The organism is Endozoicomonas sp. 4G (assembly GCF_023822025.1).
GTDB lineage: Bacteria > Pseudomonadota > Gammaproteobacteria > Pseudomonadales > Endozoicomonadaceae > Endozoicomonas_A.
The window spans coordinates 5,779,947-5,895,289 of sequence record NZ_CP082909.1 but is presented as its reverse complement, the minus strand read 5'-3'; the positions used below and the strand labels follow the sequence as shown (position 1 = coordinate 5,895,289).

The 115,343-nt window shown below is 48.6% G+C and carries 96 protein-coding genes and 1 pseudogene (2 of these 97 cut by a window edge); 36 read left to right on the top strand and 61 right to left on the bottom strand.

Features of this window, described 5'->3' with window-relative positions:
• A protein-coding gene (locus K7B67_RS23425) for a hypothetical protein (protein WP_252178255.1) crosses the window boundary here: on the bottom strand, positions 1–144 show its beginning. The gene continues 474 nt to the left of window position 1, outside the view; 144 of the gene's 618 nt are visible here — the first part of the coding sequence; it begins with the start codon at positions 142–144; the stop codon falls past the left edge of the window.
• 156 nt (positions 145–300) lie between these two features.
• Between K7B67_RS23425 and K7B67_RS23420 the strand changes: the two genes are divergently transcribed.
• Positions 301–1,308 (top strand): GTP-binding protein, encoded by a 1,008-nt coding sequence (locus K7B67_RS23420; RefSeq protein ID WP_252178254.1) that lies wholly within the window; start codon positions 301–303, stop codon positions 1,306–1,308.
• Between the two features lie 88 nt (positions 1,309–1,396).
• Here the strand turns inward: K7B67_RS23420 and K7B67_RS23415 are convergent, their stop codons facing one another.
• The 6 genes from K7B67_RS23415 to K7B67_RS23390 all read right to left on the bottom strand — a co-directional run bounded on the left by K7B67_RS23415 (position 1,397) and on the right by K7B67_RS23390 (position 10,770).
• On the bottom strand, positions 1,397–4,195 hold the full coding sequence (locus K7B67_RS23415; RefSeq protein ID WP_252178253.1) for a DEAD/DEAH box helicase family protein: 2,799 nt from the start codon (positions 4,193–4,195) through the stop codon (positions 1,397–1,399).
• A gap of 14 nt (positions 4,196–4,209) precedes the next feature.
• Complete coding sequence (locus K7B67_RS23410) at positions 4,210–5,358, bottom strand: site-specific DNA-methyltransferase (protein ID WP_256484887.1); 1,149 nt, start codon at positions 5,356–5,358, stop codon at positions 4,210–4,212.
• A gap of 33 nt (positions 5,359–5,391) precedes the next feature.
• Complete coding sequence (locus K7B67_RS23405) at positions 5,392–5,880, bottom strand: site-specific DNA-methyltransferase (protein ID WP_252178251.1); 489 nt, start codon at positions 5,878–5,880, stop codon at positions 5,392–5,394.
• 287 nt (positions 5,881–6,167) lie between these two features.
• Positions 6,168–7,409 carry an RNA-binding domain-containing protein gene (locus K7B67_RS23400; protein ID WP_252178250.1) on the bottom strand — a complete coding sequence of 414 codons (1,242 nt, stop codon included), beginning with the start codon at positions 7,407–7,409 and terminating at the stop codon, positions 6,168–6,170.
• Positions 7,410–10,253 (bottom strand): SNF2-related protein, encoded by a 2,844-nt coding sequence (locus K7B67_RS23395; RefSeq protein WP_252178249.1) that lies wholly within the window; start codon positions 10,251–10,253, stop codon positions 7,410–7,412.
• Positions 10,254–10,365: 112 nt separating this feature from the next.
• On the bottom strand, positions 10,366–10,770 hold the full coding sequence (locus K7B67_RS23390) for a hypothetical protein (RefSeq protein WP_252178248.1): 405 nt from the start codon (positions 10,768–10,770) through the stop codon (positions 10,366–10,368).
• Between the two features lie 103 nt (positions 10,771–10,873).
• Here K7B67_RS23390 and K7B67_RS23385 point away from each other — a divergent pair, with 103 nt between their 5' ends.
• Positions 10,874–11,536: a hypothetical protein gene (locus tag K7B67_RS23385; RefSeq protein WP_252178247.1), complete on the top strand. Its 663-nt coding sequence runs from the start codon at positions 10,874–10,876 to the stop codon at positions 11,534–11,536.
• On the opposite strand, the gene K7B67_RS23380 is transcribed toward K7B67_RS23385, so the two are convergent.
• Complete coding sequence (locus K7B67_RS23380; protein WP_252178246.1) at positions 11,495–12,727, bottom strand: transposase; 1,233 nt, start codon at positions 12,725–12,727, stop codon at positions 11,495–11,497. The two genes, K7B67_RS23385 and K7B67_RS23380, sit on opposite strands and share 42 nt — an antisense overlap.
• A gap of 24 nt (positions 12,728–12,751) precedes the next feature.
• On the opposite strand from K7B67_RS23380, the gene tnpA reads away from it, so the two are divergent.
• On the top strand, positions 12,752–13,165 hold the full coding sequence (gene tnpA, locus K7B67_RS23375; protein ID WP_252178245.1) for an IS200/IS605 family transposase: 414 nt from the start codon (positions 12,752–12,754) through the stop codon (positions 13,163–13,165).
• Here tnpA and dcuC read toward each other — a convergent pair.
• Together dcuC and K7B67_RS23365 are read right to left on the bottom strand one after the other, a co-directional pair.
• A complete protein-coding gene (dcuC, locus tag K7B67_RS23370) occupies positions 13,131–14,027 on the bottom strand; it encodes a C4-dicarboxylate transporter DcuC (protein WP_252178244.1) in 897 nt (298 codons plus the stop codon). The genes tnpA and dcuC overlap by 35 nt on opposite strands.
• A 263-nt stretch (positions 14,028–14,290) precedes the next feature.
• A complete protein-coding gene (locus K7B67_RS23365; protein ID WP_252178243.1) occupies positions 14,291–15,625 on the bottom strand; it encodes a UPF0149 family protein in 1,335 nt (444 codons plus the stop codon).
• Positions 15,626–15,918: 293 nt separating this feature from the next.
• Here K7B67_RS23365 and nrdD point away from each other — a divergent pair, with 293 nt between their 5' ends.
• The 4 genes from nrdD (at position 15,919) to nrdG (ending at position 20,121) form a co-directional block, all read left to right on the top strand.
• Positions 15,919–17,886: an anaerobic ribonucleoside-triphosphate reductase gene (nrdD, locus tag K7B67_RS23360; RefSeq protein ID WP_252178242.1), complete on the top strand. Its 1,968-nt coding sequence runs from the start codon at positions 15,919–15,921 to the stop codon at positions 17,884–17,886.
• 86 nt (positions 17,887–17,972) lie between these two features.
• Positions 17,973–18,188: a hypothetical protein gene (locus K7B67_RS23355; RefSeq protein WP_252178241.1), complete on the top strand. Its 216-nt coding sequence runs from the start codon at positions 17,973–17,975 to the stop codon at positions 18,186–18,188.
• The gene (locus K7B67_RS23350) at positions 18,185–19,636 is read left to right on the top strand and encodes a sodium:solute symporter family protein (RefSeq protein ID WP_252178240.1); all 1,452 of its coding nucleotides are present in this window, start codon (positions 18,185–18,187) and stop codon (positions 19,634–19,636) included. Before K7B67_RS23355 ends, K7B67_RS23350 begins: the two co-directional genes overlap by 4 nt.
• Positions 19,633–20,121 carry an anaerobic ribonucleoside-triphosphate reductase-activating protein gene (gene nrdG, locus K7B67_RS23345; RefSeq protein WP_252178239.1) on the top strand — a complete coding sequence of 163 codons (489 nt, stop codon included), beginning with the start codon at positions 19,633–19,635 and terminating at the stop codon, positions 20,119–20,121. Before K7B67_RS23350 ends, nrdG begins: the two co-directional genes overlap by 4 nt.
• Positions 20,122–20,180: 59 nt before the next feature.
• Here nrdG and K7B67_RS23340 read toward each other — a convergent pair whose 3' ends face one another.
• From K7B67_RS23340 to ilvC, 6 genes are all read right to left on the bottom strand, one after another.
• Positions 20,181–21,008 carry a hypothetical protein gene (locus K7B67_RS23340; RefSeq protein ID WP_252178238.1) on the bottom strand — a complete coding sequence of 276 codons (828 nt, stop codon included), beginning with the start codon at positions 21,006–21,008 and terminating at the stop codon, positions 20,181–20,183.
• A 157-nt stretch (positions 21,009–21,165) separates the two neighbouring features.
• The gene (locus K7B67_RS23335) at positions 21,166–21,849 is read right to left on the bottom strand and encodes a zinc metallopeptidase (protein ID WP_252178237.1); all 684 of its coding nucleotides are present in this window, start codon (positions 21,847–21,849) and stop codon (positions 21,166–21,168) included.
• A gap of 217 nt (positions 21,850–22,066) precedes the next feature.
• Positions 22,067–22,330: a hypothetical protein gene (locus K7B67_RS23330; protein ID WP_252178236.1), complete on the bottom strand. Its 264-nt coding sequence runs from the start codon at positions 22,328–22,330 to the stop codon at positions 22,067–22,069.
• Between the two features lie 18 nt (positions 22,331–22,348).
• A complete protein-coding gene (locus K7B67_RS23325; protein ID WP_252178235.1) occupies positions 22,349–23,167 on the bottom strand; it encodes a carbon-nitrogen hydrolase family protein in 819 nt (272 codons plus the stop codon).
• Positions 23,168–23,242: 75 nt separating this feature from the next.
• The gene (locus tag K7B67_RS23320; RefSeq protein WP_252178234.1) at positions 23,243–24,175 is read right to left on the bottom strand and encodes a DMT family transporter; all 933 of its coding nucleotides are present in this window, start codon (positions 24,173–24,175) and stop codon (positions 23,243–23,245) included.
• Between the two features lie 194 nt (positions 24,176–24,369).
• Positions 24,370–25,386, bottom strand: coding sequence for a ketol-acid reductoisomerase (gene ilvC / locus K7B67_RS23315; protein ID WP_252178233.1), 1,017 nt, complete (start codon positions 25,384–25,386; stop codon positions 24,370–24,372).
• A 177-nt stretch (positions 25,387–25,563) separates the two neighbouring features.
• Here ilvC and ilvY point away from each other — a divergent pair, with 177 nt between their 5' ends.
• Entirely contained in the window at positions 25,564–26,427 is an 864-nt protein-coding gene (gene ilvY, locus K7B67_RS23310; protein WP_252178232.1) for an HTH-type transcriptional activator IlvY, read from the top strand.
• A gap of 30 nt (positions 26,428–26,457) precedes the next feature.
• Here ilvY and K7B67_RS23305 read toward each other — a convergent pair whose 3' ends face one another.
• The 3 genes from K7B67_RS23305 to K7B67_RS23295 all read right to left on the bottom strand — a co-directional run bounded on the left by K7B67_RS23305 (position 26,458) and on the right by K7B67_RS23295 (position 29,969).
• A complete protein-coding gene (locus K7B67_RS23305; RefSeq protein WP_252178231.1) occupies positions 26,458–27,276 on the bottom strand; it encodes a hypothetical protein in 819 nt (272 codons plus the stop codon).
• Between the two features lie 483 nt (positions 27,277–27,759).
• A complete protein-coding gene (gene ilvN, locus K7B67_RS23300; protein WP_252178230.1) occupies positions 27,760–28,251 on the bottom strand; it encodes an acetolactate synthase small subunit in 492 nt (163 codons plus the stop codon).
• The gene (locus tag K7B67_RS23295) at positions 28,251–29,969 is read right to left on the bottom strand and encodes an acetolactate synthase 3 large subunit (RefSeq protein ID WP_252178229.1); all 1,719 of its coding nucleotides are present in this window, start codon (positions 29,967–29,969) and stop codon (positions 28,251–28,253) included. Before K7B67_RS23295 ends, ilvN begins: the two co-directional genes overlap by 1 nt.
• A gap of 223 nt (positions 29,970–30,192) precedes the next feature.
• Between K7B67_RS23295 and K7B67_RS23290 the strand changes: the two genes are divergently transcribed.
• Positions 30,193–30,612, top strand: coding sequence for a DUF4124 domain-containing protein (locus K7B67_RS23290; RefSeq protein WP_252178228.1), 420 nt, complete (start codon positions 30,193–30,195; stop codon positions 30,610–30,612).
• A 225-nt stretch (positions 30,613–30,837) separates the two neighbouring features.
• On the opposite strand, the gene K7B67_RS23285 is transcribed toward K7B67_RS23290, so the two are convergent.
• The 3 genes from K7B67_RS23285 to K7B67_RS23275 form a co-directional block, all read right to left on the bottom strand.
• Positions 30,838–32,919 carry a TonB-dependent receptor gene (locus tag K7B67_RS23285; RefSeq protein WP_252178227.1) on the bottom strand — a complete coding sequence of 694 codons (2,082 nt, stop codon included), beginning with the start codon at positions 32,917–32,919 and terminating at the stop codon, positions 30,838–30,840.
• A 45-nt stretch (positions 32,920–32,964) separates the two neighbouring features.
• Entirely contained in the window at positions 32,965–33,816 is an 852-nt protein-coding gene (locus tag K7B67_RS23280) for an ABC transporter substrate-binding protein (protein ID WP_252178226.1), read from the bottom strand.
• 234 nt (positions 33,817–34,050) lie between these two features.
• The gene (locus K7B67_RS23275; RefSeq protein WP_252178225.1) at positions 34,051–34,362 is read right to left on the bottom strand and encodes a YqcC family protein; all 312 of its coding nucleotides are present in this window, start codon (positions 34,360–34,362) and stop codon (positions 34,051–34,053) included.
• A gap of 261 nt (positions 34,363–34,623) precedes the next feature.
• Between K7B67_RS23275 and K7B67_RS23270 the strand changes: the two genes are divergently transcribed.
• Complete coding sequence (locus K7B67_RS23270) at positions 34,624–36,573, top strand: endonuclease/exonuclease/phosphatase family protein (protein ID WP_252178224.1); 1,950 nt, start codon at positions 34,624–34,626, stop codon at positions 36,571–36,573.
• A gap of 148 nt (positions 36,574–36,721) precedes the next feature.
• Here K7B67_RS23270 and K7B67_RS23265 read toward each other — a convergent pair whose 3' ends face one another.
• The 4 genes from K7B67_RS23265 to mrcB form a co-directional block, all read right to left on the bottom strand.
• Positions 36,722–37,126 (bottom strand): type II toxin-antitoxin system YafO family toxin, encoded by a 405-nt coding sequence (locus tag K7B67_RS23265; protein ID WP_252178223.1) that lies wholly within the window; start codon positions 37,124–37,126, stop codon positions 36,722–36,724.
• 62 nt (positions 37,127–37,188) lie between these two features.
• The gene (locus tag K7B67_RS23260) at positions 37,189–37,503 is read right to left on the bottom strand and encodes a hypothetical protein (RefSeq protein WP_252178222.1); all 315 of its coding nucleotides are present in this window, start codon (positions 37,501–37,503) and stop codon (positions 37,189–37,191) included.
• Positions 37,504–37,637: 134 nt separating this feature from the next.
• Positions 37,638–37,940 (bottom strand): tetratricopeptide repeat protein, encoded by a 303-nt coding sequence (locus tag K7B67_RS23255; protein ID WP_252178221.1) that lies wholly within the window; start codon positions 37,938–37,940, stop codon positions 37,638–37,640.
• A 116-nt stretch (positions 37,941–38,056) separates the two neighbouring features.
• Positions 38,057–40,327, bottom strand: a complete 2,271-nt coding sequence (gene mrcB, locus K7B67_RS23250) for a penicillin-binding protein 1B (protein ID WP_252178220.1) — start codon at positions 40,325–40,327, stop codon at positions 38,057–38,059.
• Positions 40,328–40,592: 265 nt separating this feature from the next.
• Between mrcB and K7B67_RS23245 the strand changes: the two genes are divergently transcribed.
• Complete coding sequence (locus K7B67_RS23245) at positions 40,593–41,246, top strand: AAA family ATPase (protein WP_252180636.1); 654 nt, start codon at positions 40,593–40,595, stop codon at positions 41,244–41,246.
• Positions 41,247–41,391: 145 nt separating this feature from the next.
• Positions 41,392–41,652, top strand: a complete 261-nt coding sequence (locus K7B67_RS23240; protein ID WP_252178219.1) for a TfoX/Sxy family protein — start codon at positions 41,392–41,394, stop codon at positions 41,650–41,652.
• A 5-nt stretch (positions 41,653–41,657) separates the two neighbouring features.
• Here the strand turns inward: K7B67_RS23240 and moeB are convergent, their stop codons facing one another.
• From moeB to K7B67_RS23225, 3 genes are all read right to left on the bottom strand, one after another.
• Positions 41,658–42,416, bottom strand: coding sequence for a molybdopterin-synthase adenylyltransferase MoeB (moeB, locus tag K7B67_RS23235; RefSeq protein ID WP_252178218.1), 759 nt, complete (start codon positions 42,414–42,416; stop codon positions 41,658–41,660).
• Between the two features lie 9 nt (positions 42,417–42,425).
• Positions 42,426–42,818, bottom strand: coding sequence for a glycine cleavage system protein GcvH (gcvH, locus tag K7B67_RS23230; protein ID WP_252178217.1), 393 nt, complete (start codon positions 42,816–42,818; stop codon positions 42,426–42,428).
• A gap of 268 nt (positions 42,819–43,086) precedes the next feature.
• Positions 43,087–43,545 carry a YHS domain-containing (seleno)protein gene (locus K7B67_RS23225; RefSeq protein ID WP_346658243.1) on the bottom strand — a complete coding sequence of 153 codons (459 nt, stop codon included), beginning with the start codon at positions 43,543–43,545 and terminating at the stop codon, positions 43,087–43,089.
• A gap of 303 nt (positions 43,546–43,848) precedes the next feature.
• Between K7B67_RS23225 and K7B67_RS23220 the strand changes: the two genes are divergently transcribed.
• The 4 genes from K7B67_RS23220 to K7B67_RS23200 all read left to right on the top strand — a co-directional run bounded on the left by K7B67_RS23220 (position 43,849) and on the right by K7B67_RS23200 (position 50,453).
• On the top strand, positions 43,849–45,234 hold the full coding sequence (locus tag K7B67_RS23220) for a S8 family peptidase (protein WP_252178216.1): 1,386 nt from the start codon (positions 43,849–43,851) through the stop codon (positions 45,232–45,234).
• A gap of 107 nt (positions 45,235–45,341) precedes the next feature.
• Complete coding sequence (locus tag K7B67_RS23210) at positions 45,342–47,408, top strand: TonB-dependent receptor (protein ID WP_276576713.1); 2,067 nt, start codon at positions 45,342–45,344, stop codon at positions 47,406–47,408.
• Positions 47,409–47,430: 22 nt separating this feature from the next.
• Complete coding sequence (locus K7B67_RS23205) at positions 47,431–47,973, top strand: YfiR family protein (RefSeq protein WP_252178215.1); 543 nt, start codon at positions 47,431–47,433, stop codon at positions 47,971–47,973.
• An 83-nt stretch (positions 47,974–48,056) separates the two neighbouring features.
• Entirely contained in the window at positions 48,057–50,453 is a 2,397-nt protein-coding gene (locus K7B67_RS23200; RefSeq protein WP_252178214.1) for an ATP-binding protein, read from the top strand.
• Positions 50,454–50,732: 279 nt separating this feature from the next.
• Here K7B67_RS23200 and K7B67_RS23195 read toward each other — a convergent pair whose 3' ends face one another.
• The 8 genes from K7B67_RS23195 to bioB all read right to left on the bottom strand — a co-directional run bounded on the left by K7B67_RS23195 (position 50,733) and on the right by bioB (position 59,875).
• Entirely contained in the window at positions 50,733–52,517 is a 1,785-nt protein-coding gene (locus tag K7B67_RS23195) for an acyl-CoA dehydrogenase C-terminal domain-containing protein (protein WP_252178213.1), read from the bottom strand.
• Positions 52,518–52,687: 170 nt separating this feature from the next.
• On the bottom strand, positions 52,688–53,263 hold the full coding sequence (locus tag K7B67_RS23190) for a hypothetical protein (RefSeq protein WP_252178212.1): 576 nt from the start codon (positions 53,261–53,263) through the stop codon (positions 52,688–52,690).
• 163 nt (positions 53,264–53,426) lie between these two features.
• On the bottom strand, positions 53,427–55,217 hold the full coding sequence (locus tag K7B67_RS23185) for an acyl-CoA dehydrogenase C-terminal domain-containing protein (RefSeq protein WP_252178211.1): 1,791 nt from the start codon (positions 55,215–55,217) through the stop codon (positions 53,427–53,429).
• 156 nt (positions 55,218–55,373) lie between these two features.
• Positions 55,374–56,057 (bottom strand): dethiobiotin synthase, encoded by a 684-nt coding sequence (gene bioD, locus K7B67_RS23180; RefSeq protein WP_252178210.1) that lies wholly within the window; start codon positions 56,055–56,057, stop codon positions 55,374–55,376.
• Positions 56,050–56,868, bottom strand: a complete 819-nt coding sequence (bioC, locus tag K7B67_RS23175) for a malonyl-ACP O-methyltransferase BioC (RefSeq protein WP_252178209.1) — start codon at positions 56,866–56,868, stop codon at positions 56,050–56,052. The genes bioD and bioC overlap by 8 nt, the downstream gene beginning before the upstream one ends.
• On the bottom strand, positions 56,853–57,599 hold the full coding sequence (locus tag K7B67_RS23170; RefSeq protein WP_252178208.1) for an alpha/beta fold hydrolase: 747 nt from the start codon (positions 57,597–57,599) through the stop codon (positions 56,853–56,855). Before K7B67_RS23170 ends, bioC begins: the two co-directional genes overlap by 16 nt.
• A 12-nt stretch (positions 57,600–57,611) precedes the next feature.
• Positions 57,612–58,778, bottom strand: coding sequence for an 8-amino-7-oxononanoate synthase (gene bioF / locus K7B67_RS23165; protein ID WP_252178207.1), 1,167 nt, complete (start codon positions 58,776–58,778; stop codon positions 57,612–57,614).
• The gene (gene bioB, locus K7B67_RS23160) at positions 58,778–59,875 is read right to left on the bottom strand and encodes a biotin synthase BioB (protein WP_252178206.1); all 1,098 of its coding nucleotides are present in this window, start codon (positions 59,873–59,875) and stop codon (positions 58,778–58,780) included. The genes bioF and bioB overlap by 1 nt, the downstream gene beginning before the upstream one ends.
• A gap of 203 nt (positions 59,876–60,078) precedes the next feature.
• Here bioB and K7B67_RS23155 point away from each other — a divergent pair, with 203 nt between their 5' ends.
• The 6 genes from K7B67_RS23155 to K7B67_RS23130 all read left to right on the top strand — a co-directional run bounded on the left by K7B67_RS23155 (position 60,079) and on the right by K7B67_RS23130 (position 68,886).
• Positions 60,079–60,729 carry a ComF family protein gene (locus K7B67_RS23155; RefSeq protein WP_252178205.1) on the top strand — a complete coding sequence of 217 codons (651 nt, stop codon included), beginning with the start codon at positions 60,079–60,081 and terminating at the stop codon, positions 60,727–60,729.
• 111 nt (positions 60,730–60,840) lie between these two features.
• Positions 60,841–62,301 (top strand): DUF3375 domain-containing protein, encoded by a 1,461-nt coding sequence (locus K7B67_RS23150; RefSeq protein WP_252178204.1) that lies wholly within the window; start codon positions 60,841–60,843, stop codon positions 62,299–62,301.
• Positions 62,298–63,104 carry a DUF4194 domain-containing protein gene (locus tag K7B67_RS23145; RefSeq protein ID WP_252178203.1) on the top strand — a complete coding sequence of 269 codons (807 nt, stop codon included), beginning with the start codon at positions 62,298–62,300 and terminating at the stop codon, positions 63,102–63,104. The genes K7B67_RS23150 and K7B67_RS23145 overlap by 4 nt, the downstream gene beginning before the upstream one ends.
• The gene (locus tag K7B67_RS23140) at positions 63,097–66,528 is read left to right on the top strand and encodes an ATP-binding protein (protein WP_252178202.1); all 3,432 of its coding nucleotides are present in this window, start codon (positions 63,097–63,099) and stop codon (positions 66,526–66,528) included. The genes K7B67_RS23145 and K7B67_RS23140 overlap by 8 nt, the downstream gene beginning before the upstream one ends.
• 32 nt (positions 66,529–66,560) lie before the next feature.
• A complete protein-coding gene (locus tag K7B67_RS23135; protein WP_252178201.1) occupies positions 66,561–67,727 on the top strand; it encodes a DUF3322 domain-containing protein in 1,167 nt (388 codons plus the stop codon).
• Between the two features lie 163 nt (positions 67,728–67,890).
• Positions 67,891–68,886 carry a serine/threonine protein kinase gene (locus K7B67_RS23130; protein ID WP_252178200.1) on the top strand — a complete coding sequence of 332 codons (996 nt, stop codon included), beginning with the start codon at positions 67,891–67,893 and terminating at the stop codon, positions 68,884–68,886.
• 286 nt (positions 68,887–69,172) lie between these two features.
• Here the strand turns inward: K7B67_RS23130 and K7B67_RS23125 are convergent, their stop codons facing one another.
• A complete protein-coding gene (locus K7B67_RS23125) occupies positions 69,173–70,294 on the bottom strand; it encodes a transposase (protein WP_252178199.1) in 1,122 nt (373 codons plus the stop codon).
• A 280-nt stretch (positions 70,295–70,574) separates the two neighbouring features.
• Between K7B67_RS23125 and K7B67_RS23120 the strand changes: the two genes are divergently transcribed.
• On the top strand, positions 70,575–71,480 hold the full coding sequence (locus K7B67_RS23120) for a hypothetical protein (protein ID WP_252178198.1): 906 nt from the start codon (positions 70,575–70,577) through the stop codon (positions 71,478–71,480).
• Here the strand turns inward: K7B67_RS23120 and K7B67_RS23115 are convergent.
• A complete protein-coding gene (locus tag K7B67_RS23115; RefSeq protein WP_252178197.1) occupies positions 71,477–72,718 on the bottom strand; it encodes an RNA-binding domain-containing protein in 1,242 nt (413 codons plus the stop codon). The genes K7B67_RS23120 and K7B67_RS23115 overlap by 4 nt on opposite strands.
• A 108-nt stretch (positions 72,719–72,826) precedes the next feature.
• Entirely contained in the window at positions 72,827–74,230 is a 1,404-nt protein-coding gene (dnaB, locus tag K7B67_RS23110) for a replicative DNA helicase (RefSeq protein WP_252178196.1), read from the bottom strand.
• A gap of 166 nt (positions 74,231–74,396) precedes the next feature.
• Between dnaB and tatA the strand changes: the two genes are divergently transcribed.
• The 3 genes from tatA (at position 74,397) to K7B67_RS23095 (ending at position 76,919) form a co-directional block, all read left to right on the top strand.
• The gene (tatA, locus tag K7B67_RS23105) at positions 74,397–74,618 is read left to right on the top strand and encodes a twin-arginine translocase TatA/TatE family subunit (protein WP_252178195.1); all 222 of its coding nucleotides are present in this window, start codon (positions 74,397–74,399) and stop codon (positions 74,616–74,618) included.
• A gap of 79 nt (positions 74,619–74,697) precedes the next feature.
• Entirely contained in the window at positions 74,698–75,444 is a 747-nt protein-coding gene (tatC, locus tag K7B67_RS23100; protein ID WP_252178194.1) for a twin-arginine translocase subunit TatC, read from the top strand.
• Between the two features lie 236 nt (positions 75,445–75,680).
• Complete coding sequence (locus tag K7B67_RS23095) at positions 75,681–76,919, top strand: ATP-binding protein (protein WP_252178193.1); 1,239 nt, start codon at positions 75,681–75,683, stop codon at positions 76,917–76,919.
• 269 nt (positions 76,920–77,188) lie between these two features.
• Here K7B67_RS23095 and K7B67_RS23090 read toward each other — a convergent pair whose 3' ends face one another.
• Both K7B67_RS23090 and K7B67_RS23085 read right to left on the bottom strand, forming a co-directional pair.
• Positions 77,189–79,240 (bottom strand): PhoX family phosphatase, encoded by a 2,052-nt coding sequence (locus K7B67_RS23090; protein ID WP_252178192.1) that lies wholly within the window; start codon positions 79,238–79,240, stop codon positions 77,189–77,191.
• A 333-nt stretch (positions 79,241–79,573) separates the two neighbouring features.
• Positions 79,574–80,407, bottom strand: coding sequence for a helix-turn-helix transcriptional regulator (locus K7B67_RS23085; RefSeq protein ID WP_252178191.1), 834 nt, complete (start codon positions 80,405–80,407; stop codon positions 79,574–79,576).
• Between the two features lie 106 nt (positions 80,408–80,513).
• On the opposite strand from K7B67_RS23085, the gene K7B67_RS23080 reads away from it, so the two are divergent.
• From K7B67_RS23080 to K7B67_RS23070, 3 genes and pseudogenes are all read left to right on the top strand, one after another.
• Positions 80,514–81,284, top strand: a complete 771-nt coding sequence (locus K7B67_RS23080) for a tRNA-dependent cyclodipeptide synthase (protein WP_252178190.1) — start codon at positions 80,514–80,516, stop codon at positions 81,282–81,284.
• Between the two features lie 35 nt (positions 81,285–81,319).
• A pseudogene (locus tag K7B67_RS23075) lies at positions 81,320–82,579 on the top strand (cytochrome P450, cyclodipeptide synthase-associated).
• Positions 82,572–83,975, top strand: coding sequence for an MFS transporter (locus tag K7B67_RS23070; RefSeq protein WP_252178189.1), 1,404 nt, complete (start codon positions 82,572–82,574; stop codon positions 83,973–83,975). Before K7B67_RS23075 ends, K7B67_RS23070 begins: the two are co-directional and overlap by 8 nt.
• Before the next feature lie 96 nt (positions 83,976–84,071).
• On the opposite strand, the gene K7B67_RS23065 is transcribed toward K7B67_RS23070, so the two are convergent.
• The 5 genes from K7B67_RS23065 to rpsF form a co-directional block, all read right to left on the bottom strand.
• A complete protein-coding gene (locus K7B67_RS23065) occupies positions 84,072–85,193 on the bottom strand; it encodes a transposase (protein ID WP_252178188.1) in 1,122 nt (373 codons plus the stop codon).
• 217 nt (positions 85,194–85,410) lie between these two features.
• Complete coding sequence (gene rplI / locus K7B67_RS23060) at positions 85,411–85,857, bottom strand: 50S ribosomal protein L9 (protein WP_252178187.1); 447 nt, start codon at positions 85,855–85,857, stop codon at positions 85,411–85,413.
• Positions 85,858–85,888: 31 nt separating this feature from the next.
• The gene (locus K7B67_RS23055) at positions 85,889–86,761 is read right to left on the bottom strand and encodes a hypothetical protein (RefSeq protein WP_252178186.1); all 873 of its coding nucleotides are present in this window, start codon (positions 86,759–86,761) and stop codon (positions 85,889–85,891) included.
• Positions 86,762–86,798: 37 nt separating this feature from the next.
• Positions 86,799–87,023, bottom strand: a complete 225-nt coding sequence (rpsR, locus tag K7B67_RS23050; RefSeq protein WP_034835335.1) for a 30S ribosomal protein S18 — start codon at positions 87,021–87,023, stop codon at positions 86,799–86,801.
• Positions 87,024–87,103: 80 nt separating this feature from the next.
• A complete protein-coding gene (gene rpsF / locus K7B67_RS23045; RefSeq protein WP_252178185.1) occupies positions 87,104–87,526 on the bottom strand; it encodes a 30S ribosomal protein S6 in 423 nt (140 codons plus the stop codon).
• 298 nt (positions 87,527–87,824) lie between these two features.
• On the opposite strand from rpsF, the gene K7B67_RS23040 reads away from it, so the two are divergent.
• On the top strand, positions 87,825–89,558 hold the full coding sequence (locus tag K7B67_RS23040; protein ID WP_252178184.1) for an autotransporter assembly complex family protein: 1,734 nt from the start codon (positions 87,825–87,827) through the stop codon (positions 89,556–89,558).
• Positions 89,555–92,941, top strand: coding sequence for a translocation/assembly module TamB domain-containing protein (locus K7B67_RS23035; protein WP_252178183.1), 3,387 nt, complete (start codon positions 89,555–89,557; stop codon positions 92,939–92,941). Before K7B67_RS23040 ends, K7B67_RS23035 begins: the two co-directional genes overlap by 4 nt.
• A 3-nt stretch (positions 92,942–92,944) precedes the next feature.
• On the opposite strand, the gene K7B67_RS23030 is transcribed toward K7B67_RS23035, so the two are convergent.
• The gene (locus K7B67_RS23030; protein WP_252178182.1) at positions 92,945–93,238 is read right to left on the bottom strand and encodes a HigA family addiction module antitoxin; all 294 of its coding nucleotides are present in this window, start codon (positions 93,236–93,238) and stop codon (positions 92,945–92,947) included.
• A gap of 12 nt (positions 93,239–93,250) precedes the next feature.
• Positions 93,251–94,195: a D-2-hydroxyacid dehydrogenase gene (locus tag K7B67_RS23025; RefSeq protein WP_252178181.1), complete on the bottom strand. Its 945-nt coding sequence runs from the start codon at positions 94,193–94,195 to the stop codon at positions 93,251–93,253.
• A 91-nt stretch (positions 94,196–94,286) separates the two neighbouring features.
• Here K7B67_RS23025 and K7B67_RS23020 point away from each other — a divergent pair, with 91 nt between their 5' ends.
• Positions 94,287–94,529, top strand: coding sequence for a DUF2789 family protein (locus tag K7B67_RS23020; protein WP_252178180.1), 243 nt, complete (start codon positions 94,287–94,289; stop codon positions 94,527–94,529).
• A 13-nt stretch (positions 94,530–94,542) separates the two neighbouring features.
• On the opposite strand, the gene rlmB is transcribed toward K7B67_RS23020, so the two are convergent.
• The 4 genes from rlmB to rnr form a co-directional block, all read right to left on the bottom strand.
• Positions 94,543–95,280, bottom strand: coding sequence for a 23S rRNA (guanosine(2251)-2'-O)-methyltransferase RlmB (rlmB, locus tag K7B67_RS23015; protein ID WP_252178179.1), 738 nt, complete (start codon positions 95,278–95,280; stop codon positions 94,543–94,545).
• A gap of 217 nt (positions 95,281–95,497) precedes the next feature.
• Positions 95,498–95,908 carry a hypothetical protein gene (locus tag K7B67_RS23010; protein WP_252178178.1) on the bottom strand — a complete coding sequence of 137 codons (411 nt, stop codon included), beginning with the start codon at positions 95,906–95,908 and terminating at the stop codon, positions 95,498–95,500.
• A gap of 237 nt (positions 95,909–96,145) precedes the next feature.
• Entirely contained in the window at positions 96,146–96,784 is a 639-nt protein-coding gene (locus K7B67_RS23005) for a hemolysin III family protein (RefSeq protein WP_252178177.1), read from the bottom strand.
• 82 nt (positions 96,785–96,866) lie between these two features.
• Positions 96,867–99,503, bottom strand: coding sequence for a ribonuclease R (gene rnr, locus K7B67_RS23000; protein ID WP_252178176.1), 2,637 nt, complete (start codon positions 99,501–99,503; stop codon positions 96,867–96,869).
• A gap of 235 nt (positions 99,504–99,738) precedes the next feature.
• Here rnr and K7B67_RS22995 point away from each other — a divergent pair, with 235 nt between their 5' ends.
• Positions 99,739–100,122 (top strand): OmpW family outer membrane protein, encoded by a 384-nt coding sequence (locus K7B67_RS22995; RefSeq protein WP_252178175.1) that lies wholly within the window; start codon positions 99,739–99,741, stop codon positions 100,120–100,122.
• Here K7B67_RS22995 and K7B67_RS22990 read toward each other — a convergent pair.
• Entirely contained in the window at positions 100,073–101,182 is a 1,110-nt protein-coding gene (locus K7B67_RS22990; protein ID WP_252178174.1) for an IS630 family transposase, read from the bottom strand. The two genes, K7B67_RS22995 and K7B67_RS22990, sit on opposite strands and share 50 nt — an antisense overlap.
• Before the next feature lie 81 nt (positions 101,183–101,263).
• Between K7B67_RS22990 and K7B67_RS22985 the strand changes: the two genes are divergently transcribed.
• Positions 101,264–101,719 (top strand): OmpW family outer membrane protein, encoded by a 456-nt coding sequence (locus K7B67_RS22985; RefSeq protein WP_252178173.1) that lies wholly within the window; start codon positions 101,264–101,266, stop codon positions 101,717–101,719.
• Positions 101,720–101,761: 42 nt separating this feature from the next.
• Here K7B67_RS22985 and K7B67_RS22980 read toward each other — a convergent pair whose 3' ends face one another.
• Both K7B67_RS22980 and K7B67_RS22975 read right to left on the bottom strand, forming a co-directional pair.
• Positions 101,762–103,054: an adenylosuccinate synthase gene (locus K7B67_RS22980; protein ID WP_252178172.1), complete on the bottom strand. Its 1,293-nt coding sequence runs from the start codon at positions 103,052–103,054 to the stop codon at positions 101,762–101,764.
• 95 nt (positions 103,055–103,149) lie between these two features.
• On the bottom strand, positions 103,150–104,328 hold the full coding sequence (locus K7B67_RS22975) for an ATP phosphoribosyltransferase regulatory subunit (protein WP_252178171.1): 1,179 nt from the start codon (positions 104,326–104,328) through the stop codon (positions 103,150–103,152).
• 266 nt (positions 104,329–104,594) lie between these two features.
• Here K7B67_RS22975 and K7B67_RS22970 point away from each other — a divergent pair, with 266 nt between their 5' ends.
• On the top strand, positions 104,595–107,546 hold the full coding sequence (locus K7B67_RS22970; RefSeq protein ID WP_252178170.1) for a hypothetical protein: 2,952 nt from the start codon (positions 104,595–104,597) through the stop codon (positions 107,544–107,546).
• Between the two features lie 260 nt (positions 107,547–107,806).
• The gene (locus tag K7B67_RS22965) at positions 107,807–110,344 is read left to right on the top strand and encodes a hypothetical protein (protein ID WP_252178169.1); all 2,538 of its coding nucleotides are present in this window, start codon (positions 107,807–107,809) and stop codon (positions 110,342–110,344) included.
• Positions 110,345–110,511: 167 nt separating this feature from the next.
• On the opposite strand, the gene hflC is transcribed toward K7B67_RS22965, so the two are convergent.
• The 5 genes from hflC to miaA all read right to left on the bottom strand — a co-directional run.
• Positions 110,512–111,390 carry a protease modulator HflC gene (gene hflC, locus K7B67_RS22960; RefSeq protein ID WP_252178168.1) on the bottom strand — a complete coding sequence of 293 codons (879 nt, stop codon included), beginning with the start codon at positions 111,388–111,390 and terminating at the stop codon, positions 110,512–110,514.
• Positions 111,387–112,568, bottom strand: coding sequence for an FtsH protease activity modulator HflK (gene hflK / locus K7B67_RS22955; protein WP_252178167.1), 1,182 nt, complete (start codon positions 112,566–112,568; stop codon positions 111,387–111,389). Before hflK ends, hflC begins: the two co-directional genes overlap by 4 nt.
• 170 nt (positions 112,569–112,738) lie before the next feature.
• Positions 112,739–114,028 carry a ribosome rescue GTPase HflX gene (hflX, locus tag K7B67_RS22950; RefSeq protein ID WP_252178166.1) on the bottom strand — a complete coding sequence of 430 codons (1,290 nt, stop codon included), beginning with the start codon at positions 114,026–114,028 and terminating at the stop codon, positions 112,739–112,741.
• An 88-nt stretch (positions 114,029–114,116) separates the two neighbouring features.
• Positions 114,117–114,374 carry an RNA chaperone Hfq gene (gene hfq, locus K7B67_RS22945; protein ID WP_252178165.1) on the bottom strand — a complete coding sequence of 86 codons (258 nt, stop codon included), beginning with the start codon at positions 114,372–114,374 and terminating at the stop codon, positions 114,117–114,119.
• 303 nt (positions 114,375–114,677) lie between these two features.
• A protein-coding gene (miaA, locus tag K7B67_RS22940; protein WP_252178164.1) for a tRNA (adenosine(37)-N6)-dimethylallyltransferase MiaA crosses the window boundary here: on the bottom strand, positions 114,678–115,343 show its 3' portion. Its footprint extends 306 nt past the window's final position; the window shows 666 of its 972 coding nt (coding positions 307–972); its start codon lies off the right edge, out of view — the gene reads right to left on this strand; its stop codon occupies positions 114,678–114,680.

Here is a 115,343-nt window from a genome sequence, read left to right as displayed (position 1 = left end):
TGAATTCCTCAAAAGAGGTTTGCCTTCCACGGCCTCAGCTGTACGATGATTATACCGTCCAACCTTCTTGCTTTTGACACTCTCGGGACTCTGTGAAGGTGATGCACCTACCAGGCCTCTAAGAAACGCTACTGGTCCAGCCATAACTCAATCTCCTCCCTGAACACTAAAAATCCCTTACATCTAACTATCGACGATTTTCCGGTTTCTTCCATCAATAGGCGGAGTTTAAAGAAATTCTTCTCCCATACCCTCCCTAAAAACGTTATATTGTAACAAACCCAATCAGTTTCAGATTTTATGATCAAAGCAATCCCAACTAACCTGATTACCGGATTCCTGGGATCCGGTAAAACCACTGCCATCCTTCACCTGCTGGCCAATAAGCCCAAGGGCGAGACCTGGGGTGTACTGGTGAATGAATTTGGAGAAATCGGCATCGATGGCGCCATGATGTCAGGCAAAGGTGCTGTTGTCCGGGAAGTACCCGGAGGCTGCATGTGCTGTGTTGCCGGGCTGCCGATGCAGATCGGACTGAATATGCTGATTGCCCGCAGTAAACCAGACCGCATTCTGATCGAGCCCACCGGGCTGGGCCATCCGGAGCAGATCCTGCAAACCCTTTCAGGTGAACACTATGGCGAAGTGCTTGATCTGAAAGCCAGTATTTGTCTGGTAGACCCCCGGAATCTGCAAGACCCACGTTACCTGGATAATGAAAACTTTCAGGATCAAATTGCCCTGGCCGATGTCATTGTCGCCAATAAAACCGACTGTTGTGAGGATGCTGACAAAGAGCGTTTTGACGAATTCTGTCGCGCTTTCTGTCGCACTATGGAAAACAAAACATTCAAAACAGCCTGGGTAGCCCATGGTGCACTGGAGCACCAATGGCTGGACCTTCCCAAGGGTCATCAGGTCGCCCTGCACCCTGATGCCCACCATTCACACAGTGCCATGCCGGAAACAGCGCCCCTGCAACTGCCTGATGGCGAGCTGTTTATCCGGCGGGAAAACAAGGGACAGGGTCATTTCAGCTGCGGCTGGCTTTACAGTTCAATGCTGGTGTTTTCTTTCGATGCACTGTTTCATCTGTTCAACAGCATTCCTGCCAAACGTCTGAAAGCCGTGGTCCACACCAACCTTGGACCCAGGGCATTTAATGCCCAGGAGGGTGTTGTCAGCATTATGGAACTGGATGAATGCGATAACAGTCGGGTTGAGGTGATTCACAACGAACCCCTGCCATGGGATGAGATTGAAGAGTTACTGTGCCGGGCAGCGGGATTGGTGCCTGGTTCGGAGTAAGGCTGGTTTCTGTTCTTCCTGAGATCGACCAAGCGCCTATCTCAGGGAGAAGCAGCCATATGCGAAAATGCGTTATTCAAAACACAGTTCAGGGTTTGTATTCAAACTCAGTTTTTAGGGTCGCCACACTTCGATTGAGCTCAATAGCATCGTGAGGTATTAACAGATAAAACCATGGTTTTGTGCCATGTTCCTTCGCATGTTCATTGGCAAAACCACACCAGCGCACAGCCGCATTAGCTTTGAGTTTCACCTCATCCAGTTCAAGCAGCTTTGTCTGCTTAGGCTCTATCATCAGATAAGCATCACTAATCTCCACGACAAAGTCGGGTTCGTAGTTTCTGCCATTGATATATTCAATTCTGAACTGTCCGGTTGCGGGCTTCATCCATCGGATCACATCTTTGTCTGATTCAAGAATCTGGGCCAAACGCAGCTCACCCTCAACCGAGTCAAACTTTTGAAAGGGATAGCAGCAGCGAGAAAAACCAGTGAAAACCATCTGCTTCACTTTCTGCTTATTTGCTACCGGTGCTCGAAAGTCTCTGGGTTGCTCGTCAGCCGCAATGGAAAAGGTGAGGGGTCTCAGAATTTCAAAGCCCTGAGTTACGTTACCTATGTAATCCGTAGGCGTTTTCCAGGTATTCTCTTGCATCTGGGCCCAGATGAAGTCACAAATCGGCTTTTGCCAGAATATCAGAACATTTTCGATTTTCTTTTCGCTATGGGGATCTGCATGATCGCCACACAGATAACCTCTGAGGTGGTCAACCATCTCCTGAGCTAATTGATACAAAAGCTCCGAGTGCTCATCATAATCAATAGCATCCATACTCATTAAGCTGCGGACAATATAGTTTTCCAGATGCTCTTCTCTGGCTGCCTCATCCACCCACTGAATCACTGAAGTTTTATTATCCTCGAGATGCTGAAGGAGAATCTCGCGGCTAACAGGTTGAAAATTGATCTTGTCTAGTCCGGTCAAATGAAAATGACTGAAACCGTAATCCACTTCACGTGTGGGCAAAACCGTGATCTGGGGAATATCGATTGTAAACTCAATAACCTTGGAGGCCACCTCATTTACAATGCCTGTAACCTCTTTTTCATCCAGCTCATTTGAGGTTTCCAATCCTTCCAGAGTGGCCTGAAGGGGAGCATTCTGTTTCACTACTCTTTGTACTTGTTCAAGCACTTTTTCCCTCACTTCAGGAGTATCGAGCTGTCTGGACGAAGAGAGACGGGCAGCTTCCTTCTGGATGGTTTCAAGGGCAATATCTGCTACCCTGACCTGCTCACTGTTTTTTTGCGGCACTGCGTACTGACCAGCAGGCTCTTTTATTTCCCGATCATTCTGAGTAGCCTGTCGGCCAGTAGTGATCATTTCCGCCCAAGAGGGAGTGTGTAACACCTTTGGTTTACGTTCCGGTACGTCTGATTCGTCATCATCACCGATATAAACCGTTCTTCGAATGATCGACTCGTCATCGTTGGCCCGATCGATAACATCCTGGTAGCGATCATGGGCAATAATAGTAAGACGATCTACAGATTCAACACCCGTTCTTTTGTTATAAGGGAGACGTAAGCCCCGGCCAATAGTCTGCTCTGTCAGAATCTCCGAGGCAGAAGCCCTGAGCGGCACAATAGTGTAGAGATTAGTAACATCCCAGCCCTCCTTCAACTTGTTGACATGAATAACAATCTCAGTGTCTTTGTCACGTTCTACAGCCAATAATCGCTGCATGGCGACATCCGACTCTTCGCCGCTCTGGTTGGAATGTATCTCAATCACTTTGTTTTGATAACGACCATCAAACAGGGATTCCACCGTTGCTTTCAGCAGTGCAGCATGTTGAGTATCCTGAGCCACTATCAGCATGAAAGGCTTTATCGGCCTGTTTTCGGTACTACGGGCATAGATTTCCAGCTCTGCCTTGACGTACTCATGGTGATGAACGCCATCCTCCAGTTTGATTTTTTCCAGCTGTTCCAGACTGTAGTCAGAGATTCTAAAATCTCTTCGGGTTGCCACTGCCGGTATTTTTACGTAGCCATCATCCAATGCCCGAGCCAGTGGATAATGATAAACAATATTACTAAAGTCACGAGGTCGCGCCCCGGTGGTTTTTGGTGTAGCTGTCAGCTCTATTCCCAATACGGGCCTAAGGTCATTAATAGCCTTTGCCCCGGCGCTGGCATAATATCGATGAGCTTCATCCATAAAGACGACCAGATCGGGCAAACTCGCCAGATAATCAAAATAGGACTCACCAATACACTCCTGAAGCCGTCTAACTTTAGCTTCTTTGGATTTAGCCGCCCCTTTCTTATTTTCCTTGGCGTTAATCTTGGAGATATTAAAAACATTAATGTGGGGAGCCGTTTCGTAGGCCAGCAGATCGGCCGTTAATGTTTGAGGGACGGCATAGTCCAGGCGAACCCCACGACCATCTTCATAATCTTCGCCCGTAATGACCACAGGTGGCGTCTGAGCCAGCTCGGGTATACCGGCGAACACATACTTGGCGCTGCCCAAGGTAAAATCAGTTTTGAGTTTTTCGTAAATAGTGAGATTGGGAGCCAACACAAAAAAGTGACGACTTTTACCTGTCAAGTAGAGCCATGCGATCATCGCTCCCATAAGCCGGGTTTTACCAACGCCTGTCGCCAAAGCAAAGCAGAGTGATGGAAAGGCTCGCTCGAACTTTTTCACGGAAGGGTACTGGCTTTGCACCACCTGCAACCAGCGATCAAGATCAGGGTCTTTAGCCAGCTTCATCTGATCCAGAACATTGGCCAGTATCTTCAGAGATTCTCGTTGAGGCTCACGCAGTGAGAGCCGGGCAGCTATTTGGTTAACAGTTTTTACGGCATCGGTTTTCATGCTTCAACATCCCTTTACAGCGAATCCTGCTCAATGTCGTGCTCTTCTTCATCTTCCGGCAGTACGTTCAGTGAAAAGCTGTAGTCATCGTGATCCCTCTCACATTTGTTCAAAATGGCTTGGGGAATCTTCCGTATCGTCAGGTTTGGGAACTGCTCCGCATCGGCCATAAATGCTTTGCAGCAGATCAACAGACTGCGATGCTCACCGACTTCATCACTGATCACCCGAAGCTGTTCATGACTCAAACTACCGGTGGTCACATAAACAAAGTCGCTCTCAGTACTGTACCCTTGCATCCAGTAGTGTTGCTGGCTAGGTGCATAGATAAAACCCATATGTTTGCACATGGCTTCAGACAGCATTTCTGCGTTATAAGTCTTGTTGATAACCCAGTTGCCCCTGTTGTCTTTTTTCAACAGTGAAGGTGCCAGCCGGAAGTAGCGGTAGCCACCGCCACCCTGCCAGTTGACCGACTTGGAAATACCACCCTGATCTTCTCCTTCAATCACTTTTCTCATTCGAGGAACAATGTGAGTTTCGCAGTGATCGCCCAGCTCCACCATAATCCAGCGGCGACCCATTTTATGGGCGACTGCACCAGTAGTGCCGGAGCCAGCGAAGGAGTCGACGATCAGATCACCGGGGTTTGAGGCTACTTTCAATACCTGCCGTATTAATGTTTCTGGCTTTGGCGTTACAAAGTCATTTGTTATAGATGTGCTTTCAAGTAACTTTCTGACCTCTTTACGTGCTCCATCTGTGTGACCAGCAAATTCATGCGTCCACAACGTCTGAGGTACAATTCCGGTATTTTTCAAAAGATGCTTATATCTTTTAAACGAAGGTATTTTCGCTGTTCCATTCTTCCCCCAGTAAATAAAACCTTCATTCATATGACGCAAGTGTTCTTCTTTTGAGTACGCCCAAGCCCTTGTTTTACTTGGCCAAACCTCTTCACCCGTTGTGGGATGAATAATCGGATAATAGAGGTTAGGTCGCTCTTCAGCTGATTTATTGCATGTATAATCTGATGTACGAAAAACCCCTTTCTCATCTTCAAACCTATACTGCTTATCCTTTCCCTCAGGCCTTGGTAAAAGATTTCTTTGCCATAGCCCAGACTTCCGATAAACCAATACATGATCGTGCATAGGAGCAATGGTTTTATGATCATTAGCGACAGCATATTTCTTTTACCAAATAATGTTGGCAACGAAGTTCTGTCTACCAAAAATCTCATCACACATCACTTTCAAATAATGCGCTTCATTATCATCAATGGTAATCCACAAAGAACCATCTTCGGAAAGCAGGGTTCGAATCACTTCCAGCCGGTCTCGCATCAGCGACAACCACATTGAGTGCTCCAGACCATCATCATAATGAGTAAAGGCACTGCCCGTATTGTAAGGCGGATCAATGAACACGCACTTCACCTTACCCGCATACCTCTGCTCCAGCGCCTTGAGCGCCAGCAGGTTATCACCCTGGATCAGCAGGTTGTCGTCAAATGTCGTTTGCTTTTCAGCTTCCTGTTCGGCAAACAGATCGGTCACTGGTGCTGATGCAGAACAAGCCTTGTAGGACAGGCTGGTATCTTCCAGCAGAATACGGGGTTCCAGTCGAGGGCGTTTTTCCTTGCCGATCCAGGTCAGCTCCAGTTTTTGCTTTTTGCTCATCATTTGTATCTTGGATTCATTGGGTTCAGCCCTTTCACCGATTAAGCTGAAACTGAGTCAGGTGTAGTTAGGCGCATAACAGAGAGCCGCTTGATCTTGACCTCATCAAGGCTGGGAAAATCAGAGATGATCTCAGCGAAGTTCATACCGGCACTCAGAATTTCGAGGATAGTTTAACGGTGATCCGTGTTCCCTTAATACAGGGCTTACCTCTCATAATTTCGGGATTGCACTCTATCCATTCGTTGCTGTCAATCACCGTGAGTCTCCATTTATCGCTAACTAATGCATCAAGCAGATTTTGGTTTAGCCGCAAATACCGTCAACTGCAACTCTTCACCCACCATCACGTACTCCGGCAAGCGGCCCGAAAGGCTCTCGGATTCATGCAAAATCACAGGCACACCTTCACCACGCTTATCCATCATCATTGCTCGCTCGACAGTCTGATTGCTCACCGGACAGCGGGCTAACAGGGTTGTGATCAGCTGGTTTCGTGCTGCCTGTCGCAGCTCCAGATCACCGACTTCCAAAGTGTTCACCAGAGCACCCGGTGAAGAGATAATCAGCCGGTCGGTAAACATATGCAGTCGTATTTTGCTGCCATAAATCGCATAGTCCCGGTGGGCCACAGCATTGACCAGTGCTTCAAAAATAGCCTTGAGCCTGTACTGGGGGACATCTTTCCTGCCAATGGTTTTTGTGGCCGAGGTTTTCATATTGCGCTCAACAAAATTCAACGCCTGTATGACCTGTTCGTCCAATGAGCCGGTAATATCCTGAGCGTCCAGCTGGTCATCTGCATCCCGGTGCTCACCAGAATAACAGATAGCCTGAATATAGGCGTCAGGTAACCAAAGCTGGGGAGAGCGGGTCGCCATCAAGGCACCGGCAATACTCAGACAAGTATTGTCATCATCATCCTGCACCAGCAGTTTAAGCTTTCTGAACTGGATGCTTTTTGGCTGATCACCTCGAAGAAAGCGACCTGCCAGAATCTGATCCAGGTCGGCTTCTACACTGCCAGGCACAGCCTGTTCATCAAACCAGATCATTCTTGCCTGACTGCGTTGCATCATCAGTCGGGCCAGATAGTCAGGAGCCATCTCTTTTTTGGACTCGTTAGCTCGATGATAGTAGCGACCATTGCTGTTATGAACAAAGAGACTTTTATCCACCTTGATATAAACAACCACTTTCTGGTTGCCTGTTTCATCGGGCAACTCAACCAGCCGGGTATAAGGGTTGATAGGCGGCACAATATTGTCATGACAAGCACGGGTAATCATCCCCTGAACGCTGTCAACCATAGGCTTATCAATACCGGTTACCTTGCGATCTTTGTCATCGACTCCAAGCAGGATAATGCCTCCTCTGGCATTGGCAAAGGCAGCGATCTCATCGGCAAGATCTTTTTGCAAAGGGCCTGTAATCTTTTTCCCCTTTACCATGACTTCTTTGAACTCATAGTTGGAGTCTTCTCCCAGACGAATCTGATAGAGCAGTTCTCGCACCAGCTTTTCACGATCCATTTATCGCTCTCCTCCGGTCAGAGTCCATTTCATTGCAAAAAGCCGTTGTCTGCTTTTCGTCATCTTCAATTTTTCATCAATGTCATCCAGCAGACGATCCTCTTTTAGCTCAATTTTTTTCTTTTCTTCATGGTAATTGAGCAGGGCACTATCTCTTTCTCTCTCCAGTTTCTTAAGTGCCCGCTGGCCATCCCGCTTTTCGGCCAGAGTGGGCAATTGCCTGATGCTCTTACGCATCTCTTTTATTTCAGAGTCCAGTTGACGGGTTTTTATATCCAGTGCCAATCTTCGATCTTCAGCCCAGCGCTCAAGCTTTTCCGTTTCTTCTTCATAATAATGTTCCAAATACCGGTTAGTCCGCTCTTCGTAAAACTGCTCTTCCTGTAGCAGACTGGTTTCCAGTATTTCAGTCTGTGCAAGAGAGACAACACGACCTGTCTCATGACCTGGCTGAAGCAATAACCTATCAATGGTTTGCGGTTTCAGAACCTGACCAGTATCGGTTAAACCCGCCGCCACCAGATATTCGATACGGTGGTTTTTCATGTTAAAACTGAGAAGGTCAATCACGAGTTCGCCCGACATTCCGATAAAGGGTTGCAAATCAGAAAATTGCCCTTCCCCCTGAGGTTGATAGGTGAACTCTACCTCAGGAATTGAACTCTGCTGCTTCATCGACAACTGATGTCGCTCGATCAATTGATGACCCAGCCCATCATGGGGACGGAAGAACTGCGCATCGGTTTCATCGGCTGTTTCCCAGTGAACATCGTAACATTGGCCGCGGTAAGCAAACCGGTGGTCGCTGACCTCATGGTCAAAATCAGCATCAGGTAGGGCCATTCTGGCAAACTTGAGCAAACGCTTCTGGTACTTAGAAAGCTGCTCTGTGGTTTTTTCACGAGTCATATTGAGCTGTTTAACCACGTCTGCATCAAAACGTTCCAGCAATGAGCGGCGGGTATCCTGAAACCTCTGCTCAATCTGCTCGCTTTTTTCTTCATTCAGACGCTGAAAAGCTTTATCGATTTCTTCATCAGACCGGCATTGTTGGTAGATCTCATGAATACGACGCTCTACATCCACCCCGGACTCGATAGATCCCAGAATTTCATCCGATGCCCCAAAGACACCCTCAAACAGCTTGAATTTTCGGTTAAGTAGCTCGAACACTTTCTGGTCAGCACGATTACCCTTGTTGATAAAATTAACAATCACTACATCGTGCTTCTGACCATAACGGTGTACACGACCAATACGCTGCTCCACACGTTGAGGATTCCAAGGCAGGTCATAATTGATCAACAGAGAACAAAACTGCAGGTTTATACCTTCTGCTCCCGCTTCTGTACAGATCATTAAAGTGGCGTCATCCCGAAACTTATCCACCAGAGCAGCCTTCATATCTGCTGTTTTTGAACCTGAAACTTTCGAGGAGCACTTATGCTTTTTCAACCATTCTTCATAAATGACTTTGGAGGCCGGGTCACTGTTACTGCCATTGAGCAGGACAATTTTATCCTGATAACCTTCAGTGGATAAAAGCTCAAGCAACCACTGCTGAGTTCTTACTGACTCAGTGAAGACAACAGCCTTTCGCAGTCCTCCGAGGCGCTCTGCCATATCAAAAGCCCTGTCCAGTACCCCCACCAGAGCGTCCGCTTTGGCATTTGTACTGATACTGGCAGCCAGGGATTTGAAGTCCTTGAGTTTATCGATTTCAGCCTTAAATGCTTCTACCTCGAACTCAGCATCGCTTTCACCTGTTTCATCCACAAGGTCATCATAGGGATCAAAATCTCTCAAAGCCGCTGAAAGCGATGCCTTTTCTTCTAAGCGTGTAATCATATTTTCCAGTGTGCCCTGAATTGCAAAACTGGAAGAAGCCAAAATCTTCCGTATCACCAGCGTTACCAAGTGGCGGGCCCCTCTTTTTATCGCTAGAGTCTCCGGATCTTGCAGGTAAGATGAGAACTGCCTATAGAAATCAAGCTCCTGACCTGAGGGGCGAAAATCTTCGGTCATGGAATATCGCCGGGTAAAATTAATACCTCCTTCTTCCTGAACCTGCCTGCGTAATGTTCGATGACAAACCTTTGCCAGGCGACTGCGCAAAAGGGAGAGTTCTACATCGGATAATTTGGCCTTACAATATCGGGATTTGAAGGCTTCGAGACCGCCAAAAAAGTGTGGATCAACCACCGATACAAGACCATACAGTTCTTCCAGGTTATTCTGCAACGGTGTCGCTGACAGCAATACTTTTGGGCAACCTTGCAATGCACTATTAAGCTTTTTAGCTGTCACAGCTCCTGATTTCTTGTAGATATTACGGAGTTTGTGGGCTTCGTCGAAAACCACCAGATCCCATGGAACCATACCCAGCTCTTGCTCCTTTCGTGCTGCAAATTCATAGGAGCAAATAATGATAGCCGGTGCTTTAAAAGCTGTTTCTGCATCAAACGGATTGCCAACACCTTGCTTGCGGGCCTGATTAAAATTTCTGGCTTCCAGGATGATGGAGGGCAGAGAGAACTTTTCTTCCAGCTCCTGACTCCATTGCTTTCGGAGGGTGGCTGGTACTATAAGCAATAGTTTGCGTCTGTGTTCAGCCCAGTTCTGACTCAGAACAAGACTGGCTTCTATGGTTTTACCGAGCCCTACTTCATCTGCCAGAATCACACCCTGTGACAGGGGCGACTCAAGAGCAAACAGAGCCGCCTGAACCTGATGCGGGTTCATATCAACCTTGGCACTGGCAATGGCCTGAGTCAGTGTTTCTTCTGCTTTGCCTTCGAGGGTGAGCCAGTGTGCCAGGTAGCCTGCCTGATAGTCTGTATACATTTAAAGAATATGCCTTGTTTTAAACAGCAAGCCAGATGATAGAAAATCTGAGCAAGTTCACCCTATTGTATATTCAAGTCAGTCCTTCTTTCATTACTGCATTGACGTGAACTCAGAGAATAGTAGCCCCATACCAACAAAAACGGGACCTCAATAATATCCCGTTGCCAGAACCCATCATGATGGAGGAGGAGATGGCGATCAATACGGCCATGAAAACAGCCATAAAGGCCGCACCAATGCCCAGCCCTTGGGCAGAGCCCAACAGAGAGTCGATAGCACCAATCTGTTTGAGACCCATAGCGAAGACTTCAGCACCGATAATCAGACCGACAACAGGACCGAAGACCGCTCCCATTCCCGCCAGGAATTTATCAAAGCCAAACAGGGCTTCCTTGACGTTTTTCTTACGAATCAGTTCGAATAACATGCCGGTGAAAACGCTGATCAGCATAGCGGCTACCAGGTTCATGCTAATGGAAGTCACCATCATCTCCTGAACGAGCTGTCGTATCATCGGGTTGGGCTGAGCTCGCCTTTCTCTACGAATTTTGCTGGCTTGCAGTGCAAAATTTTAGTCTATGCTCATATTCGTTTTTTTATTAAGGGCGAATTGGGATATGCATCATTATTTTATTCATCAATCAAGATGGCTTCCCTTATTTGTTTTGTTACTTAGCGCAAAAGTGCTGGCACAGCCCTTTACCTGCGAGAAGTGCGGCAAAGAGCTGTTCTGCCGAACCTGTGACTCCGGGAACTCTACTTCTCCACCTTCTGGTACGTCATGCTGTGCTGATGAAGATATGAAAAGCTCTGCAGCTAAAACCACGGAAGCAACGGACTCTGAGACACCTCATCCCCAGGCGTTTAATCCGATACCCTATAATTTCCCGTCGGTAGAAAGGGGTGAAAATGGTGATTCGTTGATTATTCAAGTTAAAGTCAAAGACTGGGCTATTGATGCTATCAAGCGGGCAGAAGCAGAACAAGATGGCGATGCATGTGCCGAGGCATTTGCTGAGCAAATTGCTTCTAATCTTGTAGATATGCGTAATATCGCCAAAGGGATAAATCATGTAAATTTCACGTTGGCGGAGGGGAATCAGGAACGTTTGCCAAAGCTATTTGGGATAATGGTGAAGCAAAAGCAAAAGCAGATCGAGTTCTTGCAAAAAATGTATCTGGCAGCGGGTGGTGCAGAAGAAGAACGGACAGTAGTGTATAAACTACCACCACCAATTCTAAAGATTTGGTGGTGGTTTTACAGAGCAAGCTCTGTGTAGGCCGGTTTCCGACCCCAACTCATTTAACGCCCAGATTAAATTAACCCGTGCGGCGGCAATATCCCGATTTTCATTGCAACCACAGACTTCGCATTGATGCACCCGTTCTTTCAGTGTCTTTTTCTTCACTGACCAGCATACAGGGCAACGCTGCGAGGGTTTAAGTTTCCTTGTCGGTGTCTCTATGAATAGCCCACCAGTTTCCTTCACTTTGTAGGCGATCATAGCCAGCAAGGTCGCTGGCGCAGTGTCTAAAATCTCACGGTTTAAACCTGCTTTCTGTTTTACGTTTTTCCCGGGCTTCTCTGAGGTACCTTTTGCACTGCCGGTCATATTCTTGACCTGCAATTTCTCAGTCGCCACAAGAGCGTATTGCGAGGCTACTTGAGCCGATAATTGATGATGTTCATGGTTGCGCCGGTTAGCTGCTTTCCGGTGATGAGTGGACAGCTTCTTGCAGGCTTTCTTCCATCGGTTTGAGCCTTTTTTCTTTCTGCTAACCGCTTGCTTCAGAGCCTTTAATTTTTCTCTTTCCTGCTGAAACCAACGGGGATTATCAACCTGATAACCGTCGGATTCTGTTGCAACGCTGAGAAGCTTGTTTACTCCCCAGTCAAGGCCGCAAGCCTTACCGCTAGTCGGTTCTCTTAATACACCATTGCATTCCATCGTGAGGCTGATAAGCCACTCTCCCCGACGATGCAAAAGCTCCATGTTTTTAATCTTGCCTGCAACTCTGGCTTTGCCGCGACAACGTATGTGACCAACACCCGTCAGTCTCAATCGTCCGTGCTTCCAATCCTCTCCAGGAGTGAACCGCCAACCATCACCGTGCGAGCTAAAGCCGATGCCCGGATAACGCTTGTGGGATTTGAAGCGGGGGAACCCTGGTTCTTTTTCACCTGAGTTGACACGACGAAAGAAGGCTGAGAAAGCTTTATCCAGTCGTCTTAGAGTGACCTGAAGGCTGCTGTAATTGAGTGTCGCAAACTCCGGTATTTCTTCACGAATCACCTTGATCTGCGGTTGCTGGTCTTTGTTCTTAATGGATATACGGCACTTCCGGTATGCCTCTATTCGCTCCTGAAGTGCTGCATTATAAAACTCACAATGCAACCGCAAAGCGTGATTCAGGGCTTCGGCCTGCTGCTTTGTGGGATATAGCTTGTAAGTTGCTTTGCGTAGTTCCATATCTCTATTATACAATTGGTTACTATGACTAAATCAAGTATTAAAACTCTAAATCACTGCACTTATGCACTTTCATACCATTTGGTTCTTGTTACCAAGTACCGGCGCAAAGTATTGTCTGATGCAATGGTTAAACGCTTTAAAGAAATGGCAAAAGTGCGTTGCGAGGCGTGGGGAGGGGAGTTGATAGAGTGTGAGTCGGACAACTGTGATCATGTTCATTTATTGATAGAGCTGCCGCCAACTGCTGCACTGTCGGATTTTGTTAATGCTTTGAAGACGGGAACAAGCCGGATCTTACGAAAAGAGTTCGGTGAACAGTTGTCGAGGTTTTATACAAAGCCCGTTTTATGGTCGAGGTCTTATTTTGTGAGCAGTACAGGTGGTGCAAATATCGATACCGTCAAGAATTATGTTGCGTCCCAAGGGCAAGGCTAGCGCCTTGCTCGCTATCCCCCTCCACCCTATTGCTTCGCAAAAGGATGGAGAACCCCGCGACTAATGTTGGAAAAACCAGCAGCAGAACAAAAGGAATCATAGGCAGCAGGGCATAAATAACCGGAGCTTGCGGCTTCTCTTCCTCATCACTTTCACCGTCGTCAGTAGCGCCGACATGGTCAGCCGCAATGTAACCGGCTTTAAGATCACAACGGCGCTGCCAGAAGAAGTGCAGGGCAGCCGTCATCAATGCCATGGGAATGGTCACCCAGGCTTGATAACCGAGGAAATATTCGGCGATATCCATGCCCGCCTGACTGGCTGCAAAGTTAGCATTAACCTGGGTCACACCAATCTCAAAAGCAGCGGGCGAGGCACAGACAGCAGCCGCTGAGGCAGGACTCAGGCCAATGTTTCGCAACACCGGATAGAGTGTCACCATCAACAATAAGCCCAGACCGGTGGCTGAAGTCACAAACATCTGAAGAACGACACACACCAGGTAGACCAGCGACAGCACCAGATAAGGAGACTTGAAGCCGCGAATGGGCTTAACCGCCAGTTTCACCAATGCTTCAGAAGCGCCAATATGGGACATGTAAGAAGCAAAACCGCCACAGGCCATAATGGTCAGGCCCAGGCTCGCCATTCGCATACTGAATACACCATTCATAAGTTCGAACAGGTCAAACGGTGCAAAACCGGTGGTTTTATCGGCAGGAAGAATATCTGAAATACCCAGCCAGGCTGCGGCACCGAGCAGTACCATACCCGCGATGGCTAATGTTGCAGAAGCACTGAAGTTTTTGACAATGCCGTAAACAACCAAGGCTACGACAGGTATGACTATGAGAATATCCATGCATCTCACCCCAATAATTATACAATTCGGGGGTAAGAGTATTTTTTGTTAATAGGTGAATAATTGACCTGAATCAATTTGAATAAATATTGTACAAACAATATTTTTCACTATTCGCAAATACCCTTTAGACATTGCGGATATTAATCCAAAGTCTTCTATCTTATAGGCAGGATTACTTTAGTATTCGCCGTATGCATTCCCACGCAGAGCGTGGGAACGAGGGGCAACTGCTCCGGGAGTCTCAAAGGAATTCGACTGGATCAAGCGCCACAGCACTTTTTATATTTCTTACCACTGCCACAGGGACAAGGGTCATTGCGACCAATTTTGGTCACAGAAACCGGATCGGGCGTGTCCATAATAGCATCCCAGCGGGTACTTATTCCCAAGCCAAGGGAAGCCAGTTCTCTTGCCACAGAAGGCACGGCAGAGAGCATCTTCTCAATGTTCGGCCCCCCCGGATTTTTAGCTTTCTCCAACAGCTGTTCAGGGTTAGACCAGACGCTCAGGAGAATAGTGCAGGCCGTCCAGGATTCTTCCAACTCTTTCATGGCCTTATGCTGGAAGACTTCTTCCCAGAAGTTCACCAGCATGACATTGGCTTCACCAAAACCTTTGGACCACTTTTGAAGATTCGGGAACCGTTCATCTTCTGGTGTTTCTGACAGACAGTCTTCAGGAATAATATCCAGTCCCATCTCAATAGTGCGCTCAATGGTGCCGTAAAGATTAAACACTATACGATGAGCGTCTTTTTCCTGCTGTTCATCGGTAAAAGCCGGTGCTTCACCAAAGATTTTTTTAAGCCAGCGGTTAGGTGGAACCTGCTGAGGCGAGCCCCAGATACCAAACAGAAAACCTTCCACTTCCTGATAGGACATCTGGCCGTACTCAGACAGTATCGTTTCCAACATTTCCCTCTGGGTCTGGTCAAAACGCCAGTCAGGAATAAAGGAGCGGGTTTCTCTCAAACCCAGCTCAATCTCCACGTCTTCAATATCACCTTGAACCTCACGATCCACTTTGCCGCGCTCAAACGCCTCGCGAATGGCGTTAGCCGACTCTTTACCGCGCAGATCCGTCAGGGCACTGACCAGGGCCGTATTCAGATAGGTTTCATCATCTTCCCTGTCTTCCAGAAGCTGCTGAAAGCCCGCCACTGTTTTTTCACGATCCACTTCGTGATAAGTGACATTCCAGCGCAAAGCCTCTATGGCGAGATCCCGGGCATCTTCATTTTCCTCGACATTGCTGGCAATGCTCCAAAGGCGATCAGTAGCCACTGCGCCAAGACGGCCGACCGCAGAAGGCAGATACTCGGCTATCACAAAGTGTTCATCCTCCTTGTAGAACAGCTCCAGCAGAGGCTCTACCGCCTCTTTTGCCTGTAGAATACCGAGAACCCTCCAGGCATGAACGGGAGACCAGATGATATCGGCATCGTCATGATCAAATAAGGTCCAGTCCTGAGCCAGCTTCAGTAGCTCCGGGACATGCGACTCATTAAATTCAAAACGGCTGTAATCCGTCCAGTCCTGCCAGTCGCAGTAGCCCAGGCCGAGAAGTTCAGAAATAGGAGAGGTGTAGGGACTCATGGAATTATCCGAAGCTGATCCGTATAGAAAGGCTGGCAATCATAGTAGATCAGTTCAGCTAATCCAAGATGATCAGCTCACCATCAGGCCAGCCTGCAGCCCGCAGAAAAACTAAAGATCTGAAGTACAACTCGTATTTACTTGATAATTAACATCGAAAACTATCGGTCTTCACGGATAATAGGCGTCAAGACAACACTATATATTGTGCTTTCCTGCTGCCAACACCACCACCTGATGAGATCAAAAGGCAGCCCCACCTCACTTATTTCTGTTTTTCGGAGTTATACCGGATGACCGACATCATCAAGCGCGATGGCTCTCGACAGCCATTTGATACACCTCGTATTGCCAGAGCCGTAGCCAGTGCCTTGAATGATGACCAGATCAGCGATGCAGCTTTTGCAGAATCTTTCGAATCCAGCAATGCCCTGAGCCGGGAAATCATGAGCATCATCAATCAGGACAACGAACAACTGCTCAATGAAAACGCCAATAAAGACAGCAAGATCATCCCCACTCAAAGAGATCTGCTGGCCGGTGTTGTCGCCCGGCACTACGCCAAGCAGCACATTCTGCCAAAACACATAACGGCAGCCCATGAGCGGGGGGAGTTGCATTATCACGATCTGGATTACTCACCTTTCTTCCCCATGTTCAACTGCATGCTGATCGACATCGAAGGCATGATGACCAACGGTTTTCGGATGGGGAACGCCGAAATTGAAACGCCTAAATCCATCACCACGGCAACCGCCATCACAGCCCAGATCATTGCCCAGGTTTCCAGTCATATATACGGCGGCACCAGTATTAATGAAATTGACCGTATCCACGGGCCTTATGTCACCAAGACGTTCGAGAAACACCTTGAAGAAGGCCTGCGCTGGATTGATGACAAGGCAAAAGCCGAAGCTTATGCCATGGAGAGGACCGAAAAAGACTGTTTTGACGCCTATCAGGCGCTGGAGTATGAAGTTAATACTCTGCACACCGCCAACGGACAAACGCCCTTTGTCACCTTCGGCTTTGGTCTGGGCACCAGCTGGCAGGAAAGACTGGTTCAGAAGTCCATTCTCAAAAATCGGATAAGGGGCCTTGGCCGCAACGGCAAAACACCGGTCTTCCCAAAACTGGTCTTTGCTATCCGTAAAGGCGTCAACTTCGCTAAAGACGATCCCAATTATGACATCAAGCAGTTAGCCCTGGAGTGTTCCAGCAAGCGTATGTACCCGGATATTGTCAACTATGACCAGCTGGTTGACGTTACGGGCAGTTTTAAAACACCTATGGGCTGTCGTTCATTCCTGAGCACTTATGAAGAAAACGGACAACTCGTTCATGACGGCAGAAATAATCTGGGCGTGGTGTCTCTGAACCTTCCCCGCATTGCTATCGAAAGCGACAATGAAGCGGACTTTTTCAACCGACTGGATCAACGCCTGATGCTGGCTAAAGAAGCCCTGATGACCCGTATCCAGCGACTGGATAACGTCAAAGCCAGGGTGGCCCCGATTCTCTATGTAGAAGGCGCCTGTGGTGTCAGGCTGAACCCGGAAGACAATGTCAGTGAAATATTCAAAAACGGCAGGGCGTCTATCTCCCTGGGTTATATTGGCATCCACGAAACGATTCATGCGCTCTATCATCAGGGTGATATCTACGACTGTGAAGTACTTCGTCAGAAAGGTCTGAATATCGTCCAATACCTTGATAAAGCCGTCAGCCAATGGAAAGCAGAGACCGGCTATGGCTTCAGCCTTTACTCCACACCCAGCGAAAGCCTGTGCGACCGTTTCTGCCGATTGGATCGTAAAGAGTTTGGTGTGATTGCAGGCGTTACCGACAAAGGCTATTACACCAACTCTTTCCACCTGGATGTTGAAAAGAAAGTCACGCCCTACGACAAGATCGACTTCGAAATGGACTATCCGGCTTACGCCAGCGGTGGTTTTATCTGTTACGGTGAGTACCCCAACATGATCCACAATCTGAAAGCCTTGGAAAGCGTCTGGGACTACACCTACGACAAAGTGCCTTACTACGGTACAAACACGCCCAACGACGTCTGTTATAGCTGCAATTATGAAGGCGAGTTTCACGCTACAGCCCGTGGTTTTGAGTGTCCTCAATGCAAAAACAGGAATTCCGCAAGAATGTCTGTGACCCGCAGAGTCTGTGGCTATCTGGGCCAGCCTGACAGCCGGCCCTTCATAAAAGGTAAGCAGGAAGAAGTCATTCGTCGGGTAAAGCATCTATGATGAATCTGATGTAAGGGTCTCTCGGGAGGCCCTTTTATTGCTGTGCTATATTTCTCTGTCTATTGCCGAGTTTTGACAGGCTGTTTATGAAAAATAAACCCCTGCGAACAGCACTTCAGCTCCTGATGTTCTCACTGTTGATCCTTTCAGTGCCCTGGTACCGAACGCCCGGCGCTACTCCAAAAATCTACCTGGGAATGCCCGATTGGGTCGTCCTGGCGCTGTCCTGTTACATACTGGTGATTTTTATTAACCTGCTGCTCTGGGTCAGCAGGGATGACCCGCCGGAGCCTGATCCATGAGCCTTTCATTGTGGCTGATTCTGGCCTACTTTCTGGTATTGGTTCCCCTGAGTATCCGAGCCAAAAAAGCCAGCCTGAATGATGATGCGGAAGACCACTATCTGGCCAGTCGCTCCCTGGGCTTTTTCGTGCTGTTTTTGACGCTCTATGCCACGGCGTTCAGCGGCAATACTCTGGTGGGCTTTACCGGACAGGCCTACCTTAATGGTTTTCACTGGGTGTTAACCGTCGGTTTCTGGGCCGGCATTGTTACCAGCTTTCACTTTCTGGTTCCCAAGTTACGCCCCATCTCGGTACAACACCAGTTTGTCACACCCGGTGACTGGATACGCTTTCGATTTCAAAAAGATCGCACCGTATTGCTTCTGCGAAGAGCTTTGGCGATCTGTCTGTGCCTGACTCTGGCCAACTTTCTTTTCGCCCAATTGAAAGCAGCCGGTGAAATCATGGCAACTATCACAGATGAAGCTATTCCATACAAATCAGGTGTCGTATTGTTCGCTTTGGTCATATTGCTTTATGACTCTATTGGAGGATTAAGAGCTGTTGCCTGGACGGATGTTTTCCAGGGGATGATGATGTTTATAGGCTCCATTTTTCTGATTGTCTGGATGATTGAAAACAGCGGTGGCCTGACAGCGCTGGGGGATGGCGTCAGCCGACTTCGTCCAGAATCGATGATTGTACCGGACAGCAGTGATCAGCTTCGCTGGCTCAGCATTATGCTGCTGGGATCGCTATCCATTGTCGTTTACCCACAGACCCTGCAAAGAGTGTTTGCTTCTATTGACACAAAAACCCTGAATAAATCCCTTGCTGCCCTGGGTGTTATCGGACTGTTCACGAACCTGGTTGTCCTGCTGGTGGGTTGGTGTGCCATCTCACTGTTTGCCCATACTGAGATCCCTAATGTCGACCAGGTCATGCCCATGCTGCTTGAACAGTGGGCCGCCAGCGGTTCGTGGAATGCATTTGCCGCCGCTATTGTTCTGGTGGCTGTTCTGGCAGCCATTATGTCCACTGCCGACTCGGTTCTGCTCTCCCTGATTTCGATGCTGAGACACGATATCCCTGAACATTCTGAGCGACAGGGACTTCGGCGGGATTATATTATTGCTGTCGTCGTTATGGGCGTCATTACTCTCTGCGCCCTGAACAGGGATATCACACTCTGGCGATTGATCGTTATCAAGCTGGAGCTATTGGTACAATGCTTCCCTGCTTTTGTTATTGCCCTGCACCTGCCAAAGATTCGCTCAGGTGCCGTGCTTTGCGGCCTGATTACCGGTGTCGTGATTGTATTCACAGCCATTACTCTGGGCATGAAAGAGCTTTGGGGGATCAATATCGGACTGATTGCCCTGGCCGCTAATCTTCTTGTGTTAACCCTGGTCTTTATGATCCAGTCCAGAACTTCCGGACTGCCTGACTCAGAAACCCGCCTATGAATTACCAGCAGTATTACCCACTTGATGTCGTCAATGGTGAAGGCACCCGGTGTACTTTGTTTGTCTCTGGTTGCGAGCACTTCTGCAAAGGTTGCCATAACCCTGCTACCTGGGACGCCAGCAAAGGCCAGCCTTTCGATCAGGCGATGGAAGACCGGATTCTCAAAGACCTTGGCGACCCCCGGATCCACCGGGATGGTTTGTCATTATCGGGAGGCGACCCACTGTTTCCGGAAAATCTTGCGGCTATTCTGCATCTGGTAAAAAGAGTCAAAGAGGAGCTGCCAGACAAAGACATCTGGTTATGGACCGGCTACACACTGGAAGACCTTACCCCTCAACAGAAACGCATTATTGAATTTGTCGATGTGCTGATTGATGGCAAATACCAAGACAGTAAACGTGATTTATCGTTAGCCTGGCGGGGCAGCTCGAACCAGAGAGTGATTCGGCTGAAACAGGATGACCTGGAAAGATTGCAATAGGTTCTGGCATTGTCACTGCTGGTTTATCGACTCAGGTCAATACAACACCTTCTGGGTGCTCAGCTGGCATCATCATCGGTCTCAAATAGTTTTTGATTAGGATCTAGGTCGAAGTAATCAGGAACAGATTCATATTCTTTCTTTGGCTGTATGTTCTTCACACACTCGCTTTCATCCTTCGGATCGCACGCTTCATTAGAATCCGGCTTAAAAATTTCAGCAGCAAATTCACATTCCTCGTTTGACAATAATTCTCTTAGCATCTGATTTTCTTCCTCCTTGTCGGAAATGTTCCTCTTCATTTCAATGTTCTGACGCTTCAGATAATAATTCTCATTTACAAGGTCATCCGCTCTTTCGTTCAGGCTCTTCAAAAGAGCGTTTTTCTTTGCTCTGCTGTTTCGAGCAGTCAGCATGTTCTTCTCCCTTCTTTTTTCAACTGCTTCTGCACTTTTAACCTTTACCTTCCTTCTACTGGCTGCTGCGGATGAAGAAGGCCCTGGATTCCAGGAAAGATATTCTGTTTTGACTCGTACGTCACAAGCTACCTGAACAGGTTGATCAAGTCGGCCGACAGTTCTGGGGCTACAATCCGTCAAGCTATTGCCTGTTAATGGGAACGTCTGCGGAAAAACCCATAATTTTTCTTCTGCAGGAGGCTCCGGATCCGGGGGGACGTAAGAAGTTGCCACTCTTTCCAGAACAGGTTGTTCTTCCATGGTCGTTAGAGTATCAGTGGATTGCTGCGAAAGTATGGAATAACAATGATCGAGCTCCACAACTCTGCATTTTGCACCCGCCATATTAGTTGTATCCTTACTGCCCTCAGCGTCTTTTGTAGACACAGGGCTCAATGAAGAAGTGTTCGGAGTCGAAGGTATATCCATTGTCGTTGTTCCTGTAAATTCCATGACTGATAAAACCTAGACACTCTCCGTAATGGAATGTTCCGTTTCTGACAGTAAATCTGACAACTCTGTTAGTTGGGTAGCTGTTTCCTGAAGGGGCTTGTTGGCCGGCCAAATCTGGCGCAGCGCCTCTAATTCACCGCCTCAGAATAGCAATCCAGCGGCCAAGATTAAGCAGGCTGCCCAGTGCTGCTGCGACATAAGTCATGGCAGCCGCTTTTAATACCTTTCTGGCAGCGGGCATATCGTTTTCTGAGAGGTAACCCTCTGCCAGAATGGGCAGGGCTTTTTTAAAGCTGGCGTCCAGTTCTACAGGAAGATTGACCAGTTGCACCCAGATAGCCGCAAGCATACCGGAAACACCGATCAAAACCGTCAGCAGGACACTGTGGGGAACCCGGGTCAGGGCAAAAACCAGCGGGGTAATCATCAACGCCATGGCACTGAAGCGCTCTATGTTCATGGCAAGACGTATCCGCCTCTGGCGCAGCATAAACCCGGCATCTTGCTCTTGGTGTTGCAGCGCATGACCGGTTTCATGGGCTGCAACTGCCACTGCTGAAACTGAACGGCCATCGTAGTTTTCCGGGGAAAGTGAAATCAGCCACTCTTCCGGGCTATAAAAATCCTCTCCCTGGTTGCCTCTGACAACCTTTACCCCCTCAAGGCCAAAACGCTCCACAAGGTGTTCAGCCAACTCACCGCCGGTTCCCTGAAGATCCGGACGATCACCGCTGTGCAGCCTGAGTGTTCGCTTCACCCAGACCTGGGGACCAAACACCAATGCAAGAATCAATAACCCCAGGATGACAAAGACCATTCCATGTTCTCCAATCCATTGACCAACCGTTAAAAAATGGCCTGTTCACGAACCACATCGGCGAGTACTTTCAGTACGATCAGGGCCAGGATCAACTTTGGGGCCCAGTGCATATTTTTTACATCTTTTAAGAATTGCAGCATGTTTTTCAGCTCATCAATTACGCGGCTATCAATTACGCGACCAATTATACGACTATCAATTATACGACAATCACTTAACCCGTCATCCAGGGAGTATCAGGCAGTTTATCGAGATTCTGTTCATATCTTTTCAGATTAAACGCCGCGCTGTTTTGAATCACATCGATAATCTCAACAGAGAGCGCGCAGGCAATGTAGTCCATGGCTTCCTGTCGTTCCATGCCGGTCATAGTGAGTCTGAGCAGAGTCTCCTTAACCCTTGTGGGATTATTCTCCGTCAGCTGGTTTTCAACAATTTCCAGCAAATGTGCCTCGGTGACCAGGTCGTCATCACTCATGGTGGTTTTCCAGTCGATTTAATGGGGTAATCCTAGCGTTTTCGTCCATTGATTGGCAGTAGTGGAAATCACCTCAACTTCACTTTCCAACGCCACTCCCAATACGGTTCTGACCGTTTTATGGTTGATGTTCATATCCAGTGACTTAAGCTCTTCACTCGCCCCCAGGGACATCAGGCTATTGCCAGCCGGGTCGATGACCTGACTTTTGCCGCAATAGAACCCTTGGATGCCCTGGATATTTTCTTCACCAATCCGGTTACAGGTGGCCACATAAAGACCATTCTCTATCGCTCTGGCTCGGGCAATGTGAAGACTTTGTTCACCACCAAAGTTGGCAGGGTGCAGCAAAACATCCACTTTCTGACGGACGTACTCCCGAACAATCTCGGGAAACCAGAGATCAAAACAAATCACCACACCAAAGCGAACGCCCTGATGTTCAAACACCAGAAGATCCTGACCTCTTTTAAAATATCGCTTATCAATGTTGGTGCTGGAAATCTTACGATACACACCCATGACTTCTGAAGCAGATACCACCGCCACCGAGTTATAGAGGTTCGCCCCTTGTTTCTCAGCAAAACCCGCCACCAGGATGGTATTGAATTCAGCCGCCATCAACTGCAATGCCTGAAGCGTCGAACTGTTATCCACAGGCTCACCCAGCTGAAAAATCTCTTCCGCTTCGGCAAAGAGGTAACCTGTGGAAAACAGCTCAGGAAGCAGAACCAGATCACCGACAGACGACGTCTGTTGCAGAAGTTGTCGAAGGTTCTGGAGATTGTCCTGTTTATTTTTATAACTGACTCGCAGCTGGGCAACACTGATCTTCACACGGTACTCCGCTCTTTCAAGGTGGAAGGTTTAAGATAACAGCCGGAGTTCAGGCTAAAAAGCCCTACCCGTTATTTAACCTGGTCTGTCTGTTGAAGAATATTTCCTATTGGTGATCCATAGTCCTGCAAAGATCAATCCTGCCCCCATCAGGTGATACTGATAAAGCGTCTCTCCAAGCATGGGGATAGCGAGCACGGCGGAAAATACAGGGATCAGGAAGTTAAACATGGCCGCCGTGTTTGCCCCCAGCACAGACACGCCAAAATTCCATGACATATAAGCAATCAGTGAAGCAAAAAGAACGGCGTAACTGATTAGATAAAGTGCTTTCAGACTAACGGTAAAGCCACCTTTTATGGATAGCTCCCAGAGGTAAAAAGGCAAGAGGATGATCACTCCAATCCCTATCAGCGTGGTCAATAGTTGAGCTCCGGATACCGGCAGTTCAAAACGTTTAAGCAAAACCGTATAACAACCCCAGCAGCAGGTAGCGACAAACATAATCATGTCTCCCCTGCCAAAATTCAGACTGGCCAGTGATGACCATTCTCCTTTACTGAAAATCGTCAGTAGCCCGGGAATGGCCATTCCCATACCAAACAACTGCCTTTTTTTAGGGAATATGTTCAACAGAGGAACCGCCAGAATCATGGTAATAACTGGCAGAGCTATTTGTATCAGGGCCAGACTCACCGCCTGTGTGGACTGCGCAGCAATATAGAGCAGTGTGTTAAAACAGGTGATACTGAAGAATCCCAGAACCAGCAATTGATAACGACTCTGAAAGATCACCTTTCTCTGTTTAATCAGCTGCTTGCCGGTAAACGAAAAAAGAATCACAAAAGCCAGGGCCCAGCGCCAGAATGACAGCGCAACAGGAGGAATGTCTCCCACACTCATGCGACCTGCAACAAGGTTCGCGCCCCAACAGAAAGTCGCTAACACCAATCCAGTTATTGCCAGAATATGAGGCTGAGCCCGCAAACGGGTGATTTTTTTTCTCAAGATACTGCTCCAGAAAATCGGCCTACTGTCTTTTAAATCACGAACATTGCAACTATTGTAAAATGCATTCTGGAAGCTTCCATACCCGCAAGGTAGACCACTTTAGGAGCAGCGTCATCTGTCGAAAAGTTTTTCAGCTGTTTAAACAAAAAAAGGTGCACAAGGCACCTTTATTTGGTCGTTTGTTTTAACAATCAGTTCTTTTCTTTATCAACCAGCTGATTGGCGGTGATCCAGGGCATCATTTCACGCAGCTTGGCACCCGTTTTTTCGATTGGATGAGCTGCGTTGTTACGACGATAGGCTGTCATGGACGGATAGTTCATTGCGCCTTCTGTGATGAACTTCTTGGCGTACTCTCCGTTCTGGATGTCCTTCAGAGCTTCACGCATGGCTTTACGAGACTCATCATTGATGACCTTCGGGCCGGTTACATACTCACCATACTCAGCGTTGTTGGAGATGGAGTAGTTCATGTTGGCGATTCCGCCTTCGTACATCAGATCGACAATCAGCTTCAGTTCATGCAGACACTCGAAGTAAGCCATTTCAGGGGCATAACCGGCTTCGGTCAGGGTTTCGAAACCCGCTTTAACCAGTTCCACGGCACCACCACAAAGTACGGCCTGTTCACCAAACAGATCGGTTTCGGTTTCATCTTTAAACGTCGTTTCGATAATACCGGTACGACCACCACCGACACCCGCAGCATAAGACAGGGCCAGCTCTTTCGCCTTCCCGGAGGCATCCTGATAAATTGCCACCAGATCAGGAATGCCGCCACCTTTAACAAACTCAGAACGTACCGTGTGACCCGGAGCTTTAGGGGCAATCATAATGACATCCAGGTCAGCACGGGGAACAATCTGGTTGTAATGAATAGAGAAACCGTGAGCGAATGCCAGGGTTGCACCCTGCTTCAGGTTAGGCTCGATCTCACTCTTGTACAGCTGAGACTGGAATTCATCTGGAGTCAGAATCATAACGACGTCAGCCTGGGCGACCGCAGAAGGTACGTCCAGTACTCTGAGACCAGCAGATTCTGCTTTAACAACAGAAGCGGAATGCTGACGCAGACCAATGGTGACATCTACCCCGGAGTCCTTCAGATTATTGGCATGAGCATGTCCCTGGGAACCGTAGCCAATGATGGAAACTTTCTTGTCACGGATGATGGCAAGATCACAGTCTTTGTCGTAATACACTTTCATGACGAACTCCTGAGTAAAGCGCCCCGGATTATTGATTTTTGTCCGGGCTGAAAACGTTGATTCGGAGAGTAAAGCAGGCAGCTTGTTTCGTAAAATGATATATTTGCAATATAATATTTCATAATACGAAACACCCATAAGCAAAAATCAAGAGCGCAAAAATCAAGGGCGACCATTATGGATTTGAAACCACTGAGGCATTTCCTGAGTCTGGCTGAAACACTCCACTTCGGTCGCGCCAGCGCAACCTGTCATATCAGCCCATCGACCCTGAGCCGTAGCATTCAGCACCTGGAAGAGAGGCTGGGAGTCTGCCTGTTCGAAAGAGACAATCGCAGTGTCAGCCTCACAACGGAGGGTATTAAGTTTGAGAAATATGCCCGGGAAACTCTGATTCAGTGGTCAGCTATTTGCAGCGAGTTGATGGCCGAATCCAGAGAGCTGAAAGGTGAGATCAGTGTTTATTGCTCGGTAACTGCCAGTTACAGCTTTCTTTATGACATTCTCAAGCGCTTCCGCCAGCGCTATCCCAGTATTGAAATCAAACTTCATACCGGCGACCCTGACTCAGCCATCCATCGGATCTCCTCTGGAAAAGAGGATATCGCCATTTCTGCCCGCCCGGATCATTTGTCCTCAGAGATTCAGTTTCGCAGTATCGGACTTTCACCTCTGGTCTTCATAGGCCCTGCTTCGGGAGACATTGACCCCCCTGAGACCCTTGCAGAGTGGCGCAGAACACCCATGATCCTGCCAGAAAAAGGCATTGGCCGACAGCGGGTTGACCGCTGGTTTTCAACCAAGGGCATCAAGCCGAAAATATACGCCCAGGTAGCGGGTAATGAAGCCATTGTCAGTATGGTCAGCCTTGGGTTTGGGATTGGCGTAGTGCCCCGGATTGTGATGGATAACAGTCCACTGTCTGATAAAGTCAAGATTCTGAACATCACCCCCTGGCTGGCAGCTTATGATGTAGGCTTGTGTGTACTGGACAAAAAACTGAAAAGCCCGTTGATTCGGGCTTTCTGGGATCTGCTGTAGACGTTGACATCCTTTACTTGAGCGTATGAATTAGTTCTCCAGATCAAAAGCTTTGGCCAGATCCAGCTCAAATTGATAGTTTCTTGTTTCCTTCAACACCACTTTATTTCTGGATAACCAGGGTGCCCCCAAGTGCCAGACTACAGCGGTCTCCCCACGATTAAATATAAGAAATTGCCGTCCTGTATCAGAGTGACTCAACAGGTAAGGTGTCACCTGCTCGGCACATCCGGAAAAGTTTTTGAAACGACATCCACCGGCAACCGGATCACAGGGGGTGTGTTCTGACCAGAAAAGCTTACGATGCTCTGGCAGGAAGATGCCATTCAGCCACGGCCTCCAACGGATTCTCTTCAGCTGATAACCGGGTCGATCCGTTACCACAATTAATTCCCGATCAGGGCCGTTATAAAGTGAATCGAACCTGCGAAAGTCATAATTAGCATTAAACAAATAAGCCACTTTGCTATGCAAATAACCATCGTTCACGTCACTGGGTGTCGATTTGCTCGCCCCCTCCTTTTGTGCTCGCCAATCAGGTACCAGAACCACCGGAATTGACTTATTGTAGTGACTGGCAAAGTAAGAATGCCAGACAATAAAATGGTCCAGCCAGTCCTGACAGAGCACCCGGTTGTCAAGGTAATCATCTATGGACTTATGGAATGCTTTAATACTTCTGCTTCCGGTATGAATGGCTTCGCAGTTGCTTGCGATCAGGGACGAATAATGCCGAAAATCAGCAGGCAAGCTTTTTATTCTGGTCTGAGTGAGGTTCTTCCAGCGCTGGTAATCCTTTCCAAGATTACTGAACAGACTCGTCAGTCTCTGCTCCGTCACTGCTGTCATTCCACTCCTCCAGTATTCTACTTCAGACAACTTAACGAACTCTGGACTGTTTGAATCATCGATCAGTTTACTGGTAACAATCCAACGGTTAATTTGATAATTCGCCACACCTGAAAATAATGGATGATAAGGAAACCTGGTAAATATCTGTCTTTTACTGGCATGAAAGATAAATTCGTCTTCCAATAACGAATAGTACGATATCCCCACTGTCACGCCTGCCAGAACAGCCAGACCTGCAATTGTATCTTTATAAACTTTTATCCCGGCCTGTAAATGAGTAGGTACAGAAAGTACAAAAAAAACGGTAAGCACTTTTAAAATGCTCTGCCGTAAAATCGGGTGTCTTGCCATCGATATGTCCAATGCGTGATTTATAACGCAAGACAGTATAGATAGCTTTAGAGTCGCTGCTTTTAAAAGAATATACCCCTCCGGTCAGAGCCGGAGAGATATCAACAAGAAAGGAGTAAATCAGAAGCGTTACAAACCCAAAACTTTCTCGCCACGGGCAATACCGGTAACACCACTACGAGCCACTTCCAGCACCTGGGCCTGACCAATAGCGGCAATAAAACCATCCAGTTTGTCGTGGGTGCCGGTCAGCTGAATAGTGTAAACCGAGCTGGTGACATCCACTATCTGCCCCCTGAAGATATCCGCTGTGCGCTTCACTTCAGCTCTCAGCGGACCGCTTGCACGAACCTTGATCAGCATCAGCTCACGTTCAACATGATGACCTTCGGTCAAATCCACCAGCTTAACGACATCAATCAGCTTGTGCAGCTGTTTGGTGATCTGCTCAATGACCTGGGGGTTACCAAAAGTAGTCACCGTCAGACGGGACAGCGTTGTGTCTTCTGTAGGTGCAACGGTCAGGGTTTCAATGTTGTAGTTACGCTGGGAAAACAGCCCGACAATACGTGACAGGGCACCTGGTTCATTTTCTACCAGTACCGAGATAATCCGTCTCATCAGGTCCTCTCCGTCTTGCTGAGCCATAGGTCACACATACTGCCATCCTTGATTTGCATCGGATAGACATGTTCGTTGGGGTCCACCTGGATATCCATAAAGACCAGACGATCTTTCAGGGAGAAGGCTTCTTCCATCGCAGGCAGCAGCTCCTCCGGACGATTGACTCTCATACCCACATGACCGTAAGACTCCGCCAGTTTAACGAAGTCTGGCAGAGACTCCATGTAGGAGTGTGAGTAACGGCTGTCGTACTGCATATCCTGCCACTGTCGTACCATACCCAGCGCCTGGTTATTGATGTTGATCACCTTCAGGTGCAAGTCGTATTGCAGGCAGGTGGACAGTTCCTGAATATTCATCTGGATACTGCCTTCACCGGTCACACAGGCCACCTGTTCTTCAGGGAAGGACAGTTTGATACCCATGGCCGCTGGCAGGCCATAGCCCATGGTGCCAAGACCACCGGAGCTGATCCAGCGATTCGGTTTGTTAAAACGATAATGCTGGGCCGCAAACATCTGATGCTGACCTACGTCGGTGGTTACAAAGGCATCACCCTTGGTCACCTGATAAAGAGACTCAATGACCTGCTGGGGTTTGAGAATGCCATTCCCTTTTTCATAAGAGAACAGGCCGCCGTCTCGCCAGGAATCAATGCTGGCCCACCATTCGGCCATGGCCATATCGTCCTGGGAACCCTGGTATTCGTTCAGCTGACAAAGCAGGCTTTCCAGAACCGTATCGACCGGACCCACGATGGGAATATCCGCTGCAACGTTCTTGGAAATACTGGCCGGGTCAATGTCGATATGGATGATTTTGGCGTCCGGACAAAACTTTTCCGTGTTGTTGGTCACCCGGTCATCAAAACGGACACCCACCGCCAGAATCAGGTCGGAGTGATGCATGGTTTTGTTGGCGCAATAGCTGCCATGCATGCCCAGCATCCCAACAAATTGGCGATCAGACCCCGGAAAACAACCCAGACCGTTCAACGTATTGGTAACAGGTGCGTTCAGCTTTCTGGCCACATCTGTCAGACGCTGGGAAGCCTTACCCAGAACCACGCCACCACCGGCATAGATCACCGGTCTGCGAGCCTTCATCAGCAGATCAACCGCTTTGCGAATCTGCCCGTTGTGGCCTTTGGCAGGCGGATTGTAGGAACGGATTTTGACCTTTTCCGGATACTTGTATGGGTATTTCCTGCTCAGGTCGGTGATATCCTTGGGAATATCAACCACCACCGGACCGGGCCGCCCGGTCTGGGCGATATGAAACGCCTTACGAATAACCTCTGGAATATCTTCTGCTTTCTTCACCAGGAAACTGTGTTTAACGATAGGTCTGGAAATACCCACCATATCCACTTCCTGAAACATATCCGTGCCGATAAAGCCCGATGGCACCTGACCTGAAATCACCACCATGGGAATAGAATCCATGTAGGCAGTAGCAATACCGGTAATGGTATTGGTAGCCCCAGGCCCTGACGTCACCAGCGCCACTCCGGGCTTACCCGTAGCCCGCGCATAGCCATCGGCCATATGGGTCGCCGCCTGTTCGTGGCGTACCAGAATATGGGTGACCGCTTTTTGTCTGAAGATCGCATCGTAGACGTGCAACAGGGCACCACCGGGATACCCGTAAATGTACTCTACCCCTTCGTCAGCCAATGAACGGACTACCATGTCCGCGCCGGATAAAAGCTCCACGTATGCTCACCCTCGGCAGTACTAATTTTTAGAAATGAACCGGCTTGATATACAACCCCCCGAAGTCACCCGGCTGGGCGGCGTCGGAAGGCCACATTCTTTACCTTCACTGAAGCGGAGTCAATAGCCTGACGAAGCAGAATCGCGGAAATTGCGTACATTTAGAGTAATGACTGCAAACAATCATAAAGCTAACAATCAATAAACGCGAAGGACAATCGCTATGAAAGTAACACAAGCCTTGGTTATTCTGATCGTGGCAGTTTGCCTCAATCTTCCCGTTCAGGCCGATAAAGTTTTCAAATGGGTGGATGAAAACGGCACGGCCCATTACTCATCGAAACCACCACTGGTAAACGTTGATACTGAGATTATTATGACGCCCGACGAGCACGCAGAGCAGCCTGAAGACCTACTCCCCTCTGTTGACTCTGAACCCACTTCTGAAGACCCTTCCCAGCCCGCCCCGGATCCCGAGATTCTGGCTTTCTGTGAGAGGCTGTCGGCCAACCTTAAAACACTCAACAGTGATGATCAGGTACGTCTGAACAAAGCCGATGGCAGCTTTGAAATACTGGACGATGAAGGCCGGGAAAAGGAGAAAGAGAGAATCCGTCAGCAAATGAAGCAGTTTTGTCTTTAAACAAAGCAAGCTAACCCGGATATTTCATAAACTGCCCCGAATCTCGCGCAGGACTTTGTCGCTCTAAGGGATTTTGCGAGGGAGCGCCGTACCGGGGAGTACGGTCGACTGAGCAAAACTCCCTTAGAGCGGCAAAGGACAAGCGAGATCGGGAGCACGTTTATGAAATATCCGGGCTAAGGTAGGAGAAAACGTCAAATGTCTTCTCCCACCTTTTACTGAGGGTTAGAATGAATATTTCGCAGACAGCCAGTAACGACGACCGTCTTCTACATACTGATAGACATCGTCATTGTCCACCTCGTAGTTCACTTCATCCGTCAGGTTGTAAACCGCTGCTGAAAGCACCAGATCTTTGTTCACCTGCCAGCTGGCACCCAGATCGACATTAAAACTGTCACCGGTGGTCTCATCACCCATACCGGGGACTCCGCCAAGACTGATGGCCTGGAGTTCTTTACCACGATAGTTGCCCTTGATGTAAGCCGACACCTTTTTGGTTGCCTGCCAGTTGAGGCCGAGATCAGCCTGATGCATCGGCGTATTGATCAGGGCGCCACCGTCCAGAGAGGCTAAAGACAGACCATAGATGTTCTGACCATCAGTATCCATATTTGAGTCTGAGTAGGTGTAGCTGGCCAGTGCGTTTAAGCGAGGAGACAGTTCCCAGTTACCGGCTAACTCTACGCCCCGAATTCTGGCTTCCTTAATGTTGAAATAGACACTGATCGGGTTACCATCGGGACCCAAATCACCATCAGGTTCAGGATCATCATCAATGTTAGGCCCAAAATCGCCATCACCGTTAACATCCAGAGGCTGTGAGCCGGTGTTGCTGATTTTGTTTTCATAGCGGTTATCAAAGAGAGTCAGGCTGCCCTTGAAATCATCGCCGTTGTCATAGTTGAAGGACAGCTCTGTGCTAACGCTGGTTTCCGGCTCCAGGTTCGGATTACCCCAGGTGGTGGATCCACCCTTCTGAGGCTTACCAAACTCAGGACTGATTTCTTGCAGATTTGGTGAACGGAAGCCAGTTGAAACCCCACCTTTAATCACCCACTTATCGGTCGCTGTCCAGACGCCGTAGAGTCTGGGGCTGAAGTTATCACCATAAATAGAGTTGTGATTGTATCTTAAACCGGCTGTCGTATTCAGACGCTCCAGCATCTGCCAGCTGTCTTCAACAAAAATGGCGCTGTGTACGACGGAGTCTGACACTCTTCCTTTGACTTGAGTGTCACCTTGCTGAATAGTCTGGTCGCCTATCGACTGGCTTTCCTTGCGTACTTCTGCGCCTGCGGTCAGCGTATGTTTCTCGTAAGGCATCACCAGCTGACCGTTCAGACCCAGATTCTCAAGCGTCGGGGTGAAACTGTCGGTCGGTGACTCCAGTTTTGCCTCATCATAGGCAAGGGTTAACTTGGAATCTGCCCAGTCCCAGTACCCTTCGTGGGTCACAGCCAGGTTGTAGCGTTCGTAGTTATTGATCCTGTCTTCGTCCTTGGTGGAGCTTTTTCCTGCCCTGGCATGGTAGTCATCTTCACTGGCACCGAGATTGAAAACCAGTAATTGATTGTCCGTTAACTGGTAATCCAAATCCGCATTAATACTGTTATTGTCGTTTTCCTGAAAGCCCCCTTTGAACTCATCTTCCTGTCTCTGGTTAAAAGCACCATAAACCTTCAGGCCGAGTTTGTTTTCCAACAAAGGCCCTGACATATAAAACGTCTGCTGACTTATATTACCTGACTCAGATGATTCCTGAAGCGTGGCATTAGCTCCGATACTACCACTCCACTTCGCATCAGAAGGCCGGGTGATAATATTGATGACGCCACCCATGGCATCACTGCCGTACAGAGAGGACATAGGGCCTTTGACGACTTCAATACGCTCAACAGCATCCAGCGGCGGCAACCAACTGTACTCGACCGTGTTACCTCCTTTCTGATTGAGTATCCGGGTACTGTTTACCCGACGACCATCAATCAAAATCAGGGTACTGTCACCTTCCAGTCCCCGAATGGAGATATCACCGCCTGGCCCTCCGTCCAGATTCACCCCCGGTACTTGGGAAATAGCATCACGGACATCCCGGTAAGGCTTGTTTTCAAGCTGTTCCCTGGTCACAACACTGATACTGGCAGGGGCTTCATCAACACTTTCTTCAAAGCCACTGGCGGTCACCACTACTTCATTGAGCAGTGTGGCATCGTCGTTCACTTCCTGGGCGGCAACCGCATTGGAAACAGCAACCCCCAAAACAGTGAGAGCCAGGCCACTGCTTACTGCATTTTTTAGAGACATTAACTTTTTTCCTTGAATAGGCTGTATTAACATTTTTTTGTTTTGTTAAGAAGACTGGATATCTGATAGTTTGCCAGCCAGCTCAATGACCGCTTCACCACTGGCAACACTGCCATTCTTCAAGCCGTTATGTGGCAGAATGATCAGTTGCTTATTTTTACCGGCAGGTGTTGCCATAAGGCCGGGGATTTTTTGCCAGATTCCCTGCTCGCCACCCAGGGCAGCAAGCTCTTTGTCAGAAACGATCACCGCCTCTGGCGCCAGGGCAATCAGCCCCTCCTGGGTCACCGAGCTGTAGGAATAAAATACCGAGAGATCAGCCAGGTTCTTACCCCCTGCGGCATTGATGACTTCATGGGCTGGCGTATACCGTCCGGCGATGGCCGTTTGACCGCTGTTACCAGCACCTGAACTGGATATGTGAATCACACCGACAGCATCACCGGAGCTTTGTTCAGCTATTTTTTCTGCCTCTGCATACTGTGCATCAAGGCTTTCAATCAGTGCTTGTCCTCTTTCGGGGACACCAAAGATTTCAGCTACTTTTCTGATTTTTTCTGACGCAGAAAGCGTTCTGTCGATATGAAATGTGCTCAGACCTGCCGTTTTCGATTGATCCATCATTGTCTTGTCCCGGGTGACGTGTCCTCCCAGGATGGCATCGGGATGCATGGTAAGAATGCTTTCAATGCTGATGGCTGACTTGTATCGATACGCTTGCGGATACTGGCCTTCAAAAGAGAGGTCGTCTGGAATCATCAGCAGCTGCCCGTCCAGATCCAGAGCCTGCAAAACTTCAACAATACCCGCATCCAGTACTACCAGACGGGGGTTATCTTTTGTAATCGTCTCAATTTTTTCAGACGACGATGTACTTGCACCAGCAACTGGAATCACACTGCTGCCCAATACCAGAAAACTCAGGAGACCTACCCAGTTTCTGAAGCTACGTTGCAACCGTCCCGACATGAACTTTTCTACCTGTAAAATCAAGAACACGAATGATAATGATTATCAAATCATTTTTAAAGTTAATTTCTTTAGCAATTTAATTTAATTTGCTAATACCCGGCATTTGATTTGCTTATTCTGGGGCTCAATAGCCAGACCGATTAAAAGCGGTAATCGCAATCAATTCATCAATTGATCAAAACGCTCCACCAGCACCAACAGCTGAGTGGCTTCTATTTTCTCAACCATCAGTGCTTCTTCAGCATAAGGCTTAATGTTCGCACCTTTTGGCAGGTCAGCCCCCTGATCAAGAATCGCATGAACCCGGGGAATAAATAGCCATTGCAGCCACTGGGTGAAACCCATGGTATCCATGCAAAAAGGAGTGGTACTGGCCAGTGCCTGCGGTGAAGGAGGTATAGTCTGCCAGCACTCCAGTCTTTTTAACTCGGCTTCCAGAGCTGTTAATAGCTCTCTGACTTCTGTGCTCATGATGCGCCTCATGAAGTTCAATTTTCATCATTGTATCCCAATGACAAGACTGGGATTATCCGTGCTTTCCAGTCTGGTGAACTCCGTACAAGATGCAGTAACTACCCGCTTAAGTCTTGTTCAGGTACCTACCTGTTAAGGTCTGTCATATTTTGAAATAAATACGACATCTTAATGAAACAGGAAGGCACTATTATTTTGCCGTCTTCTAACCACCTCCATAATTTTTCATCGATTAATCTCAATAAGAACAGGTAATTTATGCGAGTACGTTCAAGATCTGGTATCTCACTGTTGTTAGTCATCGGCTTACTGGCAGGGTGTGACGATAACAGTTCATCCGACCTTTCTTCCCAATCTGATAAGCAAGTGAGTTCGATTTCAGCTGAAGATGTTGGTAATGCCAGCTTGCTGGTATCAATGGATTTTGACAATGATCCTACGGGGCCAAAACTGAACCCCGAAAATGTTGGTAATAAATACCCGGCAACTGTCACACTGAACAGCAATAACACTCATTTCGAAAACAGTAATGCCATCCACAAGTTATCGAACGACGAAAGCATTCTGATCAGTGACATCAATCTTTCTGAGTATCGAACCCTATCATTCCGAATCAAACTGGAGGAAGAACAGCCCGAAGCTTACAGCAGCATTGTTGACGGCGGTCACTTTGGTGGGCGATCCAGAGAGCCTGTCCTTGTTCTCAATCCCGAAGGCGAACTGGAGCTCTGGCGCAAATGGTTTGGTTCATCAACCCCCAACAATGATCAGCCCGTCAAGCTTCTGGGTGGCATTAAACCACCAAAAGAGACCTGGCTGAGTATTAGCCTGACCAATAATCATGAAGGCTCAGCTGTTTATATTAACGGAGAGAAGGTAGCGGAAGGGCAGTCTATTAATCTGGCCAGCAATCAACTGAGTTTTGGTGCAGGATTAGTCGCAGACCACCAACCTCTGCAGTCAGCTAATTTCTTTATTGACGATATCAGAATCTATTCGGGTGTTTTAACAGAGCCTTACATCGCCCAGCTATCCCAATACCAGAACTTGGAAAACCAGAAGACTCTACCTGCCTATAGCCCATCTCCTTCACATCAGATCAAGAATGTTCCATTTGATAGCCTGACTTTAAAGTGGCAACACGGGGATGAATTCAAAAACAACAATAGCTTTTACAGGATAGAAATAGCTGCGGATAAAGACTTTAAGCAGGTTATCAACGAGTTCTCAACAGCAGAAAACAGCATCAATATCGGCAGTTTGCAGCCTGGACAGGATTACTTCTGGCGAGTAAACGTTTTCGATGGCACATCAACCCTTCAGGGGCCCGTCTGGCACTTTTCTACAGCACAGGAGAGAGACAGTTCCATACTGCCAGAACACATTACCGTTATGGCATATAACATCTGGCACGCAGGCTCACAAGCCAGCCCTGAGCTGGGTCAGGAATATATCTATGAACAAGTCATCAACGAAAATGTAGATGTTCTGTTGATGCAAGAATCCTACGGCTATCAGGAGGCACTGGCCCAGCGCCTGGGGTTTTATATCAAGACAGCTGCTTCGAACAATAATCTGGCGGTATTAAGCCGCTACCCGATTATTTCTGATCTGGTGCAATGCGACAGTGGTCTTTGTGGTGTCAGACTGGCGATGCCTGAGAATCGTGAAATGGATGTTTATTCGGTTTGGCTCACCTCCAGTTCCGATATTGTCAATTCAACCGCAGATCCCAGTTACACTAATGAAAGACTGATAGAATTGGATCAGGGCAGAGCCGCTACACTATCCACCTACATGACCAAGGCTTTGAAAGAAACGGATAACCAGTATCGACCTGTCATCATCGGTGGTGATCTAAATACCTTCTCACACCTGGACTTTACTGAAGAGACTAATTATTACGATCGCGGGGCGATGAGCTGGCCGACCTTGCTGGCCGCTGAAGACCATGGCTTTATAGACAGCTACCGGGAAGTAAAGCCTGACTCTGTCGTCAACACCTGTAAAACCTGGACGCCTTATTTCAAAGGTAACCCTGCACAGGGCCGTATCGATTTTATTTTGTACAAAGGTGACCAGCTTACCCCATCTGACAGTTATTGCCTTATGTCAAACGGCCACCCCGTATTGCACCCGTCCGATCACGGTGCAGTTATCACCCGCTTTGATGTTCAGGAAGCTGAATGGCCTGAAGTGAGTCAGTAAATTATCCAAGCCCACCCAGAAAGCTCTGAATCTGTCGTCTAAGGCCTGATGCCGGCCCCAGACCCAGACTCAGAGCCCTGCCCGCCAACTCACGGGTCTGACCGTACTGTACTGCCCCTGTTCTTTCCTGGTATTTACCAAGGATCTGTTAGAATTTCTCACGAAAGCTTTCAGCGATCCTTTCAAGCCCCTGCATAAGACCGATATCTCTGTCGGTTCCTTCTACCTTGTGAGGGTGTTTAAAGTCCCAATGCTTAATGATGGCAATCAGTAAGTAGTTGCTGGAGCTGAAGAAACCCGGGCTGTAAACCAGTACATAACCACTTTTCCGACGAAACTGAATCAGTCTCAAAGGAAACCCGCTCTCTTTGAAGTGGATATGCTGTAATTCAAGACAAGAACGATGGTGTGTGAAGTTGTAAGGAGCATCCCGACCAAAGGTAACAGGTAATCCTTTTCCTTCTTTGTAGGCTCTGAAGTCATAGACCAGAGAAGAGGTTTTCTGTTCGCCCAGTGAATCTTTAAGGTCTTTGTGCGTAAAGATTCTGACCACTTAATCTACCTCTTATTTTTTGATTTGCCTTACTCTTTCTTTGGTGGAATATGAACATTTTTTCACTGCCATTCTTCGAACTCTCCGGCATCACCTTTTTTTATTTTGGTAGCCATTTCATCTGAAACCTTATCCATATCAAGACCTTCACCAGTAAAATGGGCAGGTATGCTTTTCAGCTCAGTGGTGCCACGCTGAGCATACTCACAAAAAGCAATCATTTCCTCAAACATCTCTGCCGGAACAGCATAGAACTGTATTTCATTGTTTGAGGAGACAGCAATAGCATCACCTTGCGCCTCACTTATTGCAGCACTGGGGTTTGACTTGAATTTACTGATGGGGGTGGTGTAACCACACAAAACTCTTTGCAGCATGGCAAATCTCCATTAAATCAAATTATGAGCCGAGTATAGCTCTATATATAGCCCTCAACCAATGCTGACTAACACCCTAACCTCCGCAAAGCTACAGTGAAATTTAATAAAAAACAGAATACGCCTGAGGCTGTTTAACTGAGTGAAGTCAAAAAGCGTCTAATCTGTCGCTCCAGTCCATGATCAGGACCCAGGCTCAGAGCCCTGTCTGCCAGCTCGCGGGCCTGGTCATACTGTCCCTGCGCTTTCCTGAGTTGTGCCATCAGGTAATAAACAGACGAATCGGTTGGACTGATTCTCATGGCTCTGGACAGAGCGCTTGCAGCGCTGTTCAGGTCGTTTTCTGCCATGGCATTCCATGCCTGATCCAACAAAGTACCGACCGCATCCGTTCGGCTTGCGTAAGGGGAAGCGGTTTCTGAAATGGAGGTCGGCATATACGTCACATGGCTTATGCTGGAACACCCTGTTATAAGGACTGCAAAAATCAGGGGGATTAATCGTTTCACTTTTTTCACGTTCTTTTTCACGCTCTTTTTTACGCTATGGACCTTTATTCAAACCATGACTTTATAGAATCAAACAACGTTTTGGCGGGCTCACTCACGGTTTCACTACATCCCTGATAGTCAACGGGTTCTGAACCCTTGATATAAGGAATTTGCACCGCTCCCGCGCAACGCTTCCCTGTTCTCACATTGTCTGCTGGTCTGGCCCACACATACTCAACCTGTTCACTGTTCAAAGGCTGCACCGATTTGATAGGCACCTGTTGCATAAAACGTGTCCAGACTCTGAGGGCGCCACTACTGCCCGTCAGGCTGGTGGGGCTGTTGTCGTCATTGCCCAGCCAGGTCACTGCCATCAAATTGCCAGTAAAGCCAGCAAACCAGCTGTCCCTTAAGTCATTGGTGGTACCACTCTTTCCTGCTAACTGAATACTCTGACTGATACTCCAGTAAGCACGACGCCCGGTACCTTCTCTCATGACCTGACCCATGGCATGTCGCAACAGTTCCATGGGAGCTGAGTCGAATGCTCTCTCAACCGAAAGACTGTAACGCTTCAAGGGTTTACCACGGGCATCCACTACCGCATCAATGGCCCGCAATGGCATTTTGAAACCACCGCTGGCGATGGTTTGATACATGGCTGCAACATCCATAGGGGAAAGGGTTGCTGCCCCTAACATCACGGCGGGATAGGGAGGCAGTTTTTCTTCAATCCCCAAACGCTCAATAGTCTTCAGGACATTATCCAGCCCCAAAGCCATGCCGGTTTGAATGGCTGCCTGATTGTAGGACTTGGCCAGCGCCTCCGCCAAAGGCACCATACCTCTGGACTTGCCATCGTAATTGGCAGGCTCCCAAAGTCCTCCCTGACCGTCGTCTACCTGAATAGGAGAATCCTTGACAGGTGTCGTTAAGGTGTATCGTGCAGGTTGCTCCAGCGCTGTCAGATAGATTGCTGGCTTTAACAATGAACCCACGGGGCGTCGTGCATCCAGAGCCCGGTTAAAACCGACATAACCCGGATTTTTGTCGCCTACTACCGCCAGAAGATCACCGGTCTGGGCGGAGGTCACCACCATGGCACCCTGCAGATCAGGGTTGCCTTTCTCAAGCTGATCCACCGTTTCGGTCATACTGGCCTGGGCAAAACGCTGGATAATGGGGTCCATATTGGTGAAGATTCTCAGGCCTTCCGAGGTGAGGTCTCGCTCATCGTAATCTTCTTTGAGCTGCTTCTTCACCATATCAATGTACGCAGGATAAGCACTGGTATTGAGCTGTTCCCGGGTTACCACCCCCAGTGGTAGTTTTTTCGATCGCTCTGCTTCAGAACGAGGCACAACACCTTCGTCGGCCATCACATCGAGCACCAGGTTTCTGCGCTCTTTTGCTCTTTCAGGAAAACGTCTCGGATCGTAATACGAGGGACCCTTCACCAGCCCCACCAACAGGGCAACGCGGGCAAGGCTCAATTCCTGGATAGGCTGGGCAAAATAGAAATGACTGGCCAGACCAAAGCCGTGGATAGCCCGTCGGCCATGTTGTCCCAGGTACACTTCGTTCAGGTAAGTTTCCAGAATTTCATCTTTGGAATAATGAAAGTCCAGCAGCACCGACATAATCGCTTCATTTATTTTGCGGGTAAGAGTTCGGTCATTGCTCAGATAAAAGTTTTTTACCAGCTGCTGAGTCAGCGTGCTCCCACCCTGCACGACGGATCCCGCTCTCAGGTTAACCAGAAATGCCCTGGCTATGGCGCTCGGTGATATTCCCCAGTGCTCGTAGAAGTTCTTGTCTTCTATCGCTAACAGGGCCTTGGTCAAATATTTTGGTGCCTGAGACTCACGAATAAGAATGCGATCCTCATAGGTTGAGGGATAAATGCCTCCAATCGGTTGCGGGTCCAACCTCAGCAATGGAATCGCTTCGGCTCCCTTACCTTTCAGACTGACCACTTCGTTGCCAGAAAAGACAACACTGGCATAACGGGAAGGTTCGGCGCCATCGGGAAAATGAAAACCCCGGCTGTAAATAGTGAAGCGATTCCCCGAGCGGGCAAAGGTGCCGGGGCGTTTGACCTCTCTGACAGCCTGATAACCCTGACGGCGAAGTTGAGCCTGAAGCTCATCCGGGTTGAGCAGCTGCCCCTGGTAGAGTTCCAGCGGACGAGCATAAACCTGGGCAGGAATCGCCCATTTCTTGCCTTCAAACTTTTGAGTGACAACCGCGTCCAGATAAACCGAGTAGGCGGCAAGTAAAATCAGACCGACGATTCCCAGCTTTACCAGAACCGGCAACCAGCGCCTGAACACCCCTGTCTTTCGGGCTCTTTTTTTACGTCTCGGCGACGGTTTGCCCCGGGACGGTTTTTTTCTATTTGTGACCATGGTGCGGGATTATACTCGATAGTTTTCCGCAATAGCTCTATGGTTTGCCGTGTTTTTACTTCTGAAAAACATTACTTCCGCTTATGATGTTTACCGCAATCCCCGTGGTTAAATCGTCTTTTTTGCAGCTGCACTCAAGCTCTCTGCCTATACTCAGTGACCATTCTCAACCTCTGAGTACGCCACAGTGATGCACCCGTTTCTAAAAGAGAACAGGCTGGAAACCCCAGGCTCAAAGAGACAAAATCGCCAGTATGCCGATCTGACTGGCAGCTGCCGCCAGCCTGATAACCCTTTTCTTGTGGTGATGCAGGGACTGTCGGGGTCCGGAAAAACAACAGCAGGTCGAGAGCTGGTGAAACATACCCACTGCATCATGCTGAGCACAGATATTGAGCGGAAAAGATTATTTGGCCTTAAGCCAGAAGCATCGAGCCATGAAGCAGGGCTGGATATTTACACACAGGAAGCCACCCAAAAAACGTATTTGAAGATTCAGCAAACCGCTCGTTTTCTGTTAAGTCAGGGTATTTCTGTGGTTATTGATGGGGCTTCTCTCAAGCTTCAGGAAAGAACACTTTGCTGCCAGCCTGCCATGGAACTTCAATGCCCCTTTTTTATTGTCAAATGCACGGCACCCGATGCAGTTCTTAAACGCCGAATTATTAAACGTCAACTCAACAACACTGACGCTTCTGAAGCAACGGTGGATCTGATTGTGCAACAACATCGGTGGGAGGAACCGCTATCGGATCAGGAAAAAAAACGTACCATCGTGCTGGATACAACCCGTGAGCACTGGTGCAAAAAACTGCTAACAGACCTGACGGCTCAATTGAATTGATCTATTTTTCTTTCTTTGGCTGCCCTTTTCTGGGCAGTTGCATAGACTCGTCTATCATTAAACTCATTAAAAGAAATTTCCTTCTGACATTCAGAAATATCAATCACCCCCTTCAAGGACGCTTGGGACGATTTGGAAAACCGGTATGGCAACTGACCTGATCGAATTAAAAAATCTGGGTAAAACTTCAGTGCAGTGGCTCAACGCTGTGGGTATTCGAACACTTGATCAACTTCATGAAGTAGGCGCGGTAGCAGCTTACTGTAAAGTCAGAGACAGAGGCTTTAAAGTATCCAAAGTACTGCTCTATGCGATGGAAGGCGCTTTAATAGGCGCTCACTGGAATGAACTGGACAGCGAACACAAACAACGCCTGCTTAGTGAAGTGAAAAACTATCAGGGCTGAATTTCTCAGCCCTTTTTCTCTCCCTCACCACACACTGGACAATCCGGATCCGCCGCCAATTGAAGGCTCTGCCACTCCATGGTGGTCGCATCGAACATCAACAGTCTGCCATTCAGCGTCTTGCCTGCTCCCGTTAATAACTTGATGGCTTCCAGCGCCTGCATGGTACCGATGGTTCCTACCACGGGTCCCAGAATGCCTGATTCGGAACAACTGAGCTCTTCAGCCACGGCTTCTGAATAAAGGCAACGATAACAGGGCGCGTTGTCCTGCCAGCGATCAAACACCGTTAACTGACCATTAAGGCGGATGGCTGCGCCCGTAACCAGTGGTACTCCCGCACAGACGCTGCAACGATTCACCATGAAACGACTGTCAAAGTTATCGGTAGCATCCAGAACCAGGTCGCTGTTTTCCAGCAGACTCAACAATTCCGGCTCTTTAAGCTTTTTAGGGATGGGATCTACTGCAATGCCGGGGTTCATGGCGCTGATTCTTGCCGCCGCAGCATGAACTTTAAATTGCCCGATGTCGTCGGTAGAAAAGGCGATCTGTCTTTGCAGGTTAGTGGTATCCACCACATCCGGGTCAATAAGGGTTAACCTTCCGACGCCAGCTGCCGCAAGATACATGGCTGCCGGACAACCCAGCCCGCCCATACCCACGATCACAATGTGGGCGTTGAGCAGGCGCTCCTGTCCTTCAATATCGATCTGAGGCAAAAGTATTTGTCGGCTGTAGCGCAGCAGCTGGTCATCATTCATTTTGAAAGGTCAAGCTTCGGACTCGACAAATTCTGCGTAGGCTTCAGCGTCCATCAGTTCGCCCAGCTGGCCTTCGTCGGTGATTTTGACTTTGAAGAACCAACCTTCATCATAAGGTGCGCCGTTCACTGTTTCAGGCGCTTCTTCCAGCGCTTCGTTCACTGCAACCACTTCACCAGAGATCGGAGCATAGAGGTCAGAAGCAGCTTTTACGGACTCAACCACACCCGCTTCATCGTCAGCAGCCAGAATGGAACCCACTTCAGGCAGCTCAACGAAAACTACATCACCCAGAGCTTCCTGGGCGTGGTCGGTAATACCGATGGTGGCAGTACCGTCTTCTTCGATTCGGATCCACTCATGGGAACGCACATAACGCAGTTCGGATGGAATGCTACTCATCGAAAATTCCTCTGGTCACTTAACGATTTCATTCTTTTCTGCACTGACAGCACCGCACAAGCAGGCTGTACTGGTATCAGGACTGGCATTCTAACCAGAATCCCTAACTTCGCCAATGTTTCGTTCAAGACCCGTGCATTGTATTGACATGACTCAGGTTTGAGGGCCTGCACAAAGCGTCGTCCACTTCGACAGACTGAATCAATCAGAGATATTGAGAGCTACTTAAGAAATGAGCGGGATACCAGAACCCCGCCAGAAGCTTGCATTAGTGAGCGATCATTTTTGGCCAGTTGGTGTCACCCAGCCTGATAAAACCCGGTATATCCTTCAGCCACTTTTCCTGAATCCCTGCGTCGTAATTGAGATACAGTTTGTTATCTACAATTTGCCAGTAATTCGGATCACCCGGTGCTCTTTGCTTTTTCTCAGCGACAGCCCAGGCACAATAACCTCCGTATTGAGGCCGATATTTGTCAGGCGCCTTCTTAAACATCTCCAAGTGTTTTTCTGAAGAGAAGTACCATTCAACACCCAGGTACTTGTACTTGAATCGGGCATTACCTTTAACGGCTTTTCCTTCCGTAAAGTAAGCCACCGTATCATAACCACTGACGGCTTTATTACTGAACCAGCCGGTATAAAGGTTCTTGGCAGCAAAGGCATTGCTACTGAACAATAACATCAGGGCTAATAGAGTGCGGATCATTCTGGTAGATGGTTTCAATGTCCTGGCCTCCCTGCGGACAATGATTCCAAGAGTGTTCGATACTGACAAAAAAGAACTCGACAGACTGCCCTGAGAGAACTTCAGAAACCCCGAATATGAGCTGTCTGGCTGCTGGAATCGTTCACTTCAAGTATATAGTAATTTTCGCCATTCATTAGAGAACTAAATCGAATAGCAATGGGCTATAAAAAAACAGTCCGGGCAGTACGAGACCTATTCAAAGATGCCGTGTCGCCTTGCTTAACTTCAACCATACTGATTTAAGTCACACCAATAAGAACCAGAGGTAAGGATATCTCCATGAAAGCAAGGACTGCTTTATTACTCACTTGTCTTGGGTTTATTCCCATGACGGCCACGACCCAGGAAACAGACAGTAAAACCGCTCCCCGTCAGGTCACCGACCGCATCATTGTCAAGTACCACCCCAAGCCCACCGAGGGCAATGCCATGGCATTTATCAAACAGGGAGTCAGTTATGGCTCCTTTGGTGTGGCTGCGGGCAAGGACAAAGACATTCTTGAGATTGGCAGCAGCCTGAACATTAATGACGTTCAGATCCTGGCAGATGGCCTTGAAGACGACCCTCAAATTGCCTTTGCTGAACCTGACTACATTATGCAAATCATGCGCGTGCCCAATGATTCACGCTACAACGAGCAATGGCATTATTTTGAATCGACAGCAGGCAGTAACCTGCCAGCGGCCTGGAATATTACAACGGGCAACAATGTTGTTGTCGGCGTGATCGATACTGGTATCGTCTATCACAAGGATCTGGATGGGAATATTGTGTCAGGCTATGACTTCATATCACAGTCATGGATGGCCAATGACGGTGATGGCCGTGACAGCAATGCCACCGATTCAGGCGATGCAATCACTACCGCCGGAGCCTGTGGTTCTGCCAATGGAAAACCCGTGCCATCGTCGCCTACCGAAAGCAGCTGGCACGGTACCCATGTTTCCGGCACCATCGCCGCAGAATCGAACAATGGCTCTGGCGTAGCGGGTGTCGCCTGGAATGCCAAAGTTATGCCTTTGCGTGCCTTGGGGCGATGTGGCGGTTACACCTCGGATATTATTGATGCCATGCGCTGGGCAGCCGGGCTGGATGTTTATGGCATGACTCGCAATAACAACCCGGTAAAAGTCATTAATATGAGTCTGGGCGGTTATTCCTATGGCTGTCCCCGGAGTTATCAAAGTGCCATTAATGAAGTGGTTGCTGCCGGAGTGACCGTCGTTGTCGCAGCGGGTAATGGCAGCACCAGAGCGACTTATGCCACTCCAGCCAACTGTGAGAATGTGATCACGGTGGGCTCTGTTAACCGGAGCGGCAACCGTAGCTGGTATTCCAATTTTGGCCGTCATGTGGATATTTCAGCGCCCGGTGGAGAGACCCGTTATTATCAGGATGGCGTCCTTTCTACTGCCAATGCTGGCACCACCTCTGCCACTCAGGATAATTACGAGTATCATCAGGGTACCAGCATGGCAGCCCCTCACGTTGCCGGTGTTGCTGCACTTATCTACTCCATCAATCCTCAGATCACCCCGGCCAGAGTGGAAGAAATCATCAAACTCAATGCCCGTCCCTTTTCAGGCGGTTCCTGTAATACTCGCCTTTGTGGTGCCGGTATTCTGGATGCCGGGGCTGCTGTTTTGGATGCCAGGGACGAATAAATTTTCAAGTCTCTCTAAGTCAGCTAGGTTTTAAAGAAGACCTTTTCGTTTTTGAATCGTCAACTTCAGCAGTGTTGGGATTTAATCAAGATCCACGGAGCGGAACCTTGAACACTAAATTTTTACCCACACTGCTGGCCACCTGTATTTTCGCAAGCAGCCAGACAATCGCCGAATCACAGGAAGATGAGGATCTTTTTGAACTCAGCCTTGAAGAGCTGATTTCCATGGAGATTCCTGATGTCACTTCCGTATCCCGCAAGAAACAGCGGCTAATGGATTCTGCCGCCGCCATCTATGTCATCACCAATGAAGACCTGCGCCGTAGCGGCGTCACTTCCATTCCGGAAGCCCTGAGAATGGTGCCGGGCATGCAGGTGGCCAAACTGAATGCCAATACCTGGTCCATCAGTACCCGCGGATTTAACTATATCTTCGCCAACAAGCTGCTGGTGCTGATTGATGGCCGAACCGTTTACTCGCCACTTTTTTCCGGTGTTAACTGGGACGTACAGGACACCATGATGGAAGACATCGACCGAATCGAGGTCATCCGGGGACCTGGTGCTGCCCTCTGGGGAGCCAATGCCGTCAACGGTGTCATCAACATCATTACCAAGAAGGCAGCCGACACCCAGGGCAATCTGCTTTCAGCAGGCGCAGGTACTCAGGAAAAAGCCTTTGCCGCCTACCGTCATGGTGGCGAGTTTGGCGAAACCGGTTTCTACCGTGTTTATGTGAAGGCCTTTGAACGGGATGGCCAGGTTGATTCGGAAGGTAAAGAGACTTCTGATGACTGGAACATGCGCAGAACCGGTTTCAAATCAGAGTGGCAAACCACTGCTGACTCAGAGATGACGGTCCAGGGCGACCTTTACGAGGGAACCACCCGACCTCCCTTACGTTTGCTCGACCAATCTCAGCCAATGGACCCTCAAATAGCCAACGGCTTTATTGTTGAGGGCCTCAGCCGGGATCAACGGGGTGGCAACCTGGGCGCTTATTGGAAAAGAACCCTGAGTGAAACTCACGATTACTCCTTCAGAGCCATCTACGACAACTACCAGAACTTTGATTACCGGATTGCTGAAAAGCGTGACACCGTTGATTTTGAATTTCAGCACTACTATCAGTTCTGGGGAAATCACGACCTGGTCTGGGGACTCGGCTACAGATCTACCTGGTACGAGGTAGAAAATACCCCTTATATGTTTTTGCTTGAAGGCGAGGACTCTAAACATACGGAGTTATTCAGCGCCTTTATTCAGGACGACATCACGCTCAATGAGCAATGGACGTTCACCCTGAGTTCACGTTTTGAGCACAACAGTTTCACAGGCTATGAGGTTCAGCCTAACGCCCGGTTAACCTGGAGGCCCACTGAAAACAGAACCTTCTGGACAGCGCTTTCCCGGGCAGTCAAAACCCCTTCCATCAGTGAAACCGCCTTACAGACTGACGGCATTACGATTGATGACACCACTGATAGAAATTTCGTGATTCCGATCATGGGTAATCCAGACCTGAAGTCAGAAAAGCTGACTGCTCTGGAAGTGGGTTACCGTGAACAGTTTAGTAACAGTTTTCGTCTGGATATCACCGCATTTTATAACCAGTACGAAGACATCATCGCTTATGTGGGCACGAATGTATGCCCTGATGGCAGCTCATCGCTTAGGGCGTGCCAAATTTCCGGGGCTGTTAACATTCCTACCACGCTGGACAATGGGCTGAATACCAAAACCTATGGTCTGGAAGCCGTAGCGGACTGGCAGGCAAAAGACTGGTGGAAGCTTCAGTTTACCTACAGTTGGCTACAGGTTGATGCCTGGCCTAATCAGGAAAAAACAAGCTTTCTGGCAAGAAATGAAAAAATTGTTGAAGACCTGAGTGCTCCTCACATGGCAAACATTCGATCCACAATGAACTTGCCCAACCAATGGTATTTTGACTTCTGGGTCCGCTATATGGACGACATGAAGAATGCCGTAGTGGGAGCCAACACATCACTGGACATGAGAGTCGCGAAAAAGTTTGGAGACGGTCTTGAGTTCTCAGTTGTGGGACAAAATCTCTTCAGAAATCACCACCGGGAGTTCTACGAACCTCTGAGCGGTATGGCCCCAACAGAAACCCAGGAATCATGGTACGCCCAGATTCGCTGGCAATTTTAATCGGATGGAGGAGGATAACTTCATGCCGATGCCAATCAAGATGATCCAATCAAACATCAGTCTGCTGTTGCTCACAGCCAGTTTGTCAGGGATGTTCTTTACCAGTACGGTTAAAGCAGGCACACCGGAAGACAAGGTCAAAACAGCGATTGTTTATAAAATAACCAAGTTCGTAAGCTGGCCCAAGAAAAAACAAAGCCTTACGCTGTGCATTATTGGTGAAGGTTCAATCAACAGCGAGCTGATTAAAATCAACCGTAAAAACAGCATGGGCAGGCGCCTCTCTGTTACCCACAAGGACCTGAATGCACCTGTGGATAAGCTGTGTGATATTCTGTATATCCACAGCATTGATCAGACTTCCTCTGCCAAAGTGACCAACAGCCTTAAAGGCAAACCCATTCTAACCATCAGTGACAATCGTTCATTTGCTGAGCAGGGTGGATTAATTGGTTTGGCTCGCAAAGGAAAAAAGATCAACTTCACCATCAACCAATCCTCTGTTGATGCATCCGGTCTGAAGATTAGCTCGCAACTGAAAGGCCTGGCCAAAGTGATTGAGTAAGAAGGTCATAGGCATAGGAAAAGCGGTAATCACTCGTTTTCATCCCACCCGGGATGAAAACCTTTTTTAGTCATAAATAAATCATGGTGACCTTCAGAAATCTTCCTATCAAACGCAAACTGCGTTATGCCATGCTTATTACGGCGTATGCGGTACTTCTGGTCACTTTGTCCATTCAGAGCGTCAGCGATCTGATTAAGTCCCGGGCCTCTCTGGTAAACCATATGGAAACGCTGGCTGAAGTCGTCGGATCCAATGCTCATGCCGCTCTGGTTTTTGAAGATGAAAACTCTGCTAAAAAACTGTTAACCGGTTTTAACAGCGCGCCCCATATTCAATCCGCTTTTCTTTTAAATGCCCATACTGATGAGATTGCTGCCTATCATCGTTCAAGCCCGCGCCCCTGGGCTTTTTCACTGCACGAGCCTGAACGTCCGGTGACTGTTTTCACCAGCACCCGTCTTCACTTATACCGCCCTATTGTTCTCGATCAACAATTAATTGGCGCTATTTACATTCAAGGTGATTTGTCACCGCTGTATATCGAGCTGACTGAAAACCTATTGCTAGCATTATTAGCCGCCCTGGCCTCGGTCATTCTGGCCTCTATTCTTGCGTCAAAACTGCAAAGATTACTGGGTAAGCCTATTACTGAGCTGGCTAATAACATCTCCCAGATGACCAGAAACGAGCAGTATGATCATCAGGTTAAGAAGTTTGATAACGATGAGATTGGTCAGCTCTACGACTGCTTCAACGAAATGCTGATGCAGATAAAAGAACGGGATCAAAGACTGCAACAACATCGCGAAAACCTCGAAGCCTCCGTTGCTGAAAGAACCAGGAAATTACACAGTGCTAACCGTGAACTTAAAGAGAATATTTCTGAACTGAATGAAGCCAAGGAAGCCGCCCTTGAAGCAGCCAAGGCGAAAAGTGTTTTTCTTGCCAATATGAGTCACGAAATCCGCACGCCGATGAATGGCGTGCTGGGTATGCTGGAGTTGTTAAGAGATACGCACCTTGAACCCGTACAACAGGATTGTCTCGAGACGGCCTACAGTTCAGCAGATGTCTTGTTGCAGATTATCAATAACGTCCTCGACTTCTCCAAAATTGAAGCCGGAAAGATGGACATTGAAGCCATTGATATGAACCCTGTAGAAATCGCCGAGGATGTCTGCGCCCTTCTGGCAGGAGAAGCTAAAGAAAAAAGTCTGGAGCTAAGCTGTTATACCGATATTGATCTGCCCAATATTTTGAAAGGAGACCCGGTACGTCTGAGACAGGTTCTTACCAACCTTGTGGGTAACGCTGTCAAATTTACTGAAGAAGGCGAAGTCATTATCCGGGTGAATATGCTGGAAGCCAGGGAAAACCAGGTCAAAGTTGAATTTTTAGTGGAAGACACCGGCATTGGTATCACGCCTGATGCCCTGCCAAACCTGTTCTCAGCCTTTACCCAGGCTGATGGTAGCACCACCCGCAGGTTCGGAGGTACAGGTCTTGGGCTCACAATATCCAGACAATTTGTAGAGCTGATGGGTGGTGACATCGAGGTATCCAGTGCTTTGGGGCTGGGCTCTACATTCTCATTTGTTCTGAATCTGGATGTATCCAACACGCAGGCTTTTGAGCATCGCAATGATGGTAATAATCTGAAAGCTATAAATCCATTGACTGCGGATGCTAACACCTTCAATCCGACTATTCGCATTCTTCTGGTTGAGGACAACCTGGTTAACCGGAAAGTTGCCGTCAGTATGCTGCAAAAAATCGGATTGAATAAACCTGATATTGCAGCAGATGGCAAGGAAGCGTTAACCATGAGCGATCATCAGAAATATGACCTGATACTCATGGACTGCCAGATGCCTCAAATGAGCGGTTATGAAGCCACCAGCCTGATAAGAAAACGGGAAAGTATTCACAACCTGCCACGCATTCCTATTATTGCCATGACAGCCAATGCCCTGCTGGGAGACAGGGAAAAATGTCTGGCATCGGGCATGGACGATTATCTGAGCAAGCCTATCAAAGCGAATGTCCTCAAGGAAAAACTGACCCGATGGCTGATCAATGATCCTGATGACAATGATGTCGAATCAGATATTGAACCTTTTTTCAAAGTAATAGAAACAGAAGATCAAGATCCTATTCTGGATAGGACAACGCTGAACACCCTGAAAGACATTATGGAAGATGAGTTTGACCGTCTTGTTGAAAGTTATCTGGAAGACACGCCATCACTGCTGGAAGATATTCAGAATGCTTCGAAAGAAGCAAACTTGCCGATTCTGATTCGAGCTGCCCATACATTAAAATCCAGCAGTCATAACTTTGGTGCAACACGGTTGGCTGGTATTGCACTGAACATCGAAAAGCTGAGTAAAGACAACCAGCTTTCCGATGCCACTCAATTAATTCCTGAACTTGAAGAGGCCTTGAGTAAAACCACTGAGGCACTTAAATCAATCTGAAAAATGCTTTTCCTAAAAAAGAAAAACCTCGCAGTGCGAGGTTAATGTTTACCGGGCCAACTCCCTATGAGCATCCTGCTCATTATTTTGCTTCCCTGCCTCTACATTCCATGTAGATTAATGACCCAGTACTTTAACTATAGACAATTGCTCAGAAATGCAAAGTTGATTACCTGGTCAGATGCTTAACCATGAAAAAGCCTTTCAACACCTGAGTGTAGAAAGGCTTTTTTTATTGACTCAATTTAGAAATCATTCCAAACAGAAAGGCAACGATCATCAAAATTGTTCAGCGGGTAATTCGAAAACTGTTTCGGTTCCCGAAGCCGCAGAAATGAGCAAACCTTCCATTCTGGGCAATAAACGTTTGTAGAAATACCGGGCAGTAATCATCTTTGCCTGATAGAAATCGTCTTCCTGAGCAGCTGCTGACAATCTGGCTTGAGCTTCTCTGGCCATCATCGCCCACATCCAGGCGTAAGAAACGTATGAGAAAGCATGGAGGTAATCATTACAGCTGGCATTAACCACATTCGGATCATTGGCAGCCTGACTCAGTAATTCATTCGTCAGGGTTTCAAGTTTGGCCAACGCTTGTTCCAAAGGAGCAGAAAACTCGTCACTTTCGCCTTCGGCAATAAAGCGCCTGATAGTAGCGGCAAACTGTTTGAAAGATGCACCACCATTCATAACGACCTTGCGACCCAGCAGATCCAGAGCCTGAATACCATTAGTGCCTTCATAAATCTGGGCAATACGAACATCCCTGACCAGTTGCTCCTGCCCCCATTCACGAATGTAGCCATGACCACCAAACACCTGTTGACCGGAAACACAGCTTTCAAGACCGATATCGGTCAGGAATGCTTTTACGACAGGTGTCAATAGCCCCACCTGCTCTGACGCCTGTTTTCTTTCTGTTTCGTCCGGACTGAATTTGGCAGTATCCAACAGAGTCGCCACATACGTTGAAAAAGCTCGCCCGCCTTCGTTCAGGGCTTTCATATTCAGCAGCATTCTTCGAACATCGCCATGGACAATGATCGGATCAGCCGCTTTTTCTGGCTGTTGAGGGCCAGTAGCTGACCGACCCTGAACCCGGTCCAGAGCGTACTCGAGGGCTGACTGATAAGACATTTCACTGGTACCCAGACCCTGAATACCCACAAAGAGTCGTTCATAGTTCATCATGGTGAACATAGCGTTCAGACCCTTATTTACTTCTCCTACCAGGTAACCTTTGGCGCCATCGTAGTTGATGACACAGGTTGCTGAAGCCTTGATCCCCATCTTGTGCTCCAGAGAACCGCATTGAACCTGATTCCTATCCGCCAGAGATCCATCTTTATTTACGTTCACCTTAGGTACCAGAAACATAGAAATACCCTTGGGTCCGGCAGGGGCATCGGGCAATTTAGCCAGAACCAGATGAATGATGTTTTCTGTCAGGTCATGCTCACCGGCAGTAATAAAAATTTTAGTGCCGGTAATACTGTAGGAACCGTCACCATTGTCTTGAGCCCGGGTTTTGATAATGCCCAGGTCTGTGCCGCTGTGTGACTCAGTCAGACACATGGCTGCGGCCCACTCACCGGAATAAAGTTTGGGAAGATAAAGGGATTTCAACGCTTCGCAAGCGTGGGCATCAATCGCCAGCGCCGCACCCGATGTGAGGTTCGGGTAGAGAGTAAAAGCCAGGCTGGCACTGCTGAACATTTCATCAAACTGGGCACTGAGTGCTTTTGGCATCCCCATGCCACCGTACTCGGGATTGCCAGCGACGCCTGTCAGACCCGCTTCTGAATAAAGCTGATAGGCTGCCTTGTAGCCTTTTGGGGTAGTAACACCTTCTTCGCTCCAGTGACAACCTTCCTCATCACCCTCCCGGTTGAGGGGCGCCACCGTTCTTGCAGCCAGCTTGGCACCTTCCTCCAGGAAGGCGTCAGCCGTTTCACGATCAACCAGTTCCTGGGTAGCAGGCCACTGACCCCAACGCTTGTCGGCATTGAAAACTTCGTACATTACAAAGCGCATATCACGAAGAGGTGCCTGATAATCTGCCATGGGGGACACTCCTGGAGTTTTAATGTTTTTAGTCAAGTGTCTGACAATTTTACCCCAGGGAAACAGGAGCTAAAAGGAATGTTTTAAACTAACGTTTGAATTTTTAACTACAAAAAAAAACACAGCGTAAATCTGTATTTTTTTGATGGCGGTGACAGCACTTCAGAGCATCAGAAACGGTAATAAAAACCTGCTGTAAAAACGACCGCGGCGTAGGAAAATTCAATACCAAACCCTTTGTAGTCGATGTCCAGAAGACCCTGAACCAGAGGGAAGACACGGCTTAGATATTCCTTATACCCATACATAATGCCTGCACGATACCCCGCCTCGATATCAAACTCGCCGTACTTCTGTTGAAACAGGGTGCGCTGAACGCCTCCAGACCAGACTCTGTTGCTGTGGGTATTCACAAAAGTACCGCCGTAATAGCCTTTGTAGGATAAACCGATCAGTTGATTGTTGCTTTCCTGGTCGTCGCCACATTCGAGATGCAATGTCCACATACCCAGGTAAAGACGATCCCGGAAAGGACGACCCCAAATTTGCTCAACCCAACCTGTCTCCCGGACAAAGCTGTTATAGGGCAAAGAAGTGTCTGGAGTCACTGAAACTGCCTCTGTCTCTTCATAGAGTTCTGCCGCTGACACTTTCAAGCCGAAGGATAAATAAAGGAGAAAAAATACCTGTAATAAAGGCTTAAAAAAGCCCGATAAGGGGTTTATTCGTGCTTTCTGTTTGCTCATTGCCCGCCCAGTCAGCTCCTGTGTGGCTGTTATCTTTTACTAACTTTAAAACCCATACCGTGCTTTTTTATAGACCAGCGTTGGAGGTTAGGCAAAAAACAATGAGTTTCAGACATAAAAAAGGGCTGCCGAAGCAACCCCTGTACGAAACACTTATCAGAAATCAGATATTACCGAAATCTTCTTCAGCCATATCCAACAGATTCTCTGTGCCTGACAGCATGGCAGACTTGTGCGCCTGCGTCCTGGGCAGGATACGTTCGTAGTAGAAACGTGCGGTCTGAATCTTGGCTTTGTAGAAGCCTTCCTCAGAAGTGCCTTCAGCCAGTTTTTCCGTGGCCACACGAGCCATGTCAGCCCACATATAAGCCAGAGTCACATAACCAGAGTACATCAGGAAGTCGACGGCAGCGGCACCCACCTCGTCAGCGTTTTCCATCGCTTTTAAGCCCAGCTGCATGGTGATATCGCCCCACTCCTTGTTCATGGCAGCCAAAGGTTCAACAAAGGTTTTCAGGTCTTCGTTCTCAGCGTGAGCCTTACAGAATTTGTGAATTTCCTTGGTGAATGGCTTCATGGTTTCACCACCGCTTTGGAAGATTTTTCTTCCTAGCAGATCCAGTGCCTGAATGCCGGTAGTCCCTTCGTACAGCATGGAAATACGACAATCACGAACATTCTGCTCCATTCCCCATTCACTGATATAACCATGACCACCGTAACACTGAAGCGCGTGGTTGGCAGACTCAAAACCGGTTTCGGTCAGGAAAGCCTTAACGATAGGTGTCAGGAAACCCAGTTCTTTATCCGCCTGTTCACGCACCGCCTCATCAGGATTGTTCAGCAGATCCGCTTTCTTGGCTGTGTAGTACAACAGGGCGCGGCTACCTTCAGTGAAGGCTTTGATGGTCAGCAGCATCCGACGTACGTCAGGATGCACGATAATCGGATCAGCCGGGCCTTCAGGGTTCTTGGCACCGCTCAGGGAACGCATTTGCAGACGTTCACGGGCATAGCCCAGAGCCCCCTGGAATGCGATTTCACCGTGGGAAAGCCCCTGAATCCCGGTCCCCAGACGGGCAGTATTCATAAACGTGAACATGCAGTTCAAGCCCCGGTTTTCCGGGCCAATCAGGAAGCCGGTGGCTTCGTCAAAGTTCATGACACAGGTGGCGTTACCGTGAATACCCATTTTGTGCTCGATGGAGCCACAACTAACACCATTACCTTCGCTGTGATTGCCTGGCAGATGCTTGGGCACGATAAACAGGGAGATGCCTTTGGTACCTGCCGGAGCACCGGGCAGACGAGCCAGAACGATGTGGACAATATTGTCTGCCATATCGTGTTCACCGGCAGAGATAAAGATCTTGGTACCAGAAATTTTGTAAGAACCGTCAGCGGCCGGCTCAGCTTTGGTCCGCAGCATACCCAGGTCAGAACCACAATGAGGCTCGGTCAGACACATAGTGCCAGTCCACTCACCGGATACCAGTTTGGTCAGGTAAGCCTGCTTCTGTTCTTCAGTACCATGGGTTTCCAGAGTGTTCATGGCGCCATGACTGAGTCCGGGATACATGCCCCAGGACCAGTTGGCTTCTCCCATCATTTCGCTGAGCACCAGACCCAGGGAGTAAGGCAAACCCTGACCACCGTATTCCGGATCGCTGGCCAGTGAAGGCCAGCCACCTTCAACGTATTGCAGGTAGGCGTCTTTAAAACCGTCCGGTGTTTTGACACCGTCTTCTGACCAGGTGCAGCCTTGCTCATCACCTATCTGATTCAGAGGCGCAAGAACCTGCTCACAGAACTTGGCACCTTCTTCAAGGATGGCGTCCACCATATCGGGGGTAGCTTCTTCACCACCGGGGATACTGGCGTAATGCTGCTGGTATCCCAAGAGTTCGTCACGTACGAATCGGATATCACGCAGGGGAGCCTTGTAGTCTGACATAACGGTACCTCTGGATTCTCTTATATTTATTCAAGAAAGGGGGATGGTAAAAAAATTATAGCAACGGTTTCAAACAGTTGTTTGAAAGTTACGTCCGAGTACAACAAATGTCAACTTTTGTTCATTTTTATCGGAAGACAGGAAACGGCTACAAGATCAGGCCGTCAAGGAAGAGAGATCAACACTGGCTACCGCATTACCCGACTGATCGTCTGAACACCAGGGCACAACGCCAAGGCAGGGCGCATGAATCAAGTGCTTAAGCGCTTCAACGTTTTCCTGAAAATGACTCATACCGGGATCAACCTGATTGGCCACCCAGCCCACCAGCTGACAACCACTGTGCAAAATGGATTCCACCGTCAGCAGGGCATGACTGATACACCCCAGTTTCATTCCTACCACCAGAATCACCGGAAGATTCATCGCCTTTGCCAGATCGGCCAGCATTTCCCGATCGTTCAGAGGAACTCGCCAGCCACCTGCGCCTTCGATAAAGGCAAGGTCATGGCGGGTCATCAGGGCGCCACGACAAAAGCCGGTCAGACGATCCACAGTGATCCGTCGACCTTCTTCTTTTGCCGCAATATGGGGGGCAATGGCTGCTTCAAAAAGAACCGGGTTCACCTGTGGATAACTCAACTCGACACTCATAGCACTCATCAGGTTCAGGGCATCATCATTTCTTAGCCCCTCAGGAGTCTCATCAGCGCCGGCAGCCACCGGCTTCAGAGCCAGTGTTTTCAATCCTTCCTGATGAGCAGCCTGCAGCATTGCACAGGTGACAAAGGTTTTTCCGGCATCCGTATCGGTGCCAGTGACAAAAAATGTTCTAGGCATGGGCAGGTTTTCTCAAAATCCCGTACAGCACTTGATAGGACAGGGGTAAACCGGCAGCCACCCGAAAAGACTCGTACACTTCCTGCAATCGGATCAACCGACCCCGGCTCATCAAACCGGGTGGCCCATCGTGCACGGTATTGACCCCCAATGCTTTCAGCTCTCTCAACATCTGAAACAACTCAGGATAATAAAGGGTTTCGGTCTGCTGCCGGAAAGATTGCTGTTTAAAGCCTGATTCAAGCAACCACCGTTGCTGCTGTTCAAAACTGTCAAAGCCGTTGATATGGACATCACGATCAACCTGCTGCCAGGCCTCTTCCAACTCTACCATGGTGCCACTGGCCAGGCTGGAGAAAACAAAGACTCCGCCAGGTTGAAGCACTCGATGGATTTCCTCCAGCACCGTCTCAAATGAGCACCACTGAATGGCCAGGCTGGAGAACACCAGGTCAAAACTTTCTGACTTAAACGGCAGTGATTCAATATCACCGGAACACCAGGAAGCAGAGTCGCACTGTGACCGGGCGAACTGAAGCATACCCATCGCCAAATCCAGACCGGTAACATGGGAATCAGGGAAATGTCCGGAAAGTAACGCAGTCTGGCTACCCGTACCTGAACCAAGATCCAATACACAGCCTGGACGAGCCTCGGTTGGCAGACCCATCATAACTCTGGCAGCCACACGTTTCTGAAGCACTGCCGCCGAGTCATAGGTGGTTGCAGCCCGACTGAAATTGGCAGCAACGCGTTGTTTGTTGATGCGTGCTTTCGCTGCACAACCTGCTGCTTTCAGCTTCGGTTGCATAAGCGGTTAACCTGGTCAGCCAGCTGTTCGATGGCACCCGAACTCTGATCAAGGAAAAAGCAATGACCACCAGCCATCATCAAAACTTTGTGGCCGGGGTAGTCCTGCTCCATTCTGTTGCCGGTATCCATGGGCACCAGGGCATCATCCCTGCCAAAACAATGCAACACCGGACAGCGGATATCAGCCAGCTGGGAACGAACGTCGCTGGCACCTAACAGTTGCAGTAATTGCAGAAGAATCGTTGGTTCCAGATCAGCGTCCCGGCGCACTGCGTTTTGTAAATATTTAGCGACGTCTTTTCGATTGCTATTGCCCATGCTGCACAGCAGGGAAAATTGATCGACCGTTGCCGTATAATCTTCCTGCATACCGGCATAGAAACTGTCAAAGGTCTGGGGCAACATCGCTTCTGACCAGTCCTGGTTTCGGACAAAGCAGGGATTACAAGCCAGTGTCACCAGTCCGGCGACCTTGTCCGGGTTCTGACTGGCATAGATGGCAGCCAGAGTACCTCCCAATGACCAGCCGACCAGAACCGCAGGGGTGTCCAGCAAATGCATGTCCAGGTAGTCCAGCAATTGCCGCCAGTCGAACGTTCTGCGCTCCCGGACCAAACCCGGCAGCTGTACCACAGACACTCGGCCATCGCCGTCCAGGGCACTGGCCAGAGGCTCCATAACCGTTGCAGGCATCCCCCAACCACTGATCAGAACAATGGGTAAACTCATGCTATCTACTCCTTACTCCTGTAACGGGCGTACCGTTCTTTCAAGTGCATCCAGTAGCTGCTCTACATGTTGTTGTTTATGAGCCGCACTGAAGGTAATGCGTAACCTTGAAGTTCCTTCAGGAACCGTGGGGGGACGAATGGCCGTCACCAGGATACCCCGCGCGGCCAGAGCCTCGCTCATGGTCACCGCAGTATCCGCAGGCCCGACAATAACAGGCTGAATGGGAGAGTGCGAGTCCATCAGTTTCAGCCCCATCCGACGGCACTCTTTTCTGAAGTAGTGAACCTGCTTAGCCAGGTGTTCTCTTCGCCAGCTTTCTGCTTTTAAAATGTCAAGACTGACTCTTGTTGCCTCAGCTATGGCCGGAGGCATTGAAGTGGTATAGATGTAGGTGCGGGCAAACTGGATCAGAGTCTCAATCAGGGCTTCACTGCCTGCAACAAAAGCACCTGCGGTACCAAAAGCTTTACCCAGAGTACCCACCAACACCGGTAAATCGTTCTGGCCCAGAGAGCAATATTCAGCAACGCCGCCACCACTCTTACCCAGAACACCAAAACCGTGGGCATCGTCCACCATCAACCAGGCATCCTGTCGATGGGCCAATTCTGATAAGGCTTTCAAAGGAGCCAGATCCCCGTCCATACTGAAAACGCCATCCGTCACGATCAGCTTTCGTCGTCCATCGGTTCGGTTCAACCGGGTTTCCAGATTGACCAGATCCTTATGGAGATACCGCTGAAACCTTGCCCCCGATAACAAACCAGCATCCAGCAGCGAGGCATGGTTCAGACGATCCTGAAACACTGCATCCTCTTTACCTAACAGGGCCGTGATGACCCCCAGGTTCGCCATATAGCCATTGGCAAAGAGCAAAACCCGCTCACGACCGGTGAACTCCGCCAGCGCTTCTTCCAGCTGGTGATGGGCACGACTATGGCCAATCACCAGATGGGAAGCGCCACCGCCGGTACCGTATTCAGACGTGGCTCGCGCCATGGCCGCACGGATGTCCGGATGGTTAGCCAGACCCAGATAATCATTATTACAGAAAGCCAGATAAGGCTTGCCATCAACCACCACTTCCGGCCCCTGAGGCACCTCAAGGGTCTTCCTTGTCCGGTAGAGACCCCGGGCCCGGCGTGCCTGAAGGTCCTGCTCGAGGTCAAAAGCCATCAGGACGCCTGCTGAGCCATAGCATCGTAATAATGCTCATTGTTCAGTTCGTTGTTTAATAAAGAATCCTGCTCGCGCAGAGGGCACAGGGCTTCCAGCGCCTGCTCTTGCCCGCTGATATCATCCCTGTTGATGCCCAGTTTGTTGAAGAGCTGTCGGTCATGGCTCTCTTTGGGATTGGCAGTGGTAAGCAGTTTGTCACCCAGAAAGATTGAGTTAGCGCCCGCCAGAAAAGCCAGGGCCTGCAACTCATCACTCATGTTTTCACGACCGGCAGACAAACGTACACAGGAAGCGGGCATCATGATTTTGGCCACCGCGATGGTACGAACAAAGTCGATACCATCCACTGCCTCAACATCCGCCAGAGGCGTTCCTTCGACACGAACCAACATGTTCACCGGCACACTTTCCGGATGTTTGGGCAGGTTGGCCAGCTGGATCAGCATACCGGCACGGTCTCTTTCCGTTTCACCCAGACCGACGATGCCGCCACTGCAGATATTCATTCCCGCATCACGCACATGGGCAAGGGTATTAAGACGATCTGAGTAAGTGCGAGTGGTGATGATGCTGCCATAAAATTCTGGTGAGGTGTCCAGATTGTGGTTGTAATAATCCAGACCGGCCTGAGCCAGCTGTCCGGCCTGATCTTCATTTAACATACCCAGGGTCATGCAGGTCTCCAGACCCATTTCCTTGACCCCTTTCACCATTTCCAGAATGTAGGGCATGTCCTTCTCAGGTGGGTTTTTCCAGGCCGCCCCCATGCAGAACCGGGTCGCTCCAGACGCTTTGGCGTGGCGTGCTTCTTCGAGAACCTTACGCACTGCCATCAACTTTTCTTTGTCCAGACCCGTGTTGTAATGACCACTCTGGGGACAATATTTACAATCTTCCGGGCAAGCTCCTGTCTTGATGGACAACAGTGTACTAATCTGCACCCGGTTGGGATCAAAATGTGCTCTGTGGGCCAGCTGAGCCTGGAAGATCAGATCATTGAATGGCGTTTGGAACAGGGCTTCGACTTCGTCATAGGTCCAGTTATGGCGCAGCTCGCTGGAACCTGAGTCCTTGAGGCTTGTAGGGTTAGTCATGTTGTTCACTGATTCTTCCGGGAAGAAGCTCTCTATTGTTGGTCAGGCCAGATATCAGAAATTAAAGTTAAAGCCAAAAACAGGATCGATGATAATTAATTGAAACTATGCGTCAATTGTTAAAACGTAACAGACTTTACCAATGGTTAAATTTCAAACAACTTATTTCCATGAGCTGTTTGTTATGTCGGGCGGACACACCCATGAATCAGCCCGTCTGCAACCTTTGCATGAAGTCTCTGCCCGTTGCCGAAAAGCACTGTCAGTCCTGTGGTATTCCTGTTCCACTTGATGCTCCGGAATGCTGCGCCCGCTGCCTCCGGAAAAAACCGGTCTTCGACACCTGCTATTCTGCCTTCAACTACGAGTTTCCGGTTGACCACCTTGTCAAACAGATCAAATACCATCAGCAACTGATCTACCTGCCACCGGTGACCGATCAATTGAGTCGTAACCTGATTCACCACTACGATGGCCGGGAGTGGCCCCAGGCCATCGTGCCGGTTCCTCTTCACAACAAACGTTTGCGGGCAAGGGGCTTTGATCAGGCGCTGTTGCTGGCCAGGCAACTGGTGAAAAAACTTCAGCCCTATCAACCCCTCAAATTGGAAACGCGCCTGATCAGACGACAGAAGCACACAGCCCCTCAACAGGGTCTGAAGGCGTCAAAACGCAAAGGCAATATCAAGAATGCTTTCTCAATGACAGGCAGGCCAGATTATCAATATCTCGCTATAGTAGATGACGTTGTGACCACCGGAGAAACGGTCTCGGAAATCACCCGGCTGCTGAAACAGCAGGGCGTGAAACGTGTGGATATCTGGTGTCTGGCGAGGACACCTGACCCACGCTGAAGAACCAGAAAAATAGTGGGCAACGAACTTGGGGTGTAGGCTTCCATAGTTAACCGGGCAATATTATTATCTTGCAACCATCAAGCACCAGTAGCCACCGAGAACGATCCATTGAGTTTTCAACAAAAATACGCGTCCTTCCGTCGCCAATATCAGGAACACAAGACCTGGAAGCTTTTACGGGCCGATAATGCGCCACTGATGCTGGCTTTTATCGCAGACCTGTTCCAGGAGACCGGTGAAGTCCCTGTCGGTCAGGCCCGGGTGGCGCTGGATACAGAGCTGCAACAACTGAGAGAGCTCAGCCTGATTGAAGGGGATGTCAATGCCATGTCCTACCTGAGGGTGTGGATCAAGTCCGGCTGGCTCCGGGAGCTGGATGACAAGCTGTCCCGTACCGATGCCTGTGAAGTTGCCCTGCGCTTTGTCAAAGGGCTGGACGAGCGAGAAAATAACGCCACCGCTTCTCATCTGCGCATTGTTCAGGATGCCATCAGGGACCTGGCGGTGGCTTTGAGTCCTGACCCCAAAGAGCGAGTCACGCTGCTGGAAGCAAAAAAGGCAAAACTGCAACATGAAATTGATGCCTTGAATGCTGGCGTTGTTTATGAGCTATCAAAACAGGAACAAAAAGAAAGAATCCGGGAAGTGTACCAGCTGGCGTCGGTGTTGACGGGTGATTTTCGCCGGGTAGAAGATGAAATACGGCAACTGGACCAGCAGCTCAGAATTAACATGATTGAAGCCGAACACCATCGCGGTGACATTCTGAAAGCCTTGCTGGATGGCGAGAACATCCTGGCCGAGTCCGACGCCGGCAGAGCCTTTGACAGTTTTTTCCAGCTGCTCTGTGATGAAAACAGAAGACTTGAGTTCAGGGAGCAGATCCGTTCGGTTCTCAGTCGTCCGGCCAGCAACTACCTCAGTCATGAGCAGTCCCGATTTCTTGAACGCCTGCTGCGTGAATTAACCTATGAAAGCGAGCATGTATTTCAGGTAAGAAAACGAACCGAGGAGAGTCTTCGCAGGTACGTAGAAAGTGGTGCACATCTGGAAAGCCGGGCAGTGAGCCGACTATTAGAACAACTTGAGCAAACGGCCCTGACGTTTCAAGAGCAAAATATCAGCCTGAAAACAGACATTGGGTTAAAACTGAACAGCGGCTCTGCCAAAGTTCAGTCGCTGGACAGTCTGGTACTGCGAGCCCCCGATGAAACACTGGATACCAGCGAAGTAAAAACCAATAAAAATCAGTCATCGCCCAGCGCCTCAATGTTGTCATACCTTCAGTCCGTGAAAGTGATGGAACTGGCAGAAATCATCAAATCCATTTTATTGCAAAATGGCCCCCTCACCATTGCCGGCATCGTTCAACACTATCCTGTTACCAAGGGGCTGGAAGAGCTGGTGGCTCATTTGCGGGTGGCCAAAGCCATCAAGGCGACCCTGCTGCCAGACCGGGAACACATCAGCCTGCAAGATAAGGAAGGTACAAGCCTGCAGGCAACCATTCCCTGCTACCTCCTTAGCTCTGATCAATTTCCCCAACGTATGGAAGACTTGACCCTATGACTCAAGAGCCCTCAGAACAAGCGTCCGACTTTTTTGATCGCTTGACTCCGTCAGAAGAGTCATTAACCCAACATGAAGAGTCATTAACCCAACATGAAGAGTCATTAACTGAAAATGAAGAGCCTGCTGAGTCGTCAGCCGACCTTGATGAAACTGAGACACCCTCAGAAAACCAGGGCCAGCCATCGACCAAAAAAGGCCGACTTCCTTCCGAAGCCCGACGGGCCCTGATTCGATTGATGCGTCTCGGGGTCATCACTGCCAAGAATCAAGGGGCATTGTTCAACAGCCTTTGCCTGCACGAGGGTTTGGTCAGGGATCATCTGGCGGATATGTATCTCCGGCTGACCCTGGATCAACAGTCAGGGATCGCCCTGCTTCAGGAACAGAACGCTATTGATGAGGATGACGACCAGGTTTCACTGATCACCCGAAGAACCCTTTCTCTCTACGACTCGGTGCTACTGCTGGTGCTGAGGCGATTTTACCAGGATCGGGAAAACTCAGGAGAACAGCAAGTCTTCATTGATCTGGAACAGATAGAGGCCTTGTTGACCCCCTTTATTCCCCTGACAAACAGCAGTCGCACCGATAAACGTAATCTGGGCGGCGCACTGGATCGAATGAAAGAACGCAAAATTCTGTCCGGCTCCAGAGAAGGTCAACGTTTTGAAGTACTGCCCGTCATTCGCTATGTGGTCAATGCCGATTTTTTGCAGGAAATGCTGAATAAATATTTGTCCATGGCTGAAGAAAGCAGCGACAACAAAAAACCCTTGTCCAAAGGAGCTGTAGATGAATAAAGATCTTTTCAGCCTTGATGCAAACCTGGATATCAAGGCCAAGGAACCAACCACCATCAATACTTTATTCAGTTCCGGACAGATCCGGCTGGCAGAGATCTCAGTCCACAACTGGGGCTCCTTTCACGGTGACATATTTACCGCCAGAATTGACCCCGAAGGTACCCTGATTACAGGAGACAATGGCTCAGGCAAATCGACACTGATTGACGGTTTGATGGCTTTATTGCTGCCAGCGGGCAAGGCCAGTTTTAATGTCGCCGCAGCCCAGGGGGATCGCTCTGACCGTACCCTCACTTCTTACGTAAGAGGCAGCTATGGCACCGAGCATGACGGCAGCAGAACCAGCACGCTCAACAAACGATCGGGTGCCGTTATTTCGGGTTTGAGAGCCTTGTATCGAGCCGATGATGGTTCTGAAATCACGTTGGCCGGCCTGTTCTGGATGACTCAGAACACCCTGGCCCTGAAAGATCTTAATCGAATGTATCTGGTCGCCAAACGCAACCTGACACTGGAAGAACTGTTGCAAAGTTTTGGTTCCAGCAATATCAGGGGCTTGAAGCAAACGCTGAGAAACGACCCGCTGGTAACCCTGTGCGATGACCGTTTCAGTGAATATCAGGAAACCTATCGCCGACTGTTACAGATGGACAACCGTAATGCTCCGGCTTTGTTATCACGGGCATTGGGGTTGAAAAAAATTGATGACCTGACCGACCTGATCCGCAAGCTGGTGCTTGAACCCAGCCGAATCAGGGAGGATGCCACCAAGGCCGTCTCCGGGTTTGGCGACCTGGTCAGCATCCACAATGAGTTGTTAACCGCAAGAAACCAGCGGGATATGCTGTCTCCCTTGCCAGAGCTTGCCACAAAGCTGGAAATCACCCAGAAATCGATTCAGTCTCTTGCAGATCAGCTGTCTGCCCTGCCCGTCTGGTTTGCCGAGCAACGTTATCAACTATGGACGGTTCGGTTGCAGCAGTTGCAGGTACTCATAGAAGACAGTCAGCAGAAATTACAGCAAATCGCGCAGGAAGAAGCCGACGCCAATCGACTGGTGGAAAGCCGCCATAAAGACTTTATCCAACTCGGAGGTGACAGGATAGAGCACCTGGAAGCGGAGTTAAAACGCGATAAAGAAAAGCTGAATGAGATAAATTCCAAAGCAGGAAACTATCAGGAAACCGCCCGAAAGCTGGCGCTGGACGATCAACTCACTGAACCCACCTTCCAGAAAAATGCTGGCATCATCACCAGCAACCTGAATCAGGTCAAAGAAGAGATAGAAGCGCTGCAAAATGCCTTTGGTGCTGCAACCGGGGAATGGAAGAATGCCCAGGACCAGGAAAAATCATTGCAGGAAGAAGTCGCAGAAATCAGCTCACGACCAGACTCCAATATAGACCCGGACTTTCAGAAGTTAAGAGATGAACTCTCTGAGTCTCTGGATATCGCCCGATCAGATCTGATGTTTATGGGTGAACTGATTGACGTCCAACCCGATGAGAAGCATTGGCAGGGAGCCATTGAGAGAGCACTGGGTGGCCTGAGAACAACCCTGATGGTTCCCGAAAACAGCTTCCCACAGGTGACCAAGTGGCTGAACCGGCGTCATACCGGATTGCACGTCAGAGTTCAGGTAGTAAGACCCGTAAACAGCACCAAAGATTTTTTTACGGATGGATATCTCAGGAAATTACAATGGCGCAACCACTCCTACCGGGAATGGCTAAAACAGCATCTGGCCCGTTTTGACCTTCACTGTGTCAGCAATAGCGAGGCGCTGGATAAAACGCCTTTTTCCATGACGGAGCAGGGTCTGGTTCATATGGAAAAAGGCCGCTTTGAGAAAAAGGACCGGCGCAGGGTCGATGACCGTCGAGCCTGGCAACTGGGTTTCAGCAACAAAGAGCGGCTGGCGCTGCTAAAACAAGACCTGAAACAACAACAGGAACGGGTTAGCCATTGCCTTCAGGCGGTTACTGAAGCAAGGAAACAATGGAACCTGGCTGGCGAGCGGGAAAAACTCTGGGAAGCTTTGAGCCAATACCACTGGGACGCTATCAATGTGCCTTATTGGCAGGAAAGGGTGACCAAAAGCCAGCAAGAATTGGATTACCTGCAACAGTCCGGTGGCGATCTGGAACAGGCAAAACTGCGCTGGGAACAATCCAAAATAGCGCTGGCCGCTATTCAAAATAAAAAAGACCTTGAACGGGATCAGCAAACCGCGCTGAACACCCGTAAGGGCATGGGGGTGAAAGAACGGTCAAAAGCCGAAGCCTCTGCCGCAAAAGGCATGACCGACGCACCCCGCTCTGAATTGACAGCCCGCATCGGTGAACTGGTGGATGATGACCTTGAGAATGCCATGGGGCTGGAAGAAGAGCATCGCATTGACATCGATAAAGCAAAAACAAAAGCGACAGAAGCAGAAAAAAGCACTTCTCAGCGTGCCGTAGGCATCATGAGCCGGTTTTCCCAGGAATGGGGACATATCACCGTTGAGTGGTTAAGCAACATTGAAGGGCTGCCGGACTTTATTCAATATCTGGAAAAACTGGACCATGAAGGACTGCCCGCACTGGTAGATCGTTTTAAAGAACGCCTTAACCGACACACGACACAATCACTGGCTGCAATCAGCCAGAAAATGGACTCTGAGCGAGAAGAAATTGAAGAGCGTATCAGAACCATCAACCAGGTACTGGCCCGCACCGAATTCAAGAAAGGGACTTTCCTACGGCTGGGTGCAAAAAAGGAAGTCTTTCCCCATGTCGATGAGTTCAAGAAACAATTAAGGAATGTGCTGCAACAAGCCGGCAGTGAAGATCATGAGCTGCGCTTTAAAAACCTCAAGACCGTAGTGGATATTCTGGACAAGGCGACTGCCATCAGTACGGCCAATAATCTGGAAAGCCTCCGCTTACTGGACTCCCGATATCAGCTGTCGTTTTATGCTGAAGAAATTGACAGTGCTTCCCAAAAGGTACTGGATGTACTGGCGTCGTCCACAGGCAAATCCGGTGGTGAAAAAGAATCCTTTGCCGGCACTGTGGTGGCTGCAAGTCTGGCCTATGTACTGACTCCAGATGGTTATGACCGACCGGTTTACAGCACTGTTTTCCTGGATGAAGCCTTCTCCAACACGGCAGAATCAGTAAGTCGTCGTGTACTGAAAGTGTTCAAGGAGTTGAGCATCCATATCAACCTGATTACGCCCTACAAAAACCTGAACCTTGCCCGTGAGTCTGCCAAATCGCTGCTCATTGCTGAAAGAAACCCCAAAAACCACGAGAGCAGCCTGTGTGAAGTCACCTGGGAAGAGATTGACCAGAAAATGAACCATTCTGGATTGATTGAGCAGGGTGCCAGAGAGCTGGGCATCGAACTCAATGAATCCTCAATGAAACCTCAATGAACTCTCAATAAAAGAGCGGAGACCTGAAAAAAATGAGCTGGGGAGTCACGGTTGAAGCGGCCAGAAAGCAATTACAGGAAAAAGAGTGGGACCGGTGGGATCGCCTGCGTAAGCACCTGTTAAACCCTGGCGCCATCCGTATCTCCCTGAAGCCTCCTTCAGGAAAGCAGGCACTGGCTGATATTTCCCGATTTCACCAATACATCAGGCAGTGGCAAGAGTGGCATCCCGCCGGGCAAGTGGAATGGGAAACCCGGGATTATCATAAAATCGGCCAGCACAGGATTCCTGTCGCTTTGACATTACCCGACCTGAAGTCTTTGTTTAACGCGTTGGGTTCTGAAGCCATACAACGCAGCCAACATTGGGAAACATTGTTCAAACGATTACTGGCCGTTAATCCCAAATTAGACAAGGTACTGATCAGGCACCTGAGAGTGCTGGAGTCGATGCCTGAAGATAACATAGAGTCTCTGGCCCGGGTTTTACCTCAATTGAAAAAAGGCATGGGAAAGGGACTTTATCCAAGGGCACTGCCAATCTCGGGTATTGATAGCAAATTTATCGAGCAAAACACGACGATTATCCGGGACTTCCTTGAAGTGATGCACTCTGAAACCATCAGCGACCTGTATCAGTGGCTGGAGTGCAACGAAACACCTTCTGGCTGGCTGGTCATCCGCCCGCTCTGCCCGAAGACTCAGGCAAAAATGATGGGGCTTGCGGTTCTGAAATTATCAACAGATGTGCTGCGCAATACTCCCTTGCCGGGCACCCATATTCTGGTGGTTGAAAATGAACAGACCGGCTTTGCCCTACCTGCCCTTGATAACACTGTCGCGGTAGCAGGAGGTGGGAAAAATGTATCCTGGATGGATGCGGACTGGTTAAAGGATCGACGTGTCGCATACTGGGGTGATATTGATACCTGGGGCTTATCGATTCTTAGCGATGCCCGCTCAATGAGGCCTGATCTTGTGGCACTCATGATGGATAGTAAAACCTATGAACAATTTCTCAGAAGAACCTCTCATGAAAGCCAACCCGCCCAACGAATGCCTGACAACCTGACGCCAGCCGAACAGGCTCTCTTTAGTCGGCTACTGAAATCGAAGAAAGGCAAGACCCGTCTTGAGCAGGAATTTTTGGATCAGGACTATATTTTCAGACACCTGGCCGAATGGAAGGCTCATACTTGATTGAACATCCATTTCCACTTTCCTCAAAACATCATGAATGATTTCTTTGACTCACCACCAATAGCAATAGTTTTTGAAAGACTGACAAAAAGGTCAGTAAAGCTAACCCTGCTGAGGAGCATTTCGTAGTAAACTTCAGCCGCTAACAAGATGGGAGTCGTCTATGAGTTCAAATATCCAGCACCCCTACGAGCGACTGACGCCTGACCGGGTGATGGACGCAGTGGAAAGCCAGGGATACCTGTGTGATGCCAGGAACCTGGCGCTGAACAGCTACGAAAACCGTGTGTACCAGGTTGGGATTGAAGACGGCTTGCCGATTATTGCCAAGTTTTATCGTCCCGAACGCTGGAGCCGGGAGCAGATTCTGGAAGAACACGCCTTCTCGCTGGAGTTGCAAGAAATGGAATTCCCCATCGTGGCACCGCTTCAAAACGAGAACCGGGAAACCTTACATGAGTTTGACGGCTTCCAGTTTGCCCTGTTCAAACGCATGGGAGGCTACCCGCCGGAACTGGATAACCTGGACCATCTGCTGGTGCTGGGTCGTTGCATGGGAAGACTGCATAAACTGGGCTCAGCGGTTCCTTTCCAGCATCGCCCTGAAATTAATCTGCAAAGATACGGCATTGATAATGTCACCTGGCTGCTGAACCATGATTTTATTCCCGCCACACTCAGGAAAGCTTATGAAACCCTGACCCGGGACATTCTGGACCGTCTTGCCCGAATCGAAGCCCAATACCACCCGAACATGATTCGGGTGCACGGTGATGCTCATGTCGGCAATATTCTCTGGCGGGATGATAACCCTCACTTTGTCGACTTCGACGACACCTGCATGGCTCCTGCTATTCAGGACTTATGGATGTTCCTGAGCGGCGACCGGGCCAGCCAGACCATTCAACTGGCAGAGCTTCTGGAAGGTTATGAGGAATTTCACGAGTTTGATCCCATAGAACTTAATCTGGTGGAATACTTCCGAACCCTGAGGCTGATCAACTATTCCGGCTGGCTGGCTAAACGCTGGACGGACCCGGCCTTTCCCATGGCGTTTACCTGGTTTAACACTGAGCGTTACTGGTCAGAACATATCCTGGAGCTGAGGGAGCAGATGGCTAATCTGGATGAACCTGTGCTTTCGGTTTATGGGAACTAATCTCTGTTCATCCTGAGCGTCCTTCGACTGTGCTCGGGATGCACGGTCGAAGGGCGCTATTCGAATTGTGATTTGCTTTTTTAATTTCTTTGCGTAGGGATTTTTTTTGCCCTTACTAAAATCGTACTCTTCTCTCACGATCTCATCTCCCTCCATACTTTCTGAGATTTTTCCTAGACTTTTCTACGTCTCACTCAAATCTGACACTCCCCGCCCTTTCGGGCGAGGGTTCTTAGATCGCTCCAAGAACCTTCCTGCTTCGTCACGCCTTCCCTAGGTAGGGCTTTTAAGCCTCTACCCCCGTTCCAGTCGCTCCACAGGCTAACCCCGCCAGTCCGGCGGTTTTGATATTCTTCGCTGCGTTAATGTCCCGGTCGTGATGGGTTTTGCATTCCGGGCATTCCCATTCACGAATAGACAACGGCAGACTTTCATGGACAAATCCGCAACTGGAACAGCGTTTAGAGCTTGGAAAGAAACGGTCTATCTTAACCAGATCTCTACCCGCCCAACCAGCCTTGTATTTCAACTGGCGGACAAACTCTCCCCAGTTTGCATCGGCTATGTGCTTTGCCAGTTTTGGATTTTTGATCATGCCCTTCACGTTCAGAGACTCTACGCAAACAACTTGGTTCTCGTTAATGAGTTTGCGGGATGCCTGGTGGGTGGCATCCATTCGGCAATCGGCAATCTTGGCATGAAGTCGTGCAACCTTGAGCTTTGCTTTAGCTCTGTTGCTACTGTCTTTTTGCTTTTTTGACATCTGACGCTGAAGATAGGCGAGCTTTATCTCGTAGCGTTTGGTGTGCCTTGGGTTACCGGATTTTTCACCCTCTGAAGTGATGAACAGATCATTCAAACCTAAATCAATGCCCACTGTCTTGTTACTAATAGGCATTGGTTTAGCTTCAAACTCACACAGCATGGACACAAAGTACCGGCCTGCCCGATCTTTGATGATGGTGATACTTGAAGGATCAGAAGACAGCGGTCGGCTCCATCGGATATTCAGCGGATCTTCGCTTTTGGCAATGAAAAGCTGACCATCTTTGTATCTGAAAGCGGCCTTTGTTAGCCGGATACTTTGTCTTGAGTGTCTTTTCTTGAATTTAGGGTATTTGGCTTTTCCATTACAAAATTTCTTGAAAGCCTCTTGCTGATCTCTAAGCTTTTGTTGAAGAATCACGCTGGATACATCAGCCAGAAATGGAAACTCTGTCTTGAGCGAGACAAGCCTTTTTTCTACCTCAGAGTGGGATATGGATTTCCCGTCTTTGTAGTAGGCATCAGTGCGAAAACGAAGCGTATTGTTATAAACAAATCGAGCACAACCAAACGACTGAGCAAGTAGCTGAGTTTGCCCAGGTGTTGGGTAGAATCGTTCTTTGTAGGCTCGCTTAGTCTTCATGCGAAATATTTTACAGAAAGCATTGCCTTTCGAAAACCTTGATGTTTATTATCAGTCCTGCGGACTGACCGCTTGTATCACCGCCCGATTGGGCGATGCTTTACGCGGGAATTGGTAAATTTTCTCATACAGAGAGTGAGACTACATTGTAGTTGCTTTTAGGTTATTTACTATTCACCCTTGGAACCTGAGTATTTCGGTGTTCCAGTGAACATCTACTGGCGACCTTTTTAACCTTAGCTATGTTGATCATTCTGTATCCAGAAAAAAGTTCAAGTCCATGAAGCGATTGATCCGGTTAGTAGCAGTCCTGATTGTGATGTCACTGCCCCGTATTGGGTATTCTGGAGATAACAGATATGATTCTTTACTGCCTTTAACAGCATCCCTGCTCTCTCAAATGTTCCGGTCTTTCATAGAAGAAAAATTTCCCGAACACTTTTTGAGTCTCGAAAAGCTTCAAGTATGGTCGCTTAACAGGGATCATCGCACATCCGATGCAGAACCAGATGAGCAAACTGTTGATGGAGTCATGGTTGTGACTGCCGGTTTTCGAACCACTATGTTGAATAGTGCTATGTTGAATACTGCTGATTCTGCCTCACAACTCCAACCTTCAAACTTTGTTACGCAGGGCATCATCAACGCTTACTTTTCATCTGTTTTGCCATTACTGACTGAGTATTTCAGGGCTCACTTCAATCCTGACAAAAATTACTATCTGGACCGGGCCAATATCAATCGCAATCAACTGCCAGCGGTAGCCGATGACCCTGACGATTCCGATGGTTCGTGTGATAATTACTCTCGTGATCAAGGCGAAGCTTCCGAAAAAGATACCGGAGTTGTTGCCTCAGTCGGGGCCACAGCAACTCACCAGAAATGCGAATCTTATGAATGTTCGGGTAAAGATTGCGCGCCCGTACCTGAACCTCCTGAATTCTGGAAAGCTCATCTGGTCAGTGAGGGAGAACAAGATTTTATCGTTTACGAGGCCACACTGTATTATTCAGGGTTCCTTAAGCCTGCTTGTACGGCTGAGCCGAGAGAAGAGCCAAGCCCTGAACAAAGTGATAGCGATGAGGAGCCAAGTGAAGAAGATATTCTGGTTGCACAGACACGGGAATGTATTGATCTATTTGATGGAGGGTTTGACAGAGGGCTGAGTAAGCACCTCAAGCCCTAATCCTGCTTTTTCTTGTAGAAGGTTGTTTTGAGGTAGTCTTCCGTCAACTCAAAATGCGGCTTGTTCCCGTTGTATTGCTTCAGGAGGGGTACGATTTTGGTTCGTACACCCATTCCCCTGGCATCGACATAGCCATAATCCCTGAGAACTTCGACTATAATCGGATTTCTCGGGGAACGCTGGCCCGCCAGCATTTTTTCGATGGTCATAGAATTTTGTAAAGTGCCGGGGCTGATTAATTCCAGACGGTCGTCGTATATCCCTATTTCAATATCGACAGACCGGGTCCAGTCTCTGTGCGCAAGAGCATTAATAACCAGTTCCCTTACCGCTGCTTTAGGGTAGTGCCAATGCCTTTCCCTGCGAAAATGATGGTCTATTTCTCCAGACTCTTCGCTGATATAGGGTTCAATCAGATCAACCAGCGTCTCAATCAGTCCAAAGTGCATCTTTGCCAAGCGACGCTCACCCGCTTCATCTTGTTTCCAGAGCCCTACCAATGGAAAATCTAATATCTTGTCAATCTTCGATTGATAAGTTTTATCTTCTCCGTCAAACGCCACTACCCTGATCCCAGACTGCCTTAAATAACGTCTGGGGGAAGTGCCAAACAATACCATACCGGCAACCGTACAAACCGGAGAGCTGACACCCTCAGCCATAAACCCTAATCCAATTAAGCGATTAACCCATGAAGACTTATTCTTGGGAATATCAGGGTCTACGAGTACATTTTTCAGATAATCAAGCAGTCGCTCATGATCCAGAGAGCCATAGCTGGAACCCGCTACAGGCAAGGCTTCGGTATGTAACATTCCGCCGCTGGCAAACAATCTTGCCTGCTGCTCTCTTGTGGCTTTTCTGGATGTTGAACCGACTCGAATACAGACATCTTCACGACCTTTATGCCTTACCACATAGGGTTTTGATACTCCTTCGGTAAAGCTGATCACAGCAATACGATGATCAGAGTCAAGCTGAACTTCTTCGTAATAAGGCAATAACATGGGATGAACTTTATCTGCGATAGCGTTCATCACCCATTCTTCCAGCCTGTCTCGTGCTATACCGCTGATGGAGCCATCATCTTCCACGCCCAGTAGTAGCATACCTCCTTTGAGGTTGGCCATTGCTACGACTTCTTCAGCTAGCTGCTCAGGACGAATATCATCTCGCTTGAACTCAACACCTGAGTTTTCCCCATTGGCAATAATTTCCAGCAGCTCTGATTTCAGCATATTCGATTCAATCCGTACTTTTCACGACGTTGATTAAAAGCAGCTTTTCCTACTTCGAGAATATCAGCCGCAAATTTCTGAACAGGTTCCACGTCTATCACTCCCTGCTTATTCATCATCAAAATTAACATAAGCATCGGGAGCGAGATTCTCAAACCGGGTGTACTGACCGATAAAGGCCAATCTTACCGAACCGATGGGGCCGTTACGCTGCTTGCCAATGATGATTTCGCCTATACCTTTAAATTCGGTATCCGGGTTATATACCTCATCACGATAGATAAACATGATAACGTCAGCATCCTGCTCAATCGCTCCGGATTCACGGAGGTCGGAGTTGACCGGGCGCTTGTTGGGGCGTTGCTCCAGGGATCGGTTCAGCTGAGACAGCGCAATCACCGGTACGTTGAACTCCTTGGCGATGGCTTTCAGGGATCGGGAAATTTCCGAGATTTCGTTGGTACGACCTTCACTGAAACCGGGAATCTGCATCAGCTGCAGATAGTCGATCATAATCATGGCCATATCACCATGCTCACGCACCACACGACGGATACGGGAACGCATTTCAGAAGGGCTGATGCCTGCGGTGTCATCAATAAACAGTTTTTTATCTTTGATTCTTTCTACCGCTGACACCAGCTTAGGCCAGTCTTCTTCTTCCAGTTTACCGGAACGCACTTTGCCCTGGTTGATCCGCCCCAGTGAAGACAGCATACGCATCATCAGCTGCTCGGAGGGCATTTCCAGGCTGAAAACCATGACTACTTTTTCGGTATTCAGTAGGGCGTTTTCGACCAAATTCATGGCGAATGTCGTCTTTCCCATCGACGGCCTGGCCGCAACAATAATCATATCCGACGGCTGCATACCCGAGGTCATATTGTCCAGGTCATTGAAACCTGTGGTGATACCGGTGATGGCATCGCCAGCATTAAAAAGCTCATCAATTTTCTCAACCGTGTTGTCCAGGATTTCCCGAACACCTACCGGGCCGCCGGTTTTAGGGCGCTCTTCAGCGATGTTGAAAACCAGTCGTTCCGCTTCATCCAGTATCGTCTGGCTGTCCCGGCCTTCAGGGTTGTAGGAGATTTCAGCCATCTTTTGACTGGCGTTGATCACCTTTCTTTTAACTGAAGCCTCCTGAATAATGCCGGCGTAAGCCTCAATGTTGGCAATACCGGCAACATTGGCCACCAATTCAGTGATGTACACCATGCCACCGGCCTGTTCCAGTTCATCCTGGTTCTCTAGGGTGGTGGCCAGTGTCAGGGGATCAAAGGGAAGAGTCTCGTTCGCCGATTTAGCCATCGACGAGAAAATAATTTTATGGCGGGGATGATAAAAGTCTTCAGCCGTGATCTTGTCGGCCACTTTATCCCAGGCTTCATTATCCAGCAGCAGGCCACCCAGCACAGACTGCTCCGCCTCAATGGAATGAGGCGGTGTCTTGAGGCTTACGGTTGCTTCATCAATGGGCAGTTCGTTTTCTTGGGGCAGTGCTTCCAGCATGATTCATGAGTACCAAAATCGGAGCTTACAGAATACAGCAACTTCATCTCAGTGGCTAAATTGATGATTTGATGCAAACTCTACCACAACGGGGAGATTGTCATAATTTTTCCATAATCAAACGCTATAGTGACCGCTTTCAAAAAATCATAAAGGAAGCATCACTATGGGCCTCGGCGGTATCAGTATCTGGCAACTGTTAATCGTACTGTTGATCGTTGCCATGCTGTTTGGCACCAAACGACTCAAGGGTCTTGGCAGTGACCTGGGGGGAGCTATCAAGGGCTTCAAGAAGAGCGTCAGCGATGACTCCGGTTCGGCAGAAAACCTGGCCACCCATCATCAGGACATCGACAAGAACAGGGAACTGAGTCACAACAAAGCCTGAGGGCTGCCAGCGTGTTTGATCGATTCCACAATAAAGGCAGCCTGAGCGCTGCCTTTATTTGATGCCTGCCGAGAGAATTATGAACACTGAAACCCCAACAGTTCAATCAGAACAACCCCTGATTCAGCACTTGCTTGAGTTACGAACCCGTGTACTGAAAAGTGTGGTGGTCACCCTGCTGTTCTTTGCCGGGCTGTTTTACTTTGCCAGTGACATTTATGAGCTGGTGTCTGAACCTCTGCGCCTGTTGATGCCCGAAGGCACCAGCATGATAGCCACCGATGTTGCTTCACCTTTCTTCGCTCCCTTCAAACTCAGCCTTGTGCTCTCAATGTTCCTGGCTATTCCTTTTATTCTCCATCAGGTCTGGGGGTTTATCGCTCCTGGCTTGTACAAGAAGGAAAAGCACCTGGCCATTCCCTTGCTGATAGCCAGCGTCATACTCTTTTATGCAGGCGTCGCTTTTGCCTATTTTGTGGTGTTCCCGCTGGTTTTTGGCTTCTTCACCTCCACCGGGCCTGAAACGGTCACCATGATGACCGACATCAGCAGCTACCTGAACTTTATTCTGAAACTGTTCCTTGCCTTTGGGCTGGCCTTTGAAATCCCTGTGGCAACGGTATTATTGATCTGGTCTGGCGTAAGCAGCCTTGAATCCCTGTCCAAAAAACGCCCTTATATCGTCGTAGGCTGTTTTGTGATCGGTATGCTGTTGACACCACCGGACATTATCTCCCAAAGCCTGCTGGCGGGACCTATGTGGCTGTTGTTTGAGCTTGGGTTGCTGTTTGCCCGGGTGACGCCTTTTATGAAAAAGTCTTCTTGAGGATGAGCGAAGCCGCACCAAGGCTCGTGTTTACCGAGGGATTTTAATAGCTGGCAGCAGGCCATTTCCGGCCTGCAAAAACGCCTATACTGAAGCTGCCAAAAGAATGTTATAACTATCTGTTTTTATTAGATAAAAAAGAAAATAAAGAACGAAACCGGCAATTAGACGGAAGCTAAATAGGCAATTAGACGCTAGAGTAATAGACAATTAGTCGCAACCAGAAGCACCTCCTGATGACATTCTTCCCACGCTATTTACAACCCAAAATAAACGAAGCCCTGCAGGATACCCCTGTAGTCTGCCTGCTTGGGGCTCGTCAGGTGGGCAAATCAACGCTTTGTCGGGAGCTTTCCCCTGAGCGGGCCTACCTGACCTTTGATGATTCTTCTGTATTGCAAGCCGCCAAAGACGATCCAGCTGGATTTGTACAAAACCTGCCTGAATACGTGACATTGGATGAAGTCCAACGGGTTCCAGAGCTGCTCTTTGCGATCAAGGCTGAAGTTGATCGCAATCGCAAACCTGGCCGCTTTCTGCTGACAGGCTCAGCCAACCTGATGCTATTGCCCAGAGTCAAGGAATCGCTTGCCGGGCGTATTGAGATTTTGCATCTGCAGCCACTGACAGAAGCCGAAAAAGAATCAATTCCTCCCGTCTTTTTACAACGCCTCTTCACACAAACCCTGTCTGCCTCTATCAAAGGTGAGCAAAAAGAAATTCATGGGATCGCTGAACGGGTTTGTCAGGGCGGCTTTCCTGAGCCCAATACCCACACACCCCATCGTGCACGACAATGGTTTAATCAGTATCTTCAGACCATTATTCAAAATGACATTCGGGATATTGCCAATATTCGTGACGAAGATAAAATGCTGAAGCTGGCTGAACTACTATCCCTTCGTACTGGAAATCTGCTCAATATCAGTAGCATCGCCACTGACTTGAAAATACGACGCGAAACCACCGATAAATACATTAGTATCCTGGAGCACCTGTTTCTCTTTTACCGTTTGCCAGCATGGCATAACAATGCTGCCAAACGCTTGGTAAAAGCACCGAAAATTCATATTGCAGACAGTGGGCTGGCAACCATGCTGGATCGGCTGAAAGCTGAAGAATGGCGGGACTATTCGACCCCCTTCGGTCCGGTTCTGGAGAGCTTTGTCATACAACAGATAAGAGCCCAGACCGAATGGCTGGATGATCCTGTTCACCTCAGCCATTACCGGGATAAAAACAAGGTGGAGGTGGATCTGGTCATCGAATATAATCGTGATATCTACGGCATAGAAATTAAAAAAGCTATCAGTATTCAGGAAAAAGACGGAGAAGGACTAAGGTGCCTTGCTGACCAGGCTGGCGAACGCTTTAAAGGTGGCGTATTAATTTATTGTGGTAACAATGCACTGCCACTCAAAACAGAAAACTGCATGGCGGTGCCAGTGGATTGGCTCTGGCGCAATGATATATAAGTACCTGGCCATCTGGTTTTGTTCTGCCGCTAGTGCAGCTAAGCTCTGATATCCGTACACCCCTCGTTCTCACGCTCCAAATTATTAATGGCACCCAAACTCCGTTCACCCTGAGCGGAGTCGAAGGGTGCCAGGCACGGTCTTTATTGTTGGTTCGGAGTCCACATCCTTCGACTCCGCTCAGGATGAACGTAGATTGTTCACAACAAAAAAAGCCGATGAGCATTTCACTCATCGGCTTTTTTATATAGGCAGTCAGTGTCGACTATTTAAACCCCCACTTCACCACCACCATCTTTCATAATAACCACCGTGGCAGAACGTGCCCTGATAGCACCAGTGCCATCCGTTGCATCGATTGTGTTAGGAGCAGGCCAGTTGCCCGGATGCTGCAGGTTCAGGAAAAAGCTCTGGTTATCAGGCGTAAAGGCCAGGCCGGTCACTTCACAATCGTTTGGACCGACAAAGAAACGCTTCAGTTGATCCTGGTTGTTAGCGTTAACGACTGGTAAGCCTTCTGTGGTGTTCAGCTCAGAGGGAATAACGGCCAGCATCTGGTCATTGGTATTGTCATTGTCACCGCCGTCTGTTTGAATCCAAAGCAGACCGCGATCATCAAAGGCCAGGCCATCCGGGCTGCCAAACTCATTGGTTTCGTTCAGACCGGACAGGTTCACCAGGGTGCGTTCAGAAGCGAACGAACCAAACAGGAAGAATTGCCAGGTAAACTGGCTTGGGTCAGCCCCTTCATCCCAGCGAATAATATGACCATGCTCATTATCTTCACGAGGGTTGGCGGCATTCGTATCGGTATCGGAGTTACCGTCGCCATTATCACGACGGGTGTTGTTTGTCAGTGTGACATAAACAGAACCGGTTTTCGGATCGACCGCCGTCCATTCAGGACGGTCCATCGGGGTCGCACCCACCTCGTCAGCAGCGCCCGGAGCATTCAGGAGCACCTCAGCCAGAGTTGCGAATCCGGCAACATCACCTAATTTTCCACCTGCTTTGGTGGTTGCTTCAGGCGTCAGAGGCAGCCATTCACCCTTACCTCCTACATCAAAGCGAGCGGCATACAAAGTCCCTTCATTCATATACTTGGCACCGGTAGCCAGACGATCTTCAGGGTTGGCGTCTGCCGGGTTCCAGAGTTCTTTGGAAACGAACTTGTAAATGTATTCGAATCGGCTGTCATGACCCGAATAGAAAACCACTGGCTGACCTTCTACCAGCTTGCCAAATGAGCAGTCTTCGTGACGGAAGCGACCCAGAGCTGTCCGTTTGGTGGCTCGGGTATCAGGATTATAGGGATCGATTTCTACGATGTATCCGTGACCATTGGCTTCGTTACGGAAATCTTCAGTCGCCGCTCCAGAACCCGGGGTTACATTAAAACGGGTAAACTCGCCGGTTTCGTTTTCGTCCGCTGGCTCCACAGTTTCCCAATCATAACGGGTGCCTTCGTCACTGATACCCAGACGTTTTTGTTCTTCAGTCCAGTTATCGATGGCATCAGTGCGGACAAAATAGCCAGGCCAGTTTTCTTCACAGGTCAGATAGGTGCCCCAGGGCGTGTGACCATTACCACAGTTATTGTTGGTGCCTCGGGCAAGGGCTTTATTCCCTTTCTCATTGGTGTATTTGGTGATCAGCAGATCACTGTCAGCCACCGGCCCGGTCAGATCCATTTCAGTCGCTGCGGTGTAACGCTTGTTGTATTTGCTGTTTTTAACAACGTCCCAGACACCGTCGGTCAGTTTGATGTGAACGACCGCCACACCGTGGGCGTTAATTTCTTTGCGCACTTCCTCAGCGGGACGCTTACCATCAACTTTGGTATCTCCGTTGGGATGCAATCGGCTTTGAGAAATATATTCATGATTGATACAGAGCAGACCTTCTGTACTGCTGCCTTCCAGCGGGAAGAAGTGCATACCGTCGTGCATCATGCCGGTGGCATTGGCCTGGTCTTCAGAAGTGTTGGTGCCGTCGTCTTTCCATTCTGCCGCTTTATCATTCAAGGGTGTGCCCCATGGCGCCAGAACCTGAGCGGTATAGCCAGGAGGTACAGACACAGCGTCAGTTTTAGTTCCGGGAATGGATTCAAAGCCCAGAGAGAGCCTGGATGGCGGGGTCACCACATCAGAGTCGTTATCGTTACAGCCAGCCAAACCAACACTGGCCAGTGCTGTAAAGGCTGCCAGCGCACCCCCACGCTTCAAAACCCCACGGCGGGAGAGTTCTTTTTCCAGCACTGCCGAGATCGGCTTGTTATCACTGGAGTTGTACACCGTCGGATCAAAAGTATTTTTGCTCATGTTATACCTGTCGTTCGAGCCAGCTTTATTTGTTATCGAATATCCTCTAAGCCGGACTCATTAAACGACATGATTGTGACAATAAGATTTATTTAATGTGACAGGATTAAAACAATTTTTCACTCTTCTGAAAGCACTTTCACACTTGACTGGCTGACCGATGATACAGAGGGTAATAATGCCAACTTCGTAAAGAGCAAGCCATTTTCCAACCTCAACGAATAGAGAAGCTGGAACACTGACAGTAAGTTCCCTCGCCTCTTTGCTGACATGAATGGTGATGGTATGGCAGACCTGACCGGGTTTGGAGAAACGATCGCGCTTTACTTAAAGTCATTGATTCAAAAAGTGCTTAGGAGATTTTCCTACAATAGATGTCACCATCGCGGTAAAAGCACTGTGACTGGAATAACCGAGCTCAAGTGCGATTCTGCCAATAGACATTTTTTTAGCGGCTAATGTTATGGCGCTGGCCAGCAGTGCTTGCTGTCGCCACTGGCTGAAAGTCATATTCAACTCATTCCTGAAGAGTCGTCCAATAGTACTTTCGCTAGCCCCCACTACAGCAGCTAAATCATGAAGTGTCACATACTGCTGTGGTGAATTTAAGAACAGTTGACACAAATGCCTCAATCGTCTGTCCTTTGGCATGGGCACACCAATTGGGATAGGCCGACTCTGTGCTATTTCTGTGTATATAAGCTTGCAAAGAGCATTATAAATTTCTTCGGGCATAGTTTCAGGGTTTGTTGCCGACATCTTTTTAATTAGCTCTCCAAGCAGACAAGATACCTCAAAGCATTGACACCGGTGCCAATCAAACGAACCAAACAGAGGGTTATGTTTTAAGAAATAGACTGAGAATAAACTCGCGCGCTCAAGCAGTGAGGCTGAATGTATATGATCAGGTGGAATCCAAACTGCATGATGCGGAGGAACCCAATAGGTCATACTTGACGTTGTCACTTGGGTAGCTCCCCTGTCAGAGAACACCAACTGACTCCAGTAATGCTTATGCAATGAGGTTTCTGAACGTGATTTGACCTCTTTGGTCATCACTTTCACGGGAAAGACCGGACTAAGACCCAGGTCAGTCAGTGACTCCACTAGAGCTTTACCACTCATTGACGGTTTCTCAATACTGCTTGCCATATATGCAACATTCACAGGCTCAAATTCTTTGTATAAATACTCTCACAACAACAGTGAGTTAGGTAGATCGGTATCTGTCCAAACTCGAAAAACACATGTATACAACAAATAAGAGCCAATCATGAGTCAGCTATCAACCATCAGCTATGTAGATTCGTTCAGACAACCCCCTACTCCTTGTGATTTTTCAGAAAAAAATCAATGCAAGGAACTTTATATTTCAGGGGCAACACCTCGCTGTGAATCCATAATTCAACAAGGTGAACATGCCCTTATTGGTATAAGCCCGTTTAATTCTCAGTTTTCAAAAACATATGTAACTAGTTTGGTGAATTTTATTGCAAGACGATTCAAAAGATTTGATATATTGATGCCCTGCCTTTCAGAAGCATCCCGATTACTCATAGCAACAGGTATGGAAGAAAAGAAAGCCATAAAGAAGACTCGGCGGGAACTCAGACGTCACAAAACTCATTTAACTTACTTACTGTCATTGTATGAGTTAAGAAGTACGCCGGCAAAAATCATTCAGTTCAGTGATTTTATAGACAACACAAGCTATAAGAGCTTAAATTTTGAAGCCAAGAAGGCGTTTGCAAACTGCTCACGATTTCGTCAAGACTGTTTAACCATGTCACAAATGGCAGTGCGAGGCCGTCTTAGGGGAAAAGGTCGCCAAGACAGTGAGCTTAAATCACAACTTGTTAATGATGCCTTGCCCTACATTTTCGCAGAGTTACCGTTTTTCCTAGATACACCATCGCTGTTAAACGTTCCCTATTCTACATTTTTTTATCATCGAGTCTGGCCCATAGGTGAGGGTTTATATAAAGGTCATTACCCAGTTAAAGTTAAGCCAAAGCAAAGTTATGGATTAATAAGCCTGCGTTAATTTTCCCTTTCGATTAGATTTAAGGATTTTTACCAATGTCCCAACTAGCTTCAATTAGTATTCATAATCCAGATTTAGCACGAAACCCATACCCTCTCTATCGAGAGATGCATGCTAAGGATTTAATCTACGTTGACAGGAAAAACAAAACTTATCTCATTGGAAAGTATAATGATGTCGATAAGATTTTAAAATCATCAATCTTCACTACCAAACCACTAATGAAACGAGCTGAGCCAGTGATGGGGGATCGAGTACTGGCACAAATGGAAGGTAAAGAACATTTCACCAAACGCCGCATGGTGCTTCATGGTTTAACCAAAGAATATTTCACTAAACTTTATCAACCAATGATCACTAACGTCACCAAAGAGCTTATTAAACCTTATTTGCCTCTTGGAAAAATCGATCTTGTTAGAGAATTCGGCAGAGACTATGCAGTGTTAGTAACCTTAGGGATTCTAGGTCTACCGACCGAGAACTATCAAGAAATTGCCCAATGGCATAAAGGAATTGCCGAGTTCATCACCTTGTTTGATCAAACCGATGACCAAAAAGCACATAGTCTGGATTGCAGTAAACGCTTAATAAGCTTAATTACTCCCATAGTAGAAGAGCGACGCCTAAACCCTGGGGACGATTTTATCTCTCTTTTGTGTGATGGTACTCAAGAAGCTGACTTAAGGATGTCAACCAGCGAAATTACTGCCCTGTGTCTGAATATTCTTTTGGCAGCCACTGAGCCTGCTGATAAGACACTAGCCATGATGTTCAAGCACCTAATGGATACACCGGATATATTTCATGCCGTTTTAAATGACAGATCCCTTATCCGTGAAGCATTGGAAGAGACGTTACGACTAACTTCCCCTGTACAGCTGATTCCCAGGGAAGCTAGCAGCGATTGCGTTATTTCCGGTATCAAGATTGAACAGGGTGAACATGTCTTTTGTATGATTTGAGCCGCTAACCGCGATCCTAATGTCTTTTATGATCCTGAAAAATTTATTTTACGACGGAGAAAAAATGGGCAAGCCAAGAGCCGACAACTTGCTTTTGGTTCAGGTATCCATACTTGTCTTGGAGCAGCATTTTCTCTACTTCAGTTAGAGTGTTCAGCAAACATTCTCTTGGACCAACTGCCAAACATGCAGATGACTGATGTAAATGATTACCATGAAAGTGGTCTGTATACTCGAGGCCCAGACTCTTTAAAGCTGATATTCACTCCTTCTATACAAACAAAACGACATACATCGGATAGAACGCGGAGTGTAGATGAATTTTATGTCTGATCAAGATACATTCAGTCACGAACAGCGCTGGGTAATAGTGAGTTTGATCCTAGGCGCCATTATGCCTTTGATCGATGCAACGGCTCTGGGGGTTGCGATTCCAAACCTTGCTAAGAGCTTTGAGGTGAATATCTCCAAGCTTCAGTGGGTGTCTGTTTTATATACTATTACCGCTACCATGACTGTCACACTATGCGCCTGGGCTACCCGTCGTTTAGGCGCTAAAAGGCTTTGGTTGACAGGTTTATTCGTTTTTACCGCAAGTTCTTTAATAGCAGCAATCTCGCCTAATATAAACATGTTACTGCTCAGTAGGGGGCTTCAGGGGGTTGGTGCCGGTATCATCATGACAGGAATGCAAACGGTATTAGTTCTGTCAGTAGGAAAACCTCTACTCAAAACGGCTATGGCAACTATGGCTGTGCCGACAGTATTGGCACCAATAGCAGGCCCGGTAGTTGCTGGCCTCTTATTACACATCGGCGACTGGCGGTGGATTTTCTACATTAATATCCCAATAGGCTTAATGGCCTTTTATCTTGCCGTTATAAAGCTTCCTGACAACCAGGAACGAACTCCATCGAAGTTCGACGTTGGCGGTTTTTTATTTCTGGCTCCCGCATTAACTCTATTAGTGCTCAGTCTATCTTCACTGTCTGACATCAGTACATTAAAAGAAAATACATGGCTTACAGCAGCCTTCAGCTTTACATTAGGAGCATTACTACTATGTGTATTTTTACTGCATGCACGACAGGTTGGGGAAAAATCCCTTATCCAGATTACATCGTTTCGATCTTATTCATTTCGGTCAAGCATGATCTTATTGTTACTGTCCAGTACTGGCTTCTATGCAGGTATGTTTGGTCTTCCTGTTCTGTTTATTCAAGAGCTTGGTCGAAGTGAATGGATAGTAAGTCTATGGATCGGTGCACAAGGCGTTGGAGCCCTTGTCTCTCGATCCTACCTAAAAAAAATGTGCGACCGATGGGGGGTTGGGTTTACCGGTATCATGGGAGTTTTATTATCTGTAGTGGGAACATTGCCACTTTTAATACCGGATCTATACAACCACTGTATATTGACATCACTAAGTCTGTTAATCAGGGGAGCTGGAATAGGTTTATCAACCCTGTTGGCTATGTCTCACGCTTTTCATGAGCTGACACCTCAGCAAACACCTGATGCCAGTGTACTGTCCCGTATATTTACCTTGCTTGGGGCTTCTTTTGGCCCAGCCGGCATCGTGATTTTATACTCGCTGAAATGGCAATTTTCTTCGCTTGAATGGGTCATCTCAGGACTTAGCCTGTTGGCTCTGGCCTGTATTTGGCCAACATTGAAGCTACTTAAGGCCGAACGGCGGACGACAACAAGAACTGTCTCATCCGCATAGGTGTTAGAGACTGACACTCCCCGCCCTATCGGGCGAGGGTTCTTAGATCGCTCCAAGAACCTTCCTGCTTCAACACGCCTTCCCTAGATAGGGGCTTTAAGCCTCTATCCCCGTTCCAGTCGCTCCACAGGCTAACCCCGCCAGTCCAGCGGTTTTGATATTCTTTGCTGCGTTAATGTCCCGGTCGTGATGGGTTTTGCATTCCGGACATTCCCATTCACGAATAGACAACGGCAGACTTTCATGGACAAATCCGCAACCGGAACAGCGTTTAGAGCTTGGAAAGAATCGGTCTATCTTAACCAGATCTCTACCCGCCCAATCAGCCTTGTATTTCAACTGGCGGACAAACTCCCCCCAGTTTGCATCGGCTATGTGCTTGGACAGCTTTGGATTTTTGATCATGCCCTTCACGTTCAAAGACTCTACGCAAACAACTTGGTTCTCGTTAATGAGTTTGCGTGATGCCTGGTGGGTGGCATCCATCCGGCAATCGGCAATCTTGGCATGAAGTCGTGCAACCTTGAGCTTTGCTTTGGCTCTGTTGCTACTGCCTTTTTGCTTTTTTGACATCTGACGCTGAAGATAGGCGAGCTTTATCTCGTAGCGCCTGGTGTGCCTTGGGTTACCGGATTTTTCACCCTCTGAAGTGATGAACAGATCATTCAAACCTAAATCAATGCCTACTGCTTTGTTACTAATAGGCATTGGTTTAGCTTCAAACTCACACAGCATGGACACAAAGTACCGGCCTGCCCGATCTTTGATGATGGTGATACTTGAAGGATCAGAAGACAGCGGTCGGCTCCACCGGATATTCAGCGGATCTTCGCTTTTGGCAATGAAAAGCTGACCATCTTTGTATCTGAAAGCGGCCTTTGTTAGCCGGATACTTTGTCTTGAGTGTCTTTTCTTGAATTTAGGGTATTTGGCTTTTCCATTACAAAATTTCTTGAAAGCCTCTTGCTGATCTCTAAGCTTTTGTTGAAGAATCACGCTGGATACATCAGCCAGAAATGGAAACTCTGTCTTGAGCGAGACAAGCCTTTTTTCTACCTCAGAGTGGGATATGGATTTCCCGTCTTTGTAGTAGGCATCAGTGCGAAAACGAAGCGTATTGTTATAAACAAATCGAGCACAACCAAACGACTGAGCAAGTAGCTGAGTTTGCCCAGGTGTTGGGTAGAATCGTTCTTTGTAGGCTCGCTTAGTGTTCATGCGAAATATTTTACAGAAAGCATTGCCTTTCGTAAACCTTGATGTTTATTATCAGTCCTACGGACTGACCGCTTGTATCACCGCCCGATTGGGCGATGCTTTACGCGGGAATTGGTAAGCCAAGGAAATAGGCTTCATCCCCCAACATCAAACACAAAAAAATACCCGCAGGCCAAAACCCACGGGTATTGAGTATCAGGCGCCGCTAAAACCGAACTTATTCAGCTTCAACAAATACCTTGATAGTCGCTGCAACGTCAGTGTGCAGCTGGATGGCGATGTCGTATTCGCCAGTCGCGCGAATAGGGCCTTCGCCCATGCGAATTTCGCTCTTGGCTACTTTAACGCCAGCACCAGTGATGGCTTCAGCCAGGTCACGGGAGCCGATGGAACCGAACAGTTTACCTTCGTCGCCTGCTTTGGCGGTCAGGGTCAGTTCGATTTCAGCCATTTCAGCGGCGCGCTTCTCAGCAGCAGCCAGTTTTTCGTTAGCGGACTTTTCAAGCTCGGTACGACGAGCTTCAAAGGCTTCAACATTTTCCTTAGTAGCAGGCACAGCCTTGCTGAAAGGAATCAGAAAGTTACGACCGTAACCGGCTTTTACGGTTACCTTGTCGCCCAGGTTGCCAAGGTTGGCAACTCTCTCAAGCAGGATAACGTCCATCGCTAGCCTCTTACCTTATACCTAGTGCCTGTCAGCCCTGAATCTGTTGATTCACGCGGTTGCGAAAATCAAACAGACTGTCAAGACAAGCAGTCAAAACGATAACCGGGTATGCCAGTTGCGTAAGGGTGATCAACAGCATATAAAAGCCAATCAACCAGAAGCTGCCCCGTTGACGCAGTTTTACCAGCCCGTGGACCAGTGCCAGACCTGCAATAAACAGTGGCAACGAGGCGACGGGTACCAGGGCAGTCAACATAGGTGACAGTGCCGAACCCATCAAAGTGATAGCCAGGAGACTGACCCCAACTGCTGCGGGTAACCGCACCTTGCGGAATTCGTCACCGAATCCTCCGGGGTTGTACAGATCAGCCTGCCAGGAGCGCGCCAGTATCAAAGCCAGGACACAAAACAGTGTGTGCAACCAGGCCAGGGCACCCGCTACGCCGTACTCCAGAATCGGTCTCAGATGTTCACCGAGCTGCAGCGTCTCGCCACTGCTACTGCTCTTGAGGTTCTCTTTCAGAAACTTCATCACAGAATCAGTCAGAGCACTGATTATATGGGGTGACATCTGGTACATGGCAAAGGCCACCAGGCCTCCCAGCGGCACAACAGCCAACAGGGTTTTCGGCCATGAGACCGTCTGGCGCAGGACACAGGCCAGCAACGAGGTGGTTACCAGCCCGATCAATACGCTGTACTGACCAAAGGCGGCCCAGGCGATTCCGGGTAACAGAGCCCACATCAGGAGTTTCAGTCCGTGGTCAATGCCGCGACGCAGTATCACCAGCGATACAACAGCCGCACTCAGCCAGAAAAGCATGGGAATACAGGCAAATACGACCGCCAGAAACAAGGAATGTTTCGGGCTTTTCATTGCCAGTTCCGCCAATTTACGCATTAAGCAATACCTTCAAGTTCCAAAGTTTGCCGACTGATCAGTGACGATCAGTGTATGGCAGCAGTGCGATGTAACGCGCACGCTTGATAGCTGTCGCCAGCTGACGCTGATAACGGGCTTTGGTACCGGTGATACGGCTTGGTACGATCTTGCCAGTTTCAGAAACATAAGCCTTCAGAGTGTTCAGATCTTTGTAATCGATCTCTTTCACGCCTTCGGCGGTGAAACGGCAGAACTTTCTGCGGCGGAAAAAACGTGCCATTGCAACGTCTCCTTGAATTCAACAAATGGTGATGTTCTTAATCCTGTCAGCCCAAGGCTAAAGACAGTCTCAAGGACGACTTACTCAGCAGCAGCTTCTTCAGTAGCAGCTTCCGGAGCTTCGGCAGTTTCCGCCGTTTCTTCGCGACGCTCTTCACGACGATCGTCACGGCGCTCACGTTTCTCTTCAGCCTGCATCATGATGGATGGCTCGGAAACGGCCTCATCACGACGGATCACCATGTTACGGATAACTGCGTCGTTATAACGGAAGTTATCTGTCAGTTCGTCCAGGATCTCGTTGCTGCACTCGATGTTCATCAGAACGTAGTGAGCCTTGTGGATCTTGTTGATTGGGTAAGCCAGCTGACGGCGACCCCAGTCTTCAAGACGGTGTACCTGACCGCCGTTGTCGCCGATAGCGCGCGTGTAACGCTCTATCATGCCTGGTACTTGCTCGCTCTGGTCAGGATGTACCAGAAAAACAATCTCGTAATGACGCATTATTTGCTCCTTACGGGTTAAATAGCCTTCCACACTTTGAGTGAAACTTTCGTTCCATCACAGGGCAGTAAGGCAAGGAGATGGACTGGAAATTACAGTCACCTGAAAGATGCCTGCACACCACGCCCAGCATACAAAGAGCGGAGGATTCTAGAGAAGTGTGACTATGGTTGCAAGTATTAAAAACCGATGACAGGTTATTGAGATACGTCGTCAGACCCTCTACGATATCGGTCGGTCCCGCCGCTTTCTCTGAACAACTTTCTATTAACAACTTTCTCTTAACAACTGGTCGCAAGTGGGTAAGCTGAATAAATTTCTATCGATTGTCGCACTTTTGCTTTTCACCTTTGCTTCTGTTGGTCAGGCTCAAACCTCGCTAACCTACGAGGTTAAAGGCCTGGAAGACGGGCAGAAGCAAAACGCTGAACGTTTTCTGCAAACCTTGCCTGCTATTAAACCTGAACAGCTGCCCCGCTATCAAAGCAGTATCCTTGAGGCGGTACAGAAGTCCCTGCAAGCACTGGGCTATTTCAATCCAACCATTACCATGGAGTTGGACAGCAAGGACAAAGACCAGCTCAATGTTCATGTTGATCCGGGACAGCCGGTACGTATTCGCAACATCAACGTTGAGCTGAAGGGACAAGCCGGAAAAAACCCGTTGTTCAAAAACATCGTCAAACAATCTCCTCTGAAAAAAGGCGTCATATTCAACAGTGGCGAGTATGAAGATCTCAAGACGACGCTTAACACCCAGGCCCAGTCTTTGGGTTTTTTCGACGCTCAAATGAGAACCCATAGGGTCAACGTTTATCCGCAAGATTATGCGGCTGATGTGGAGCTGGTATTCGACTCCGGTAAACGCTACCGGTTTGGCGAGATTGTTTACGGAGACATCCCTGAAAACACCCGAGCCCTGATCCAGACAATGCTGACCTTTCAGCCCGGCTCACCCTATCAATCCGTCAAGCTGGGCAACCTGAACAAGGATCTGGCTTCCACCGGCTATTTCCAACAAATAGATGTTCGCACCCTGCGGAATGAAACCGTAGACTACCAGGTTCCTATTTATATCGGTGTCACCCCCAACAGGAGCCATGAAATCGAAACCGGTGTTGGCTATTCCACCGATGAGGGTCCCAGGCTTTCTTTGACCTGGGATATCCCGCTGATCAATGACAAAGGGCACAGTCTGACTAATGAGGCGCTGCTTTCAGCCCCCAGGGTTGAACTGACTTCCAGCTATAAAATCCCCTACGGCAATCCACTCACTGAATTTTATGATCTTCAGTTGGGTTATCAATATAAGGGACAGGAAGACACCATCAGTAACCTTGGCTCTACCTCTATCCACAAATGGAAAAAAAATCCACTGGGCTGGGATCGTGACCTGTTTTTCAGAATTCAGTACGAAAGCTATAAGCAGGGCCTTCAGCATGGCAGAAGCCTGCTGGCCATCCCGGGTATTTCTATGACCCGACGTGATACCAAAGGTGGGAAGATCGACCCCCGAAGCGGCTATCTGATCATGTCCACAGCTGAGTTCTCGGATAAATTCCTGGGTTCTGACCAGAACTTTCTGAAACTCTGGGGTCGCACCAAAGGCTTGACAACACTGGCAGAAAAACACCGTTTTATTGGCAGGGTAGAACAAGGGTTCATCTGGATAAACGACGTTAATAAAGTACCGCCCTCCATTCGTTTTTTTACCGGCGGTGACCAGACGGTCAGAGGGTACGACTATGAAAGCATTGCCCCCAAAGACGCCGATGGAAAATTAATGGGTGCCCAATATATGACGGCGCTCAGTATCGAGTACAACTACCAGTTTCTGGAGCACTGGCGGGCCGCTGTTTTTGTCGACTCTGGAATCGCCACCAATGACTACAGGGACGACTGGAAAACCGGCGCTGGCTTTGGCATTCGCTGGATAACCCCTCTGGGTGCCCTGAGAGTCGATCTGGCTTTTGCCGTCAGTGAACCGGGCACCCCTTATAAATTGCACTTTTCCATGGGGCCAGAACTATGAAAAAGGCTCTTTACCCGCTGAAGGCTCTTTACCCGCTGAAGGCTCTTTACCCGCTGAAGGCTCTTTACCCGCTGAAGGCTCTTTATAAGCTGAAGGCTCGCAGGGTTATCCTACTCGCTCTGGCCACTCTCCTTTGCCTGGCGCTGTTTTTATTACTTACTCATACGGGCAACCTCTGGCTATGGAACCTGGCCCGCTCTCAATTGCCTGAACTTCAGGGTGAACTGATTGAGGGGTCGATTCCCAATGGCCTTGTTTTACAGAATCCGGGCTGGGTCGATCAGGATATGTCATTCACAGCAAACCGGCTGACGGTGCAGTGGCAACCGGGGATGCTGTTTGACGGACGACTGGTGATTGATGAACTGGTGCTGGAAAATCTGGTCATTAAACTGCCATCGTCTGATAAAGAACCAACTCCTTCCAGCGACAAGCTTATATTGCCAGAAATAAAGCTACCTCTGCCTATTACCCTTAAGCAACTGACGCTGGACAAAGGGACTTATGAGCAGGGTGAAATCAAGGAAGAGATCAGTGACCTGTTGGTGTCTGCTGATGCCCGGCAATCCCAAGTCAATATCCATGAGTTCAGCGTTAAACAGGCTTTGGGAAAAGCCAGTCTGCGAGGAAAAATAACGTTGAGCGGTGATTATCCGTTGTCAGCAACCGTTGACCTTCGGCCAGTCCCCCTGAACAAAAAGCTCCAGTCAGAAACCGTTAAAGCTACCCTTCAAGGCTCCTTGGCTGACTACCAACTGGATGCCAGGGCCACGGCGACTTCTGATGTTTTATCCACTTCCCGGGCGCAAAAAGAAACTCAGATAAAAGCCTCACTCAAGGCCCGGGGCAGCCTTGAACATATTGCCATCCAGCGTCTCAACCTCTCAACCCCTGAAGGTGATGCCGATCTCTCTGGTCGGTTGACCTGGGCAAAGGGCATCGACTGGAATGGGAAAGTCAGTCTCAACAACCTGGACACAACCAGCCTTCTGCCTGAGTACCCGGGAAAGCTCAACGGTGTCTTGAAAAGCCGCTTTAGTCTGGACGACAAAACCTGGCAACTGGTGATTTCTGAAATGCATATCACCGGAGCACTCAGGGACAAGCCTGTGTCACTTTCCGGCACAATGAACATCAATCATCTTTTTAACTGGCAGCTGGACCACCTGCAGGTCAGGGTCGGCGAAAATCAGTTAAGCGCCAATGGCCGCCTTGATAAATACTGGAACATCGACGCAGAACTCAATGCTTCAAAGCTGGCAGAACTTTACCCTGACCTTCAGGGTGAGGTGGAAGGTTTAATCCAAATATCCGGCAGCAAGCAACAGCCGAGACTGAACTTTCAACTGAACAGCCCCTCCGTTCGTTATCTGGACACAGCCATCAAAGGCCTCTCTGCAAAGGGTCATATTGAAAAGGGTGTTGACATTGTTGGACAGGCTCGCGTCAATGTGGAGACCCTGACTCAGGGCACCCACACACTCAATCAGATAGCGCTTGAAGCCAGAGGCAATGAAAAGGAACATCAGGTTCGGCTCTCGACTCAAGGTAAAGAACTCAAGAGCGTCGTCACTCTGTCCGGCAGCTACCGCAACAAACAGTGGCAGGGACAACTCACCCGCAGCGACCTGAACACAGAGTTCGGAGACTGGTTACTGAAACAACCGGTTGATATCACCGCCTCAGCAGCCAGTGCTTCCTTCTCTGAATTCTGTCTGGCTTCATCCCCTGCCAGCATCTGCGCTCAATCCAGGCAACTGAGCAAAGATTCCGGACACATCTCCTTTAGCATTAAGCAACTGGCACCTGAACGATTCAAAGCCTTTTTCCCCACCGAGTTTAACTGGCAGGCTCTTCTTAACTCAGAGGGAGCGTTGAGCTGGCAGGATAACCAGCCAACACTGTCGTTAAAGGTCTCCTCAACCCCCGGAACACTTCAGGCTTATGATTTGTCCGGCGATTACAGCCAGCTCAATATGGAAGCCAGCGTCGCCAACAATCAGCTGCAAAGCTCTTTAAACTTTCTCTCAGAGACACTGGGACACAGTCGTTTGAGCGTGACTGTCGATGACCTGCAAGACCAGAAAACCCTGACGGGTCAGCTGAATATTGATCATTTATTGCTGGAAATCTTCGCACCTTTTGTACCTGACATCAGCGAGCTAAAAGGGACTTTTTCTGCCAGAGGCCGACTGGAAGGCTCTCTTACCAAACCGCTGTTTTATGGTCGACTGGCTATTGAAAATGGCCATGCCAATACCACACAGAACATTGTCAGCATTTCTGAACTCAATACTTACCTGAATGTGAACGGCGACTCCGGCACGGTAGAAGGCAAAATGCAGGTAGGTAAAGGCTCGCTGAATCTGGGAGGTCAACTGAACTGGAAAGATCTCCGGCAGCCTACCGGCAACATCACACTCCAGGGGCAGGATCTGGATATCAGATACCCCGGCATCGGGGAAATCAGAATTTCACCCGATCTGAAACTGGCACTGTCTGAACACATTGCATTGACAGGCATTATCCGAATTCCCTGGAGTCGCATTGATATCAAGAGCCTTCCGAAAAATACTGTTTCCGTCTCAGACGACGTTGTCATAATACAGGAAGGACAAACTTCAGAATTCCAGAAGCAGGCCAGCAAACTGTTTTCGATGAGGGTACGGTTAGCACTGGGAAAAGATAATCGGATGGATGCTTTCGGTCTCAAAGCCGGGCTCGCAGGGCATCTGGATCTGCTTCAGCTTCCTGACAAACCCCTTGAAGGAAACGGCACAATCACACTGTTGGAAGGTCGTTACCACCAGCTGGGCCAGGATTTACTGATCAAAGAAGGAAAAATTATTTTCCAGGGGCCTATTGATTCTCCCTATCTATTGGTCAATGCCATTCGCAATCCGGAAACGATTGAAGATAATGTCGAGGTTGGCATTAAGGTCAGTGGCTCGGTAAAAAAACCTGATTGGGAGGTTTATTCCAGCCCGGAAATGCCACAACAGGAACAGCTTTCCTATCTGCTGCGAGGCAAGAGTCTGGAAGGGGAAAGCAGTTCCAGTTCCAGCGCCCAGTCAATGCTGGTGGGCCTCGGTGTTTCTCAGCTTGGCGGCATCGCCACCTCTATTGGTGAAACCTTTGGTTTCAGCAATGTCTCCCTGGATACGGAAGGTAGCGGCGAGGAAACTCAGATCACCATTGGCGGCAACATAGCCCCCGGTCTTCACCTGCAATACGGCGCGGGTGTTTTCAGCTCGGTCAGTGAAGTGAAAGTTCGCTATGAGCTGATGCCCAGGCTTTATCTACAGATCGTCAGTGGTCTGGCTCAGGCTGTGGATATTTTCTATCGTTTTACCTTTACTCCTGATTCTGAAAAAGGGTCTTAGTAATCACGCAAAAGAAAATTTGAAAGGTTTCAGAGTATCAAGCGTTACTGATTGTTCTGACTGCCAGATGTCATAGTTGTGCTGCATGATCAGCCAGCTTTCCGTAGTTCTGCCAAGCACCTTGGAAAGCCTTCTGGCCATCTCTGTGGATACAGCGCTTTTTCCCTGCAATACTCGGTTCAAAGTTGAGGGTGAAACCTCAAGGGCTTCAGACAGCCGTCTACAGCTTATATTTGCTGGCTCCATATAGGTTTGCCTAATAAACTCTCCAGGGTGGAGTGGGTCGTGTATTCTCATTAGTGGTAATCCTCATACCCGTAGAAAATGCGCATAATGTTGTGCCGCAAGATCGACCAAACGCTGTCTCGACTCTAGACTGCCCCAGGCACAATGGGGAGTGACGATCAAGTTTGGCAGTGACTTCCTGAGCAGGATATTCCCATGTCTGGGGGGCTCTTCTGTCAAAACATCAAACCCTGCGCCTCCCAGTCGCCCGGCCTCCAGCGCCGAGACCAAAGCACTCTCATCAACTAGCCCACCTCTGGAAGTATTGATCAGAATGGCCGTGGGCTTCATCAGCGCGAGCCTTCTCTGGTCAATCAGGTTGGCAGTACTTTCACTCAAAGGGCAATGCAGGCTGACGACATCTGACTTTTTTAAACCTTCGTCCAGCTCAATCCTGTCTTCAGCGGTCGTTCCTGAACCGGGAACCTTTGCCTTCAACACATTCATGCCGAACGCTTCTGCCAGTCTGGCTGTAGACCTGCCCAAATCACCATAACCGACAATTAACAGCGTTTTGCCTGCCAGCTCCATGATCGGATGATTCAGCAGACAGAAATTATCGCTTTCTGCCCAGGCACCATTCACCGCATCCCGGGCGTAAGCAGGGACAGAGCCTGCCAGAGCAAGGATCAAAGCCATGGTGTGCTGGGCAACAGACGCAGTGCTGTAACGTTCGACATTTCGGACTTGAATACCACGCCGGTCACAGGCGGCAAGATCGATATTGTTGATTCCTGTCGCCAGCACGCCAATATACCGGAGGTTGGGCAGTGAAGAGAGCATCGACTCATCAATCACTACCTTGTTGGTAAAAATCGCTACGGCATCACGGCAACGTTCAACCACATCCCCTGGTTGACTATGGTCGTATATTTCCAACGGTACCGGAAACTGATGAAACGCTTCCAGAGACACTCCATCACCCAGAGTCGCCCGATCTAATATGACGGCATTGTTTTTCGCACTCACACGGTTTACCTCTGGAATCTCATTTAACTTTTCTGAAGACAGTGACCTGCTATCCTGACGGTATGAAAACAGATTCTATCGGGAGGTCTCCATGGAACCTGCTCATCACACAATCAATGATCTGTTTGACCAGCTTGGATTACCCAGCAGCGATTCAGACATTGCTGCGTTTATCGAAAAGCACCAACGGATGCCTCACCAGATAAAAATTGAACAGGCCGACTTTTTTTCAGACAGCCAGCAAGCCTTTATAAAGCAGGCATACCACGAAGACGCTGACTGGGTTGTAGTGATTGAACATCTGGACGCTCTGTTGAGGGAAAAAGCCTCCTGAAACCACCGGATTGCTATAACTGCCTTTGACGAACCGCCTCGAACAAACAGACACCTGTCGCTACAGAAACATTTAAACTGCTGACTGACCCAGCCATGGGGATAAAGATTAATGAATCACACTTATCCCGGGTCAGTCTTCTCATACCCTTACCTTCAGCACCCATCACCAGAGCCAGAGGCCCCTTGAGGTCGGTCTTGTAAATATCAGAAGCACTTTCACCCGCAGTTCCGATCATCCAGATGCCACGATCTTTCAGCCATTCCATGGTTCTGGAAAGATTGGTTACCTGCACCAGCGGGACGTTCTCGGCGGCGCCACAGGCCACCTTTCGAGCCGTGGCATTCAGGCTGGCGGATTTGTCTTTGGGTGTAATCAGGGCATGAACCCCTGCGGCATCAGCGGTTCTCAAACAGGCACCCAGGTTATGAGGGTCGGTGACACCATCCAGTATCAATAGAAAAGGCGGTGCATCCAGTGTGTTGAGAAGATCTTCCAGGTCACCTTCCCGGTAGACTTTCGCCTGTGCAACACGGGCCACTATGCCCTGGTGTACGCCTTCAACTTTCGAGTCCAGCCGGCTGCGCTCGACGAAACGCACCGTCACTCCCTGGTTGCGGGCTTCCTCCACCAACGTATTAATGCGCTTATCCGTGCGACCTTTCTGGATCAGCAGTTCCAGAACTTTTTCCGGAGAATGCTCAAACAGGCTCTGCACGGCGTGCAGGCCAAAAACAACATCATCACTCATTACGGGAATTCGTATGCAGGGTTGGAGTTAGGATTGAGCTGCATATTAGCAGAGCCAAAGGTTTCAGTGGAGGGTTGACACTGATCAAGCTCCGAACCGACAATAAAGACCGTGCCAACCACCCTTCGAACGTGCATCCTGAGCGGAGTCGAAGGGCGCTCAGGGTGAACGGAGTCTGAGGGCCATTGATAGAAGGAACCCATCAATTACATTGAAACTAGCCTTCCGATTTATAGAATGCATAAAAGTTGTACGTCCCTCCATCGGAACAGTGAAGATAGACCGGTGAAAATTTAAAATTGTCATCCTTCATAGTGTATGCCCCATAACCATCGCATTGGATTGAACCTACACCAGGGATCAATGAAGGGCCATAGTACGCGCCATCCATACACTCTGAACCGAATTCGCCTCCAGGGCACGCATGAATCGCGCATTTCATAAAATATTCGCCCTTAAATTCATCAAAGTCTTTACCAGCTTGGAATTTTTCACAAACGATATTTACGCCACTTTTAATGCTAGGAACAAGCAGTCTGTCCTCGGTTGCCGAGGCATTACCGCAAAATGCCTGCAACATCACCATCGCTCCGATAGTTAACAAGATAAACGAAATTAATTTTTTCATGACTTCTTAACCTCACTGCAACAATTTTTAAAAGTCGGCTCCTAACCGGTTTTGACAGGCTGCTTTACCAGCAGCTCTAACAAGGGCTGAAGCACACCTTTTCCCCCGTTTCTCCCCCGTTTCTCCACGTTCATGACCATCTAACCATCGATCCGCACGGCGAAGTATAGCCTGTTAAAACCGGTTAGGAGCCTTGATTATTTGAGTGCTGGTTGTAATTGACTGTCCGACCAGAAACTAACTGGCAGGAAGCACATGAAAAAAAACAGCAAAGAAATGACAGACGCTACCGCCCAAAACAAACACATGCCAAATAGCATGATTAAAAGGCAACTTCTTCCACAGGTAAAAAACAGCCCCCAGGGTATAAGAGAGACCACCCGCTACCAGCCAGTAGATGCCATCCAGCGATATCTTGCTGGCTAACTCTTTTGATGCCAGGACCACCAGCCAGCCCATCAAAATATAAGTGGCGACCGAAAACTTTTTAAAGCGTGACCCAAACCAGACTTTAAAAACAATGCCGGCCACAGCCAGCAGCCAGATAATGGCAAACATGGTCCAGCCCAAAGTCCCCCTCATGCTGACCAGCAGGAAAGGGGTATAGGTTCCGGCGATCAGAAGATAGATGGAGCAATGATCCAGCAGTTTGAAAACCTTTCTGGTCTTCTCATGCTGAAGGCTGTGATAGAGCGTAGAAGAAAGAAAAAGCAGTACCAGTGTTGCACCGTAGATACTAAAACTGACAATACGCCAGACATCATGCTGTTCGGCAGCGTACGCTACCAACAGGGTCAAACCGGCAACACTGAACAAGGTGCCCAGGCCGTGGGTGATACTGTTGGCAATCTCTTCAGCCAGGCTGTATCTGGCCATCAGGTTATTTCCTGTGTCGGTGTTAGCTGACATCTTAACGCTCGGAGCGGACTGTCGAAGCCAGATAATACTCAATTACACATCACTTCGCTTTTCTTTTTCTTGGCTGCCTGCCGGTGGACTTGCTACCAGCAGGTTTTGCTGAAGACTTTTTGTTGGCTTCCGGCTTTTTAGCGGCGGATGGCTTTTTACCAGCTGATGGCTTTTTACCAGCTGATGGCTTTTTACCAGCTGATGGCTTTTTACCGGCAGATGGCTTTTTACCCGCTAAAGGCTTCCCATCTTTCTTGTCAGTGCTTTTAGCCTTGGCTTTTTGCTTGCGGCTGGGTTTTCGCTGTTTATCTGCTGGCTTCTTGCCTGACTCTTCCGACTTTGCCGCATCCAGCAAGGCTCTTTTTGCTGCCCGGCTCTTGGCAACATTGGCCAATGGCTTGCCACCTTTTGACGGACTTTTTCGAGACTTGCGAGAACGAGAGGGTCTCAGTGCAGTGCCTGTCGATAACTCAAAATCAATTTTCTGATCATCCAGATTGACGCTGGCCACCGTGACTTCAATATCATCACCCAATCGATAGCTTCTACCGGTTCTCTCACCCACCAAACGATGATGAACCGCATCGTGGTGATAATAATCACCTGGAAGACCAGTGACGTGCACTAGCCCTTCGACATAAACATCATCCAGGGCAACAAACAGACCAAAACCGGTCACCGACGCAATAACACCGGAATAGGTTTGCCCGATGTGCTGTTGCATATACTCACACTTCAGCCAATCCATTGCATCCCGTGTAGCTTCGTCGGCCCGGCGTTCAGTCGCAGAACAGTGCTCCCCCATAGCCTGCACATCATTGCCATCGTAGGGATAAATGGTCTTTTTGTTCATTTCCCTGGCACCGGCACGAACGACGTGACGGGTTTCAACAGAGGAACGAATGATATGACGAATGGCCCGGTGCACCAGCAGGTCGGGATAACGACGAATCGGCGAAGTGAAGTGCGCATACTCGTCAAAGGCCAGCCCGAAGTGACCCTGGTTATCCGAGGTGTAGACCGCCTGACTCATAGAGCGCAGAACCACGGTCTGAATCACCTTGTAATCGGGACGATTTTTGACCGATGCCAACAGAGCCTGGAAGTGAGCGGGCTTCAAGTTGCCCGCAGGCAGCGATAAACCAAGACTGGCAATAAAGCTGTTGAGATTCAGCCGCTTCTCCATAGTCGGCCCTTCGTGCACACGATAGAGACCGGGAAGCTTGTGTTTCTGAAGGAATTTAGCAGCGCAGACATTGGCGCAAAGCATACACTCTTCAATCAACTTGTGGGCATCATTGCGGACGGCAGGAACAATTTTTTCAATTTTTCGGTTACGCCCGAAGATAATCTGTGTTTCTACCGTTTCAAAATCAATGGTGCCACGATCAGAACGGATACTTTTCAGAACCTTGAACAGGTTATAAAGCTCTTCAACGTGGGGAAGCACCGCTTTTCGTTCGCGGCGCAGAGCCTTACCCTCATCACTAAGCGGCTCTGACAGCATTTCCCAGACCTGGGTATAAGTCAGACGGGCGTGGGAGCGAATCAGCCCCTCGTAGAACTTGTAACCGGATATTTTACCTTTGCCACTGATGGTCATTTCGCACACCATGGCCAGGCGATCCACTTCAGGATTCAGAGAACAGAGACCATTCGAAAGGACTTCCGGCAACATGGGAATAACATGCCCTGGAAAGTAAACAGAAGTGCCCCGGTTGTGGGCTTCCTTATCCAGCGCTGTACCGGGCTTCACGTAATGGGAAACATCCGCGATGGCGACGAATAAACGCCAGCCGCCGTTTTTTTTGGTTTCACAGTAAACGGCATCGTCAAAATCACGGGCATCTTCGCCGTCGATGGTCACGAAAGGTGTTTCTCTGAGATCAACGCGGTGATTTTTGTCCCGCTCAGCCACTTCTGGTTTGAACCGGGCTACCTGCTCTTCCACTTCAGGAGGCCACTCATGAGGAATGTCATGGGTGCGTAATGCCACTTCCACTTCCATTCCGGCATCCTGTCGTTCACCCAATATTTCCTTGATCAGGCCAACAGGTTGAACACGTCGGCCAGGCTGCTCAAGGATTTCAACCAGAACATACTGCCCGTGACTTGGCATCAAAGGGCCGGGCTTAATACGAATTTCGCGATCAATTCGGGAATTTTCCGGTACGACAAAAACATTGTCGTGTTCTATGTAGAAGCGACCCACCAGCTGGGTGGTATTGCGCTCTATGACTTCAACTATCTGACCTTCACGTCGTCCTCTACGATCCACACCGGTTTCACGAATGACCGCACGATCACCGTCAAAAGCCTTGCGCATTTCACGCCATGAGAGGTAATAGTCTTCTCCACCCTCATCAGGAATAAGAAAACCATAGCCGTCTTTATTACCCTGAATACGCCCTTTTACCAGATCCATTTTACTCAGCAGGCCATAGGTGCCCTTGCGGGTTTCCAACAGCTGACCGTCACGAATCATGGCTTTCAGGCGGAATAACAGCGCTTCCTGCTGCTCAGGCACCGTCACACCCAGCTCACGGCACAGTACTTTATGGCTCGCCGGAGCCCCCCTGTTTTCCAGAACTTCCATAATAAATAGACGACTGGGGATAGGGTTGTCGTAGCGGGCCGCCTCATCAGCAGCCTGGGAATCCAGTTCTTTCCACCCTTTTTTGGGCATAGGGTTTATCAACCTCTTGGTGATCAAATTATATCTATAGGCAGTGTAACCCTGATTCGGGTAACCAGTGAGCATCTTTGCCTAGTATGCCCATACTTGCAACAGAATTCCTACCACTGGTGCGTTGGGACACAGGGTGATGTGTTGATTCAAATCAATATTGCGCCACAGACAGGCGATTAAAATATTAACCATCAAGAAAAAAGCTTTCTACACCCAAACATAAGGGATCATCATGAACAAAAATCTTCTCTCACTTACTGTGGCTGCTGCTATTGCCGTTTCTGCTGCATCGGCTCAGGCTTATGAGGCCGGAGATTTTATTTTCCGAGGCGGAGCAGCCAGTGTCCAGACGGATGTTGACAGCGGGGGATTAAAAACCAACGGGGTTGAGGACAAAAACGCTACAGCCGACGTCGACAATAACACTCAGCTGGGACTCTCCTTTACCTACATGCTGTCAGATAAGTTTGGCGTTGAGCTGCTGGCAGCGACACCGTTCAAGCACACTCTGGAAGGAAAAGGTAGTCTGGCAGGACTAAACCCAAACCATCTAGAAAACCGGAGTTTTACCACTCTGACAGATTGTTTGCCCTTAGGCGCTCTTCTTCATCATTAAGAGAATCTTTGACCCAGAGTCTGTCAGCTACTTTTTCAGGATTTCGGTTTATACGTTCAACGAATTTTTTTGCGGCTTCGAGCAGATCTTCTGCCGTTTTATGGCAGTGATGGTATGTAACATCTTCCCGGAACCAGCGCCATAAGGCTTCTACAGGCATAAAGTCAGGGCTGTAGGCTGGCATCTGGATAATGTTCAAATTCAGGCGTAGCCCCGCGTCCCTTACAAAGTGTGCGGTATGCCATGATGCACCATCCCACACAATGTCGATTTTCCTGTCAGGGTTCTCCTGCCTGATTCGTTCCAGAACATTAACGGTGTGCTCTTTCCGCCCACAGGGATAAGGCCACATTCTGACCTGACCAAAATTGTAGTAATAGATTCCGTAGAAGGTGATCTTGTCAGCCAGCTTTGGAGAGTGTGAACTGACCCAGAGTCTTTCGCCTTTACGGGACCAGCCATAGCCAATATCGGCATCTTGATGAATATGAGCTTCGTCAATGTAGACCAGCAGGCGTTTCTGGAAAGTGGCTTCTGACAGCAACGGCTTTAAAGTTTCAAGAAAGGTAGCCCGTTTTACCGAGTCAGCCTTGTTGAGCAGTTTTTTGGCTTTCTTCCATGAATACCCCTGCCGTTTAAGAACCTGTCGTATGGTCTCACGGCAACATCGTACCTGAAAGCAATCCCAACACCATTGAACCAAGTATTTCAACGTCCAGCGAGGTGAGTTAAGAGAACTTTCCTGGTTAGCTGCTTTTTCCAGTGTCCGGTCAATCAGGCAAGCAGCAGCTTTACTGATAATTTGACAAAGGGGGCGGCCCCCAGTCCGCTTATAAACCATAGCCTCCGGCCCCTTTGAATTGTAGCGGTGAATCCAGTCAGTGACCGTTTCGAGATGCCGCCCCAATTGCTTGGCAACCTGAGTTGCAGAAGAACCCTGTGCCACTTGATAGAGCGCAGAAAAGCGCTCTCGTGTACGTGGGTGAGCTGCATGTATGGACTGCTGGAGCAGACAATCTTGTGTCTGCTGCCACTGTTGAGGGGAGACTTTTAATACCATGGGTAAGCAAGAAAAAATGAAAACTATCTTACTTATAGCGACGGGCTTGGCATGTCGTAGTGGGCGTAGTCATACAGGTAAATGAACGACTGTGATTGCGCACCTTCCCTATACCGGGGTGCGCTAGGTACCAATCCATTAAACTCCGGTTTTCTAGATGGTTTGGGTTTAGGGGATTTTGCTGAAGTCAAACACCTGCCTCCTACTGTCAGTCTGCAATACTACCCAATGGACAAAAACTCAAGGTTCCAGCCTTACCTGGGACTTGGCCTGAACTACACCGTTTTCTTCAATGAAGACTTCAAAGGTTCCGCCAGTGATACCTTCAGAGATCTGGATTTGGACAACTCAATGGGCTTGAGTGGACAACTGGGCTTTGACTATCAACTGAACGAGAGCTGGGCCTTAAACGCTGCTGTATGGTACATGGACATCAATACCACAGCGAACTTCAAGGGCACTGCCGGAAACCGCTACAGTCTGGACGCAGAACTGGATCCACTGGTTTACATGGCTGGTGTTTCTTACAGGTTCTGATGGAAAAGCAATCCCCGCCAGTGAACCTGGCGGGGGAACGGATCAGCCGAAAGGCTGTTCCAGAATAATGGTTTCTACACGATCCGGGCCGGTAGAAACGATGTGGATCGGTGTTCCCACCACTTCTTCCAGACGACGGATGTAGGCACGGGCATTCTCAGGCAGATCATCCAGACTCTTGGCTCCGAAAGTAGACTGGCTCCAGCCAGGCACTTCTTCGTAAACCGGCTGAATCGCTTCGTACTCTTCAGCATCCACAGGCGTGGTGATGGACTCACCCTGGGCATTCTTGTAGCCGGTGCAGATTCTGATGGTTTCCAGACCATCCAGCACATCCAGCTTGGTCAGGCAGAGACCGGATACCGAGTTGATCTGTACCGACTGACGCAGAGCCACAGCGTCAAACCAGCCGCAACGACGGGGACGGCCAGTAGTGGCACCAAACTCATTGCCTTTTTTGGCCAGGTGCATACCTACATCGTCAAACAGTTCGGTCGGGAAGGGACCGGAACCGACACGAGTCGTGTAAGCCTTGGTGATACCCAGAACGTAATCCAGGTACAGAGGGCCAAAACCACTGCCGGTAGAAACACCACCTGCAGTGGTATTGGAAGAAGTCACGAATGGGTAGGTACCGTGGTCGATATCCAGCAGAGAGCCCTGCGCGCCTTCAAACAGAATGTTGTCACCCTTGCCATGATGCTCATGAACCTTGTCGGTCACGCGCTCAATCATAGGTTTGATCTGTTCACCCATGGCCAGTGCTTCATCCAGGGTTTTCTGGAAATCGACCGGGTCAGCCTTGTAGTAGTGTTCCAGGGCAAAGTTATGATATTCCATCACTTCTTTCAGCTTCTGGGCAAAACGCTCAGGGTGCAGCAGATCGGCAACACGCAGTCCACGGCGAGCCACCTTGTCTTCGTAGGCAGGACCAATACCACGACCGGTGGTACCGATTTTATCTTTGCCCCGTGCCACTTCACGAGCCTGGTCCAGAGCAATATGATAGGGAAGAATCAGCGGGCAGGATGGGCTGATACGCAGACGTTCACGGACAGGAACACCACTTTCTTCCAGCTTGTGAATTTCTTTTAGCAGGGCTTCAGGTGACAGCACCACACCATTACCGATATAACATACGACGCCTTCACGCAGAATACCGGAAGGAATCAGGTGCAGAACGGTTTTTTCACCGTCGATCACCAGTGTGTGGCCGGCATTATGGCCGCCCTGGAAACGCACAACCGCTTCTGCCTGCTCAGTCAGCAGGTCAACGATTTTGCCCTTACCTTCGTCACCCCATTGAGTGCCCAGTACGACAACAGTCTTACCCATGGTAAACGGTCTCTTACTTTCTAAAATAAACAGACATGACAAAGTGCAGTTCAAACGATTTTCTGAACTGACTCTCATGCATTTCTGCGACAGGGCTATTCTACAACCCACTCTCCGTCACGGCAGACCAGCTGCCGGTCGCAACCCGTGCCCGCAGCGTCTGTCTCTTGTTCAGGCAGTTGGTAAACAACCCGTTGTCCCTGTCGACGCAGCTTCTGCACAGCAGCAGGATCTGCATTAACAGGAGCAAATATCATCATTCGCTCTTCACCAGCTTCCGGATCCAGAACCGCTTTTCGCTTGATTAACGTCTTCAGATCTGTGCTGAACCCGGTAGCAGGACGTCCTCTACCAAAGACTCGCCCAATGCCGTCGTAGCGACCACCTTTGGCAATCGCCTGACCCTGTCCGGAAACATAGGCCGCAAATACAACGCCTGTATGATAGTTATATCCGCGCAGCTCAGCCATATCGAGGTAGAGGTTAGCTGACGGATAAAGCTCAGCGACCTTGCCGGCAATCACTTCCAGCTGGTCGAGTGCTTTAAAAACAGCCTCTGGCGCCTCTTTCAGTAACGCTCGGGCATCATTGATCACACTGACGTGACCGGTCAGGGAGGTCAGCGCTTTAAACATCTCCGCCGTGCCCGAACAGATTTTCCAGCCAGCCAGCAGTTCAGATACTTCACAGGCGGCTTTTCTCTGCAGCGCGTCAAACAGTTTTTGCTCCTGTGCCTCGCTCAGCCCGGCGTATTCCACCAGCGAACGATAAATCCGGACATGACCAAGATCGAGGTTCACAGACTCGATACCCACCGCTGCCAGTGTCTCCAGCATCAGGGAAATGATTTCAATATCACTCTCAACACCACCATGGCCGTACAATTCAGCACCCAGCTGAATAGGTGACCGGGTGGCGCCCAGCGATGCCGAACGAGTATGAAAAACAGTGCCTGCGTAACAAAGCCGAACCGGCCCTTTTTCGGTCAGGGTGTGGGCGTCAATTCTGGCAACAGCGGGCGTAGCATCGGCCCTCAGCCCCATGGTTCTGCCCGTGAGTTGGTCCGTTACTTTAAACGTTTGCAACTCCAGGTCACGACCCACGCCGGCGGTCAGTGACTCCATAAACTCCAGATGAGGAGGGATCACCAGTTCATAGCCCCAGCAATCGAATAAATCCAACATCTCACGACGGAGCATTTCTGCCTGACGGGCTCTGGGAGCCAGAATTTCCTCAATGCCATCTGGCAATAACCAGCGATCTGAGACGGTCATAACAGCCCTCTTTGGTCCGCACAGGCACACAAAAAAACCGGGCTAAACCCGGTTTGCGGTATCATACCACTGGCTGAAGCAGAGTTCACGACCCACTATCGATTATTTATCAGTCTCAATGAGCCGTTGAGAGCAGTACGATTCCCCACACCCAAGGTTAGGTCCGCCAGAATAAATAAAACAGTTTTAAATTTAGAGTCTATGGTTAGGCCTCAGCAGTCAATCTATGGACAAATTTAACCATGAAAACTGTAAGATCTTTCACAATGACTCGTCTGTTGCTGTTATTCATTCTGTCTGTCATTTTGCCGGTTACCGGTCACAGCTCTGCCATTTCCAGCCTGTTGAGCTGGACGGGATGGGGGAGTCCGTTCAAATCCTCAGAGACATCAGGAACGATTAACAGGATGTTGTTTATGGAGGGCAGTCCGCCGCTTCACCTCGTTTACGATGCCAAAAAGAGTGACGAAACAAGCAAGACAGCTGAGCTGGAGAACAACCAGCTCTATATCAACCTGGATAGCAAGTCAGGCGATACCTTTCATTTTTGTTTCAGGTCAGCTAACGCCTTATCGACGAAGCACTATTCCTCCCACTACCCCTCCCCACCCGTGATTACCAGGACGTCAACGGGACAGAGTTTACCGGATATTCAGGTTGGGGAAGTGAGACGGGCCGAGCTGACAGCAGACCCTGATCGCTGGCAATATGAACATTTAGCGAAATGGCGTTTACCCGCAGGCAAGGCATCATTGGTTCTGTCGGTTCAAGACAATAATAATGAATGGAGTATAGAACCGGAATGCAGCGGTATTGTTTCAGAAAGCACCGGTTTTCCACCATCGTCGGATGGCGACACTGCCGGTAGCCATTCTTACGGCGATAAAAAGCGATCATCTGTCGATATTGTTTTCCGAAACCCCAAAGCTTCAGAAAACAAGCTCAGCAATCCTGGCGACACCAGCCGTTCCAATGCGCCTTTTGCAATACCCGCAAACCCGAATATCGCCGATAACAGCGAGTCATACACAAGCTCTGGTGGTGGTTTTGGTGGCAGCGACGATTTAGACGATCCATTTAAAAGAAGGCCGGGAGGTGGCATGGCCCCGCTTTACTCTTTTGAAGTGATGAGCAAGCTGGTCAGCAGAATAATTCTGGTGCCTATCCCTGGCGCTAACGAAGGGACGGTTAAGAAAAAACAAGCTTGGAAACAAGTGTGGGACACCCAGATTGTTCTCAAAATCAAACGGGGCTGGAATGAGCAGACCATCCTTATTTCACAACAACTGTGGGACAAAATAAGGAGAGCAAACCTTGAACGAAACTCTGGACTTTTTCTGGCGATGTCCCAGAATCCGGATAATCCGGAAGCCGCATTTGACCATTACCTGAACAGCAATCCGGAACAGACGGAAAACTACCATGGTTATACAAAACAAGCGTTCATTTTAAGCCCTAAACAATTACTCAGCGTGTCAGTCTTTCCGGGCAGCTGCCCGACGGGGGTCAGTTGTCCGAAAGGAGAAGGAACTGAAAAAATTACAAAGGGTGTTTCCGGACTTGATTTAACCGACCCTCCCTCCTACGCGGAATCTCAGGCAGCCGCTTATCGACGCACCTCTGGTGGTAGTGGCAGTGGAAATGAGGGAGGCGATGGTTTTGATGGGACCCCAAAAAACGGGGCTTGCCAAAAGTGTAAACAATTTAAACACATCTACCGCAATGACATGTGCTTCGAGTGCGCTAACAATGCCATGCGTGTATTCGAACAAAGTCTTAGCGACCCAGCTCCTGTTTTAACAACTAAGAAAATACCCGTCACAGTGGCAAAAGTGGTTGATACTTCAGCCATCAAACTATCAAGATGGCTCGAAAAATTGGTAGATACCGGGCAAGATGGGAGATATTTTCAACATATCATTCAATGCAAAAGGTATGAACTTTATAGAGTTCTCACTGAAACTCTTTTGCAGTATAAAGAAAGCATGAAAACATTTCATAAGTACTGGGTTAAACTTTCCAGAAATGAATTATCTACTGCCGAATTAATTCTAAAGGTCGGCGAACTGGCCAGCAATAATGGAATCAACAGACATGCCGAGGTGGCAAGAATTATTAAAACACTGGCTCGTCACCGGGAACACCTTGAGACGAAATACCATTTCGATAGAGTTAAAGAAAATAAATTAGCCGACATACTGAAAGAAAGTAATCTTGTGACAGCTAATGATCTTTACAATCTTGAATACCGATTAATAGGCCATCAAAATAAAAAAGAATTAATCGATTTTATTTACCAGATACTTCAACAAACCAGTCATTTGCTAACAGACGCAACAGTTCCTTCGACAAGTTACACACTCATGGAATTAAGCGAATTATCCAGAGAGCTGGGTAAAGATTATCTTTTTGGCCTTCCCATTTATAAGGATGGAAATCTAGACATTAGCCCCTGGGGTTGGGATCAATATAGTTTTATTACCCAATCTAACAGGTACCGAGTAGAAACAAACACAAAACTTCATACACTTGAAAGCTTTGGTCATTTTATTTCTGAGGGTAATCCATCCACGCCTGAACAGGTTAAAGCCATATTGACCGGTTTAGCTATTTTAAGCTCAACACTACCGGAAACTGGCGGTTTCAGACAAAAACTTTCTACGGAACAACGTGTGCTTTTCAGTAAGTTTGCCGAAACTGCCAGGAAAGAACTTGTTAACTTCCTGAACTTAACAACTCCAGATCAAAAATATGCGTTCATAAATAGTATGTTTTTCATCTTTGGCGTAGTTCCCACGGAACTGGCTGATCAACTGACTCAGGAACAGGAACCCGGTTTTATTCCGCAAGAGCAAGCTGCTGCTGGCGCAGTGGCACATCGTCCGCATAAGCAATCACAGCAATCAAAAATAAGTTCGCCGCGCATTCATATGGACTCGCCTTTACCAGATGATGTACTCCGGTATCTTGCTGATGAACTAAGCACCAACTGGAAATGGTTTGCCTGGAATACGGGAATTTTAGAGTATTATCAAGTAGAGACTATTGATGCTGAGAATCATAGAGTTCAACACAAAGCAATGAAAATGCTAGATATGTTGAAGCACAAGAGAGGAGGGCTTACCTTTGGATACGTGCTTAATGTTCTAAGAAAAATAAAACTGAATTTGATTGGCGACAAGATAGCAGGTGATTACGGTCTGCCAATCACTCGATAAATTACTTTCTCCTGTTTCCGATTTTACCGTTTTGGCACTCTGCCCACCTGATCTAAAGAAATCAGTGGGCAGAGTGTCAAAACACTTGCCTGAGGCCTGACCGGCTTACTTTTTGCTGCCCGACTAATCGTTCCCCTTGCCGGGTCGATCACGACCAGCTGTCGATTATTTTCCCAAGGGCAGGCCAACAATAATAAAAAAACTGCAAATTTAGCGTCTATTGTTAGGTCTCGATAATCAATACATGAGCAAATCCAATTATGAAAACGGTTAGATTTTTCACAATGACTCGCTTGTTGCTGTTATTCATTCTGTCTGCCATTTTACCGGTTGCCAGTCACAGCTCTGCCATTTCCAACCTGTTGAGCTGGTCGGGATGGGGGAGTCCGTTCAAATCCTCAGAGACATCGGGAACGATCAGCAGAATGTCGTTTATGGAGGGCAGTCCGCCGCTTCACCTGGTTTACGATGCCAAAAAGAGTGACGAAAAAAGCAAGATAGCTGAGCTGGAGAAAAACCAGCTCTATATCGACCTGGATAGCAAGTCGGGCGATACCTTTCATTTTTGTTTCAGGACAGCTAACGCCTTATCGACGAAACATTACCCCTCCCCACCCATGATTATCAGGACTTCAACGGGACAGAGTTTACCGGATATTCAGGCTGGGGAAGTGAGACAGACCGAGCTGACAGCAGACCCAGGTCACTGGCAATATGAACATTTAGCGAAATGGCGTTTACCGACGGGCAAGGCGTCATTGGTGCTGTCGGTTCAAGACAATGATAATGAATGGAGTATAGAACCGGAATGCAGCGGTATTGTTTCAGAAAGCACCGGTTTACCATCATCTTCTGATGGCGATAAAAAACGATCATCTGTCGATATTGTTTTCCCTACCCCCGAAGCTTCGGAAAGCAGGCTCAGCAATTCTGGCGATACCAGCCGTTCCAATGCACCTTTTGCAATGCCCGCAAGCCCCAATATCGCTGATAACAGCGAGTCATACACCAGCTCTGGTGGTAGTTTTGGTGACAGCGACGATTTAGACGATCCATTTAAAAGAAGGCCGGGAGGTGGCATGGCCCCGCTTTACTCTTTTGAAGTGATGAGCAAGCTGGTCAGCAGAATAATTCTGGTGCCTGCCCTTGGCGCTAACGAAGGGACGGTTAAGAAAAAACAAGTGTGGGACACCCAGATTGTTCTAAAAATCAAGCGGGGCTGGAATGAGCAGACCATCCTTATTTCACAACAACTGTGGGATAAAATAAGGAGAGCAAACCTTGAACGAAATGCTGGACTTTTTTTGGCGATGTCCAGAAGCCCGGATAACCTGGAAGCCGCATTTGAACATTACCTGAACAGCAATCCGGAACCAACGGAAGACTACCGTGGTTATACAAAACAAGCGTTCATTTTAAGCCCTAAACAATTACTCAGCGTGTCAGTCTTTCCGGGCAGCTGCCCGACGGGGGTCAGTTGTCCGAAAGGAGAAGGAACTGAAAAAAATACAAAAAGTGTTTCTGGACCTGGTTCAAGCGAACCTCCCTCCTATGCCAAATCTCAGGCAGCCTATTATCAAGCTACCTATAGTGGCAGTGGCAATGGTAATGGTAATGGTAATGGAGGAGACGATGGTTTCGGTTGGACGCCAAACAGTGGGGTTTGCCAAAAGTGTAAACAAATTAAAAGTATCTACCGCAATGACATGTGCTTCGAGTGCGTTAACAATGGGACAGTTGTATTCGAACAAAGTCTTAACGACCCGCCTCCTGTTGTAACGACAGAGAAAATACCGGTCCCCCTGGTTGACACTTCAGCCATCAGGCTATCACAATGGCTCAATGATTTGGTACGTAAAGGGGAGGATACGATATTTTTTCATAATGTCCTTCACTACAAAAGCCATGAACTTTATAAAGTTTTCACTGAAACTCTTTTTTTTCACAAAGAAGCCCTGAACACATTTCATAAGTACTGGGTTAAACTTTTCAGAAATGAATTATCTACTGGCGAGTTGATTTTACAGGTCGGTGAACTGGCCAGTCATCATGATGTTGATAAGCATACTGAGATAGCAAGAATTGTTAAAACACTGGCTAGTCACTGGATAGACATTCTGACTGAGTCTTCTTTATTTACTATTAAGGAAAATAAACTAGCCGACATACTGAAAGAACGTAATCTTGTGACAAGCAATGAGCTATACAACCTTGAATGCCCAGTAATAGATGAGCAAACTAAAAAAGAATTAATGAATTTTATTTACCATATATTTCAACAAACCAGTAATTTACTAACACATGAAATAGTTCCTTCAACACGTGACACTCTCTTTCGATTAAACGAATTATCCAGAGAGCTGAATAAAGATTATATTTTTGGCTGTCCAGTTTATGAGGATGGACAGATAGACATTTTACGCTGGGGTTTTGCACGGCATACTTTTACCACTACATCTAACCGGCACCTAATAGAAAGAAACACACAATTTCAAACACTTGAAAGATTAGGCCATTATATTTCCGGATGTAATTCATCTACACCTGAACAGGTTAGAGCCATATTTACCGCTTTGGCTATTTTAAGCCCAGTACTACCGGAAACTCACAGTTTCATACAAAAACTTTCTGATGAACAACGTGAGCTTTTCAGTCATTTTTCCGAGACTGCCAGGAAAGGGCTTGTTACATTCCTGGACTCAATAACTTCAGATCAAAAAAATGCGTTCATAACTAATATGTTTTTTGTCTTTGGCGTAGTTCCCAAGGAACTTGCTGATCAACTAACTAAGGAATAAGAACTCGGGTTTGTTCCGCAAGAGCAAGCAGCAGGTGATTACGGCCTGCCACTCACTCGGTAAAGGAGTTTCTCTTGTTTCCGACTTGACCGTTTTGGCATTTGCCCACTTGATTTAAAGAAATCAGTGGGCAGAGTGTCAAAACACTTGCCTGAGGCCTGACCGGCTTACTTTTTGCTGCCCGACTGGCTGTTCAGGTAGTTAAAGAAGTCATTATCAGGCTCCAGCAACAGGATGTCACTTTTGCTGTTAAAGGACCTTTTATAAGCCTGGAGACTACGATAGAAAGCATAGAATTCAGGATCCTGACGGTAAGCCTTGGCATAGATTTCAGCCGCCTTGGCATCACCATCACCTCGAACAATCTCCGCTTCTTTAAAAGCATCCGCCTGGATAACACGCTGTTCCCGGTCGGCATTAGCACGAATGCCTTCAGCCATTTCCTGACCTTTAGAGCGGTACTCCTGGGCTTCTTTCTCACGCTCGGAAGACATACGCTCGAAAACCGAGTCACTGACCTGAGGTGGCAAGTCTACTTTCTTAACCCGGACATCGACGACCATGACCCCCAGCTCTTCCCTGGCCACTTTATCCAGATTGCTGGTGATATCGTTCATCAGTTTGTCACGCTGACCCGATACCACTTCATTCAGTGTCAGACCACCAAACTTGTTACGCATTCTGGATTCGGCACGCTGGGAAAGCAGCGTGTTGGCACGGTATATATCACCAGCGGTAGCCTTGTAGAACTTGGATACGTCCGCTATGCGCCACTTGATGTAAGAGTCCACGATAACGGCTTTCTGTTCCAGCGTCAGAAAACGCTCCGATGGCACTTCAAGGTGTTGCAGACGACCATCAAAAATACGCACGTTATCCACAAACGGGAATTTAAAGTGCAGCCCCGGCTTGAGATTCGGGTTCACCAGTTGACCAAATCGCAGCTGCACGGCGCGCTCACGCTCGCTGATAACAAAGAGACAGCTCCAGGCCAAAACCAGGATGACCAGACCGGCGATCAGGGCTGTAAAACCTTTCTGATTCATCGACTAACCCTCCCACTGGTACTACGTGCACTGTTCACTCGCTTGTTCAACTCCTCCGCAACACGATTACTGATGTCAGACAACTCCTGACTGCTCAGCTCAGGTGGCTGGGCTGGCGTGGATGTCTTGCCCTGGGTCAGTTTATCCAGCGGCAGGTAGATCATGTTATTGCCACCCTTGACGTCCACCAGCACCTTGCTGGAGCTCTTCAGAACTTCTTCAACCGTTTCGATGTAGAGACGCTCACGTGTTACCTCAGGTGCACGTTTGTACTCTGTCAACAGCTTGGAGAAACGATCCGATTCACCTTCGGCTCTGGCAACAACCTCGTCACGGTAAGCATTCGCTTCTTCGATGGTTCGCTGAGCCTTACCACGGGCTTCAGGGATAATCTTGTTCGCGTAGGCTTCCGCCTTGTTCTTGGCTCGCTGCTCATCTTCCCGGGCACGGATTACATCATCAAAAGCCGCCTGAACTTCTTTCGGAGGCTGGGCACTTTCAATGTTGACCTTACCAATGCGCAGGCCGGTACCATAGTTGTCCTGGTATTCCTGCAAACGGGCACGGACCTCCTGCCCCAGAACTTCACGACCCTGGGTCAGTACCTGGTACATCTCGGAGCTGCCAACCACATGACGCAGAGCACTCTGGGTTGCCTGCTCAAGACTCATAAGAGGCTTGGCAACGTTCAGAACATAATTTTTAACGTCTTCAATGTTGTATTGGACAGACATGGAGACTTCAACAATATTCTCGTCTTCAGTCAGCATCTGCTGTCTCAGGTTATAGGTACGAAGTTCAGTCACCTTTTCCTGATACTTGGTTTCAAAAGGCGGGAAGTACATATGAAGACCCGGACCAACGGTCTCGGTATATACTCCAAAGCGCAGAATAACGGCGCGCTCTTTTTCGTCGACGGTGTAAACTGCGTTCCAGAGATAGGCGACAATTGCCAGAACAATGATGCCAATAAACATTCCTGAAGAGGAACCGGAGTTACCGCTTCCTCCACCTGAACTGCCCCCGCTCTTGCCACCACCAAACATTGAGTTCAGCTTGTCCTGCAGTTTGCGGAATGCTTCGTCCAGATCCGGCGGCCCCTGATTTTTGCCACCACCCTTATTATTTCCACTACCCCATGGATCCTGGCTGTTTCCACCCGGCTCGTTCCAGGCCATATATGTCTCCGTAGAGTCAGTAACTTAAAAAAATCCATAAGGCGGTCAGCCTGACGGACCTGTTGTGGTTCTAGCCCAGATTGTAGAGTTTGGATAGCAGGAAGTGCAAGCTCATATTAGTAATCGCCGCAGCTTCCTGCACGCTCACTGTCTGTTCAGTGGCAATAATCCTAACGCTCTGTCAGGCAATCTGCCTGCAATCCTTCCTGTTTCGAGACCCGCTCGAAGTCATTTCTGGGCATACGAATATCCAGCAGCAGTTCACCATGATCAGAATATTCTTCTGACTGGATGGCACCCATCTGGTATAAACGGGCCCTGACTTTTCCCTGATCGGCCCGAAGTAGCAAACGCCCCTGAACCATATCATTGCCCAGCAGTTCGGCAATGGCCTGTTCAACCAACTCCAGACCGGCGCCGTCTTTTGCCGAGACCCAGACCCTTTCGGGTCGTCCATGATCATCACGCTGGATTTTAGGCTCTACCTCAGCCAGCAGGTCAATTTTGTTATAAACCTGTAGCGAAGGCACATCATTGGCATCAATTTCTTTCAGAACCTCATGCACTTCCCTGATATTTTCCAGACGCTCCGGGTCATGGGCATCAATCACGTGCAACAGCAAATCAGCCTGGCGCGTTTCTTCCAGAGTCGCTCGAAAGGCTTCCACCAGTTTATGAGGCAGGTGTCGGATAAATCCCACCGTATCGGCCAGAATGACCGGCCCCAGATCGGCAAGATCCAGCCTTCTCAGCGTTGGGTCCAATGTTGCGAACAACTGATCCTGCGCATAAACATCCGACTGAGTCATGCTATTGAATAACGTGGATTTACCGGCATTGGTATAACCCACCAGAGAGACCTGTGGTACTTCTGCCCGCTTCCGGGAACGGCGCCCCTGGTCACGCTGTTTACGCACTTTTTCTAATCGGCGGGTAATACTCTTGATTCTCGCCCTCAGCAACCTTCGGTCAGTCTCAAGCTGGGTTTCACCGGGTCCCCTCAGACCAATCCCGCCTTTCTGTCTTTCCAGGTGAGTCCAGCCACGGATCAAACGGGTACTCATATATTCAAGCTGAGCCAGTTCAACCTGCAGCTTACCCTCGAAGGTTCTGGCTCGCTGGGCAAAAATATCGAGGATCAGCCCGGTGCGATCAATCACACGGCATTCCAGCGCTTTTTCAAGGTTTCTGGCCTGACTGGGCGACAGGGCGTGGTTAAACAGAACCACTTCAGCTTTGTGCTGTAAAACAGATTGACGAATTTCTTCAACTTTGCCGGGACCGACAAAATAGCGGGGAGAGGGAGACCGGACATTTACCGTGATAAAAGCGAGGGTTTCAACGCCTGCGGAACGCACCAGTTCCTTAAATTCCTGCGGATCTTCCCGTTCCTTGTCTTCACTCATATCCGGATGAACAAGGACTGCACTTTCACCACCTTCATGGCGTTCAAAAAACAAACAGAACTCCTGACATTTTTTGCTTTTGCAATGAACTCATAAACGCCAAAAGGCGCTACTAAAGCGCCTTTCAGTCAACCAGCAAAAATCACTCTTGCTCGTCGTGCTCGGGCATACCTTCCTGGCCCTGCATTGGCAGACGTACCGGACGGCTTGGCACTACAGTTGAGACTGCGTGCTTGTAAACCATCTGGCTAACAGTATTCTTCAGAAGGATTACGAACTGATCGAAAGATTCGATCTGCCCCTGGAGTTTAATACCGTTTACCAAGTAGATGGAAACCGGCACGCGCTCCTTACGCAGCACATTAAGGTAAGGGTCTTGTAGAGAATGCCCTTTTGACATTTCTGTACTCCTTATTAATTCTCGGGTTTTGAATAGCTTTTGTTCACTTCTAGGTGGGCTATTCGCTTGACCGGCAGCACCAGTACCTGATTGTTCTTTCTGTATACACAGCCCAGAAATTTAGCTGGGCAACAGTAAGCGATGCCCCGCACTGCCATCAATAGGTAATACTAGCTACTCATACCGAACCTGCAGAAACTATTACAGGTGCTTACGTACCAGTCTTTTCCAATGCACTTTGTCAATGCCTTAACTAATACAAAGCCGAGGAGACTCGTACAGAAATCAATCTCTCATTATTCCCTAAGTAAGGGCAGGCTTCAGCCATTTCAAGGCCTCTTCCAACCGATTTTCTGACAAACTGTCCAGCCAGTGAATATCGGGCCAGCTTCTAAGCCAGGTTAGCTGCCGTTTGGCCAGTTGCCGGGTAGCAACCACGCCTTTCTCTACCATGGTGGCATAGTCCATCTCTCCTTCAAGATACCCCCAAACCTGACGATAACCAACCGCCCTGATGGAAGGCAGTGAAATATCCAGGTCTCCCCGCTCGTACAAAGCCCTGACTTCATCCACAAAGTTCTGCTCCAACATCAGTTTGAAGCGGGTTTCAATGCGCTGATGAAGCACTGAGCGATCTCTGGGGGCTATGGCCAGATTCACAACATTATAAGGCAGTTGACGGGTTTCCTGCTCCTGATGCCACTGGGAAAGTACTTTGCCTGTCGCATAATAAACTTCCAGGGCTCTTTGCAGACGCTGGGTATCCGTTGGTTTAATGCGACGGGCAGCCACTGGATCAACGCTTTGCAGCTCCTCATGAAGTGCCTGCCAACCCTCAGACTCAGCCCGGCCCAGCAACGTTTCCCTGATCTGTGGATCCGCCGCAGGCAAGTTTGCCAGACCATCCCGAAGTGCCTTGAAATAGAGCATGGTACCTCCCACAAGAAGAGGTATGTTTCCCTTATTAGT

Excerpts from the sequence above, each read along its gene's own strand:
- K7B67_RS23420 (WP_252178254.1), top strand. The coding sequence starts at position 301 with ATGATCAAAGCAATCCCAACTAACCTGATTACCGGATTCCTGGGATCC.
- K7B67_RS23415 (WP_252178253.1), bottom strand. The coding sequence starts at position 4,195 with ATGAAAACCGATGCCGTAAAAACTGTTAACCAAATAGCTGCCCGGCTC.
- K7B67_RS23405 (WP_252178251.1), bottom strand. The coding sequence starts at position 5,880 with ATGATGAGCAAAAAGCAAAAACTGGAGCTGACCTGGATCGGCAAGGAA.
- K7B67_RS23400 (WP_252178250.1), bottom strand. The coding sequence starts at position 7,409 with ATGGATCGTGAAAAGCTGGTGCGAGAACTGCTCTATCAGATTCGTCTG.
- K7B67_RS23395 (WP_252178249.1), bottom strand. The coding sequence starts at position 10,253 with ATGTATACAGACTATCAGGCAGGCTACCTGGCACACTGGCTCACCCTC.
- K7B67_RS23390 (WP_252178248.1), bottom strand. The coding sequence starts at position 10,770 with ATGATACGACAGCTCGTTCAGGAGATGATGGTGACTTCCATTAGCATG.
- K7B67_RS23385 (WP_252178247.1), top strand. The coding sequence starts at position 10,874 with ATGCATCATTATTTTATTCATCAATCAAGATGGCTTCCCTTATTTGTT.
- K7B67_RS23380 (WP_252178246.1), bottom strand. The coding sequence starts at position 12,727 with ATGGAACTACGCAAAGCAACTTACAAGCTATATCCCACAAAGCAGCAG.
- tnpA (WP_252178245.1), top strand. The coding sequence starts at position 12,752 with ATGACTAAATCAAGTATTAAAACTCTAAATCACTGCACTTATGCACTT.
- dcuC (WP_252178244.1), bottom strand. The coding sequence starts at position 14,027 with ATGGATATTCTCATAGTCATACCTGTCGTAGCCTTGGTTGTTTACGGC.
- K7B67_RS23365 (WP_252178243.1), bottom strand. The coding sequence starts at position 15,625 with ATGAGTCCCTACACCTCTCCTATTTCTGAACTTCTCGGCCTGGGCTAC.
- nrdD (WP_252178242.1), top strand. The coding sequence starts at position 15,919 with ATGACCGACATCATCAAGCGCGATGGCTCTCGACAGCCATTTGATACA.
- K7B67_RS23355 (WP_252178241.1), top strand. The coding sequence starts at position 17,973 with ATGAAAAATAAACCCCTGCGAACAGCACTTCAGCTCCTGATGTTCTCA.
- K7B67_RS23350 (WP_252178240.1), top strand. The coding sequence starts at position 18,185 with ATGAGCCTTTCATTGTGGCTGATTCTGGCCTACTTTCTGGTATTGGTT.
- nrdG (WP_252178239.1), top strand. The coding sequence starts at position 19,633 with ATGAATTACCAGCAGTATTACCCACTTGATGTCGTCAATGGTGAAGGC.
- K7B67_RS23340 (WP_252178238.1), bottom strand. The coding sequence starts at position 21,008 with ATGGATATACCTTCGACTCCGAACACTTCTTCATTGAGCCCTGTGTCT.
- K7B67_RS23335 (WP_252178237.1), bottom strand. The coding sequence starts at position 21,849 with ATGGTCTTTGTCATCCTGGGGTTATTGATTCTTGCATTGGTGTTTGGT.
- K7B67_RS23330 (WP_252178236.1), bottom strand. The coding sequence starts at position 22,330 with ATGAGTGATGACGACCTGGTCACCGAGGCACATTTGCTGGAAATTGTT.
- ilvC (WP_252178233.1), bottom strand. The coding sequence starts at position 25,386 with ATGAAAGTGTATTACGACAAAGACTGTGATCTTGCCATCATCCGTGAC.
- ilvY (WP_252178232.1), top strand. The coding sequence starts at position 25,564 with ATGGATTTGAAACCACTGAGGCATTTCCTGAGTCTGGCTGAAACACTC.
- K7B67_RS23305 (WP_252178231.1), bottom strand. The coding sequence starts at position 27,276 with ATGACAGCAGTGACGGAGCAGAGACTGACGAGTCTGTTCAGTAATCTT.
- ilvN (WP_252178230.1), bottom strand. The coding sequence starts at position 28,251 with ATGAGACGGATTATCTCGGTACTGGTAGAAAATGAACCAGGTGCCCTG.
- K7B67_RS23290 (WP_252178228.1), top strand. The coding sequence starts at position 30,193 with ATGAAAGTAACACAAGCCTTGGTTATTCTGATCGTGGCAGTTTGCCTC.
- K7B67_RS23285 (WP_252178227.1), bottom strand. The coding sequence starts at position 32,919 with ATGTCTCTAAAAAATGCAGTAAGCAGTGGCCTGGCTCTCACTGTTTTG.
- K7B67_RS23275 (WP_252178225.1), bottom strand. The coding sequence starts at position 34,362 with ATGAGCACAGAAGTCAGAGAGCTATTAACAGCTCTGGAAGCCGAGTTA.
- K7B67_RS23270 (WP_252178224.1), top strand. The coding sequence starts at position 34,624 with ATGCGAGTACGTTCAAGATCTGGTATCTCACTGTTGTTAGTCATCGGC.
- K7B67_RS23260 (WP_252178222.1), bottom strand. The coding sequence starts at position 37,503 with ATGCTGCAAAGAGTTTTGTGTGGTTACACCACCCCCATCAGTAAATTC.
- K7B67_RS23255 (WP_252178221.1), bottom strand. The coding sequence starts at position 37,940 with ATGCCGACCTCCATTTCAGAAACCGCTTCCCCTTACGCAAGCCGAACG.
- K7B67_RS23245 (WP_252180636.1), top strand. The coding sequence starts at position 40,593 with ATGCACCCGTTTCTAAAAGAGAACAGGCTGGAAACCCCAGGCTCAAAG.
- K7B67_RS23240 (WP_252178219.1), top strand. The coding sequence starts at position 41,392 with ATGGCAACTGACCTGATCGAATTAAAAAATCTGGGTAAAACTTCAGTG.
- moeB (WP_252178218.1), bottom strand. The coding sequence starts at position 42,416 with ATGAATGATGACCAGCTGCTGCGCTACAGCCGACAAATACTTTTGCCT.
- gcvH (WP_252178217.1), bottom strand. The coding sequence starts at position 42,818 with ATGAGTAGCATTCCATCCGAACTGCGTTATGTGCGTTCCCATGAGTGG.
- K7B67_RS23220 (WP_252178216.1), top strand. The coding sequence starts at position 43,849 with ATGAAAGCAAGGACTGCTTTATTACTCACTTGTCTTGGGTTTATTCCC.
- K7B67_RS23205 (WP_252178215.1), top strand. The coding sequence starts at position 47,431 with ATGCCGATGCCAATCAAGATGATCCAATCAAACATCAGTCTGCTGTTG.
- K7B67_RS23200 (WP_252178214.1), top strand. The coding sequence starts at position 48,057 with ATGGTGACCTTCAGAAATCTTCCTATCAAACGCAAACTGCGTTATGCC.
- K7B67_RS23195 (WP_252178213.1), bottom strand. The coding sequence starts at position 52,517 with ATGGCAGATTATCAGGCACCTCTTCGTGATATGCGCTTTGTAATGTAC.
- K7B67_RS23190 (WP_252178212.1), bottom strand. The coding sequence starts at position 53,263 with ATGAGCAAACAGAAAGCACGAATAAACCCCTTATCGGGCTTTTTTAAG.
- K7B67_RS23185 (WP_252178211.1), bottom strand. The coding sequence starts at position 55,217 with ATGTCAGACTACAAGGCTCCCCTGCGTGATATCCGATTCGTACGTGAC.
- bioD (WP_252178210.1), bottom strand. The coding sequence starts at position 56,057 with ATGCCTAGAACATTTTTTGTCACTGGCACCGATACGGATGCCGGAAAA.
- bioC (WP_252178209.1), bottom strand. The coding sequence starts at position 56,868 with ATGCAACCGAAGCTGAAAGCAGCAGGTTGTGCAGCGAAAGCACGCATC.
- K7B67_RS23170 (WP_252178208.1), bottom strand. The coding sequence starts at position 57,599 with ATGAGTTTACCCATTGTTCTGATCAGTGGTTGGGGGATGCCTGCAACG.
- bioF (WP_252178207.1), bottom strand. The coding sequence starts at position 58,778 with ATGGCTTTTGACCTCGAGCAGGACCTTCAGGCACGCCGGGCCCGGGGT.
- bioB (WP_252178206.1), bottom strand. The coding sequence starts at position 59,875 with ATGACTAACCCTACAAGCCTCAAGGACTCAGGTTCCAGCGAGCTGCGC.
- K7B67_RS23155 (WP_252178205.1), top strand. The coding sequence starts at position 60,079 with ATGAATCAGCCCGTCTGCAACCTTTGCATGAAGTCTCTGCCCGTTGCC.
- K7B67_RS23145 (WP_252178203.1), top strand. The coding sequence starts at position 62,298 with ATGACTCAAGAGCCCTCAGAACAAGCGTCCGACTTTTTTGATCGCTTG.
- K7B67_RS23140 (WP_252178202.1), top strand. The coding sequence starts at position 63,097 with ATGAATAAAGATCTTTTCAGCCTTGATGCAAACCTGGATATCAAGGCC.
- K7B67_RS23135 (WP_252178201.1), top strand. The coding sequence starts at position 66,561 with ATGAGCTGGGGAGTCACGGTTGAAGCGGCCAGAAAGCAATTACAGGAA.
- K7B67_RS23130 (WP_252178200.1), top strand. The coding sequence starts at position 67,891 with ATGAGTTCAAATATCCAGCACCCCTACGAGCGACTGACGCCTGACCGG.
- K7B67_RS23125 (WP_252178199.1), bottom strand. The coding sequence starts at position 70,294 with ATGAAGACTAAGCGAGCCTACAAAGAACGATTCTACCCAACACCTGGG.
- K7B67_RS23120 (WP_252178198.1), top strand. The coding sequence starts at position 70,575 with ATGAAGCGATTGATCCGGTTAGTAGCAGTCCTGATTGTGATGTCACTG.
- K7B67_RS23115 (WP_252178197.1), bottom strand. The coding sequence starts at position 72,718 with ATGCTGAAATCAGAGCTGCTGGAAATTATTGCCAATGGGGAAAACTCA.
- dnaB (WP_252178196.1), bottom strand. The coding sequence starts at position 74,230 with ATGCTGGAAGCACTGCCCCAAGAAAACGAACTGCCCATTGATGAAGCA.
- tatA (WP_252178195.1), top strand. The coding sequence starts at position 74,397 with ATGGGCCTCGGCGGTATCAGTATCTGGCAACTGTTAATCGTACTGTTG.
- tatC (WP_252178194.1), top strand. The coding sequence starts at position 74,698 with ATGAACACTGAAACCCCAACAGTTCAATCAGAACAACCCCTGATTCAG.
- K7B67_RS23095 (WP_252178193.1), top strand. The coding sequence starts at position 75,681 with ATGACATTCTTCCCACGCTATTTACAACCCAAAATAAACGAAGCCCTG.
- K7B67_RS23090 (WP_252178192.1), bottom strand. The coding sequence starts at position 79,240 with ATGAGCAAAAATACTTTTGATCCGACGGTGTACAACTCCAGTGATAAC.
- K7B67_RS23080 (WP_252178190.1), top strand. The coding sequence starts at position 80,514 with ATGAGTCAGCTATCAACCATCAGCTATGTAGATTCGTTCAGACAACCC.
- K7B67_RS23070 (WP_252178189.1), top strand. The coding sequence starts at position 82,572 with ATGTCTGATCAAGATACATTCAGTCACGAACAGCGCTGGGTAATAGTG.
- K7B67_RS23065 (WP_252178188.1), bottom strand. The coding sequence starts at position 85,193 with ATGAACACTAAGCGAGCCTACAAAGAACGATTCTACCCAACACCTGGG.
- rplI (WP_252178187.1), bottom strand. The coding sequence starts at position 85,857 with ATGGACGTTATCCTGCTTGAGAGAGTTGCCAACCTTGGCAACCTGGGC.
- K7B67_RS23055 (WP_252178186.1), bottom strand. The coding sequence starts at position 86,761 with ATGCGTAAATTGGCGGAACTGGCAATGAAAAGCCCGAAACATTCCTTG.
- rpsR (WP_034835335.1), bottom strand. The coding sequence starts at position 87,023 with ATGGCACGTTTTTTCCGCCGCAGAAAGTTCTGCCGTTTCACCGCCGAA.
- rpsF (WP_252178185.1), bottom strand. The coding sequence starts at position 87,526 with ATGCGTCATTACGAGATTGTTTTTCTGGTACATCCTGACCAGAGCGAG.
- K7B67_RS23035 (WP_252178183.1), top strand. The coding sequence starts at position 89,555 with ATGAAAAAGGCTCTTTACCCGCTGAAGGCTCTTTACCCGCTGAAGGCT.
- K7B67_RS23030 (WP_252178182.1), bottom strand. The coding sequence starts at position 93,238 with ATGAGAATACACGACCCACTCCACCCTGGAGAGTTTATTAGGCAAACC.
- K7B67_RS23020 (WP_252178180.1), top strand. The coding sequence starts at position 94,287 with ATGGAACCTGCTCATCACACAATCAATGATCTGTTTGACCAGCTTGGA.
- rlmB (WP_252178179.1), bottom strand. The coding sequence starts at position 95,280 with ATGAGTGATGATGTTGTTTTTGGCCTGCACGCCGTGCAGAGCCTGTTT.
- K7B67_RS23010 (WP_252178178.1), bottom strand. The coding sequence starts at position 95,908 with ATGAAAAAATTAATTTCGTTTATCTTGTTAACTATCGGAGCGATGGTG.
- K7B67_RS23005 (WP_252178177.1), bottom strand. The coding sequence starts at position 96,784 with ATGGCCAGATACAGCCTGGCTGAAGAGATTGCCAACAGTATCACCCAC.
- rnr (WP_252178176.1), bottom strand. The coding sequence starts at position 99,503 with ATGCCCAAAAAAGGGTGGAAAGAACTGGATTCCCAGGCTGCTGATGAG.
- K7B67_RS22995 (WP_252178175.1), top strand. The coding sequence starts at position 99,739 with ATGAACAAAAATCTTCTCTCACTTACTGTGGCTGCTGCTATTGCCGTT.
- K7B67_RS22990 (WP_252178174.1), bottom strand. The coding sequence starts at position 101,182 with ATGGTATTAAAAGTCTCCCCTCAACAGTGGCAGCAGACACAAGATTGT.
- K7B67_RS22985 (WP_252178173.1), top strand. The coding sequence starts at position 101,264 with ATGAACGACTGTGATTGCGCACCTTCCCTATACCGGGGTGCGCTAGGT.
- K7B67_RS22980 (WP_252178172.1), bottom strand. The coding sequence starts at position 103,054 with ATGGGTAAGACTGTTGTCGTACTGGGCACTCAATGGGGTGACGAAGGT.
- K7B67_RS22975 (WP_252178171.1), bottom strand. The coding sequence starts at position 104,328 with ATGACCGTCTCAGATCGCTGGTTATTGCCAGATGGCATTGAGGAAATT.
- K7B67_RS22970 (WP_252178170.1), top strand. The coding sequence starts at position 104,595 with ATGACTCGTCTGTTGCTGTTATTCATTCTGTCTGTCATTTTGCCGGTT.
- K7B67_RS22965 (WP_252178169.1), top strand. The coding sequence starts at position 107,807 with ATGAAAACGGTTAGATTTTTCACAATGACTCGCTTGTTGCTGTTATTC.
- hflC (WP_252178168.1), bottom strand. The coding sequence starts at position 111,390 with ATGAATCAGAAAGGTTTTACAGCCCTGATCGCCGGTCTGGTCATCCTG.
- hflK (WP_252178167.1), bottom strand. The coding sequence starts at position 112,568 with ATGGCCTGGAACGAGCCGGGTGGAAACAGCCAGGATCCATGGGGTAGT.
- hfq (WP_252178165.1), bottom strand. The coding sequence starts at position 114,374 with ATGTCAAAAGGGCATTCTCTACAAGACCCTTACCTTAATGTGCTGCGT.